We start from the raw sequence: 87456 nt of genomic DNA on the forward strand, positions 1-87456 counted from the left end.
AAGCGGACAATCTGTGGCCTGATTAGACTAACAGCATACCGGTCATAAACAGGCCATTGGTGATCAGTGCACAACGCACCATGGTTCCCATCATGGGACGCAGGGCGTTGGCATTGGTGGCTTGGTAAACGTCACGCCCATGGCGCACCAGTAAGGGCACACTGGCAAGGAACAACCAACCCAACCAGGCTTGCAAGGTGAGGGCGGCAAATAAGGAATAACACGCAACCGCCCCGGCCAGTAAAATCACATGATACTGACGTCCGCGCTCCGGGCCTAAACGCACCACTAAGGTATGCTTACCACACGCGCGATCGTTATCAATATCTCGTAAATTATTGATATTGAGTACGCCGACCGCTAATAAGCCACACGCCGTCGCGGGTAAAATGACCAAGGAATCAATGTGGCCGACCTGCAAATAATAAGTGCCTGCTACCCCGAGCCAACCAAAGAAGATCAGCACCGACACATCTCCTAAACCGCGATAGCCATACGGCTTGTTGCCCACGGTGTAGGTAATGGCCGCGACAATCGCCATCACACCGAGCAGCAAGAAACTAATAATGTCAGTCGGCTGTTGGCAGGCAATCGCAATCAGTGACCCACCACTGAGTAGGGTTAAACCAATATTAAGCATGAGCGCACGGCGCATGGTGGTCAGGCTGACGTGGCCGGATTGGATCGCGCGCATGGGACCGATACGCGTCGCGTTATCCGTGCCTTTTATCGCATCACCATAGTCGTTCGCGAGGTTAGACAGGATCTGCAGCAATAGGGCAGTGACTAGCGCCATCAAGCTGATTGACCATGACAGGCTCCCTTGCGAGGCAGCGACCGCACTGCCGGACAAAATCGAGGTAACGGCCAGCGGTAGCGTTTTAGGTCGCGCCGCATCCAGCCATATCGCGAGAGTAGAAGGCCGCATAGCGATCCTCAAGACGAAAAAACGATGTCACCATTATTGCGCAAGCCAGGGGAGGAGTAACCCATTGTCGGCTGAAATCCGACTTGCTGTTGCGCTAGCTCAAATTTTGATGCAAAAAAGGGCAGCGTTTGCTACCCCAGTATTGCGGTCTCGAGCTCGTTTAGAGGATGAAGCGACTCAAGTCTTCGTCATCAACCAGCTCTTCGAGGTGGCGGCGGACATAATCTGCATCAACGGTGACACTTTGACCGGCGCGTTCGCTGGCGTCGTATGAGACCTCTTCCATCAAGCGTTCCATCAAGGTATGCAGGCGACGGGCGCCGATGTTTTCGGTTTTCTCGTTCACCCGCCACGCGGCAGAGGCCAGCTCATCAATACCACTTTCCTCAAACGCCAGATCAATCTCTTCGGTTTTTAGCAGTGCGGTATATTGCTGAGTGAGCGACGCATTTGGCTCGGTGAGGATCCGCTTAAAGTCATCGGTGGATAGCGCTTCAAGCTCAACACGGATGGGCAAGCGCCCTTGCAGTTCCGGGATCAGATCAGACGGACGTGATACTTGGAAAGCGCCTGAGGCGATAAACAGAATATGATCGGTTTTGATCATACCGTGTTTGGTGGACACTGTGCTGCCTTCGACCAATGGCAAGAGATCGCGTTGCACCCCTTCGCGAGACACCTCGCCACCACTGGTGTTGCCTGACTTACAGATCTTATCGATTTCATCCACGAACACGATGCCGTTGTTCTCCACCATGTGGATGGCTTGCTCTTTAATTTCTTCTTGGTTAACCAGCTTGGCGGCTTCTTCCTCGGTCAGCGCTTTCATGGCGTCTTTGATTTTCATCTTACGCTTTTTGGTGCTGTTGCCACCGAGGTTTTGGAACATGCTTTGAAGCTGGTTGGTCATCTCTTCCATGCCTGGCGGCGACATGATTTCCACCCCCATTTGTGGGGCGGCGACATCGACTTCCACTTCTTTATCATCAAGCTGGCCTTCGCGTAATTTTTTACGGAAGCTTTGCCGTGTTGAAGACTCCTCTTGGCTGGCCTCATTTTGGCCCCATGCGTCGCGTGCTGGTGGCAGCAAGATATCGAGGATACGATCTTCAGCTTGTTCTTCAGCGCGGAATTTTACCTTTTCCATCGCTTGCTGCTGGGTCATATTCATCGCCACATCCGCCAGATCGCGAATAATGGTTTCCACCTCTTTCCCGACATAACCCACTTCGGTGAACTTGGTAGCTTCCACCTTGATAAAAGGCGCGTTGGCAAGGCGTGCCAACCGGCGAGCGATCTCCGTTTTACCCACACCGGTTGGACCAATCATCAAGATGTTTTTCGGGGTGACTTCCGCACGCAGCTCTTCGGCAAGCTGCATTCGGCGCCAGCGGTTTCGCAGTGCGATCGCCACCGCACGTTTGGCATTGTCTTGGCCGATAATGTGACGGTCAAGCTCATGCACGATTTCGCGTGGAGTCATTTCAGACATCACTAATCCTGTTTCTTACTCTCGAGTTCTTCAACGGTGTGCTGCTGGTTAGTAAACACACATATATCACCGGCGATGGTTAGCGCTTTCTCTGCGATCTCGCGGGCATCTAACGCCGTGTTTTCAAGCATAGCAACGGCGGCGGCTTGGGCATAGTTGCCGCCAGAGCCAATGGCGATCAAGTCGCGCTCTGGTTCAACCACATCGCCGTTACCGGTAATGATCAATGAGGCGGTTTCATCGGCGACCGCCAGTAGGGCCTCTAATCGACGTAGCGCGCGATCAGTACGCCATTCTTTAGCCAGTTCAACGGCCGCTTTGGTTAGGTGCCCTTGGTATAATTCAAGCTTGCGCTCGAAGCGCTCAAATAAGGTGAAGGCATCAGCAGTGCCGCCAGCAAATCCGGCGAGAACTTGGCCGTTATACAAACGACGGACTTTTCGGGCATTGCCTTTCATCACGGTATTGCCGAGTGACACTTGGCCATCGCCAGCAATAACCACTTTACCTTCGCGACGAACGGAAACGATTGTAGTCACGGGAACCTCTTTCTTTGTGTCTGGTACACCAGGTGGGTGATTAATGTAAGAGGTTGGGCTTTGCCGCTCACTTTTCAAGGGGAGAAGGAAGGATTTCAATCAAGGCTGGGCAAGGAATAGACTTGGCCCAGCCGATAAAACGCGGCGCTGTTATTCCCAGTACCAAATAGCACAAGGCTCAACTCCAGCGCGGCGGAGCATATTACGGTCACGCTCTGCTTGACGCTTGCGTGGGTAAGGACCCAATACCACCCGGTACCAGGTGCCTTTTTCTCCTTGGCTTATCTTGATTTGGCTTTCTAGCCCTTGAAAAGCGATGATCGCTTTACGTTCATTTGCCTGCTCTTGACTGCGGTACGCACCGCATTGCATCAGGTAAGGACGCGTGGATTGCGGCAATGCTTTGGCCTTCACTTCCACCTCTTTACTCTCCAGCTCTTCGATGTAACTCCATTTTTCTTCAGGCTTTTTAGGCAGATGTGCCTTTTTGCTCTGCGTGGAAGGCTGAGGCTGTGCGTCTGTTGCCGGTTTAGGCGCGGGCGCGTCGGTATTACTTAATAGGTACAGGCCATAACCAAACGCGCCAACCAAGCAGACGGCAAGCAACGCCCATTTTAATGGGAAACGAGCACGCGCTTTGGGTGGTTGGCGGCGGGTATTTTTTTTACGTGGTGCTTTACCACGTTTTACGTAGTCACGAGTTGCCACAGCAAATATTCAATTTCAAAAAGCCAGTAAAGCGCTCATGTTACTGGCTTCGACTCGTGCTGACCAGTCTTACTACCGAGACGGTGGGGCAACGCTCTCACGGATCACTAACTTGGCATCTAAAAGTCGTGATCCTGCATTCACTTCACGCCCTTGCAAGGTGTTGAGCAGCATTAACATCGCCTGACGACCAATGTCGTAGCGAGGTTGGGAGACAGTGGTCAGGGGAGGATCGCAATATTCGGCGAATTGGATGTCATCAAACCCTACAATCGAAATATCTTGCGGCACGCGCATGCCTAGGCGCTTTGCTTGTTGCATGGCACCGACGGCCATCACATCACAATGACAGAATACCGCGGTGGGAGGCTCAGGGAGGGACAATAGATTGGTCATTGCCCGTGCCCCAGAGGCAAAACTGAAATCTCCCACCACGCTGTAGGCTGGGTTGACTGTAATCCCCGCGCGCTGCAGGGCCTGCTGATAACCTTGTGAGCGGAATTGCGTCAGTGCGGTTTCCGGCACCCCAGTAATATTGGCAATACGGGTGTGGCCGACTTGGGTGAGGTAATTGACCGCCTCAAAAGCGGCAGTCAGGTTGTCGATATGCACCGTCGGCAATTCAAGATCCGGGGCATACTCACACGCCATCACAAGCGGAGGGAGATTTTTCTGCTCGGGCTTACTGACATCAAAGGGAACATCGGAGCCCAGTAGGAGCATGCCATCTGCCTGTTTGGTAAAAACCAAGTTGACGAATGAGTTTTCGCGGTGGTGTTGTTGGGCACTATCTCCGAGCAAAACCAGGTAACCGTGCTCCATCGCCGCTTCTTCGATCCCGCGGATGATCTCACTAAAGTAAGGATCGCAGATGTCTGGGACAATCGCGACGATGGTTTTGGACTCGTTGCGGCGTAGGTTACGCGCAAGTGAGTTAGGGGAATAGCCAGCTTCCACGACCGCTTGCTCAACCTTTTTACGGGTTGTGGCCGAGACCTTCTCAGGGTTCATCAGCGCGCGAGAGACGGTTGCTGTGGATACACCGGCAATGTGGGCAACGTCCTTCATTGTCGCCATAATGACAGTCCTCTTGTTATCTGTATTGTGAGATCAGACAGTTATTAGCTCGTCTGACCTGTTCTCTTAGCCAATTGCGGCCTTATTCTACCTAGCCTTGTCCGATTTAAACACGGACAAGCTAACACTTATTGCAATGAAAGTGTGATTGCTGTCGCTTTACTGCAAGGGAATGTTAAGAAAGGTCTTGCGGCTCGACATCTAATGACCACCTCACTTTACGCGACAGAGGGAGCTGTTGGATGGCCGGGAGCGCCACTTGGAGCCATTGCTGCATGATTTTTCGGCTGGGCGCTTGAATGAGGAGTTGCCACCGATAGCGACCCGCGCGTTTCGCCATGGCGGCGGGCATAGGCCCCATAATATGGCATTCATCCTGTTGAATCGGTGAGGTAACCAGCGTTTGACGCACCTGTTGTAAAAACTGCTGGACACTGTTTTCTTCATGCCCGTCGGCGCGAAAGAGACTAAGAAACGTGTAAGGCGGCAGCCACGCCTGACGCCGTTCATTTAACGCAGATTCGGCAAAGGCTTGATAACCTTTATGCACTAAAGATTGGATCAGGGTGTGCTCCGGATGGTGGGTTTGTAATAACACGGTACCCGGCTTACTGGCGCGGCCCGCTCGCCCGGCGACTTGTACCATCAATTGGGCCAAACGCTCAGGGGCACGAAAGTCATTACTGAATAGTGCCCCGTCCACATCGACTAAGGCGACCAGGGTGACGTTAGGAAAGTGATGGCCTTTGGCGAGCATTTGTGTGCCCAATAGAATTTGATACTCACCCTTTTCAATGTCGGCCAAGTAACCTTCAAGGCTCCCTTTTCGCCGGGTATTATCGCGATCAATGCGAACGGTATTGTATTCGGGAAACAACTCACCAAGCTGGGATTCGAGTTGCTCGGTACCGACACCGACACTAATAAGCTGGGTAGAACCACAGTCGCCACATTGGGGAGGCACACGTTTTTGGTGGCCACAGTGATGACAACGCAACTCTTGGTGTTGTTGATGAAGGGTATAGTAGGCATCACAGCGTTGGCAGTTCGCTAGCCAGCCGCATTCGTGACACATCATCGCGGGCGCATAACCGCGGCGATTTAAAAACAGCATCACCTGGTTACCTTGTTGCAGGTGCTGACGCATTTCAGCAATCAGCGGCGCCGACAAGCCAGCTTCGAGGTGATGGCCTTTGATATCGAGTATCCCTTGCCGGGCGGTGACCGCGTTACCAGGACGTTGCGTGAGCTTAAGGTACTGGTATTTGCCGGTTTTTGCGTTGTGTAAGCTCTCCAGTGATGGCGTTGCCGAGCCCAAGATCACCGGCACTTGTTCTTCATGCCCCCGCATGACAGCCAGATCGCGGGCGTGATAGCGAAAGCTATCTTGCTGCTTATAGGAAGGGTCGTGCTCCTCATCGATAATGATGATGCCAAGCTTTGCCATGGGGGTAAAAAGCGCTGAGCGTGTGCCAATCACTATCGCGGCTTGATTCTCCCGTGCGGCCAGCCAGGCGTTGAGACGGTCGGTATCGCTGAGCCCTGAATGCATCACGGTCACAGGAACAGCAAAGCGGCGCTCAAAACGGCGAATGGTTTGTGGTGTCAGGCCAATTTCTGGCACCAAGATGAGCGCTTGCTGGCCACGTGCGAGCACCGGCTCAAGCACATTGAGATACACCTCGGTTTTGCCTGAGCCAGTGATCCCCTCTAATAGCGCGCAGGCAAAACCATCGCCAGCATTGAGGGTGGCAACCGCCATCGCTTGCTCGTGATTTAACGTCGGCTTTTCTTCGGTCACCGCAAAGTTTTTTACCCAAGCATTGGCCTGAGAAGGGGGTGAGTAGGGCGCGATCCAGCCTTTTTCTGCCACCGTTTTTAGCACCGGCGTGCCGATATCTTGTTCGATTAAGTCGGCTTGAGTGGCTGGGCCGTGCGTGAGAAGCTGCAACACTCGGGCTTGTTTGGGGGCGCGGCTCAGACCTGATAGAGGTTGGTTTTGTCCTGACTCGGTGATTTGCCACCATTTTTGTTGCTGCAATGTCGCAGGGCGTCCTTTACGCAGCGAGGTTGGCATCACCGCCCCCATCGCATCTCCTAGCGGATGATGGTAAAAACGGCTCGCCCATTGCAGGAGATTGTATACCGCGGGGGTCCAAACCGGCTGCGTGTCGAGTACGGTATCAATCGCTTTGAGTTGGCTGGCTTCCACACTGGCCGTTGGCGACAAGCCGGTAACGATGCCAACTTTATGCTGGCGTCCAAACGGCACCTTGACGCGCCCTCCGATGATCGGATGCTGATCGTCAGCAATACGGTAATCAAAGGTTTTCGGCAAAGGGACAGGCAAAGCCACCTGAGCAAACTGTTCCATCACAACATCTTATTGGCCAGAAGGAATGTCAGTGTAACGGTTAGCCACACGTTGGCAAAGCCTTGTTGCACCGTAAGAGACACGCGGATTGCACAAAAAAGTTGCGAAAAAGAGGGCGCTTGATTAGAATTGCGCGCCTTAGAAAATGTTTGTTAACGACGTGTGGTGCCCGGCTTAGGATCGGGAGAGCGACACGGCCTTTAAGATGAGGTTATCCCTATGAAAGCTGGTATCCATCCAGAGTACAAAGCCGTCACAGCAAAATGCTCTTGCGGTAACGAATTCGCGTTCAGCACAACCCTAGGCAAAGACATTTACCTAGACGTGTGTGACAAGTGCCACCCATTCTACACTGGTAAGCAGCGTATCCTTGATACCGGTGGCCGTGTTGACCGCTTTAAGAAGCGTTTCGGTGCCCTTAGCAGCAAAAAATAAGCCGCTATTGACCGAATACAGAGAAGGGACGCATCAGCGTCCCTTTTTTGATCGTATCGTCCCTGTCATCGGACAACAGGTCCGAGCATCATCGCGAATGCGCTGTTAGTACTGGTGGACGTTTGCTCCCTGCGTTACCATCTTTTTTATTATACAAACCTTCCCTGTGTGGTTTGTAGAGTGTCTGACTAATATCGGTGACGCTTCCCTGTCGATATTAGTTTCCCCTTCACGATAATAATTAGGAACACTAGATGTCGGACGATAAACGCCAGCAAGCGCTGGATTATCATGCATACCCTACTCCCGGAAAAATTTCTGTTGAATTGAGCAAACCTGCTGACTCGGCCGCGGATCTCGCGTTGGCGTATAGTCCTGGCGTTGCTGAGCCTGTGCGTGAGATAGCGCAAGATGCGGATGCGGTTTACCGCTATACGGGTAAAGGCAACATGGTGGCGGTGGTCTCAAACGGCACCGCGATTTTGGGGCTAGGAAATTTAGGCCCCATGGCTTCTAAGCCTGTTATGGAAGGTAAAGCTTTATTGTTCAAGCGTTTTGCTGGCTTGGACTCGATCGACATTGAAGTCAAACACCGTACTATCGATGAATTCGTGGATACCGTGGCGAACATCGCGGATACCTTTGGCGGTATCAATCTCGAAGATATCAAAGCCCCAGATTGTTTTGAGATTGAAAAACAATTAATTGCACGTTGCGAAGTGCCTGTATTTCATGATGATCAACACGGCACGGCCATCGTCACCGCTGCCGGCATGCTTAACGCGCTTGAGCTGCAAGGCAAAGATATCCGCGAGGCGACGGTGGTGTGCATGGGCGCAGGCGCAGCGGCTGTTGCCTGTATGGAGCTATTAATAAAATGTGGCGCTCAGCGGGAAAAAATCTATATGTTGGATCGTAAAGGCGTGATCCATACGCGTCGTGACGACATCAACAAATACAAGCAGCTGTTTGCCAATAACACGGATAAGCGTACCCTCGAAGATGTGATTGAGGGCGCGGATATGTTCGTTGGCGTCTCCGGTCCAGACTTGCTCTCACCCGACGCCTTGAAGCTGATGGCAGATAAACCCGTGGTATTTGCCTGCTCGAACCCAGATCCTGAAATCCATCCGGATGTGGCGCATCAAGTACGCGATGATCTGATCATGGGAACCGGGCGGTCGGATTACCCGAATCAGGTCAATAACGTGCTCTGCTTCCCGTTTATTTTCCGTGGCGCATTGGATGTACGTGCCAGTGAAATTAACGATGCGATGAAGTTGGCAGCGGTAGAAGCCATTCGCAGCCTAGCCAAAGAGCCTGTCCCACAAACGGTATTAGACGCCGCCGGTTTGTCTTCGCTAAGCTTTGGCCCTGATTACATTATTCCCAAGCCAATGGACGCGCGTTTATTACCTAAGGTCGCCCGCGCGGTAGCGCTGGCCGCCGTGGAAACCGGCGTGGCTCGTATCGAGATGCCAGAAAACTATATGCTCGACAAGGCGTAATGCTTGAGCGTTAGGAAAAGCGCGGTGGAATAGAGCCTGAGAAGGCTGTACTGAGCACCTATCAATACAGAAAACCCGCCAATCGGCGGGTTTTTTTAGTATTCGCTATCGTCGAACTCGATACCAAGTTCTTCCATGATCCGACGTGCTTCAGCGGGAATGCTGTCGGGTTTATCCTTACGGATATCGTCATCGGTTGGTAGTGGTTGGCCGGTGTAGGCATGAAGAAATGCCTCACACAACAACTCACTGTTGGTCGCATGACGTAGGTTTTGCACCTGACGACGAGTACGCTCGTCGGTAAGAATTTTTAGTACTTTTAATGGGATAGAGACGGTGATCTTCTTTACCTGCTCTTTCTTTTTACCATGTTCGGCATACGGATTAATGTAGTCGCCGTTCCACTGCGCCATGTCTCACCTATCTTGATTATGGAATACCCAGAATGATGCTGCGGAGATTTTAGCTATATTAACCGCCACATGCAAAGGAGTATAGACGTCTAGAAGTGTTGACGTCCCAAAAAGCGCAGGGTAAGGTGGCAGTATGAAACCTGGATCACGCCCACCATGCGCAAACCAGACTAGCAAGGATAGATCATGACTGAGAAAAAAACCGACACTATCGCCGTTCGGACCGGGATTGGGACTGACACCCAGCACCATGCGGTGGTGCCTCCCCTGTACTTATCGACCAATTACCGTTTTCCGGCACTGGGTGATGTGCCTACTTACGACTACGCGCGAGGCGGCAACCCAACGCGTGCGCAGCTCGAACAAGCGCTGACTGACTTAGAAGGGGGCGCAGGTGCGGTGGTGACCAACTGCGGGATGTCGGCGATAAACTTGGTGCTATCTCTGTTGGAGGCTGGCGAGCATATTGTCGCCCCACATGATTGTTATGGCGGCACCTATCGCTTGCTCGAATCGCGTGCCAAACAAGGGATCTGGCAGGTAAGTTTTGTCGATCAATCGGACCATGATGCGTTGGACCAGGCATTGGCTAAACAGCCCAAGCTCGTGCTGGTGGAAACCCCATCCAATCCACTCTTACGCGTGGTCGATATCGCAGAAATATGCCAAAAAGCCCATCAAGTGGGGGCTTGGGTGGTGGTCGACAACACGTTTTTATCGCCAGCTTTGCAAACGCCTTTTGCGCTGGGCGCGGATATGGTGGTGCATTCGACCACCAAATTTATTAATGGCCATTCTGATATTGTCGGTGGCGCGGTGATCGCCGCGACCAGTGAACTTGCCGAGACATTGGCTTGGTGGGGAAATTGCTTAGGGGCGACGGGCAATGCATTTGACAGTTATATGACACTGCGAGGGTTGCGCACATTGGGTGCACGCGTTAAACAACACCAACACAACACTGAAGTGGTACTTAGCTACCTGCAAACGGTGTCGGCAGTGCGGAAAATCTACTACCCCGGGTTGGCCTCTCACCCTGGCCACCAAATTGCTGCGCGCCAGCAAGCGGGGTTTGGTAGCATGCTGAGCTTAGAATTGGATACAGACCAAGCCGGTGTGGCGCGATTTATTGATGGCCTCACGTTATTTGCCCTCGCCGAGTCTCTCGGGGGGGTAGAAAGCTTAGTGACGCACCCTGGTTCGATGACACACAGAGCCATGAGTGACGCCGCGCAAGCGGAGGCGGGCATCGCACCGACCTTGTTGCGTTTTTCCATTGGATTAGAAGATGCGCAAGATTTGGTTGCCGATTTGGCGAACGCCTTTGCCCGTTTAGAGGGTGGCACCCCATAGAGGCTGCGCTTCAGTGCGCGCCCCTTTACCGAGATCGATAGACATTAAGAGAGACCTTGCCATGCATGCGCAACCGACGGAAACGTCCCCCGAGTCACCACGCCAATTGCACAAGTTTGGTGGCAGTAGCCTTGCGAGCCCTGATTGCTATCGTCGCGTGGTCGATGTATTGACCGCGCATGCGAGCCAGCAAGACTTAATCGTGGTGTCCGCGGCAGGAAAAACCACTAACCAGCTGATCATGTGGTTAGCACAGTTAGACAAGGATGGGCGAGTGGCGCATGAGACCTTGCAAGCGGTGCGCGCCTTTCAGCAAGACTTGATTGAGAACTTGATTGATGGTGAACCCAAGCAGCAGCTGGTGGATGCACTTTACGCCGATATCGCCACCATCGCTTCGCTGGGCGATAACGGCCTGAGTGAAAGTGACAAAGCGTATGTACAAGGTTTTGGTGAGGTATGGTCGGCGCGTCTATTGGCTCAACTACTCACTCAGCATCAGCGCGCAGCGGTGATGTTAGATTCACGCCAGTGTTTGCGCGCCGAGCGTGCCGCTCAGCCAGAAGTGGATCGCGGTGCGTCTTGGCCTTTGCTGCAAAATCAGCTTTCGCAACACAGCCACACTCATGTGGTGATCACCGGCTTTATGGCGCAAAACCAAGCGGGAGAAACCGTGCTGCTTGGTCGCAATGGTTCTGATTATTCGGCCACTGTGCTGGGTGCGTTGGCCGGAGTGAGCCGTGTGACCATTTGGAGTGATGTTGCCGGGGTGTATAGCGCGGATCCACGTCATGTTGATAATGCGTGTTTGTTGCCTTTAATCCGTCTTGATGAGGCGGGTGAGCTGGCGCGTCTTGCCGCCCCCGTGCTGCATAGCCGAACCTTACAGCCGGTGGCGCAAAGTGCCACCGACCTGACTTTACGTTGTACGCATGCGCCGGATAGTGGCTCAACACGCATTGAGCGTGTATTAGCGACCGGGCGTGGCGCCAAGATCATTACGGCGTTGGATGATGTGAGTTTGCTGCAATTCGATGTGGCCCGAGGCCAGGATTTTCAGGCGATAAAGCAAGAGCTCAGCCGGATTTTGTCACAGCTAAAAGTACAGCCATTAGCAACCGATTACCAAGATGATCAATATCGAATTTTGTTGGCATTTACTACGGAAGTGGTTGCTCTGGTGATGGCGCAAATCCAAGACGCTGGCCTCTCCGCTGAGCTCAAACTACGTGAAGGCTTTACCATGGTAGCGGCCGTGGGGGCAGGCGTGGTGAACAACCCCGTTCATTGCCATGGCTTTTATCAACAACTCAAATCCCAACCGGTGGAGTTTATCAGTGAGTCAGCGTCTGGGCTCAGCATGGTTGCTATCCTTCGCCAAGTACACACTCAAGCCCTCGTCGCCAGCTTGCATGATGCCTTGTTTCAAGCTCAACGCCGTATCGGCTTGGTGTTGGTGGGGAAAGGCAATATTGGTACCCGCTGGCTAAGCCTCTTTGCCGAGCAAAAATCACACTTGGAAAAGCGTCATGGCAAGGAAGTGTCACTGATTTCAGTGGTGGACAGTCGCAACCAATGGCTTGATTTTGCCGGCATTGATGCCTCGCGGGTGTTGGATGGGTTTGATGAGCGTTGCGAGCCTTATTTTGATGATGAGTGGCTCACCCGTCTACTTAACCACCCGTATGATGATGTGATTGTGTTGGATGTCACCGCCAGTGCGTCATTGGCGTATTTATACCCGCGACTTGCCGAGCATGGCTTTCACTTAATCTCTGCCAACAAAGAGGCGGGCGCCGCACCCGCCGAGCAGTATCACGCGATTCAGCAGGCATTTAGCAAAACCGGCCGCCATTGGCTTTACAATGCGACCGTGGGAGCGGGGTTGCCGATTAACTACGCGGTACAAGATCTACGTGAAAGTGGTGACACGATTTTGGCGTTGTCTGGGATCTTTTCTGGAACCTTGTCGTGGCTGTTTTTGCAATTCAGTGGCGAGGTTCCCTTTAGTGTCCTGCTTGAGCAAGCTTGGCAGCAAGGCCTAACCGAGCCTGACCCGCGTGATGATCTCTCCGGTGCCGACGTGGTGCGTAAATTGGTGATTTTGGCACGCGAAGCGGGCATGGCGCTCGAGCCAGAGCAGGTTAAGGTTGAATCCTTAGTGCCTAAATCACTGGCTAATCTGTCTTTGGATGCGTTTCTTGACAATGCACACCAAATGGATGAACGGCTTCAGGAGCGATTAGACAAAGCGCATAAAAACCGGTCAGTGCTACGTTATGTCGCGCGCTTGGAGGTTAACGGCAACGCCCATGTGAGCCTAGAAACCCTACCCAGCGAGCACCCACTCGCTCACTTGTTGCCATGTGACAATGTGTTTGCGATTGAGAGCCAATGGTATCGCGAGAATCCCCTGGTGATTCGTGGACCAGGTGCGGGACGCGATGTCACAGCGGGCGCCATTCAATCCGATTTAAATCGCTTGATAAGTCGCCTTCACTAACCCACCTATGGATAACCGTGATCAAGCTGTCTGCGCGCTGCGTAGGCAGCTTTTTTGTATCGTTAGCCGCGTTGTCATGTGCGCATTGATAGCTGCTTAGTCTATCTTCATAACACCATGAGTTTTTTTCATGGCTTGTATCGTTGACATTTTAGCCGAATCGCGACAGTCTTTAGACATATGGACGTCTAAACGTATAAATCAAAGTAGAGCAGACACAGGCATACTGAACAGCGTCGTTCGGTGTCAGGGAGAGGATATGAGCTACACGCACGCAGGCCACATTGATGCACTCAATCAGAACATTGCTGACTTAGATGGCGATATTAATGTCTCATTTGAGTTTTTTCCTCCCAGCACCCCAAGTATGGAAGAAACCCTCTGGAACTCAGTACATCGCTTAAAAGCACTCAAACCTAAGTTTATGTCGGTGACCTATGGCGCCAACTCCGGGGAGCGTGATCGCACCCATGACATCGTGAAAAGCATTCATGACCAGACTGGTATCGCGGCGGCGCCCCATCTAACCTGCATTGATGCCACTGAAGATGAGCTCCGTCATATTGCCCGTGATTATTGGCAAAATGGCATCCGTGACATTGTGGCGTTGCGTGGCGACTTGCCATCGCCGGAGAAGAAGCCGGATATGTACGCGGTCGATTTAGTCCGTTTGCTCAAAGAAGAGCATGACTTTGATATCTCGGTTGCCGCTTACCCTGAGGTGCACCCAGAAGCGAAAAGCGCGCAGGCGGATTTAATTAACCTCAAGCGAAAAGTGGATGCCGGTGCTAGCCGGGCGATTACGCAGTTTTTCTTCGATGTCGAAAGTTATCTACGTTTTCGTGATCGCTGTGTTGCCGCCGGGATTGACGTGGAAATTGTCCCAGGGATTTTGCCCGTCTCTAACTTTAAGCAGGCGTCGCGCTTTGCCAAGATGACCAATGTGCGTGTGCCGCAGTGGATGCACAAACAGTATCAAGGGCTGGAGGATGATCCTGTCACGCGTCAGATGGTGGGCGCCTCTATTGCGCTTGATATGGTGCGAGTGCTAAGCCGTGAAGGCGTGAAAGATTTTCACTTTTATACCCTCAACCGTGCGGAATTGACGTATGCCCTGTGCCATACCTTAGGGGTTCGTCCGCTTGCGGTCACGCCTTAAAAAATACGCCCCAGTTATGTCGGGGCGTATTAGGTTGCGTGTTGTGTTTGTTGTAGTGATTAAGCACTGGCGGCGAGCATAGTGAGCTCGTCGCGCACTTCCTGCGCCCATGCCATCCATGCACGACGTTGATGGATGCTGCGTCGCAGTGCGAGGCGCATTAAACGTTGTTGTGACGTGAGCAGAGTGACTTGGCCATATTCACGCTGTTCCAGTAGCGTATAGTGATTAAGCAGCTGCTGAGACTCGGCAATCAAGTTATTCACATGATCCAGCATGGGAGCTGGGTCGAGTACATCACAACTGAGTAGTCTGGCGACATACTCGTCACGTGGTGGGGCTAACTTGGGTGTTTGAATAAACCACGCCTCAAGCATCTCAGTGCCGACAGGTGTGATGGCGTAGACCTTCCTATCGGGTTTACCGACTTGCGGCTCCAGGCGGTAGGTGACAGCACCTCGATCGGCGAGCTTATTGAGTTCACGATATACCTGTTGATGGCTGGCTTTCCACACATTGCTGATGGTGGTGGAAAACGCCTTGGTAATATCATAACCCGTGGCCTCGCAGTTGCTTAGCACTGTCAGTATTACATGGGGGAGTGACATCTCTTATATCCACAGTTTTGTTTGTACAACGATTGTTTCCTGGCAGCGGCTAGCCTTCTTTGGGCTATTTCACCGTCGCCAAGGCTTGTTCCAAGTCGGCAATGATGTCATCGATATGCTCAATGCCGACACAAAGACGGATCATCTCTGGCGTTACCCCGGCTTTGGCTTGCTCCTGGTCATTCAGTTGGCGGTGGGTCGTCGAGGCGGGGTGACAAGCCAGCGATTTAGCATCACCGATATTCACTAAACGTTTGAACAGATTAAGCGCATCATAAAATTTCACCCCTTCATCAAAGCCACCCTTTAAGCCGAATGACAGCAATGACGCGGGCAGCCCACCGCGTATCAGTGACTGGGCGCGGGTATAATGTGGGTGAGCGGACTGACCCGCATAGTTCACCCACGAGACGGCGGGGTGTTGGGCAAGGTAATCGGCCACGGCTTTGGCGTTTTCGCAGTGGCGCTCCATCCGCAGACTCAAGGTTTCTAAGCCTTGCATCAACATAAAAGCATTCATCGGCGAGAGGGCTGCGCCACTGTTACGCAGCGGTACCGTACGTGCGCGGGCAATAAACGCCGCAGGACCAAAGGTCTCACTGTAAACCACGCCATGATAGGCCGGTTCCGGTTGTGAGAATTGCGGGAAGCGGGCTTGATGGGCCACCCAGTCAAAGGTACCGCCATCGACAATCATGCCGCCAAGGGTGGTGCCATGGCCGCCAATGTATTTAGTCAGCGAGTGCACCACGATATCGGCGCCATGCTCAATGGGTTTACACAAAACGGGCGTAGCCACGGTATTGTCGACCACCAAAGGGACACCATGCGCGTGTGCGATTTTGGCAAAACCCGGTATATCCGCGATATTGCCAGCAGGGTTGCCAATCGACTCGCAATACACCGCTTTGGTGTTGTCATCGATCAGCGCCTCAATCGCACTGGCGTCGTCACTCGCGGCAAAACGCACCTCGATGCCTTGCTCGGGGAGCATGTGGGCAAACAAGGTATAGGTGCCACCATAAAGCTGTGGCGTGGCGACGATGTTGTCACCGGCCTTGGCAAGTGTTTGAATCGCATAGGTGATGGCGGCCGCACCGGCACTGACGCAAAGCCCTGCGATCCCCCCCTCTAATGCCGCCACCCGTTGTTCCAACACGTCGTTGGTCGGGTTCATGATCCGTGAGTAGATATTGCCTGGCACATCGAGGTTAAATAGATCAGCGCCGTGTTGGGCATTATCAAACTCGTAAGCGACGGTTTGATAGATAGGTGTCGCCACCGATTTGGTGGTGGGGTCGGTCTGGTAGCCGTGATGAATCGAGAGGGTTTCGTCTTTCATGGCAATTCCTTTGCGTTGTTGGGTCGCGTCAGTGCGACCTTCAATAGTAATAATATTATCAATGCAACAGCAAGCATTCGCTGACGCTTTAGCTAAAAAAAACGAGCAGCGGTTGCCGTGACACGACAAATCGATACGGAAACAAAAAAGCCGTACCCTGAGGTACGGCTTGGTGCTCGGTGATTTAACCGGTATTACGTAGGCCGGCGGCAATCCCCGCGATGGAAATCATCAAGGCATCGTCGAGTGATTGGTCCGGATCCTCTTGCTGACGCGTGCGGTATAACAGTTCGGCTTGCAGCATGTTGAGCGGCTCGACATAAATATTACGTAAGCGAATCGCTTCAGCCCCCCACGGATTTTGCTCCATCAGGTTATCGCTGTTTTCCACCGCCAGCACCACCTGAATATCTTGGCGTAATTGCTCACGCAAGGATTCACCTAGCGGCCAGAGGCTTTCATCGACCAAGCGCTGATCATAGTACTTGGCAATGTCTAGGTTGGTTTTGGTAAACACCATTTCCAGCATCCCGAGGCGGGTGGAGAAAAACGGCCATTCGCGGCACATTTCTTCCAGCTGGGCTTTGTGGCCCTTTGCAATGGCGTGATCGATCGCTTGTCCAGCCCCCAGCCAAGCCGGTAGCAATAAACGGTTTTGACTCCAGGCGAAAATCCAAGGAATCGCGCGCAAGCTTTCCACACCGCCGTTGGGGTTGCGTTTAGAAGGGCGCGATCCCAGTGGTAGTTTGCCTAATTCAAGCTCAGGGGTGGTGGAGCGGAAGTAAGGGACAAACTGCTCATGCCCCCGCACTACATCACGGTAGGCTTGGCAGGAGATGTCACTCAAGGTGTCCATCAGCTGTCGCCATTCCTGCTTAGGCTCCGGCGGTGGCAGCAAGTTCGCTTCCAAAATCGCGCTGGTATACAGGTTTAAGCTGTTAACGGCGACACCAGGCAGCCCCAATTTAAAGCGGATCATCTCGCCTTGTTCGGTCACGCGTAGGCCACCTTTTAAGCTGCGAGGTGGCTGTGAGAGCAAGGCGGCGTGGGCAGGGGCACCGCCCCGACCAACCGTCCCGCCACGGCCATGGAAAAGGGTGAGATTAACCCCTTGTTCATCACACAAATTGACCAAGGCTTCCATGGCGCGATATTGCGCCCAACCCGCGGACATGACTCCAGCATCTTTGGCGGAGTCCGAGTAACCGATCATCACCATTTGAACGTTCTGGGTGAAGCCACGGTACCAATCAATGGCCAGCAGCTCACCAATCACTGCCTCGGCATTGTTCAGATCGTCCAGGGTTTCGAATAATGGACACACATCCATGCGGAATGGACAGCCGGCTTCTTTTAGCAATAAATGCACGGCCAGCACGTCGGAAGCGGTGCGAGCCATCGAAATGACATAGGCGCCCAAGGCTTCACGCGGCTGTTCGGCAATTACTCGACAGGTGTCGATCACTTCTTGTACCTCAGGCGAGGGTGACCAATCACGTGGCAACAACGGACGCTTAGACGCCAGCTCGCGAGTCAGGAAGGCTTGCTTGTCTTGCTCGCTCCATTGGGCGTAATCGCCCATCCCCAAATAACGGGTTACTTCTGAGAGCACATCGGCATGACGGGTACTTTCTTGGCGAATATCGAGTTTGATCAGGTGTACGCCAAAGCATTGCACGCAGCGAAGTAGGTCAAGCAACTTGCCGTCGGCAATAATGCCCATGCCACATTGATGGAGAGACTGGTAACACGCCAGTAATGGTTGCCACAATTGCTGGGTGTCGGTCAGGATCCCTTGTGAAGAGGCGCGTTCGCCTTTCAGTTTGGCATCCAAGTAGTTCAAGGTGTGAGTTAGCTGACTGCGCATGGTTTTGAGGATGGCGCGATACGGTTCGTGCGCCTCGCCGGCCATTTCACGCACTGTGTCATCACACTGTGTCATTGACAGTTCGCTGATCAAATCCTGCACATCGCGCAAGTACAAATCCGACGCTTTCCAGCGTGACAACAGCATCACTTCACGGGTAACCTCGCTGGTGACATAGGGGTTACCGTCACGGTCGCCGCCCATCCAAGAGGAAATTTGTACCGGTTTGGCATCAATGGGTAAGTTGATGTCGAGGTGGCTTTCAAGCTGCTGATCAAATTGGCGTAAAAACGCCGGTACTGCTTGCCACAATGAATTTTCAATTACCGCGAAGCCCCATTTGGCTTCATCAAGCGGGGTAGGGCGCTCTTGGCGGATCACATCGGTGTGCCATGCTTGTGCAATCAACTGCTCAAGACGTTTCTCAGTTTTGGCACGCTCTGCCGCCCCCAAATGTTCACTGAGCTCTAATTTCGATAAACATTTATTTATTTGCACCAAGTTATGAATGGTGGTGCGGCGTGCGATTTCGGTCGGGTGAGCGGTCAGGACTAACTCAATTTTTAAATCGGCGATCGCTTGTTGCGCGTCATTGGCATTTATTTCACCTTGGCTGACACGGCGGAGTAAATCGTCGATAGCGTCCGGGCTGCACTCCAACGCGTCGCATTGACGCGAGACGGTGTGATATTGCTCGGCGATATTAGTCAGATTCAAAAATTGGCTAAAGGCGCGGGCGACCGGAAGCAGTTGGTCAGCCGGCAAGTTTTGCAGCACGGTTTTCAGCTTAGCATGATCGTCCTGATTGCCAGCGGCAGCCGATTTTGAGAGCTGACGAATTTCCTCAACTTTTTCTAAGAGTGCTGGACCATGGGCATCTTGGATGGTGTTACCCAGCAGACGGCCAAGCATACTGACATTGCTTTTTAAGGCAGAGTACTTTTCGTTCATAGCGTATCCATTCTGTAACAAAGTTACATCCTACTGTGACTGTAAAGAACCAATCTAGCGAATATTGCGCGATCGGGTCAACTTAACCGCAAATTAGCGCGAAAACTGGCCAGCGGATTTGATGCTTATCATAGCACCACCCCAAAAGCTGAAAAAAAGTTTCAGCTTTTAGGTTTGCCAGCCCTCCGAGGGTTTCTCCGCGCCCGCTATATCGCGACTTTCTCGTGAATGGCGACAGGGCGATTTGCATGATTAGATAGAATTATTGCTCTAATATGAATGAATAGACATAAAAAGTGACTTTTTACGCTTTTAGTGCTTGACGTCCAAACGGGAATACGATAAAAAATAACCATTCACTATTTATGAATAAAAATATTTTTGAGAGTTGACCCATGATGCCACTCGCCACCAAATACAACGCCCTTTCTGCTCGACGACGCTAGCCTGCCTTGCGTGGCTATTGGCTACGCCCTCGATACTATGCTGCCCCGCAGCACACCGTAAACACCCATAAAGAGAGACACCCATGACACTTAACACCATTATTGTCGGTGCCAGTGGCTACACAGGAGCCGAGCTTGTCGCCCTTGTCCATCGCCATCCGCAATTGCACTTGGCCGGTTTATATGTCTCGGCAGGCAGTGAAGACGCTAATCGTCCTGTGAGCGCGTTGCACGGCCAATTGCGTGGTGTAGTGGATATGCCACTGATGCCTTTGACCTCGCCACAGGATGTGGCCAAGCAAGCCGATGTGGTGTTTTTAGCCACTGCGCATGCGGTTAGTCATGAATTAGCGCCGATTTTTCTGGCTCAAGGTTGCGTGGTGTTTGATTTGTCGGGGGCGTATCGGGTCAATCAAGCGGATTTTTATCCTACCAATTACGGCTTTTCGCACCAGTCACCGGCATGGCTGGCTCAAGCCGTGTATGGCTTGGCGGAGTGGCAACAGGAAGCATTATCTGCAGCGCAGCTGGTAGCCGTGCCGGGATGTTATCCCACCGCCAGTCAATTAGCGCTCAAACCTTTGCTGGATGCAGACTTGTTGGATAAACAAATGTGGCCGGTGATCAATGCCACCAGTGGCGTAACGGGCGCGGGGCGCAAAGCGAGCCTGACCAATAGTTTTTGTGAAGTGAGCCTGAATGCCTACGGGGTGTTTTCTCACCGTCATCAGCCAGAGATTGCCACACACCTAGATACGCCGGTGATTTTCACCCCGCATCTTGGCAGTTACAAACGCGGCATTCTTGCCACCATTACCGCCAAATTAGCGCCAGGTGCTAGTGAGGCCGAGGTGGGGCAGGTACTGAACCAGGCTTATCAGGATGCGCCGCTGGTACGGGTACTTCCTGCCGGTGAGGTGGCCAAGCTGCAAGCGGTGCAATATACCGGCTTTTGCGATATTGGCTATCAGGCCGCGCATGGGCATCTGATCCTTACCAGTGCGATCGATAACTTACTTAAAGGCGCGGCCAGTCAAGCCGTGCAGTGTTTAAACCTTAAGTTTGGCTTTGCCGAAACCACAGCGATTGTCTAGGAGAAACGGATGAAAACGCCATTAGTGATTAAATTAGGCGGCGCAGCACTGAGCTGCAGCGAGACCCTCGCCAAGGTTTTCGGCGCGATGAACACCTATCGCAGTGAGGCTGAGCGCCCGCTAGTGCTGGTGCACGGTGGCGGCTACTTGGTCGATGAACTGTTGAAAAAACTCGCCCTCACCAGTGTGAAAAAACAAGGCTTACGGGTCACGCCAGTCGACCAGATTGATTATGTCACCGGTGCCTTAGCCGGGACGGCGAATAAGCTGCTGTTAGCCGAAGCGCGTAAGGCGAAGATTAAAAGCTGTGGCTTGAGCTTGGCCGATGGTGGCTTGTGTCAGGTCAGCCAGCTGGACCCTGAACTGGGGGCTGTGGGGGAAGCCAGCGCCGGAGATCCTAGCCTGCTGCAGGCGGTATTGGCCGCGGATTGTGTCCCCATTATTAGCTCGATTGGCATCAGTGAACAAGGTGAGTTGATGAACGTCAATGCCGACCAAGCGGCGGTGGCGGTGGCAACCACTCTTGGCGCGGAGCTGGTGTTGCTGTCGGATGTCAGCGGCGTGTTAGACGGCAAAGGGCACTTGCTGCCTTGCCTTACCGAGTTAGATGCGCAGCACTTAATGGAAAAAGGGGTGATCACCGATGGCATGGTGGTCAAGGTCAACGCGGCGTTTGCCGCCGCCCGCGAATTGGGTAAACCGGTGGAGATTGCCACCTGGCGTTACCCAGAAAAACTCACGCAATTATTCGATGGCCAGCAAATCGGCACTCGGTTTAGCGCCAGTTAATTAGACGTATAACGACGCGACGACACCGTCGATTTAGGATTTAAGGAGAGCAAGATGAGCAAGGTAAATAAAGTTGTACTGGCCTATTCGGGTGGATTGGATACTTCGGCCATCATTCCATGGCTAAAAGAAAATTATGACTGTGAGGTGGTGGCCTTTGTCGCTGACGTGGGTCAAGGCGAACAAGAGCTCGAAGGCATTGAGCAAAAAGCGCTCGCCTCGGGGGCATCACAGTGTTTTATCGCCGATCTGAAACACGAAATGGTGGCGGATTATATTTACCCCAGCCTGAAAACCGGGGCGGTGTATGAGGGCAAATACCTTCTAGGCACCTCGATGGCACGTCCTATCATTGCCAAAGCGCAGGTCGAATGTGCCCTTGAGGTCGGGGCGGATGCACTTTGCCACGGCTGTACCGGCAAGGGGAACGATCAAGTCCGTTTTGAGAGCACCTTCTCCGCGTTGGCGCCGCAACTGAAAGTGATTGCGCCGTGGCGGGAGTGGGATCTTACCAGTCGTGAAGCCTTGCTCGATTACTTGGCCGCCCGTGACATTCCTTGTACGGCGAGCCTTGAGAAAATTTATTCACGTGATGCCAATGCTTGGCACGTTTCGACCGAAGGTGGTGTCCTGGAAGATACTTGGACCGCGGCCAATCAAGATTGCTGGGTATGGACAGTGGCACCGGAAGAGGCGCCCAATACGCCCGAGTTTGTCACCTTGGGAGTACAAAGCGGGGAAGTGGTCTCGGTCGATGGTGAGTCCATGTCGCCTTATGACGTGCTGACGCTGCTGAACGACAAAGGCGCCCAACATGGCGTGGGACGGATTGATATTGTTGAGAACCGTTTGGTGGGGATGAAATCCCGCGGCTGCTATGAAACCCCGGGTGGCACCATCATCATGGAAGCGCTGCGTGGCGTTGAACAACTGGTGCTGGATAAAGAGAGTTATCAGTTCCGTGAGGAGCTCGGTTTAAAAGCGTCTCACCTGATTTATGATGGTCGTTGGTTTACGCCGCTTTGCCAGTCGATTGTTGCCGCGGCTAATTCCCTTGCCGCACCGGTAACGGGCGAGGTGGTGATCAAACTCTATAAAGGGCAAGCGACTGTGGTACAAAAACGCTCGACCAACAGCCTGTACTCGGAAGACTTTGCCACCTTTGGTGATGATGATGTCTACGATCACAGCCATGCCGAAGGCTTTATCCGTTTGTATTCGCTGTCGAGCCGGATTCGGACGCTGAACAAACAAAAACAATCCTAATTAAAAAAGCATCGTGAGCAGTAAGGAGAGACAGCATGGCATTATGGGGCGGACGCTTTAGTCAGGCAGCAGACAAACGGTTTCAAGCGTTTAATGATTCACTGCGCTTTGACTATCGCTTAGCAGAGCAAGACATTGTGGGCTCCATTGCTTGGTCCAAAGCCTTGCGTTCGGTGGGCGTGCTGAGTGATGACGAGCAACAGCAATTGGAGCTCGCGCTCAATGAGCTCAAGCTGTCGGTGATGGAAAACCCGAAGCAAATCTTACGCTCAGAGGCCGAAGACATTCACAGCTGGGTCGAGCAGCAACTGATCGACAAAGTCGGGGATTTGGGCAAAAAGCTGCACACCGGGCGCTCGCGCAACGATCAGGTCGCTACGGATCTCAAGCTCTGGTGTCGCCAACAAGGCCAGCAAATCTTGCTGTCTCTCGACAAGCTTCAGCAGCAGCTGGTGGATGTGGCCAGCCAACACCATGATACCGTGTTGCCCGGCTACACCCACTTGCAGCGTGCGCAGCCAGTGACCTTTGCCCATTGGTGTTTGGCCTATCTGGAGATGTTTGAGCGCGACACCACCCGCTTACAAGATGCGCTTAATCGTCTTGATACCTGTCCGTTAGGATCTGGGGCGCTGGCAGGCACGGCGTATCCGATTGATCGCGATGCCTTGGCACAACAACTGGGCTTTGAACGGGCCACCCGTAACAGCCTTGACTCAGTCTCGGATCGAGATCATGTGATGGAAATGCTGTCTGCGGCGTCGATATCAATGCTGCATTTATCACGGATGGCCGAAGATATGATCTTCTATAACTCGGGCGAATCCGGGTTTATCGAGCTGGCCGATACGGTGACATCAGGCTCATCGTTGATGCCACAAAAGAAAAACCCTGATGCGTTAGAGCTTATCCGCGGCAAAACCGGCCGTGTCTATGGCACCTTGTCGGCGATGATGATGACGGTGAAAGCCTTGCCACTGGCCTATAACAAGGATATGCAAGAAGACAAGGAAGGGCTCTTCGATGCCATGGACACTTGGCATGATTGCTTGGATATGGCCGCCTTGTGTTTTGAAGGTATCACCATTCACAACGACAAAACCTTGCAGGCGGCGCAGCAAGGTCATGCCAACGCCACCGAGCTCGCGGATTATTTGGTGAGCAAAGGGATCCCGTTCCGTGAAGCGCACCACATAGTGGGCGTGGCGGTGGTGTCTGCCATTGAGCAAGGTTGTGGACTGGAAGATTTACCGCTTGCCACCTTGCAGCAATTCTCACCGGTGATTGAAGACGATGTGTATGCCATGCTCACGATCGAATCTTGCTTGGCCCAACGTCGGGCGCTGGGTGGGGTAGCGCCTGAACAGGTCAGCTTTGCCATTCAAGAGGCGCAAAAGCGTTTAGATAAGCGCTTTACCCCCAAAGTCACGGTGCGCTCGGCAAGGCTCACCGACCTCGATACCATCGAAGGCATGGTGGTGTATTGGGCGAAATTGGGGGAGAACTTACCTCGTGATCGCCATGAATTGGTGCGTAATATCGGCCTATTTGCAGTATCCGAGCACCAAGGGGATCTCACCGGCTGCGGCTCGCTCTATATTTACGACTCAGGGCTGGCAGAAATTCGCTCCTTAGGGGTTGAAGCAGGCTGGCAGCGCCAAGGTCACGGTACGGCGCTGATGATGCACTTGATTAAAAAAGCCAAGCAAATGGCGATTGAGCAAGTCTTTGTCCTCACCCGGGTGCCCGAGTTTTTCACTCAATTGGGTTTTACCCCGGTGTCGAAATCGCAACTGCCTGAGAAAGTGATGAAAGATTGTGAAATCTGTCCGCGCTTCCACGCCTGTGACGAAGTGGCACTGACCTATAACATTGCCGGGCCAGCCACGATCTCGACCTTCTCTACGCTGGAGTAGGGTGACATCGTCTATTGCCTGACGATATCAGCGTCGTCGTTATCCCTTCTTAAGGCTGCGTGCTGACTAAGTCGCAGCTTTTTTTGTGTCCTCGTCATAAAAAATTCATCAAAATTAGCTGCTTACAAATTGTTACATTGTACGGTTTGTCACAGAAGCGTCACGCGCAATGACCATCATGCCCGCGTTTTCTCGTTAATAATGGAGATTTTGTGGTGAAGACAATCCTTACGGCCGCGGTGGCCTCAGCCTTATTAGCGGCAACTGCACACGCGGCAGTGCCTCAGCAAAACGATGTCTGGTATCAAGACGCGCAAGCGGCATTGGCGGCCGCTAAAGCTAACCCACCTATCACGGGCAAAGCCAAAAATGTGATCCTCTTTGTCGGCGACGGCATGAGCGTGGGGACAATCACCGCGGCGCGGATTTATCAGGGGCAGCAGCAAGGACAAACCGGTGAGGAAAACCGCCTTGGCATGGAAAGCCTGCCGCATGTTGCGCTAGCCAAAACCTATAACACTGACATGCAAACCCCTGACTCTGCCGGCACCGCGACGGCGATGGTCACTGGGGTGAAAACCAAAGCCGGGATCATCAGTGTTGACGATAACGTTCAGCGTGGTTTTTGCAGCACCGCCAAAGGTAACGAAGCGAAAACCTTATTTGAAATGGCGGGCGAGAAGGGCAAAGCATTAGGGTTAATCTCAACCGCCCGTTTAACCCACGCCACCCCGGCCACTACCTACGCGCACAGTGCGGATCGCAATTGGGAGAACGATAGCAAGTTACCCAACATTGCCAAAAACCAAGGCTGTACCGATATCGCCAGCCAATTTGTCGACTTTGATGCTGGGGAGGGTTTTCAGGTGGCGTTCGGCGGTGGACGGCGTGAATTTATTCCTGCCGATAGCGTCGATCCTGAGGGCAAAAAGGGCAAGCGTAAAGATGGACGCAACCTGATTGAGGCATGGCAAACCCGTCACCCTGATGGTCAATACATTTTCGATAAATCCGGTTTTGATTCCATCGATCCGGCGACCACATCACGCGTGTTTGGTTTGTTTGAAAGTAGCCACATGAAATATGAAGCGGATCGCCGTGAAAGCCAAGATGAGCCGTCATTGGCGGAAATGACCAGCAAGGCGATTGATATGCTCAGCCGCAACCAGGACGGCTATGTGATGATGGTGGAAGCCGGACGTATCGACCATGCTCACCATGCGGGTAACGCTGCGCGAGCGTTAGAAGATACGCTGGCTTACGACGATGCCATCAAAGTGGCCTTAGAGAAAACCAACTCAGAAGACACCCTGATTATTGTCACCGCCGATCATGCCCACACCATGGTGATGAACGGTTATGCGGAGCGGGGCAATCCTATTCTCGGCTTGTCACGTCAAAAAGGGCGCTTGAATCAGGATGATTTTGGTAAAACCTATACCACGATTACTTATGGCAACGGCCCGGGTGCGGTGAAAGGTGAGCGTGAAAACTTGCAAGAAGGGCAGGTGCGTAAGCTGGATTACAAACAGCAATCCTTGATTAAGCTCGGTTCGGAAACCCACTCCGGTGAAGATGTGGCCATCATGGCGCGTGGTCCAATGGCGTGGTTGTTCCAAGGGGCCGTGGAGCAAAACTACATTTTCCACGTGATTAACGAAGCCACGGATCTGGCTGATTAATCGTCTGGTGTGTCTGATGACCCGCGCTCCGGCGCGGGTTTTTTATTGCGCCGAAACGGATAAATCACCACATGCAGGGTGAGTAGCACACTGGCACTGCCGGCGGCGAATAACAATGCAATTGACTCCACTTGCCGTGGCGTGTCGGCATAGCCCCACCACCAGAGTGGCCAAAGTAGCGCGCACATGGCGGCCAGTTGTTTCATACAACGGGTACAGCGTCCCAGTTTTTGTTGCCAAATCGCGGACTGACAGTATTTGCAAGCCATGCGGTGTCTCTTGGTCGGTAATGGCGATAGCTTATTGTGGCGCAGTGGGCCGCCGGATACAAAAAAGCCCTCCAACGAGGAGGGCAAAAGGTAAGCAAGTGCTTGGGGAAGCAACAGGCAGCGCCTGTAAAGCGCCGAGTGTCGGCGAAAAGGGCAGTGGATTAGCAGCCTGGGCCGCAGTCCATGCAGTGTTTGATCATTTCAGGACCGAGTTTGAGCTTGGCATTCACATCCCGCAATGCGGTACGTACCCCCTCCTCAATCACTGGGTGATAGAAGGGCATATCTAGCATTTGCGAAATGGTCATTTGGTTTTGATGTGCCCATGCCAACAAGTGGGCCAAGTGTTCGGCGTTCGGTCCTATCATTTCGGCGCCAAGGAAACGGCCTGTGCCTTGTTCGGCATAAACGTGTAACAAGCCTTTGTTACGCAGCATTACTCGTGAGCGGCCTTGGTTTTCAAACGACACCACGCCGGTTTCGAAGCAGCCACAGGGGCCGAGACGGTCGGTAATCGCTTTGTAGCTTTCGCCCACCATTGCGATTTGTGGGTCGGAGAAAACTGCAGAGAGCTTGCTACGGCGCAATCCGGCACGGATATCTTTGCCGCGTCCGGCGTTGTCACCGGCGATACGCGCTTGGTCAGCCGCTTCGTGCAGCAACGGAATTTGGTTACTGGCGTCACCGGCAATAAAAATGTGTGGTGCCGTGGTTTGCAGGGTGTAACTATCGGCAACTGGCACGCCGCGGGCATCCACTTTGATGCTGGTCGCATCGAGGTTTAGCTTGTCGACATTGGGGCGACGACCGGTGGCGGCAACTACATAGTCGACCCAGCGCAGTTGGCTTTCGCCCTCTTTATCACGATAACGGATTTGTACCTTATCGCCTTCACGCACCATCTCTTCCACCTTGGCATCGGCGTCGAGATAAAACTCCTCGCTAAAGGTTTTATCCGCATATGCCATGATCTCTGGGTCGGTCAGCGGGCCCACTTGGCCGCCGACGCCAAACATGGTCATCTCGACCCCGAGGCGATGCAGCGCTTGTCCGAGCTCTAGGCCAATTACACCCGGGCCAAATACCGCAACTGAGTCAGGTAGATCGTCCCATTCAAAAATATCATCATTGACCACTAAACGATCGCCAAGGTGATCCCAAGCAGACGGCCAGCTTGGGCGCGAACCTGTCGCGATCACGATGCGATCAGCATGGATGGTGGTGTGATCGTCGACCATTAAGGTGTGATCATCCACAAAACGCGCATAGCCGTCGATTTTGTCTTGAGCGGGAATGTCATCGACACTTTCCAGTACAAAGCCGACAAAACGGTCACGCTCGCGTTTCACCCGATCCATCACCTCACGGCCATTAATTTCCGTGGTGCCGCCGGGGTACACACCGAAGCCGGGCGCTTTGTCGATATGATGCGCCGCTTCAGCCGCCGCAATTAACAGTTTGGAAGGCATGCAGCCAACTCGCGCACACGTGGTGCCATAGGGACCGCCTTCAATCATCACCACGTTATCCGTATGTGCTTTGGCTGCGCGATAAGCACCGAGTCCGGCAGTTCCGCCACCAATCACAGCCACATCAACCGTTAATGTTTTCATTGCTTTCTCCTGGGAAAATAACGGGCGGCGAAGAGGCCGCCCAAACAGCGGATTACTGATTTAGATAGGTGTCGAGCTCTTCACTGCCACCGATATGACGGCCACCGATAAATACTTGTGGCACGGTGGCGCGACCGCTCACCGCACGCAAAGAAACCGTGGTGGCGTCTTTACCGAGGATGATTTCTTCAAACTGAAGGCCTTCATCGATCAGGGCTTGTTTGGCCTTGGCACAGAATGGGCAGCCTGGCTTACTAAACACGGTGATCGAGTCTTGCAGTTTGTGCTCAGGGGCGATGTAGCCCAGCATGGTGTCGGCATCAGAGACCTTGAACGGGTCGCCTGGTTCGTTGGGTTCGATAAACATTTTCTCGACCACGCCGTTTTTCACCAGCATGCTGTAGCGCCATGAGCGTTTGCCAAAGCCAAGATCGTTTTTGTCGACCAGCATCCCCATGCCATCAGTGAACTCACCGTTGCCGTCAGGCAGGACATGAATGTTGTCAGCGTCTTGGTCGGCTTTCCATGCATTCATCACAAAGGTATCGTTGACGGATACACAGACAATGTCATCGACGCCGTACTGTTGGAACACCGGATACAGCTCGTTATAGCGTGGCAGGTGCGAGGATGAACAGGTTGGGGTAAATGCACCTGGCAAGCTGAATACAATCACGGTTTTGTTGGCAAAAATGTCATCGGTCGTGACGTCTTTCCATTGATCGCCTTCGCGAGTACGGAAAGTAACTTGTGGTACTGGCTGACCTTCTTTTGTTGCTGTCATGGTGATGTCCTTTTTATTCAAGTATTGATTCAAGTGAATGGGCGAGTGCTTCGCCGCGTTTTGATGGGATCAGTATTACCGATTGCAATTGATAGCTCTAATCGCTTAATGCTATGGTTTTGATAGTTATCCTCTATAGAAGAGACAAAGATGAACATTCGTGACTTGGAGTACTTGGTCGCCTTGGCCGAACATCGACATTTTCGTAAAGCGGCCGAAGCCTGCTTTGTTAGCCAGCCGACCTTAAGCGGGCAAATTCGCAAGTTGGAAGATGAGCTGGGTGTGAGTTTGTTAGAGCGAACCAGCCGTCGTGTGTTGTTCACCGATGCCGGTATGAGGTTAGTACAACAGGCACGTAACGTCTTGCGGGAAGTCACAATTTTGACCGAATTGGCCAGTGAGCAAGGGGAAAGTATGACCGGCCCTTTGCATATCGGTCTGATCCCTACGGTCGGGCCTTACCTGCTGCCTAAAATTATCCCGCTACTGCGTGATCGTTTCCCTGAGCTGGAGCTGTTTATTCACGAAGGACAGACGCAGCAGTTAGTGCAGCAACTGGAAGAGGGCAAACTCGATTGCATCATTTTGGCCTCTGTAGAAGAAACCCAGCATTTAAAAGAGCTCCCACTTTACAGTGAGCCGATGTTGCTCGCGGTCAATGAAAAGCATCGCCTCGCCGATTGTGCCGAGGTGGCGTTAGATGTATTGCAAGGCGAAACCTTGTTAATGCTCGGCGATGGCCATTGCTTACGTGACCAAGCGATGGGTTTTTGCTTTAAAGTGGGCGCGCGCGAAGATCAGCGCTTTCGTGCCACTAGCTTAGAGACCTTGCGCAACATGGTTGCGGCGGGGAGTGGGATCACCTTGTTGCCTCAATTGTCCGTGCCTGCTGATAAGCGAGATGGTGTGGTGTATATTCCGACGACCTCGCCGACGCCGTCGCGACAAATCACCCTCGACTACCGTCCTGGCTCGCCATTACGTGGCCGTTATGAGCAGTTGGCTGACGCCATCCATGAACAAATGACGGCCGTGATGAATGATCGAACTCGTCACTAGAGCGGCGCGTGACGCGTAGATAAAAAGACGCCCGCATCGTGAATGCGGGCGTCTTGATTTTATGCGGCTATTGACGATGTAACAGAGTTAAAACAGCGACTCTGTGCCTGACTCATAAATGTTGCCATCTGATTGCGATGACACATACTCGGTTGGCTCGGTGCCTTTTATAAAGTACTCGAACATCGATGTATGATCGGTTTTTCTGGTTAACAGCCCTGTTTCGCGGTCAATGCGCACTTTGACGATCCCCGGTGGCACGGTTTTATTCTGCTCAGGTACGTCCGCGAGTGCATGCTGCATAAAATCAATCCATGCTGGCTCCGCCGTTTTGGCCCCCGACTCCGCGCCGCGGATAGGCTGACGCTCGTCGCCTAAGTTTGCATTACGGGTCGTGCGACCCAGTTTACGGGAGTGATCATCAAAGCCCACCCACACAGTGGTCACAATCCCTGGGCCATAGCCGGTGTACCAGGTATCTTTGGAGTCATTGGTGGTCCCCGTTTTTCCGCCGATATCGCGTCGCTTGAGCGCTTGTGCGCGCCAGCCCGTGCCATTCCAGCCTGTCCCGTAGCGCCAATCACCGCCACCCCAGATGTTGCTTTGCATCATTTCACGTACCAAAAATGCATTTTGCTCATCAATGACTTGTTTAGCATGACGCTGTGTGGTGGTGTCGTCGTTCTCTAGCAAATTCTGCTCATTAAACGGATCGGCCTGTTCTGCTTTTTGTTCGCAGTTATCACAAATGATGGGTGGATTGGCGCGATATATTTCCTCGCCAAAGGGGGTTTCGACCCGATCAATGATAAAGGGCTCCATAAAATAGCCACCATTGGCAAACACGCTAAAGCCCTGTGCCATTTCAACCGGCGTCAAGCTTCCCGCACCAAGCGCAATGGCTTCTGCACGCGGTAAATCATCTCGTTTAAAGCCAAAGCGGGTGAGGTAATCGAGAGCGTCATCCAATCCCACCCGACGCAGGACACGTACGGCCATGACGTTTTTCGACTGTGCCAGACCAAGTCTCGCCCGCAGTGGCCCTTCATAACGTGGTGGCGAGTTTTTCGGCCGCCATGCCACGCCTTGACTGCGATCCCAGCGATTAATGGGGGCGTCGTTAATCAGGGTGGCGAGTGTCATGCCCTCATTCACTGCCGCGGAATAAATAAACGGCTTGATGCTCGAGCCCACCTGACGTACTGACTGTGTGGCACGGTTAAATTTGCTATGGACAAAATTAAATCCGCCCACCAGTGCTTTGATTGCTCCGGTTGAGGGGGACATGGAAACCAGTGCGGTATTGGTCGTCGGGACTTGGGCTAAATGCCAGCTGTTATCCACTTGGCGAATAAACACTTGTTGGCCACTGGCAAGGAATTCATCAGCGCGTTGAGGGGCCGGACCTTGACGGCTATCGGTGATATAAGGGCGCGCCCAGTCAAGTCCCTCCCAAGGCAGTTCGATTTCACGGCCATTGGGTCCGACAACCTGCGCCGATTTAGCTTGGACATCAATCACGACGGCGGGCTCTAGCGGGCCGTAGCTGGGTTGCTTGGCCAAGTGATCAACGATGCGCTGGTGTTGCCAACGTTGGCTAGGGGCTTGCCATAGCGTGGCAACTGGCCCACGGAACCCATGGCGACGGTCGTAGGCGAGAACGTTTTCTACTGCCGCCTCATTTGCGGCGCGTTGCATATCGGCATCGACGCTGGTGAAAATACGCACCCCCGAGGTATAAGCGTCTTCGCCAAACTGCTCAACGGCCCATGCGCGTGCCATTTCTGCTACATAGGGTGCGGACAGTTCAATTTCAGCCCCATGATAGCGGGCTACGATCGGCTCGTTCTTCGCTTGTTGGTACTCGGCGTTGGAAATATATCCCTCTTTAAGCATGCGCCCCAGCACCACATTCCGGCGATCGGTGGCGCGCGACAGCGAATACAAAGGGTTCATGGTGGAGGGCGCTTTGGGTAATCCGACAATCACCGCCATCTCACTCAAGGTCAGTTGATCGAGGGTTTTGCCAAAGTACACCTGGGCAGCAGCGCCAACCCCGTAAGCACGATAGCCTAAGAATACTTTGTTGAAATAGAGTTCAAGGATCTCTTCTTTGTTCAACAGCTGTTCGATATGCACGGCGATAAAAATTTCTTTTATCTTGCGCATAATGCGTTTTTCGTTAGAGAGGAAGAAGTTCCTTGCCAGCTGCTGCGTGATAGTACTGGCCCCTTGCTTGGCCGTACCTGACATCGCCACCACCACCGCGGCGCGGACAATGCCGATAGGGTCAATCCCTGGGTGTTGGTAAAAGCGACTGTCTTCTGTGGCAATCAATGCATCAATCATAGGCTGAGGGATGTCCTCGAGCATGACTGGGATGCGACGCTTTTCACCGAACTGGGAGATCAACTCACCATCGGCGCTATAGACCTGCATCGGAGTCTGCAGTTCGACACTTTTTAGTGTCGCTACATCGGGGAGGTCAGGTTTTACATACAGGTAAAACCCAAAGATTGTAGTGACTCCAAGCACTGTGCAAACCAGTGCAAAGATAAGCAAACGCTTTATGAACTTCACCTGAGATTTCCCGTTCTGTTGCCGTTGAGCCGTTCAATAATCATACGTGAGTAGTATAAAGGCACCAGCATTAAAAATAACCCGTGATGAGGCCAGTTTTGTAAATACTGACTTCACGCTGACGTTGGGAGCCTAACACGAAATGATGCGAAGTTCGGCAGTTTTAGGTATCGATATCGGCCGAGATATCATTCACGCCATTGTGGTTCGTGCACATCGACAAGGTATTCAGGTGGCAGGCCATCATCGGGTACCGTATCGCGCGACTGACGATCTCTGTGTCCCGCTTACCGAGATAAAAAAACGATTACTCGCGTGTTTACCTTGGTATCAGCGTCTACACATCTCTGTGGTGGTGGGGGTCGATGAAGAGGCTGTGATCACCAAGCAAATGACGGCGCCACTGATTGACGACGAGATTGAGCAAGAAGCTTTGATCGGCCAAAAGCTGAGTGCCGCCCTCAATATGGACATGGATACATTATATTACGACTTTGCGGTTATGAGCGGCGTGACTGTTCAGCCGGGACAAGTCTGTTATCAAGTGGTGGCATGCCGGCGTCATGCGCTCACTCCGGCCCTAGACGCGCTCAAGCGGGTCGGGTTATCGCCTACGGTGGCAGACATCAACAGCCAAGCGTTAGTCGGCGTTTATCAAGCACTCCGCCCTGTTGCGCAGGCAAACCACTGGCCATTGTGGCTGCACTATCACAGCGGCTTGCTGACTGCGATTCGTCTTTATCCTGATGGGCAAGTTTATCAGCATCGCTGCCGTTTGGGGGAGGGAGAGCGCTATGAACACCGCGAGTCAGCGGCCAACGCCTTGGTGCAGCAGCACTTTGATCAGGCTTGTCATCGAGCGCGTGAGCATAATCGACTCTTGCCCCTGAGCACGGTTTGGATTAGCGGCGCTTGGCCGGCCACGCTAGCGTCTGAGCACCTTACCATCATGCGATTCAATCCAGTGGCGATGTTGGATCAAACGGCGCCGAACATCAGCGATGATGCGTCTATTGCCTTGGGGTTAGCGCTGCGGGGAGAATATTCATGCGTATAAATCTACTCCCTTGGCGAGAAAAAGCGCGCCGCGCGCAGCGTCAAACGTTTATGGTCCATAGTGGTTTGGTACTGCTGGGTGTGGTGTTAATGGTCAGTGCCGTGAACGCGGTCCAGCAGCACTGGCTGACTGAGCAGCAGGCACGTAATCAACGCTTAACCGCAGGGGTGAACGATTTTCGTGCCACCTTACAAGCTTTTAAGCGCGAAGATAAAAAGCGTGCCGCGCTGCAATCGCGCTTACAACTGGTCAACGCGTTACAGCAACAGCGCAACAATGTCACTGCATTGCTGAATTTCATTCCAACCGTGATGCCTGAAGGGGCGTATTTGAGTCGTTTGGCGCAGCAGAAGGGGCGTGTCACGGTCGAAGGCTGGGTCACATCCAATGCGGAGATGGCAAGTCTATTGGCAGCGTTAGAGCAAAGTGCGTTAGCCACCGACGTTGATATTGACACTGTGATCACCGAATCAGGATCGCAACGCGCCAACAAACGCTTCACGTTAAGCTTCCGCTTGACCGACTACGTCACACCGCAACTCCCTAAGCCCAAAGGCGTGCAGTCATGATTAGCGCCTTTGCATGGGATTGGCAAAAACTCCCCAGTGCGCCACTCGCCACCCGCGCCATTGTTTGGGCGGTGGGCGCGATCGCGCTATCGATGCTCGCAGCTTTGCTGATTTTGCAGCCCAACCAAGAGGCGCTGGAGGCAGCGACTCAGCGCGAAGCACAACTTAAAGCCGAGTATCGGTTGTTGGCCAATCGCGTCGCCGCTCTGCCCGATGTGGAGGCACAAATGCGCGCGTTAAATCAGCAATATGCCACCTTGATTGCCCAACTGCCGGAAGAAGAAGAGCTTTCGGGATTACTCGCCGGGGTTAATGAAGTTGGGATCCGTCATCAGTTAGGTTTCAACACACTGAAGTGGCAGCCAAGAAAGCATGGTAGTTGGCTCGATGCGATCCCGATGACGGTTGTCTTGACCGGGGATTATGCCTCTATTGGTGCATTTAGCGCGGATATTGCCGCCATGACTCGCTTGGTGTCGCTGCAAGATTTTGTCTTAACCCGTACTGAGGACGATGACATTCATGCGCCCCTGCAGCTGTCGGTGTCGGCGACCACATATCGCTATACCGGTGAAGGTATTGCCACTGATAAGGAGTTCGTACAGTGAAGCGTCTTTTGGTGTTGTTATTTGGGTTGAGCTTGGTGGGCTGTGATAGATACCACAGTGATATCGAACAGTTTATGCAACAAACTCAAGCCAGTGCGCAAGTCAATGCGACCCGCATCCCCCCTTCGCCGAATTACCAATCGATAGCCTTTGTCACCGATCAGCGGGATCCCTTTGTGCTACCCGCAATCAATGTTGGTGGACAGGCTTCAACGGGCGACTGTTGGCAGCCCAATTTACAACGGCCTTTAGAGCCGCTTGAGCAATTTCCACTGGCAAGCCTTGCCATGAAAGGCAGCTTAACCAAAGGCGCACAGCAACAAGCCTTAATTGCCCGTCCTGATGGCACCATCACTCAAGTCAGTGAAGGTGCGCATTTAGGCGAAAACCGTGGCCGTGTAGTGGCCGTGAATGCAAATCAGATCGCGATTGAAGAAGCCCTGCCGGATGGGTTGGGGTGTTGGCAGCTTCGCACTGTCACCTTGTCGATGGAAGCAACTTTGCCGTAGTTAGGATACCAATATGATAATACGCCCTTACCTTTCCCGCACGTTTACGCCAAGCGTTCGCTCAGTCTGGCTCATACTACTGACACTGATACTAAGCGTTGGCTCGGCGCAGGTTGCCGCAAAGAGTACGCTGACCGATATCGCGGTGAAGCGCCTCGACAATGGTGATGCTAGCGTCTCGCTGACGTTTTCTGACGCCGCGGTAGCGGCTGACTTTCGCCAACCGACGCCTCAGCAAGTCACGTTACGCCTACCGAACGTGCAGCTTAAACCGGCACTGCTGGCGGTCCTCGATACTCGCCGTCGTCAGACGCCCGTGACTGAGATTGAAACCTTTCAGGCACCTGAGCGTGCCCGCATCGTACTGCGTGCTGAGCAGGCTGTGGATTTTGATTATCAGCAGCAAGGAAAAGTATTGACCATCCGCGTGTCTGCGGCTAGAAAAGCGCCTTCCGCGACCGTCTTAGCGCAAAAAGGGGCGGCGATCTCGATTAACTTTCAAGACATTCCCGTCCGTACCGTGCTGCAACTGATTGCCGAGCAGAATGATTTTAACCTGGTGACCTCGGACTCGGTGCAAGGCAATATCACCATGCGCATTGATGGTGTGCCTTGGCAAGATGTATTGGATGTGATTTTGCGCGTAAAGGGGCTGGATAAACGCCAACGGGGGCAAGTGATGCTCGTTGCCCCTCGCCGAGAGCTCATGGCACAAGAAAAGCAAGCGCTCGAAATGCGTCAGCAAGCGGACGCCTTACTGCCACTGAGCTCAGAAGTGCTCACGGTGAACTATGCCAAAGCGAGCGATATCGCCGCACTGATTAAAGGACAAGGCGAAGGGGTCAGTTTACTGTCGCCCAGAGGGGCGGTATCGCTTGATGAGCGAACCAATGCGTTGATCATTAAAGATAATCAAAAGAATCTAGCCCGCATTCGCACCTTGGTTCGTCACTTGGATGTGCCCGTTAAGCAAGTCGAAATTGAGGCACGTATTGTGACGGTCGAGCAAGGTTCAGTGGACGAATTAGGCGTGCGTTGGGGGCTGTTGAATCGAAATGGCTCAACCACGGTTGGCCCGTCTGTGGAAGGTAACTTGATGTGGGATAGCAATGTCACCGGGCAAGGACCTGAAAGTTTAAACGATGCGGCGACAGACGGCGCAAATATTGGCGACTTCCTCAGCGTGAACCTGGCCGCTGCTAACCCCTCGGCCTCAAGCATGGCCTTGCAAGTGGCGAAGCTTGGCAATGATCTTCTGCTCGACTTGGAGCTGTCTGCGCTTGAAAGCGAAAGGAAAGCAGAAGTGGTATCGAGCCCCCGACTTATCACCACCAATAAAAAAGCGGCCTATATTGAACAAGGGACTGAGCTACCTTACCTTGAGGCGTCTTCAAGTGGTGCGGTGGCGGTGTCTTTTAAAAAAGCAGTGCTGAGTTTATCGGTGACCCCACAAATCACGCCCAACAATACGCTGGTTTTGGATTTAAAATTAACCCAAGACATGCCCGAAAAAGCCGTGGTGGCCGGGAAAGGCGAAGCGATGTCGATCAGTACCAAGCGCATTAATACCCAAGTGCTGGCGGAAAATGGTGAAACCGTGGTCTTAGGGGGGATCTTTCAGCAAACCATGATCAATAAAGAGACCCAAGTGCCGCTGCTGGGGGATATTCCCTTGGTTGGCAACCTGTTCAAGCACCAATTAAAAGACCATGCAAAACGCGAACTTCTGATCTTTGTGACCCCTAAAATCGTCACAGACTAGGTTAGGTGTTGCCAAAGGGGTCACTGTCCTGAGATAATTTTTAATCTGATCACGAAATATCTGTGAGGAATTGGCGCCTCGGGCTTTTTTCATTAAGCCTGCGGGCGGTGTTGTCTTATTTAACCGCGCGTAAAATTGCTTAAAATGGCTGAAAAACGAAACATCTTTTTGGTAGGCCCTATGGGGGCTGGTAAAAGCACAATTGGTCGTCATCTCGCTCAGCAACTTCATATGGAATTCTATGATTCTGATTCAGTGATTGAAGATCGTACTGGAGCAGACATTGCATGGGTATTTGACGTTGAGGGTGAAGAAGGTTTCCGTAAACGCGAAGAAAACGTGATAAACGACCTCACTGAAGAGCAAGGTATCGTTCTCGCGACTGGCGGTGGCTCGATCATGAGCAAAGAAAGCCGCAACCGTCTCTCTGCTCGTGGTGTTGTGGTGTATTTAGAAACCACCATCGAGAAGCAGCTGGCACGCACCCAACGCGATAAGAAACGACCATTATTACAAACTGACCAACCACGTGAAGTGCTTGAGTCGTTAGCGGAAGAGCGTAATCCTCTTTATCAAGAAATTGCTGATTATGTTGTACGTACTGACGATCAAAGTGCCAAAGTGGTGGCCAATCAAATCATGGCTCTGTTAGAGCAGCAATAACCAAACACAGGACCCGACCATGGAACGGATAGACGTTAACCTAGGGGCACGTAGCTACCCTATCTCGATCGGTGAAGGGCTGTTAGCTGATGCTAGCCTATTTGGGAGCGTCCATTCGCGTCGGGTTGCTGTCATCAGCAACGAGACAGTGATGCCGTTATACGGCGACGCACTGGTCTCAACCTTAAAACAGGCAGGCGCGGCGGATGTCGCTCGCTTGAGCCTACCCGATGGTGAGGCTTACAAGTCTTTAGAGATATTTAACACCATTAACACCTTCCTATTAGAAAACAATTACAACCGTGATGTGGTACTTGTTGCACTGGGCGGCGGCGTGATTGGTGACATCGTTGGCTTTGCCAGCGCCTGTTATCAGCGCGGGGTAGACTTTATCCAAGTGCCCACCACATTACTGGCGCAGGTGGACTCGTCGGTTGGTGGCAAAACCGCCATTAATCATCCACTGGGTAAAAACATGATTGGGGCTTTCTATCAGCCTCAAGCGGTCGTGATTGATACGCAGGTGCTTAGCTCTTTACCGCGTCGTGAATTTGCCGCGGGCATGGCCGAAGTGATTAAGTATGGCATTATTGCCGACGCGCCTTTCTTTGATTGGCTCGATAGCGAAATGGCTGCACTGACAGCGCTCTCGCCGGATGCGCTACGTTATGCGATTCGCCGCTGTTGCCAGATAAAAGCCGATGTGGTCGCACAAGATGAAACCGAGGCGGGTGTCCGTGCACTCTTAAACTTGGGTCATACGTTTGGCCATGCCATTGAGGCAGAAATGGGATACGGCAACTGGCTGCACGGTGAAGCGGTCTCAGCAGGGACGGTGTTGGCGGCTAAAACGGCACAGCAACACGGTCTGATTGAGCCAAAAACTGTGTCACGCATCACTGCCTTGCTGGAAAGTGCTGATCTTCCCATACAGGCACCCAGTGAGATGAACTACGATGCTTTTATTAAGCACATGATGCGTGATAAAAAAGTGCTTTCAGGACAGTTGCGCCTGGTTTTGCCGACAGCGATAGGCCAGGCTCAAGTGGTTGCAGATGTGCCCCATCAGTGTATTGCTGATGTGATTGATGCCGGTTAACCATTGAATGCATGACAGACACTTTTGATACCTTAACCTTGGATCTGGAAAGCCAAACCCAGCTCCTTTCTCGACTGCAATTTATTACCCGCTTTAGTGCCAACTTGATCCAAGTGACTGGGCCTGAGGGGGCGGGTAAAACCTGGCTCAGTGAGCGCTATATGGAGCAGTGGGCAGATGCCCATGTTCATGCATTATTGGCGTGCCACACCGCTCAGAGCGATGCACAGCGCCGCGCTATCTTGCTGCGGCAAATTGTTAAAGATGGGGTGTTTAACGAAGCCGACCCGCTCATTGATAGTCTCACCATGATGCTCGATGGTGGTGGGTGTGATGCCTTATTGGTGATTGATGATGCGCATCGTTTGACCCCCGGCTTGTTGTCAGAGTTGTGGGCCTTGGTACAGCACGCCCAGCACCAAGCCAATTGGCGTATCAACGTGGTGCTTTTCTCGCTACCTGGAAAGTTGAACAAGTGGCTAGGCCAGGTGTCTTACGGGCACGAGCAAAAACCCCTGGAGCTCGAAATCTCTCCCCTCAACGAGGGAGAAGCTGAGATGTTTATTGATGTGCTGGCGGTCACCCAGCGCATCGGTGGCGAGAAAAAGAAACAGTGGTTAGCCAAACTTGCCAATCAAACCGTTTACCCCGGCACCATTATGGGAAAGGACAATCAGGAGACAGGCGCTGTGAGTAAAGATAAGAAAAAGCCCGCTAAAAACAACAAACCCTTCTTAATGCTGCTCCTTGCGGTGGTATTGATGATCGTCGGCGCGGGGGTGATTTGGTGGGTATTTCCAAGCCAGCAAGGTGACGCTGCGTCAGAAGCGGTGCTTCCTGAAGGGCTCAAGAATTTAGATGATTTGCTCAGTGAACAAGAGGAGCAAGCGATCACTGATCCGCAAACCGCGACCCAAACAGGCACACAACCTAGTGCGTCTAACGCGGATGCGGGGAGCGAGACGATGACGTCGCCATCAGCCGATAATGGTGCGGTAACGGAAGATCAGGCGACCCTACCAGACGATATTAATGGTGAAGGGCTGACTGTTGGGCGCAGTGATGAAGGGCAGCGTGTTGTGGTGCCCGATGATGTGGTCGATGCGATTATTGACGAACAAGATGCTGGAGGAGACGGCACTGACGCCGTTGATGAGCCATTAGCCAGCGAAATCAGTGAGGCGGTGCCTGCGCCTGCGGCACCACAAACCGCTGCGGATGACGTCGCGAATGCGGGTCAAACAACCGATGAGGGCGCAACGGCATCGGCTACAAATGCCGATTCAGGCAATCGCAGCCAAGACACTCTTAGCCAAAATGAGAGTGGGCTAAATGGGTTGCCTTTAGCGCCACAAGCTTTGCTCAATATCCCTGCCCAGCGTTATGCCCTGCAATTGGCCGCCCTGCAATCTCGGCAAGATGCGGTTGCCTTGATTGAGGATTATCAATTGGCTGATCGCGTGCAGGTGTACCAAACGCAGCGCAATAATGCGACTTGGTATATGGTGCTATTGGGTGACTATGCCAGTGTGACTGAGGCTCGTCGTGCTGAACTAAACTTGGCGGATAATGTCCGTTCACTGCAGCCTTTTGTGAAATCATTCAGTCAGATCCATCGCGAAATTAACCGAGCAAATGGCCAGTAAAATCCGCTGATTGATGAAGCAAAATAGGGTACAATCCGCCCCTTTTCAGACCGCAGAGATAGACTAGGGGCAATGAGAAAGCATCGCGCGTTTCTAAAGTGGGCGGGAGGTAAGTACTCACTGGTCGATGACATTCGTCGTCATCTTCCTGAGGGGAACACGCTGATAGAGCCCTTTGTTGGCGCCGGATCGGTGTTTCTCAATACCGATTATGACCACTATATCTTGGCGGACATCAATCCCGATCTGATCAACTTATACAACATTATCAAGCAAACCCCGATGCGGTTTGTGGCTGATGCGCGCGCGTTTTTTTGCCAAGAGTACAACCAAAAAGAGCGTTATTTGGATGTGCGTCGTGAGTTTAATCTCACCACGGATCCCTACTTACGCTCGTTGTTTTTCCTCTATATGAATCGTCACGGCTTCAATGGCTTGTGTCGTTACAATAAAAAGGGTGGCTTTAATGTGCCCTTTGGCTCCTACAAAAAACCTTACTTTCCGGAAAAAGAGCTCGCGGTTTTTGCCGAAAAAGCGCAACGGGCAGAGTTTGTTTGTGAAGGGTATGCGGAAAGCTTTGCCCGCGCCAAGTTAGGCGACGTGATTTACTGTGATCCGCCCTATGCGCCGCTTACCGCCACGGCGAACTTTACCACCTATGCTACCAATGGCTTTACGCTGGACGATCAAGCCTTACTGGCCGAACACGCTGAACAGGCCTCTGTCAGCCAAGGGATCCCGGTTCTTATCTCCAACCATGATACGCCTTACACGCGTCGGCTATACCGTGGCGCGTCGTTTAACGTGGTGAAAGTCAAGCGTACCATTAGCCGTAATGGACAAGGCCGGAATAAAGTGGACGAGCTACTGGCACTGTTCGACCCGCCATCGCCTACTCTGTGATGCTTCTCATCCGTCTTGGGCCATTAGGTCAACACACTGACTAACGCCAGCAAGGCAGCGACAAAGATCCCAATCATCACCACACCGGTGATGATATACGCCGCCGGCGAATCATGGCCAAAATCTCGTTCGCGATTTTGTTGCGATTGGACGCCAAACAATGCAGCGATGACGCTCTTCATAACGTCAGTGAGTCTAGGTTTGCTGTCCATGATGCCTCCTTTTTTGGCGCCTCTGTTTACTCTAGTCAAGCCACGATAACTTGTCAGTGTTAGCGAGGAGAAAACCGTGAACGGGTAAGACTTCGTGGCCAAAATCGGGTAGAATTGCGGCAACTTTTTGGTAACTGAGGCGACCGTGCTATGAAGGATTTTTTGATCGCGCCATCGATTTTATCTGCTGATTTTGCGCGACTGGGTGAAGAAGTGGACAAGGTGCTCGCCGCGGGGGCGGACGTGGTCCATTTTGATGTGATGGATAATCATTATGTCCCCAATCTCACCTTTGGTGCCCCGGTTTGTCAGGCGTTACGTGACTATGGCATTACCGCCCCCATTGATGTCCACTTGATGGTTAAACCCGTCGACAGGATTATTCCTGATTTTGCCAAAGCGGGCGCCAGCATGGTCACCTTTCATGCAGAAGCCAGTGAGCACATTGATCGTACCTTGCAGTTGATTAAAGAGCATGACATGCAAGCGGGCTTAGTCTTTAACCCGGGCACGCCGTTGCATTATCTCGATTACGTGATGGATAAGCTGGATATGATCTTGCTGATGTCGGTCAACCCAGGCTTTGGGGGGCAGTCGTTCATTCCCACCACGCTTGATAAACTCCGAGCCGTTCGACAGCGTATTGATGCCAGCGGTCGAGACATCCGTCTCGAAATCGATGGTGGCGTAAAAGCGAACAACATTGCTGAGGTTGCTGAGGCAGGCGCAGATATGTTTGTGGCGGGCTCCGCCATTTTTGGTCAGCCAGATTACAAGGCCGCCATTGATGAAATGCGTGCCGAACTGGCAAAAGTAGAAAGGTAGTTGAAGTAGTATGAGCCTGCGTTATATTGCATTTGATTTAGACGGCACCTTAGTCGATAGCGTGCCAGATTTGACCCAAGCGCTGCAGATGATGTTAGCCGATTTGGACAGACCCACAGTGAGCGTTGCGGAGGTCACCGGCTGGATTGGTAATGGTGCCGATATCATGATTCGTCGTGCATTATCGCGTGCGCATAATCACGATCCCGATTTAGACCCAGCCTTGGTGGCGCAAGCCAGAGAGCGCTTCAATTTCCATTATGAAAACAATGGGCATGAAAAGACGGTGCTGTACCCTGGGGTGAAAGACACCTTGAATCACTTACACCAGCAAGGCTATCAACTGGGGGTTGTCACCAATAAGCCCTACGCCTTTGTGCCGGCCATTTTAGCTGATTTAGGCCTGGCCGAATTATTTATCGATGTGATCGGTGGCGATAGTTTGTCGACCAGCAAGCCCGATCCTGAAGGCCTACACCTGCTGCGCGACAAGCACGGATTAACCAATGCCCAGATGTTGATGGTCGGTGATTCAAAAAATGATATTTTGGCGGCCCAGAATGCCGGATTCGCCTCCGTCGGCCTGACCTATGGCTACAACTATGGTGAGCCCATCAGTGATAGCCGACCTACCTATATCTTGGACAACTTTAGTGAGTTAGTTTCTGTGGTTGCCAACCACCCCGTATAACGCGTTTAATAAGTCAATAAGACCGCCCCCACGGGCAATATGTAAAGGAATCAAATCATCATGAGTCAACCTTCAAAACCCATTGTATTGAGTGGTGTGCAACCCTCTGGCGAGCTGAGTATTGGTAACTATCTGGGCGCGTTGCGTCAGTGGGAACAGATGCAAGATGATTATGACTGCCAATATTGCGTGGTGGATTTACATGCGATCACCGTCCACCAGGATGCTGACGCGTTACGCGAAGCCACGCTTGATGCCTTAGCGCTTTGCTTGGCGGTGGGGGTGAGCCCAGAAAAAAGTAACCTGTTTGTGCAGTCACACGTGCCTGAACACGCGCAACTGAGTTGGGTACTTAACTGTTACACCCAAATGGGTGAGTTAAACCGGATGACCCAGTTCAAAGACAAGTCGCAGCGTCATGCTGAGAACATTAATGCGGGGCTGTTTGGCTATCCGGTGTTAATGGCAGCAGATATCTTGTTGTATCAAACTAACCAGGTGCCCGTTGGTCATGACCAAAAGCAACACCTGGAGTTGGCGCGTGATGTGGCGACCCGCTTTAACAACCGTTATGGCGATGTATTTGTGCTCCCAGAGCCCTACACGCCTGATGTCAATGCGCGGGTCATGAGCCTACAAGATCCGACCAAAAAAATGTCTAAATCGGACGATAATCGCAACAATGTGATTGGTTTGCTGGAAGACCCTAAAGTGATCGCGAAAAAGATTAAACGTGCGGTGACTGACTCCGAAGAGCCACCACGGGTGCGTTTCGATATTGCGCAAAAGCCAGGGGTGTCTAATCTGCTTGGATTATTGTCGGGCGCCACGGGTGAGTCGATTGACGCGCTCGAGCAAGCCTACGAGGGCAAAATGTACGGGCATTTGAAAAAGGATACCGCAGACGCGGTGGTCGCTATGCTTGAGCCGTTGCAAGCGCGTTATCACGAGTACCGTGCCGATCGCGCATTGCTTGATAGTGTGATGCAAAAAGGGGCAGCCCATGCTTCGGTGCGCGCGCAAGAGACATTGCGCAAAGTCTATGACGCAGTGGGCTTTGTACCATCCCGTCGTCGTCTCATGGAACAAAATATATAATTAGTCGATAATTTTTGTGAGCACGTGAATTTAATAGTACAAAAAAGCAGCGGGTGAAAGCTCGCTGCTTTTTTTTAACATAACTGAACCAGCTTCTCACTTCTAATTACTTCATCAATAATCGCTGATTCCGGTGCGATTCATATCACGTCATATCCTGTACCTATCATGAATAATACACTCGATTTTCGAGTAAACACTCAATTACGTGAAGGAACAGGTATGAAAAAGCCAATGATGTGGTCACCGCTTGCGCTGGTAATGGCGGGGATTGCACTGCCCGCGGCGGCAAAAGCGCCACTTACCGAGAGCTACCAATGTGGGGTGACCACCCCGACCCCCATTTATGCCATTCAAGGCGACGGGGCGCGGAGCCCGCTTGTCCCGGATGGTAAATATAGCTCAGACAAAACTTATGCCGTGCAAGGGGTGGTGACGGCGGTCACTCAGGGATTGTATAAAGGGGTCTGGATTCAAGATCCGCAAGGTGATGGCAACCCTGTCACGTCTGACGGGTTGTTTGTCTATTTGCGTGACGCGCAACGCTTAGCGTTGGCGCCCGGCGATACCCTTTGTGCCAGCGGTAAAATTAAAGAGTACTACGGGCATACCCAGCTAGGCGTCACGGATGGACAGGTGGCAAAAGGGCCTTACCAAGGTGATGTGCTACCCACTGCCATCCGTGTGAGGGCAGAAGAAACCCTTGATCAGGCACTGGAGCGCTATGAAGGCATGAAGGTGACCATGGACGCTGACAGTGAATTAGTGATCACCCGTAACTTTGGTTTTGACTACGATGCGTTCCGTAACAACATGGTGTTATCGCATCAGGCACCTTTGTATAAACCGACACAATTGTATCCAGCATTAACACCAGGCGCTGCGGCGTTGGCAGAGAAAAATGCCCAAAACCAGCTTTATATTGAAACCGACCAGAAAGCGAAAGATGGCGAGATCCCGTACTTCCCTGGCCTCGATGCTGAGCAAGGCTATTTGCGGATTGGCGATCGCATCGAACGGTTGAGTGGTGTGCTGGGCTATAGCTACAGCCAGTATCGTCTGGTGGCGACTAACACGATCACCGCTGGGGATATTGTGCATCGCAATGACCGTCAACCGGCGCCTAAGACGGTACCAGGCACAGATATTAAGGTCGCGAGCTTTAATGTGCTTAACTACTTTACTAGCGCCAGTGCGGTCGGTGGCCCACTCAATGTGACCTGTGAAGATCAAGCCGACGCGGATGCGAGCCGTGGCTGTAACCGTGGCGCAAAAACCGCGGCTGAGTTTGAACTGCAACGCTCGAAAATCGTTAACGCATTGACGGCAATGGATGCTGATATCGTTGGGTTGATGGAGATTGAGAACAACGGCTTTGCAGCGGGTAGTGCCATTGATGATCTGGTGACTCAACTCAACGCCCAGTTTGCTGACCCCCGTGATCACTACCAATTTGTTGAACCGAGTGAGGCGGAGAAAAATCAAGGCGCTTACTTTGGCTCTGATGCCATCATGGTAGGCATGATTTATCGTCCTGCGACAGTGGCATTAGCAGGCAATGCCCAGGCTATCCCAATGCCCGAGCAGCATATCAGTGGCGAAAGCCCAGACGGAGAAACCAAGGCACTTGACAAATACCAGCGTGATAGCTTGATCCAACGCTTTATGATTAATGATCAGCCTCTTAGTGTGGTGGTGAATCACTTCAAATCAAAAGGCTCGGGCTGTTATGAAGATTGGGTTGCCGGCGAGTTTGATAGTGAAACGGCTGATCTGCAGGGCCGTTGTAATGAGTTCCGTGTCTCTGCGGCGGTGGCATTACGTGACCGATTAAACACCGTAGAGGGTGATGTCCTGATCTTAGGTGACTTGAATGCGTACGCGCAAGAAGATCCTGTTCGTGTGCTGACGGACTATCAGCGTCGCGAGGGTCAGCGCGATATTCTTACCGCTGCGGGCACGGAAATTCGTGGTGTGCCTATGCATGCGACCGGCCAACCCGTGGAAGAAGGATTGGGGTATACCAATTTGGCCACCGACTGGTTAGGGGACAAAGCCTATTCGTATTCGTTCTCTGGAGAGCTGGGTGCGTTAGATCATGCTTTGGCCAATGCCAGCTTGGCAAGCAAAGTGGTTGGCGTAGAAGAGTGGCACATTAACTCGGTAGAAAGCACGCTGTTTGAATATAGCCGCCAGTATACGGGTGATTTGGTGAAATCGGACAATGCGTTCTCATCCTCCGATCACGATCCTGTCTTGATCTCGCTTGACTACCCAGAGCCTGTGGTGCCTGTTTCTGTGACCGTGAACAATCGCAGCATTTTACCGATTGTGCCGCTGCTTAACGGACAGAAAAGCCCGGCTCATGCGTGGATGAAATGGCGCGCGACGCGCACGTTCAACCAAGCCAGCCCTTTGGTGCAATCCTTGGCGTTAAGCGCAGATGATCGTATTACGGTTGCGGTGAAAGCCTTGGGGTTGTTCCCTGTATACTGTGGCAGTGCCCCCGCTGATACACCGATGGCAGTGACATACACTGGCTTTCGCTGTCAGTTAAATCGTTAACCAATAAGCGTCGTCCCTAACTCACGCTAGGATGACGCCCTATAAGCACTGTGTTAGCATCATGCCGGTTTTCAATCGCATGGCCGCGCACAGTGCTTCTTATCATCGATAACTACGACTCGTTTACCTACAACCTGTATCAATACTTTTGTGAATTGGGCGCGTCTGTTTGCGTCAAACGCAATGATGCGATTAGCTTGGCGGAGATAGAGGCGATGGCACCCACGCATATCGTGGTTTCGCCAGGCCCGTGTACCCCAGATGAGGCTGGGATCTCGCTGGCGGTGATTGAGCACTTTGCGGGAAAGCTCCCCTTGTTAGGTGTCTGTCTGGGCTACCAAGCCCTAGCGCAAGTATTTGGTGCTAAGGTGATACGCGCGAAGGCAGTGATGCATGGTAAAACCTCGCCCGTTGATCACGAAGGACAAGGTGTCTTTGCGCATTTGCCAAGCCCGCTTACCGTCACGCGATATCACTCCTTAGTGGTGGATCCACACAGCTTACCTGCTTGTTTGATGGTAACAGCGACCACCACGGAGGCGGATGGACGTGAGATCATCATGGGGTTAAAACACCGAGAGCTCGCGGTGGAAGGGGTCCAATTTCATCCAGAAAGCATCCTCACCCAAGAGGGACATGCGTTACTGGCCAACTTTCTCCAGCAATAAAGCCGACAGAATAAAGGCGCGACAGTTTTAAGCGCCATTACCTCGGGGCATCCCAGTCGCGCCCGCTATTACACACTCTTGCACAAAATGGCGATCTTTATCACTAATTTTACATTTCGCGATTTTTGACTGCCTTATCAATGGCTGCAACCTTATGCAACCTGGGTGTTGTCTCCCTTCAGTCTTGCCTATTTGGCATCATAGCCTTGCTCGCTCTGCGCTTCTCTCTGCTCACAGTTTATGCATAACTATCTCTGTAAACTGCATGAGATCGGTTACCCTGCTGAAAACAAAACATAATCTGCTATTGCCGCGGTTAAAATAATGTAAATACTATGCGTCATAGATAAAACACAGAAGGATTGAGTGATGACAATGGAGCACAAAGTAGAACGTAAACTCTTCGATGAAGTCATGGTGCCATGTTACAACCCAATGCCGATGATCCCAGATCATGGTAAAGGGTCGCGCATCTGGGATCAGGAAGGTCGAGAGTATATCGATTTTGCCGGTGGTATCGCGGTGAGCTGTTTAGGCCATTGTCATCCGGTAATGGTGGATGCACTGACCGAACAAGCACAGAAGCTGTGGCACCTGAGTAATGTGATGACCAATGCCCCTGCGTTGCGCCTTGCTAAACGCCTCACCGAGCTGTCTTTTGCCGACCGCGTGTTTTACGCGAACTCAGGCGCCGAGGCGAACGAAGCCGCACTGAAACTGGCGCGTCGCTGGGCAAAAGAAGAGCACGGCGAGCACAAAAGTGAAATCATCGCTTTCACCAAAGGTTTCCACGGTCGTACCTTCTTTACCGTCACGGTAGGGGGACAGCCCGCTTATTCCGATGGCTTTGGCCCCAAGCCTGGCGATGTGACCCACCTTCCCTACAACGACATCGCCGCATTGGCCGACCATATCTCCGATCGCACCTGTGCGGTGATGATGGAGCCATTGCAAGGTGAGGGCGGCATCGTGCCACCGGAGGCAGGCTTTTTGCAGGCCGTGCGCGAGCTGTGTGATAAGCACAATGCGTTGTTGATTTTCGACGAAGTCCAAACCGGCAATGGCCGTACTGGCACCTTCTATGCCTATCAAGAATCAGGGGTCGAGCCGGACATTCTGGCGACCGCTAAATCATTAGGTGGCGGGATCCCCATTGGTGCCATGCTTACCACCGAACGTCTCGCGGCGCATATGAAACCTGGCGTTCACGGCTCTACCTATGGCGGCAACCCACTGGCATGTGCCGTGGCAGAAGCGGTGGTCAATGAAGTGACCAAACCTGAAGTCTTAGACGGTGTGATTGAGCGAGAGCAATGGTTCCGTGACGGTTTAGAAGCGATTAACGATAAGTACGGTATCTTCAGTGAAGTCCGTGGCAAAGGCCTGCTACTCGGTGCGGCACTGAATCAAGACTGGGAAGGCCGTGCCCGCGATATTTTGGTTGCCGCGGGTGAAGAAGGCCTGTTGGTATTAGTCGCCGGCCCAAATGTGGTGCGTTTTACCCCCTCATTGGTGATTACCAAAGCTGATATTGAAGAAGGGATGGCACGTCTAGAGCGCGCGATTGCGAAGGTCGTTGCAGGATAAGCGACCTCATACACTCGGAGGGATTTGAGATGTTAGTTATTCGGCCTATCCGTGCATCAGATTTTGATGCACTGATGTTGTGTGCGGAAGCGTCCGGCCATGGGTTTACCTCGTTGCCGGTGGATGCCGATTTGCTACAAGGGCGAATTGATAATTCGCTAGAAAGTTTTGCCAAAAAGGTGACAGAGCCTGGCCCGGAAGGCTACTTGATGGTCGCTGAAGATGTAGAAACGGGTGAAATTGCTGGGACAACAGGCATCGAGGCCGCGATTGGCCTCGACAACCCATTTTACAGTTACCACCTGACGAAGGTGGTGCACTCGTCGCGCAAACTGAATGTGCATAACATCGTGGAAGTGCTGACGTTTGGCAACAACTACACCGGCACGACAGAGATCTGCACCTTGTTTATGCGCCCTGAGTTTCGTGGCGGCCTAAACGGCAAGCTCTTGTCCAAGTGTCGGTTTTTGATGTTGGCACAATTTCCAGAGCGTTTCGCAGACGTGGTCTTTGCTGAAATGCGTGGTGTGTCTGACGACGAGGGGAACTCGCCGTTTTGGCAATGGTTGAAGGATAACTTCTTTAACATTGACTTCACGTTGGCTGACTACCTCACCGGGATTGGGGCGAAAGGCTTCATTGCTGACCTGATGCCAAAATTGCCGATTTACGTGAGCCTGCTTAGTGAGGAGGCGCGAGCGGTGATCGGGCAAGTGCACCCAAATACCCGCCCAGCGTTGCGCTTGTTGGAAAAAGAAGGCTTTTCGTGCCGTGGTTATGTCGACATCTTTGATGCCGGCCCCACGGTGGAATGCTTACGTCACAATATCGAATCCGTGCGTCATTCTTTTAACGCCTCGGCAAGCGTAAGAGAGCACAGCAGCGCGCAGGACTATTTGATATCGAACACGGACTTTGCCGGTTTCCGCGCCACGGCGGCGAAAGCGGCGGTGGATCATGAAACCAATCAGGTGGTGATCAGCCCCGCGGTAGCAGACGCATTGAATGTAAAAGAAGGCGATCAGCTGCGTTTGATTGCCATGGAGGGATAAGATGACAAAGCAATCAGCAGGCCATCTGATTAACGGTGAATGGGTGAAAGGCGAGGGCGAGGTGATGACCTCGCAAAATCCCTTTGATAGTCAGTGTATTTGGCAAGGTGAAGAAGCGACGCGTCCCCAGGTTGAACAAGCGGTTAGCGCCGCACGTGAAGCCTTTCTTCGTTGGCGTAATACTGAATTTGCCGAGCGCCAAGCGCTGGTTGAGCGCTTTGCCGAGATAGTGAAAGCGAATACGGATGATTTAGCGCGCACCATTGCGGAAGAGACGGGCAAACCATTCTGGGAAACCAAAACCGAAGTCGGTGCCATGGTGGGAAAAGTGGCGATCTCATTACGCGCTTACCACGAGAGAACGGGCTCACGCGAGAAGGACGTCAATGGCACGCAAGCGGTGTTGCGCCACCGCCCGTTAGGTGTGATGGCGGTCTTTGGTCCCTACAACTTCCCGGGTCATCTGCCCAATGGTCACATTGTGCCTGCGCTTTTAGCCGGTAACAGTGTGGTATTCAAGCCGTCAGAGTTGACGCCGAAAGTGGCGGAGAAAACACTGGCGTATTGGCTAGAGGCGGGGCTGCCACATGGCCTTATCAATTTGGTGCAAGGTGGCCGTAATACCGGTGAGGCTCTAGCGCAAGCGCGCGGCATCGACGGACTGCTATTTACCGGTAGCGCCAATACTGGCCATATTCTCCACCGCCAGTTTGCCGGTCAGCCTGATAAGATGCTCGCACTTGAAATGGGGGGAAATAATCCCTTGGTGGTCAGTGATCAGTTTGGTGATTTAGAGGCCACCGTGTATACCATCATTCAGTCAGCGTATCTTAGCGCCGGTCAACGCTGTACCTGTGCGCGCCGCTTGCTGTTGCCTGAGGGGGAAGTGGGTGACAAGATCTTGACGCGCCTAGCTCAATGGACAAAAACCGTGCGTGTAGGCGGTCAGTTTGATGATCCGGCTCCGTTTATGGGCGCACAGATCTCAGTGGCGGCAGCGGAAGGCATCCTGGCGACACAACAAAAGCTTGTTGATCTGGGCGCGAAGCCAGTGATTGAGTGTGAACATCAGCATGATGCGGTGATCTCGCCAGGGATCTTGGATGTCAGTGGTATCCAAGACTTACCGGATGAAGAGTATTTTGGCCCGTTGTTGCAAGTGCAGCGTTACCAGGATATGGCCGATGCGGTCACCAAAGCCAATGACACCCGTTATGGATTGTCTGCCGGGCTTATCAGTGAAGACGATGGTGAATGGCAGTATTTCCTTGACCATATTCGTGCAGGGATTGTTAACCGCAACCGTCAATTGACCGGAGCCAGTGGCGATGCGCCATTTGGTGGGCCAGGTGCTTCGGGGAACTTACGCCCTAGCGCGTATTACGCGGCAGATTATTGTGCTTATCCCATGGCATCCATGGAGGGCGAGCAGGTGATGCTTCCCGAGACGTTCGCCCCCGGTATACCGACTCAACAGGACTAAGGAGAGCAACATGGACAGTGGCCAAGCGTTATTCGACAAACTGTGGCAGGACTACATCAACCGCCTATGCCCTTCGGCACATAAGGTGCATGCCTTATTAGAGGAAGGGCAACCTTTGATCAATGATCATATTGCCTTACGGACATTTGGTTTGCCTAAGGTTGGGCTAAAGGTACTCGCGCGTCCATTTCTCGCCTTGGGGTATCAGCAAAAAGGTGACTATACCTTTGAAGCGAAAAAGCTCAATGCCTGCCATTTTGAGCACCCCGATCCCTTGATGCCGAAAGTCTTTATCAGTGAATTGATGGTCGAGCAATGCTCGCCCGCGCTTCAGGCGATTGTTGAGAAGCTGGTGGCACAAGTTGATGCGTCGTCACTTACAGGCAGCGATTTTCTCCATCAGGGCCGCCTATGGGATATTGATTGGGCAACCTATCAAACGCTTGCCGAAGAGAGTGAATATGCGTCTTGGGTGGCGGCACACGGTTATGGTGCGAACCATTTTACCGTGAGTGTGAATCAGCTGAATGCGCATGATGATTGCCTCTCGGTGAACAACCGATTGCGCGATAATGGCTTTGCGATTAACGAGTCAGGCGGGGAAGTCAAAGGGGATGCATCTGTGTATCTGGAGCAATCCTCCACCATGGCTGACCGCGTGCCCGTTACTTTCTCCGATTGCACGCAAACCATCCCGGGTGGCTTTTACGAGTTTGCCAAGCGTTATGTCCTGCCCAATGGTGAACTTTACCAAGGTTTTGTGGCTGCTTCGGCAGACAAAATCTTTGAAAGCACCCACTAGTTATTCGTTCTTGAACGAATATGGGGCGACGCCCTATGAAAAGGGAGTGTGTGATACGCTCCCTTTTTTATCGTCTATTGGGTCTCGATGTCGAGCCAAAACGTGTCTGGAATCGCTTGTGTTTCGTTGCTTAAATGCGGGTTGTCGACTCGGATGACAGTACGCTCACCAATGTTCGCCTTTTCAAAGGTTTCCTTAACTAAAGGCGCATTATTGAAAAACTCGATGAATGACCCATCTTGGTATGCCGTTTCAAAGGCGCTATTCAACATCTCGGCGACGTCAGCATGTTGCGGAGACACAAACAGGAACATTGGGAAGCGATAGATCAGCATCAGGTGTGGGTCAACTAACAGATTACCGTATTGCGGCCGCTCGGCTAATTCACTAAAAGGCTCAATCAAGGCACGAGGGAAGAGATCGGCCCGGCCCGTATCAACCACTTTGAAAATGTTTTCAAAGCTCGATATTTCACGTACGCGAAATCCCGCTGAGTTAAGCACCTTGACGTCGGCCCAACCTTGTCCCTGAATCATAGTCAGAGACTGCAAGTCACTCGCGCTACTTATCTGAGCAAGTTGGGGCTCGGTGGCTTGATTGGTAATAAACAGGCGATGGCCGAGTAAGCCACGAAACACGGGATAGCGAACGGGGATCAATTCAGCTTCCAGTGTACGGTCGGCACCAAGCCAGTCGACGGTGAGCTTGCCTTGCTTGAGCATTTCCACCTTACGAGATTGAGAGCCAATTTGGCCGTCAAAGGCTTGTAAGGTAACAGATTCTCCCGACTTTTCGGCAAGAAACTCGATGAGCTCAATGGCATAGAGATCAAGGGCCGAGCCGGCGCGTGGCTCGGGGTGGACAATCGTCGTATTGGACGCAGCATGGACTGAAAACACAGAGAGCGCGAAGGCGGTGAGGGTAACCATGAGTTTTTTCATAAACGACACCTTGTTAATTTTATGTTAACTATGTCGTTTTGAGTGTAGAAGCAATCCGCGTGCTTGCCAGATAATGGAGATAAAAAAACCGACGCCAGGGCGTCGGTTGGTGATACAGAGAGCGGCGCGATTAGCGTGTGCCGTATACCACGATGGTTTTACCGTGTGCGGAAATGAGGTTTTGCTCTTCAAGCATTTTAAGGATACGTCCCACTGTTTCGCGTGAGCAGCCAACGATTTGGCCAATTTCCTGACGGGTGATCTTAATCTGCATACCATCAGGATGCGTCATGGCATCAGGCTGCTTCGCCAAGTTCAACAGGGTTTGCGCAATGCGCCCTGTGACGTCCAGGAAGGCAAGATCCCCCACCTTTTGGCTCGTTACCTGCAAGCGGCGCGCCATTTGTGAGGACAAGCGCATCAAGATATCAGGATTCACTTGGATAAGCTGGCGGAACTTTTTGAATGAAATTTCTGCCACTTCACACGGTGATTTGGCGCGTACCCAAGCAGTGCGCTCTTGGTCTTCTTCGAAAAGCCCGAGCTCACCGATGAAGTCACCTTGGTTAAGGTAAGACAGGATCATTTCCTTGCCTTCTTCATCTTTGATCAGTACGGCCACAGACCCTTTCACGATGTAATACAAGGTCTCCGCCTTTTCACCAGCATGGATAAGCGTGCTTTTCGACGGATACTTATGAATATGACAATGTGAAAGGAACCACTCGAGTGTAGGGTCTGTTTGAGGTTTTCCTGGAACCATATAACTTATTTCCTCTGCATGTGTTGCCCGGCAACAACGTCCTATCTTTGTCTGAGGGGTAACCCATCAGATCATTGCACAGAATACGAAGTCTGAACGCGGGCTACAAGCTCACTGTATGTTAACAAGAGTGTATCTTTTTTTGTTGGTGATTTCTTGATTTTGATCTAGGCCAACCGCCTAAAAAACTGGCAAAAACGTGGCTAAGATCACGGCTTGAGAAGTAATACATCATGAATGCGCTACGCCTCAGCCAATCTTGCCTTTTTCTATCAATTGCTGGATCAATGGACGGATGATCAATTCCATTGCAAAGCCCATTTTTCCTCCCGGCACCACTAAGGTGTTATGGCGCGACATAAACGACCCGGTGATCATTTGCAACAGATAAGGGAAGTCGACGTTTTTCATGCCACGAAAGCGGATCACCACAAAGCTTTCATCCAAAGACGGAATCCCTTTGGCATTTAATGGGTTTGAGGTATCTACCGTGGGAACGCGCTGAAAGTTGATATGGGTGCGAGAAAACTGCGGGGTGATATAGTGCAGGTAATCATCCATTGAGCGCACAATCGAGTCGGTCACCGCTTCACGAGAATGGCCTCTATCGCGCGTATCACGGACAAATTTTTGAATCCACTCTAAGTTGACGATGGGGACCATACCAATCAAGAGATCGACGTGCTGCGCAACGTTGACGTCACCGTCGACCACGCCGCCGTGCAACCCTTCGTAAAACAATACATTGGTATTGTCGGCCAAGTCTTGCCATGGCGTGAAGGTACCAGGCATTTGGTTATAGGGCACCGCTTCATCAAAGGTATGTAAGTAGCGGCGGTACTTCCCGGTGCCTTGGTCACCATATTCACGAAAAAACTGTTCCAGCCGAGGGAAGTCGTTGGCGGTGGGGCCAAAATAGCTGATATGTTTACCTTGCTCACGCGCTTTACGGATCTCGACGTCCATTTCGGGACGGGTAAAGCGATGAAAACTGTCCCCTTCTAGCCAGGCCGCTTTGATGTTCATCATTTGGAACATCTTTCGGAAGGCTTCCGAGGTGGTGGTGGTGCCAGCCCCTGACGAGCCGGTGACCGCAATAATTGGATGTTTAGCCGACATGACGCGCCCTGTCATTCAGTCTGAATTTGTATCGCGATACGGCGAGTACTGCGATGCTAGGATCCGAGTGCTGCTTTACGACGAATATCCACTGTCTCGTGCAACTCAGAATACACAATCACGGCTTCTCCGGATTGCAGTTGTTGGCGAACGTCCTCCACTTTTTGTGCAAAGCTGACTTCTTGCTCACCATAATCGGTTCCTTCCCGTAACACAAAATGCTCAATTAAACCTGTGAGTGTCTCGTCGGGAATCGATTGCCATGGAACCATCATACTACATCACCTTTTATCGATCTCAGGATGGCATGCTAGGGTGCCTGATGTGAATGTTGTGAATTGGCTCGCATTTTACCCGATCATTCCGCGTAATGCAGTGGTTCTCTACGCTTTCTTGATCGTGCGCGTGTCACTCACACGATCCGAATGAGGTGATTGTACGGGTAGATAAGTGGCAAGCCAGTGGGGGACGGCGTGCTCAAGCCAAAACTGTGGCTGTCGCCAACTACCGGCGACAAAGCCAACATGGCCGCCATGCTCAGTGAGTTGGTAATCAATGTTTGCGGGTAACGGGGACGTAGGGATCACCGCGTCGGTCATAAAAGGGTCGTCTTTGGCATGAATAATCGCCAGTGGGGCCTTGATGGTGTCGAGCACCGATAAACCACTGCAGGCGCGATAATAGTGGTGGGCATCGTCAAAGCCATGAAGCGGAGCGGTGACGGTTTGGTCGAACTCGAACAGGGTGTTTATCGCCGGGCGCTCCCCCGCGTGCCATCGGCCTACTTGCTGATGCCGTGTGAGCTTTTCCGCTAGGGTTTGTCGCATCGAGCGCAATAAATAGGCTTGATAAACACGGGAAAAGCCTTGCTGGATACGCATCGAGCACGCGGCAAGATCAAGTGGCGGCGACACGGCGCAGCCACAGGTCACGATGGGATCATCGTGATAGTCGGCCAGGTAACGCACCAGCATGTTTCCCCCCAAAGAGACCCCGACTGCGCCAATTTGACTCTCTGGATAGGTTTGACGCAAATGGGTGAAGAAGGCACGCGCGTCCTGGGTTTCTCCCGAGTGATAGGTTCGCGCGGCACGATTGAGGCGGCCACTGCAGCTGCGAAAGTGCATCACCACGCCGCACCAACCTTGGCGTTGGAAGGCCGCGAGCAAGCCGTTGGCATACGGGCTGTCAAAACTGCCTGCTAAGCCATGGAATAAAACAACAATCGGTTGTCCAGGTTGCGGCTGATGCGTCCACGCCAGATCAACAAAATCGCCATCGGGCAGGTCAAATTGCTGCCAGCGAGGGGTGAAAAGCGGGGCACGACGCAGAAAGCGAGGCAACAAGGTTTGCAGGTGCGCATTCCGCGCGCTGGGAATGGGTTTAAACGGTGTCATCATGGTTGCTTCCCTGTTCCTCGGCGGGTGTCACCTTCAGTGATGTGTATAGGTTGCGTGCTGATGGTGACAACTGACGGCAATAGTAGGCGAGAGGAGAGGCGGTGTCCGTGAGCCAGGTTTGACGATTCAGGGCATCGACTAAATCTTGCTGTTGGAATTTTTCTAAGCTGAGCTCGAAGTTAAGCATTTTTTTATATTGCCCACTCCCGACACGCGGCTTGATGTCACGCCGTAAATGACGGTAAGCAATCAGTAAGTGCTCAGAGCGGCTCAATGCGTGCTTCAGTTGTGTGAGGCTCTCGGGCGCAAGACCATAGCCGTGCTGTTCAATCCAGGCGAGTAATAAGGCAAGGTTGACGTTGCCTTGATGCTCGTCTTGGAGCCTGAGGCAAGCTTGCTTCACCTCTGGCTTGCCATAATGATGTAAACAAAACTGCCATAGGTCGGCGGGGTTCGCCATCCCAGGGGTTAGTTTTGATTGAATGTCGCCTCCAGGGCTTCCAGCTCTTCTTGTCGCTCCATCCATTCTTGTTCCACCTCTTCGAGCGTCGATTTGGCATCCGCTTGACGTTGCAATTGCGCCGTGAGTTGCGCCTTATTATCAGTGTGATAAATGTCAGGGTCCGCCAACTGATTTTCTGCGTCAGTGATAATGGCAGAGAGTTGCTCTATCTGTGTGTCGAGATTGTCAATTTTTTTCCGCAAAGGCGCGGTTTGCTTGCGTAACTCGGCATCGCGGCGTTTTTGCGCTTTGCGATCCATCTGTGTTTGTTGCGGCGCTGTTTTCTCCGCGGCCGCTTGTTTTTTGGTCTCGGCGCGATCGGCGCGCTGTTGATCGGTCAGCCAGCGATGATAATCGTTCAAGTCTCCATCAAAGGGTAGCACTGCGCCATTGTCGACCAAGTACAAATCATCGGTGGTGGCGCGCAGCAAAAAGCGATCGTGACTGACAATCACCATCGCGCCCTCGTAGGACTGTAAAGCAAGTGTCAGCGCTTGGCGCATATCCAAGTCCAGATGGTTGGTTGGCTCATCAAGTAACAATAAGTTCGGCTTTTGCCAGACCAGTAAGGCGAGCACAAGGCGGGCTTTTTCTCCGCCAGAGAAGGGGCCAATAGGCTCGAGCGCCTTGTCGCCTTGAAAGCCAAACCGGCCGAGAAAATCACGCAAGGTTTGCTCAGCGGTGGTGGGAGCCAACCGGTTTAAGTGCTGAAGTGGTGTATCGTCGATGCGTAACGTATCGAGTTGGTGTTGGGCAAAATAGCCAATTTTCACCCCTTGTGAATAGGTTAATTCGCCCGCCATGGCGGGTAAGCTGCCCGCGAGGAGTTTAATCAGGGTCGACTTACCCGCACCATTGCGCCCCAGTAAGCCAATGCGCGCCCCCGGCACCAGGTTAAGGCGAATGTTTTCAATAATGGGCGTCTTATCATAACCGGCCGCCACCTTGTCCATCATTAAAATGGGAGTGGGTAAGGCATCCGGTGTGAAGAAGGTAAAACTAAACGGATTATCGTATTGCGCGGGCAATACTTTCTCCATGCGCTCGAGCGCTTTAATCCGGCTTTGCGCTTGGCGGGCTTTGGTCGCTTTGTAGCGAAAGCGGTCAATGTACGATTGCATGTGGGCAATTTGCTTTTGTTGCTTTTCGTACTGCGCCTGTTGTTGGGCCAATTTTTGCGCGCGCATCTGCTCAAAGTCAGAATAATTACCGGTGTATTCATTAAGTTGTTGATGCTCAATATGAATAATCCGGTTGACGACAGGATCCAAAAAGTCCCGGTCGTGGGAGATCAACACCAAGGTGCCTGGGTATTGTTGTAACCATTTTTCCAGCCACATCACCGCATCGAGATCCAAGTGGTTGGTCGGCTCATCCAGCAACAATAGATCAGAGCGGCATAATAGCGCTTGTGCTAAGTTCAGTCGCATTCGCCAGCCCCCTGAGAATTGGGTGAGCGACCAGTGGACTTGGGGTTGGCTAAAGCCCAAACCATCAAGCAGACTCGCGGCGCGAGCTTCAATGGTGTAGCCACCAATGGCATCCAATTTGTCGTGTAACATCGCCACCGCGTTACCATCATCACGGGCTTCGGCGTCGCGTAGGGCTTGTTGGAGCTCGCGGTATTCGCTGTCGCCATCAATGACATATTCAAGGGCGCTTTTATCAAGTGCGGGGGTCTCTTGCGCTACCCAAGCCACTTGCCATTGGCTTGGGTAATCACAACGGCCGGCATCCAGGGATAATTGGTGGCGGAGCAAGGCAAACAGGCTAGATTTGCCACAGCCATTTTTGCCCACCAAGCCGACTTTATCGCCTGGTGAGATAGTGGCTGAAGTGTGGTCAAGCAGGGGCTTACCACCACGAAGCAGTTGAATGTCGGAGAAGCGAATCATGATTACTCAGTCTGTCTCGGGTTGATGGATGCGCATTGTTGCGCGGTCGTTATACCAGCTTGATACAGGGATTGCCAAATTCTACCGTGTCATCCTACTGGTCAGACACAGACGGGGCATATTTGTGTGTTAAAGTTAAAAACACGGAATAAATGAACAGATTGCGTTCTGACCATAATCATAAGACAAGGAAGCCTATGCCCCGAGATAAGGCTGAAAGCCCCTCTCTTCCCAAGGTACTGGTGATTTTTGCTCACCCCGACCCCGATGAATCTGTTGCTAATCGTCGTTTAATTGAGGCCATTACTCCGCTGGCCCATGTCACCGTGCACGATATTTACGCTGCATACCCTGATTTTGTGGTGGACGTCCATCATGAGCGCGCGTTGGTCACTGACGCCGATGTATTAGTCTTTCAGCATCCACTGCAAATGTATTCCTGTCCGGCGCTGTTAAAAGAGTGGATAGATGTGGTGCTAGGGAAAGGGTTTGCACATGGTCAAGGTGGGGATGCGTTGGCAGGTAAAACCTGTCGCTTTGTAGTGACCACCGGGGGGGCGGCCGAAGCGTTTAGCCAACAAGGTTACAATAAATATTCGATGGCCGAGCTCTTGCAACCCTTTGAATTGACCGCCTCATTATGTCGGATGTATTGGATCCCACCGTTGGTCTTGCACTGGGCGCGTCGCGTTGGCGATGCCGATCGCGAGGCGTTTGCCGAGATTTATGCCGATTGGCTCGCCGATCCGCTGGTGCAACAAGGAGGAGAGGATGGATAACAACCTCTTATCGGTGGCTTTTGTCTTTTTATTGGCGGCGGTGATTGCGGTTCCGTTGGCGCAGCGCTTGGGCATGGGCTCTGTCCTTGGCTATTTGCTGGCAGGCATAGTGATCGGGCCCTGGGGGCTGGGCCTAGTCCGTGATGTGGATGCGATTCTCCATTTTGCGGAGTTCGGCGTGGTGCTGCTGCTTTTCCTGATTGGCTTGGAGTTGAACCCGAAAAAGTTGCTCCAGATGCGACGGCCGATTATCGGACTTGGGGGCAGTCAGGTCGTGGTCACAGCGTTGTTTATCGGTGTGATTTGCGCATTGGTAGGCTTGACACTCTCGCAAGCGTTGGTGATTGGGGTCGGCTTGGCGCTTTCTTCAACCGCGATTGCGATGAAGATTATTGAAGATCAACGCCTGATGCGCAGCGAAACCGGGCAAGCGGGGTTTGCGGTCTTACTCTTCCAAGACATTGCGGTGATCCCGATGCTCGCGATGATCCCTGCGCTTGCCGGTGGCAGCGCTGGCAGTTGGCTCGACGTATTATGGATGTTTGTTGGCATCGGTATCTTGCTGGTGGGCGGTCATTTCTTGCTGCGCCCACTGTTTCGTCTAGTGGCTATGAGCGGTGTTACCGAGCTATTTACAGTGACCTCGTTGGCCTTGGTGATAGGGATTGCCCTCGCCATGCAAGCGTTAGGGTTATCAATGGCGCTAGGTGCTTTTCTTGCTGGGGTACTGCTGGCTGAAAGTGAATACCGGCATGAATTAGAAACCGCGATTGAGCCTTTTAAAGGTTTGTTGCTCGGGCTGTTCTTTATTGCGGTGGGAATGACCGTTGACCTTGGTTTATTGCTCGACTATCCACTGGCCATTCTGGGAGCGGTTGCGGCGTTAATTTTGGTGAAGACCTTGCTGCTTTATGGCTTAGCGCGTGCCTTCGGGGTCGTACCGAAAGCGCGTAGTCAAATGGCGGTATTACTCAGCCAAGGGGGAGAATTTGCGTTTGTCATTTTCAATGCGGCGCGTAACCAGGGTTTGCTTGACCAAGAGTTAAACGCGTTTTTGTTGGTGGTGGTCAGCTTGTCGATGATGACCACGCCTTTAATGCTGACGCTTCAACAACGCTGGTTTGCCCGCACGTTCAACGAGCCAGAGGACGCGCCACCCCAAGGACAGTTTGAGCAAGCTGATGCGCGCGTGATCATTGCCGGTTTTGGTCGCTTTGGTCAGGTGGTGGGCCGGTTGATGTTCGCCAATAAAATTGGGGTGACCATATTAGAACGTGATCCGACGCAAATTAAGCTGCTACGTCGCTTTGGCTATGAAGTGTATTATGGCGATGCAACTCAGCTCGATTTATTACGGGCGGCAGGGGCGCATACCGCTGAAGCGATTGTGATTTGTACTGATTCGCCTGATGAGGTGATGGAAATTGTTGATCTTTGTGCGCGCCATTTCCCTAACCTTAAAGTAATGGCGCGGGCAAGGAGCCGTGTAGAGGCTTATCAATTGATGGCGCAGGGCGTGGATCAATTCTCGCGTGAAACCTTTTTGGGGGCGCTTGAGCTCGGGAGACAGACGCTAGAGTCACTGGGTATGCATCCGTACAAAGCCAAGCGAGCCGAAATTCTATTTCGTAAGTTGGATATGCGGGTATTGCAAGACTTGTTACCCCAACACAGTGAAGATTTAGCGACGGCCTCTCGGGTGAAAGAAGCGCGCAAAGAGTTAGAAGAAATTTTTGACCGAGAAATGCGCGGTGATAGTGAGCGGCACCAAAGTTGGAACCGAGATGAGTAAGGTGTTGAAGTGAAAAAACGTTTCATTGCTGGGGCTGCTTGCCCAGCGTGCCAACAGCTCGATACGTTACGAGTGTGGCGCGAAAATAATATTGACAAAGTAGAATGTGTCAGCTGCGATTATCATGATAGTCGGTTGCCTGATTCGGCACAACAGTCACACTCTGGTGCCGAGTCAGCAGAGAATGTCATTGGGATCTTTAAACCGGAGTAGGGGATCCGTTATCATCGGCAGTCCATTTACCTTCCGGTCTCGGAGCGAGCATGAAAATTGCAAAAGATGTGGTAGTCAGCCTGGCTTACCAAGTAAAAAATGAAGATGGTGCACTTGTTGACGAATCAACAGCACAAGAGCCTCTCCAATACCTGCACGGTCATCGTAACCTGATTGTAGGTCTTGAGAACGCGCTGGAAGGCCGCGAAAAAGGTGAGAGCTTTGACGTGACTGTAGGCCCAGACGAAGCTTATGGTGACTACCAAGAAGCCATGGTACAACGCGTACCTGCTAACGTATTCCAAGGCGTAGACCAAGTAGAAGTGGGCATGCGCTTTATGGCAGAAACGGACCAAGGCCAAATCCCAGTTGAAGTGACTGAAGTTGATGGTGAAGAAGTGGTGGTTGACGCTAACCACATGCTAGCCGGTCAAACCCTGTCTTTCTCTGTGGAAGTGGTTGACGTTCGCGAAGCGACAGAAGAGGAAGTGTCTCACGGTCATATTCACCAAGACGGTGAAAGCTGTGGTCACGACCACTAAGACGGTATCCGTCTGTGGTGAATGAAAGGCGCCGAATGGCGCCTTTTTCGTATCAGTAGTGTGGTGGCGGGGTTTCTTCTGCTTGGCTGGCAATGTTTTCCGGCTCTATGTTTTTTAACTTACTGACTAAGTATTGAATTTGCACTGTCATACGCTCAATATCCCCCTGCTGCTGGGTTAACGCGCTGTTGAGCTGCTCGATGGTGTCTTCTTGAAAAGCGACCTTATATTCCAGGTCGTCGATTTGCTGCTGTAACTTATCAATCTCGCTCATACTGCTCTCTCGCTATTGCGCGTCGGTTAACCAAGCTTGGGCGATACCGGCGGATGTCCCGGAAATCACTCGCCCGGTGGGGTCGATAGCCACATCATACACGACTGCGCTCGGCGGGCGAGTGTCTGGTTGTGCCAAGGCTTGCCAGCGGCCGATGTTTTCACCGCTTTGTACGTCCCATAACTCGACCCGCTGTGAAGGCGTGCCCGTCGCCAACTGACGGCCATCATCGGAAAAACGGGCACTGGCGTAAATGGCTTGGCGAGCGAAAATATCTAACTCACTCACCTTCTCGCCACTGGGTAAGGCCCAAATCACGGCGCGGTTGCCGCCATCAGAGACGAACGCGTATTGCCCGTCACGATGCAGGGCCACTTGCTTAACCCGTTGATCATAGGCGAAGTCGTTGATAATTTGTCCCGACTCGGTATCCCAAAAGTAGGCATGATGGTCATTACCGCCTGACAGGACGTAAGCACCATTGGGGGAAATCGCGACCGCATTGACTTTATCGCGATGCGCGAGGAACTCTAGGCGCCTCCCCGTGCCTAAGTCGATGAATAATGCTTTGCCGTTAGACATGGCAAGCACCAGCTTTTCACCATTGTTGCTGATCGCAGCATCGCGAATGATGCCGTCAGAAATGGACCAAAGTCCCTGAGACTGGCTCCAAGCCAGGTCCCAAACGGCAAAGTTTTGTGCCGTTGCGGTGATAGCGTAGCGTTTATTATCGGAAATATGGCTGACCACGACGGGGTTCGCATTGGGGTCTTGCGGCCCCAGCTCCGCCAACTGCTGATTGGTGACAAGGTCCCACAGCACAATATCGGTCTCGTCCGAGGCGAGTAGGGCAAACCGCCCGTCTCGACTCAGGCTAAAGCTGGTGGCGCCCTCAGGGTGGATTGACCAGCGCTGGGCTTCTTTGCCAGACTGCCAACAGCCGAACAGGGTGCTTAAAACAATAAAAATGCCAACAATGTGGCGGATTTTGGGCATCATACTTGAGTTCCAGTGTGTGCAGCCATATAACCACGAGTATATGGATAGAAACAGGCTTTCGCATGGTTGATGCGTCAGTAAATACAATACGAGGATTAATCCTTACCATCAACGGAGTACCCAATGAAATCAGTAATGAAGATGTCGCTACTCGCGGCAACCGTTGCCTTTGCCGTCGGCTGTCAGCAAGAAGACGCAAAAGTAGAGCAAACGAACCAAGCGGCTGAAAAAGCCGAAGCAGCGTTTGCGAACGAAGACGACAAAGCAGCCTACGCGATTGGCGCTTCTTTGGCACAATACCTCAACGCCAATTTGGAGCAGCAGGCCGAGATTGGTCTCGAGCTGGATAAAGAGGTGGTATTGCAAGGGGTGCAAGACGTCTTTCAAGGTGAGTCAAAGTTAACTGATGAGCAAGCACAAGCGGCACTGCAATCGCTTGATCAGCGAGTGACCAAGCTTGCGCAGCAACAAGCGAAAGAAAAGGCAGAAGCCGCCATCGCTGACGGTGAAAAATACCGCACTGAGTTCGCACAGAAAGAAGGCGTAAAGGAAACTGACTCTGGGCTGTTGTACAAAGTCGATAGCATGGGTGATGGCGAGAAGCCATCAGCTGAAGACACCGTCGTGGTGCATTATAAAGGTACTCTGACTGACGGTACGCAATTTGATAGCTCGTACGAGCGTGGTGAACCTGCGACGTTCCCGCTTAATCGTGTGATCCCAGGTTGGACTGAAGGGGTGCAGCTGATGCCTGTAGGATCTAAGTTCACCTTTGTTGTGCCGCCAGAGTTGGCTTATGGCGACCAAGACACCGCATCGATCCCGGCTAACTCAACCTTAGTGTTTGATGTTGAATTACTTGAAATTAAAGACGATAGCAACAAAGAAGCGGCCAGCGAAGGCTAAATCACCCCGTCTTGCCGTATAGCATTCGCCCCGGCCTAGCCGGGGCTTTTTACATTTTTCGGCGTGAATTCTGTTAAACTGAGCGCAGAACAAAAAAGAGACATGGTCGAATAAGGATAGGCGTACGTGGTACCGACAGAGGGTTTTGGCGCGAACATTATGACGGAAAGTGAGCTCATTGAGCCCAATCCACTCAACCAACAAGACAGCATTATATTGCAGTCATATTCGGCTGTGGTTGATGGGCTAGCAGCCTTGATTGGTGAGCACTGTGAAATCGTGCTGCATGCATTAGATGATTTAAATAAGTCTGCAATAAAAATTGCCAATGGCGAGAACACCGGGCGTCAGGTAGGCTCGCCCATCACTGATTTAGCGTTGCGTATGCTACGTGATATCGAAGGGTCCGAGCGCAACTTTTCTCGCGCTTACTTTACGCGTGCGAAAAGTGGCACCTTGATGAAATCAATCACGGTGGCCATTCGCAATGGAGACAATCGCATCATTGGGCTGTTATGTATCAATATCAATTTAGATGCCCCTTTTTCTCAGGTACTGCAAGCCTTCATCCCCGACGACCAAGCTAAACAAGCGGCCTCATCGGTTAACTTTGCCAGTGATGTTGACGAGCTGGTGGATCAAACGGTCGAGCGTACCGTTGAAGAAGTGAACGCCGATAAAAGCGTGTCTAACAATACCAAAAACCGCCAGATAGTGATGGCGCTCTATGATAAAGGCATTTTTGATATCAAGGATGCCATTAATCGGGTCGCGGCTCGGCTGAATATCTCTAAACATACGGTGTACCTTTACGTCAGACAACGTAAAACCGAAGAGGCTGAGTCATGAGTTTGCAGTATGTGTTAGTGGTGACTGAGCCGGCTTATGGGTCACAGATGGCACGTACCGCGTATCAGTTTGCCTGTGCGGCGATTGAAGCAGGACATCAGGTCAGTAAGGTGTTCTTTTATCAAGACGGCGTGTTAAACGGCATGGCGACCACGGTGCCTGCCAACGATGAGTTTGATATGGTGACAGCATGGCAAACCCTCGCGCGAGATCATCAGGTGCAACTGGAAACGTGCGTGGCGGCGGCGCTGCGCCGTGGTGTGATCAGTGATCAGGAAGCGACACAACATGAGTTAGCGCAAAGCACCTTGGCCGCGGGGTTTTCACAAGCGGGGCTCGGAGCGCTAGCGGAAGCTTTATTGACCGCAGACCGCGTGATGCAGTTTTAAGGGGGATGTGATGCAAATAGGGTTTGTTTTTTCCTCGGCGCCTCACGGTCGCGCGAGTGGTCGAGAAGGGCTTGATGCGCTGCTTGCCGCGTCCGCCTTTTGTGACAACCTTGCGGTGTTTTTTATCGGCGACGGTGTCTTTCAATTACTTGAAGGGCAAAAGCCGAGCCACATTTTGAGCCGCGACTATATTGCCAGTTTTAAAATGCTCCCTTTGTGTGATGTCGAAGCGATTTATGTCTGTCAGGCCTCGTTGACCGCACGAGGACTTGAGCAAGCCTCGACTGTGCTGCCAACTCAAGCGTTATCCGTCGAGCAAATCAAAACGCAGCTGTCAGGCTGCGATCGCATTTTACATTTTTAAGGAGAAGGCCGTGCTGCACCTGGTCAAACACTCACCATACAGCCGTCAAGCCTTGGCACAGTGCTTAGACTACGCGCCGTCAAACAGTGCGATTGTCTTGATCAGTGATGCCGTCGTCGCCGGGATGGCGGAGAGCGAGTGGGCAACCCGATTGTTTACCGGGACTCATGCTGTTTATTTGCTCAAAGATGATGTGGACGCACGAGGGCTAGGCGATACATTACACCCTCGTGCTGAGCTGATTGATATGCATCAATTGGTCGATTTGAGTGCTGAACATGTCACGCAAATGACATGGTAATCGGCTAGTCTTTGTCGCGTGTGAAAATCCCCCGCGTGCTGTTCGAAAAACAAACAATGCAAAGATCTCTGTATAAATCTTGACACCCCATACCCCGACGCCTAAAATTTCGCGTCCCTGTTGTATTGGGGCTAGATTTTTCACACTTATACGTTAAGTAATATCAGGAGCTATTTAATGGCAACTATTAACCAGCTGGTCCGCAAGCCACGCTTGAAGCAAGTTGCGAAAAGCAACGTGCCTGCGTTGGAAGCGTGTCCACAAAAACGTGGTGTATGTACTCGTGTTTACACCACTACTCCAAAGAAACCAAACTCTGCACTGCGTAAAGTATGCCGTGTACGTTTGACCAATGGCTTTGAAGTCACCTCTTACATTGGTGGTGAAGGCCATAACCTGCAAGAGCACAGTGTTGTGCTTATCCGCGGCGGTCGTGTTAAAGACTTGCCGGGTGTGCGTTACCACACTGTTCGTGGCGCACTAGACTGTGCAGGCGTTAACGGCCGTAAACAAGGTCGTTCTAAGTACGGTGTGAAGCGTCCTAAGTCTTAATGGATTCCGTTAAGTAAGGCCAAACACTCAAACAATTGAATTTTGAAAAAACTGAAAAGTTTTGGATAAAACCTGAAGAAGACAACGGAGATAATCCATGCCACGTCGTCGCGTAATTGGTCAGCGTAAAATTCTTCCAGATCCTAAGTTCGGATCAGAATTGCTGGCAAAATTTGTAAACATCCTGATGGTTGACGGTAAGAAGTCAACCGCTGAAAAAATCGTTTATGGTGCACTAGACATCATGGCTGAGCGTTCTGGTAAAGAGCACTTGGCTGTATTCGAACAAGCTCTTGAAAACGTACGCCCAGCGGTCGAGGTTAAATCTCGCCGTGTAGGTGGTTCAACTTACCAAGTGCCAGTAGAAGTACGCCCTGTACGTCGTAACGCACTGGCTATGCGTTGGTTGGTTGAAGCCGCTCGTAAGCGTGGTGAAAAATCTATGGCTCAGCGCCTAGCAAGCGAGATGCTAGACGCGTCAGAAAACAAAGGTACTGCTGTTAAGAAACGTGAAGACGTTCACCGTATGGCAGACGCGAACAAAGCGTTCGCACATTACCGCTGGTAATGCCTTCATGGCGTGTCCCATTCGGGGCACGCCAAACCCATTTTCTAAGGTTAACCTTAGCAAGAGGATACTATTGTGGCTCGTAAAACCCCTATCGAGCGCTACCGTAACATCGGTATTTGTGCTCACGTAGACGCCGGTAAAACCACGACTACCGAGCGGATCCTGTTCTACACAGGTCTGTCACACAAAATCGGTGAGGTACACGACGGCGCCGCTACCATGGACTGGATGTCGCAAGAGCAGGAGCGTGGTATCACCATCACCTCAGCCGCGACCACGACTTTCTGGGCCGGTTCTGATCAGCAGTTCAAACAACACCGCGTAAACATCATCGACACCCCTGGACACGTTGACTTCACTATCGAAGTTGAGCGTTCTTTGCGTGTGCTTGATGGTGCGGTAGTTGTATTCTGTGGTTCATCAGGTGTTGAGCCTCAGTCTGAGACCGTATGGCGTCAGGCTGACAAATACGAAGTACCGCGTATGGTATTCGTGAACAAGATGGACCGTGCGGGTGCCGATTACCTGCGCGTGGTTGATCAAATCAAAAACCGTCTTGGCGCACATCCTGTGCCAATTCACTTGAACATTGGTGCAGAAGACCAGTTCAAGGGCGTCATTGACCTGATCAAAATGAAAGCGATCAACTGGAACGAAGAAGACATGGGTATGACTTATACCTATGAAGAAATTCCAGACGATCTGAAAGAGCAAGCAGAAGAATGGCACAACTACCTGGTTGAGTCTGCTGCGGAAGCCTCTGAAGAGCTGATGGACAAGTACCTTGAAGAAGGTGAGTTGTCTGAAGAAGAAATCAAGACAGCGCTGCGTCAGCGTACGCTTGACAACGAAATCGTACTGGCAACCTGTGGTTCTGCGTTTAAGAACAAAGGCGTTCAGGCAGTACTGGATGCGGTTATCGAATACTTGCCTTCACCGATTGACGTTAAGTCAATCAAAGGTGAAGACGAAGACGGTAACCCAATCGAGCGTCATGCAGACGATAAAGAACCGTTTGCATCACTGGCATTTAAGATTGCAACCGACCCATTCGTGGGCACGTTGACCTTTATGCGTGTTTACTCAGGCGTGGTTAACTCTGGCGACACTGTCTATAACTCAGTGAAGCAAAAGCGTGAGCGTTTGGGCCGTATCGTACAGATGCACTCGAACAAGCGTGAAGAGATCAAAGAAATCCGTGCCGGTGACATCGCTGCTGCGGTTGGTCTGAAAGACGTGACCACGGGTGACACCCTATGTGCAATGGATTCAAAAGTAATCCTAGAGCGCATGGAATTCCCAGATCCAGTTATCCAAATCGCGGTTGAGCCTAAGTCTAAAGCTGACCAAGAGAAAATGGGTATCGCGCTAGGTAAACTGGCGGCAGAAGATCCATCTTTCCGTGTTGAGTCTGACGAAGAGTCTGGCCAGACCCTGATTTCTGGTATGGGTGAGCTTCACCTAGACATCATCGTTGACCGTATGCGTCGCGAATTTAACGTTGAGTGTAACGTTGGTAAGCCTCAGGTCGCTTATCGCGAAACCATCCGTGGTAGCACCAAAGTTGAAGGTAAGTTCGTTAAGCAGTCTGGTGGTCGTGGTCAGTACGGTCACGTATGGCTGAAAATCGAACCATCAGAGCCAAACGAAGGTTTTGTCTTCGTTGACGAAATCGTTGGTGGTGTGGTTCCACGTGAATACATCAGCTCTGTTGCTAAAGGTATCGAAGAGCAGATGGCTAACGGTGTACTCGCTGGCTATCCGGTACTTGACGTTAAGGCAACCTTGTTCGATGGTTCTTACCACGATGTTGACTCTAACGAAATGGCGTTTAAGATCGCCGCATCAATGGCATTCAAGAAAGGTGCTCACGACGCGCAACCTGTTATGCTTGAGCCAATGATGAAGGTTGAAGTAACCACGCCAGAAGAGTGGATGGGTGACGTTGTTGGTGACTTGAACCGTCGTCGTGGCCTGATCGGTGGTATGGACGAAGGCCCAGCGGGTCTGAAGATCGTACGTGCCCAGGTTCCACTGTCTGAAATGTTCGGTTACGCTACTGACCTACGTAGTGCAACACAAGGCCGTGCATCTTACTCGATGGAGTTCAGCGAGTACGGTGAAGTGCCTAAGAACATCGCTGACGCCCTGATCGCAGAGCGTAGCTAATTATTTTGGTCCAGATGCCGACATCATGGTCGGCATCAAACACTGACTTCTGAGTTACTAGGCCAAGCCCGTTAACTCACAACTAGGAAGGAAGACGATCGTGTCTAAAGAAAAATTTGAACGTACGAAAACGCACGTTAACGTTGGTACTATCGGCCACGTTGACCATGGTAAAACTACGCTGACCGCAGCTATCTGTACGGTACTTGCAAAAGTACACGGCGGTGCTGCTCGTGACTTCGCGTCAATCGATAACGCACCAGAAGAGCGTGATCGTGGTATCACCATCGCAACGTCTCACGTTGAGTACGATACGCCAAACCGTCACTACGCACACGTTGACTGCCCAGGACACGCTGACTATGTGAAAAACATGATCACCGGTGCTGCGCAAATGGACGGTGGTATCCTGGTTGTTGCTGCAACTGATGGCCCAATGCCACAGACGCGTGAGCACATCCTACTAGGCCGTCAGGTTGGTATTCCAAACATCATCGTGTTCATGAACAAATGTGACATGGTTGATGACGAAGAGCTGCTTGAGCTGGTTGAAATGGAAGTACGTGAGCTACTTTCAGAGTACGACTTCCCAGGTGACGACTGCCCAGTAATCCAAGGTTCAGCGCTAGGTGCCCTGAACGGTGAAGAGCAGTGGGAGCAGAAGATCGTTGAGCTATCTGAAGCGCTGGATTCTTACATCCCAGAGCCAGAGCGTGCGATCGACAAGCCGTTCATCCTGCCAATCGAAGACGTATTCTCAATCCAAGGCCGTGGTACTGTAGTCACTGGTCGTGTTGAGCAAGGCATCATCACTGTGGGTGACGACGTTGAAATCGTGGGCATGAAAGACACCGCGAAGACCACGTGTACTGGTGTTGAGATGTTCCGTAAGCTTCTAGACGAAGGCCGTGCGGGTGAGAACGTTGGTGTTCTTCTGCGTGGTACTAAGCGTGACGAAGTAGAGCGTGGTCAAGTACTGGCGAAGCCTGGTTCAATCACTCCGCACACCAAATTCGAGTCAGAAGTATACGTACTGGGCAAAGACGAAGGTGGCCGTCATACGCCGTTCTTCAAAGGCTATCGTCCACAGTTCTACTTCCGTACAACTGACGTAACCGGTACTATCGAGCTGCCAGAAGGCGTTGAGATGGTAATGCCTGGTGACAACATCAAGATGGTTGTTGAGCTGATCGCACCTATCGCGATGGACGAAGGTCTACGCTTCGCTATCCGTGAAGGTGGCCGTACTGTAGGCGCGGGTGTTGTTGCTAACATCATCGCTTAATTTGATAGACATCTTGTCTTATCAATCAAAGGGAGCGCATTTGCGCTCCCTTTTTGTTTGCGCTTTCTTTCGCGACAACTTGATATAAATGAGTTAGTCATCAATAACCAAGCGTTATATAAAAAACCTTTACCTTGAAAGCAATGCGAACTATTCTCGTTATAGTTAATGTTTTGAGATGACAGAGATGTTAGTTTGTATTTGCCACAGCGTGTCGGATAAGACCATTAAGCATTGGGTGCGTCAGCAAGGCGTCACCAGTATCCGTGAGTTACGCCAGCTGACCCCTCTGGGTTCGCAATGTGGTAAATGTGTCCGTCAAGCCAAAGAGGTAATATATGACGAGAGCCAACTGATCACGCTACAAAAAGCGAGTTAACCTGCAGTCAATATTTGACAGCCTCCTTATGGGTTCTACATTTGTTAAGTAGAACCCATAAGGAGGCTTTTGCCATGAAAGGCGATCCAAAATCGATAGCGTTTCTCAACACGGTACTCGGCAATGAACTGATTGCGATTAATCAGTACTTTTTGCATGCGCGCATGCTTAAAGACTGGGGCTTAAAAGTCATCGCGGACAAAGAATATGAAGAGTCCATTGATGAGATGAAACATGCGGACAAGCTCATTGAGCGTATCTTGTTTTTAGAAGGGACGCCCAATTTGCAAGATTTAGGCAAGTTACGCATTGGTGAAGATACACAAGAAATTTTCGAGTGTGATTTGGCGCTAGAGATGCAAGCGCACGAAGACTTGAAAGAAGCGATTGCTTACACCGAAAGCATCCGCGATTTCGTGTCGCGCGATCTGTTCCAGTATATCCTCGATGATGAAGAAGAGCATATTGATTGGCTCGAAACCCAGTTGGGTCTGATTGATAAAGTGGGTATCGCCAACTACAACCAAGCACAGATAATCGAAGACGCCAGCGATAAAGCTTAAGACGGCGCTCAACGTCTCGAGGTAGATGAACGCACCCAGTTGGGTGCGTTTTTGTTTGGGCTTATTTTTTAACCAAGGCTTGCAAAGCTATCGCGCATCGGTATAATGCCCGGCACTGCTTAAGTCATTGCGACTTCCGACGCAGTTGTGAACCAATGAGCATCGAGGAATGGAACAGTAAACTGTTCGTTTAATGTATACTCCGCTTATGTTCGCAGTCATAGAATAATGGCTGACAATGTGCCTAATTTTGGCACTACGGTTTCACATAAATTAATCGGCATTCCCTCGTCTTAATGAGGTAGAATGGCGATATTGTTTGTGTAAATATTTTAGAATTTGGAGCTCTGTCTCATGCAGAACCAACGTATCCGTATCCGCCTTAAGGCGTTCGATCATCGTTTGATCGATCAGTCTACCGCGGAAATCGTTGAAACCGCTAAGCGCACTGGCGCACAGGTTAAGGGACCAATCCCTCTACCTACTCGTAAAGAGCGCTTCACCGTTCTTATTTCTCCGCACGTAAACAAAGACGCACGTGACCAGTACGAAATTCGTACTCACAAACGTCTGATCGACATCGTTGAGCCAACAGATAAAACTGTTGACGCTCTGATGCGTCTTGACCTTGCTGCGGGCGTTGATGTTCAAATCAGCCTGGGTTAAGGGGGAGTAGATAATGATTGGTCTAGTCGGTCGTAAAGTCGGTATGACTCGTATCTTCAACGAAGATGGCGTTTCTATCCCGGTAACCGTAGTTGAAGTTGAAGCTAACCGTGTTGCGCAGGTGCGTAAGCCTGACGTTGACGGTTATGCCGCAATTCAAATCACTACAGGCGAGAAGAAAGCAAGCCGTGTTAACAAGGCACAAGCTGGTCACTTTGCGAAAGCAGGTGTTGAAGCAGGCCGCGGTTTGTGGGAATTCCGTCTGGAAAATGGTGAAGAGTTCGAAGTTGGCGCTGAGCTAAACGTCGATCTTTTCTCTGAAATCAAAAAAGTAGACGTTACTGGCACGTCAAAAGGTAAGGGCTTCCAAGGCGGCGTTAAGCGTTGGAACTTCCGTACTCAAGACATGAGCCACGGTAACTCTTTGTCTCACCGTGCACCTGGTTCTATCGGACAATGTCAGAGCCCAGGTCGCGTATTCAAAGGCAAAAAAATGGCAGGTCACATGGGTGCTGAGCGTGTAACGACTCAAAACCTAGAGATCGTACGTGTTGACGCTGAGCGCAATCTGCTCCTTATTAAAGGTGCAGTCCCAGGTGCGACAGGTGGCAACGTGATCGTTAAACCAGCCGTTAAAGCGTAACGTCGAGGAGATAGTAATGGAATTGGTAGTCAAAGGCGCCGACGCGCTAACTGTTTCCGAAACTACCTTCGGGCGTGAATTCAACGAGTCCCTGGTTCACCAGGTAGTCGTTGCATACGCAGCTGGTGCCCGTCAAGGTACTCGCGCTCAGAAAACTCGTTCAGACGTGTCTGGTGGCGGTGCTAAGCCATGGCGTCAGAAGGGTACTGGTCGCGCCCGTGCAGGTACAATCCGCAGCCCAATCTGGCGCAGCGGTGGTGTCACTTTCGCAGCACGTCCTCAGGACCACGCTCAGAAAGTAAACAAAAAGATGTACCGTGGTGCTCTTAAGAGCATCCTGTCAGAGCTGGTTCGTCAAGAGCGTTTGATCGTTGTTGATAACTTCTCTGTTGAAGCACCAAAAACTAAAGAGCTTGTCGCTAAGCTGAAAGAGCTTGAGCTGAACGATGCTCTGATCGTCACTGCCGAAGTTGATGAGAACCTGTTCCTTGCGGCACGTAACCTTTATAAGGTTGACGTACGCGATACAGATACCATCGACCCAGTTAGCTTGATCGCTTTCGACAAAGTCGTGATGACTGCTGATGCAGTTAAACAAGTTGAGGAGATGCTGGCATGATCACTGAAGAGCGTATCCTAAAAGTTCTGCGTGCTCCGCACATCTCTGAAAAAGCGACGATGGCCGCTGAAAACAACAACACCGTTGTATTCAAAGTCGCCAAAGAAGCAACTAAAAAAGAGATCAAAGCGGCAGTTGAAAAACTGTTCGAAGTTGAAGTGAAGTCTGTTCGTACTCTTCTTGTGAAGGGTAAGACCAAACGTCAAGGTATGCGTGAAGGCCGTCGTAGCGACTGGAAAAAAGCGTATGTTGCCTTGAAAGAAGGTCAGGACATCGACTTCGTTGGCGGCGCTGAGTAAGACGGAGGAGTAAAAGCAAATGGCTATTATCAAATGTAAGCCGACTTCACCGGGTCGTCGTCACCTTGTTAAAGTGGTTAACCATGATCTGTACAAAGGTAAACCATATGCACCACTGCTAGAGAAAAACTCTAAGTCTGGTGGTCGCAATAACAACGGTCGAATCACAGTGCGTCACATCGGTGGTGGTCACAAGCATCATTACCGTGTAATTGACTTCAAACGTACTAAAGACGGTATCCCAGCGAAAGTTGAGCGTCTCGAGTACGATCCGAACCGTAGTGCAAACATCGCGCTTGTACTGTATACGGACGGTGAACGTCGTTACATCATCGCACCAAAAGGCCTAAAAGCCGGTGATCAGATCCAATCTGGTGCAGATTCAGCTATCAAGGTAGGTAACACCCTGCCAATGCGTAACATCCCAGTGGGTTCTACTATCCACAATATCGAGCTTAAGCCTGGTAAAGGTGGTCAGTTAGCTCGTTCTGCGGGTGCATATGCGCAAATCGTAGCTCGTGACGGCGCGTACGTCACACTCCGCCTGCGCAGCGGTGAAATGCGTAAGGTTCTTGCTGAAGGTCGTGCGACTCTTGGTGAAGTGGGTAACTCTGAGCACATGCTACGCGAACTGGGTAAAGCCGGTGCCGCGCGCTGGAAAGGCGCACGTCCAAGCGTACGTGGTGTTGCAATGAACCCGATTGACCACCCACACGGTGGTGGTGAAGGCCGTACCTCAGGTGGTCGTCATCCAGTATCACCTTGGGGTATGCCAACTAAAGGCTTCAAGACCCGTAAGAACAAACGTACCGACAAGTACATCGTACGTCGTCGTAACAAGTAATTATTATCAGAGGATAAGCCATGCCACGTTCTCTCAAGAAAGGTCCTTTTATTGACCTGCACTTGCTGAAGAAGGTAGAGAAAGCGGTGGAAAGCGGTGACAAGAAGCCTTTAAAGACTTGGTCCCGTCGTTCAATGATCATCCCACAGATGATCGGATTGACCATCGCTGTCCATAATGGTCGTCAGCACGTACCCGTTTTCGTTTCTGAAGAAATGATCGGTCACAAGCTGGGCGAGTTTGCACCAACACGTACTTATCGCGGCCATGCTGCTGATAAGAAAGCTAAGAAGCGTTAAGGGGTAAGAAATGGAAGCTATTGCTAAACATCGCTTTGCTCGTATCTCGCCTCAAAAAGCACGTTTGGTTGCGGATCAAGTGCGCGGTAAAGACGTAGCACAAGCACTGGAACTACTGACTTTCAGCAACAAAAAAGCTGCTGACCTGGTTAAGAAAGTGTTGGAATCTGCTATTGCAAACGCCGAGCATAACGAAGGTGCGGATATCGACGATCTAAGCGTCGCCAAAGTCTTCGTTGATGAAGGCCCAATCATGAAGCGTATTATGCCTCGTGCAAAAGGCCGTGCCGATCGCATCTTGAAGCGTTCTAGCCACATCACTGTTGTTGTAGCAGACCGCTAAGAGACGAGGAGATAAAGCAATGGGTCAAAAAGTACATCCTAATGGTATTCGTCTTGGCATTGTTAAGCCTTGGAATTCCACTTGGTTTGCTAATAACCAAGATTTCGCTGACAACCTAGACGGCGACTTTAAGGTACGTCAGTTCTTGAACAATGAACTGAAAAAAGCGTCAGTCTCTCGCATCGTTATCGAGCGTCCTGCTAAGAGTGTTCGTGTGACTATTCACACTGCACGTCCTGGTGTGGTTATCGGTAAGAAAGGTGAAGATGTTGAGAAGCTGCGCGCTCACGTTGCAAAACTAGCCGGTGTACCAGCGCAAATCAACATCGCTGAAGTACGTAAGCCTGAGCTAGATGCGCAACTTGTTGGCGACAGCATCGCATCACAGCTAGAGCGCCGTGTTATGTTCCGTCGTGCGATGAAGCGCGCGGTACAAAACGCTATGCGCCTAGGTGCCAAAGGTATCAAAGTAGAAGTAAGCGGCCGTCTTGGCGGCGCTGAAATCGCTCGTACCGAGTGGTACCGTGAAGGCCGTGTGCCACTGCACACCCTTCGTGCTGACATTGATTACGCAACTTCTTCTGCTCACACCCAGTACGGTGTAATCGGCATTAAAACCTGGATCTTCAAAGGTGAGATCCTAGGTGGAATGGCTGAAGTTGAGCAAAAGGCTGACAAGCCGAAGAAGCAGCGTAAAGGCCGTAAGTAAGGAGTCTATCGATGCTTCAACCAAAACGTACTAAGTTCCGCAAGACTTTTAAAGGTCGTAACCGCGGTCTGGCGCACGGTACTGACGTAAGCTTCGGTACCTATGGCCTGAAAGCTGTTGGTCGCGGTCGTATCACTGCGCGTCAAATTGAGGCGGCTCGTCGTGCGATGACTCGTCACATTAAACGTCAAGGCCAAATCTGGATTCGTGTCTTCCCTGACAAACCAATTACTGGTAAGCCGTTGGAAGTTCGTATGGGTAAGGGTAAAGGTTCAGTAGATTACTGGGTTGCCCAAATCCAACCAGGCAAGGTCCTGTACGAAATGGATGGTGTTCCTGAATCACTGGCTCGCGAAGCGTTTGAATTAGCTTCACGTAAGCTACCGATCAAAACCACTTTCGTAACTAAGGCGGTGATGTGATGAAAGCACAAGAACTACGTGAAAAGACTGCTGAGCAGCTGAACGAAGAGCTAATGGGTCTGCTACGTGAGCAGTTTAATCTGCGCATGCAAGCGGCTACTGGCCAACTTCAGCAAACTCACACTCTTAAAGCTGTTCGTCGCGATATCGCACGTGTAAAAACCGTACTGACTGAGAAGGCTAACGCATAATGAGCGAGAACATCCGCACTCAGCAAGGTCGCGTTATCAGCGACAAAGGCGATAAAACTATCGTCGTTGCTATCGAGCGTTTTGTGAAACACCCAATCTACGGTAAGTACATCAAGCGCACGAGTAAGCTACATGTACACGATGAATCAAACCAGTGTAACCAAGGTGACACTGTCGAGGTTCGTGAGTGTCGTCCAATCTCTAAGCAAAAGTCTTGGACATTGGTTCGCGTTGTTGAAAAATCACGCATCTAAGCGATTTTTCATACAATAATAAGTCAAACGGCTCTCATTTGGGGGGCCGTTTATTTTTTATCTACCCATCTGGTCAAAATAGTGTTATTATTCGCCGCCCTTGTAAAAAGGCAGCCCGACCCGAGATGGGTCTAGATGTAATAACAGCGGAGCACTAACAATGATCCAAATGCAAAGTATGCTGGACGCAGCCGACAACTCCGGCGCTCGCAGTGTAATGTGTATTAAGGTTCTGGGTGGCTCTCACCGTCGTTACGCCCACGTTGGCGACATCATCAAAGTTACCGTTAAGGATTCAATCCCACGCGGTAAAGTGAAAAAAGGTGATGTGCTTAAGGCGGTGGTAGTTCGCACCCGTAAAGGCGTACGTCGTCCAGACGGCTCTGTCATTCGCTTCGACCGCAATGCTTGCGTGTTGTTGAACAACACTAACGAGCAACTAGTCGGCACACGTATCTTTGGCCCTGTGACACGCGAACTTCGTACTGAGAAGTTCATGAAAATTGTGTCTCTGGCGCCTGAAGTTCTGTAAGGAGCGATCTCATGGCAGCTAAAATCCGTCGTAACGACGAAGTTATCGTTCTTGCCGGTAAAGACAAAGGCAAGAAAGGTAAAGTATCTAAGGTTCTACCGACCGGTAAAGTTATCGTTGAAGGTATTAACCTCGTGAAGAAACACCAGAAGCCGGTTCCGGCTCTGGGCACTCAAGGTGGCATCGTTGAACAAGAAGCCGCTATTGACGTTTCAAACGTGGCTATCTTTAACGCAGCGGCTGGTAAAGGTGACCGTGTAGGCTTCCGATTTGAAGACGGCAAAAAAGTGCGTTTCTTCAAGTCGAATGGCGAAACTATTAAGTAATTCTGGAGTAGTACAATGGCGAAACTGCATGATTACTACAAAGAGACAGTTGTAGCTGAGCTATCTAAGCAATTTGGTTACAAAAGCATCATGCAAGTCCCAGGGATCGAAAAGATCACCCTAAACATGGGTGTGGGCGAAGCTCTGAACGACAAAAAACTGCTTGAAAACGCAGCTGCTGATATGACCGCAATTTCGGGTCAAAAGCCGCTGATCACTAAAGCACGTAAATCAGTCGCAGGCTTCAAGATCCGTGAGGGCTACCCAATTGGTTGTAAAGTAACCCTACGTGGCGAGCGTATGTGGGACTTCTTTGAGCGTTTGATCGCTATCGCAGTTCCTCGTATCCGTGACTTCCGTGGTCTGAACCCGAAAGCGTTCGACGGTCGCGGTAACTACAGCATGGGCGTTCGCGAGCAAATCATCTTCCCTGAGATTGACTACGACAAAGTCGATCGTATCCGTGGTCTTGATATTACTATCACTACCACCGCAGGTACAGATGAGGAAGGTCGAGCTCTGCTGGCTGCCTTTAACTTCCCATTCCGTAAGTAAGGTGAAGGGTTACTGTTATGGCTAAAAAATCGATGAAAGCACGTGACGTAAAACGTGCGAAGCTCGCAGCCCGTTATGCTGAAAAGCGTGACAACCTGCGTGCGACCATTAAGAATGTCAACACGTCAGACGAAGAGCGTTGGGACGCAGTCCTGAAGCTTCAGTCACTACCGCGTGATTCTGCGAAGTCTCGTCAGCGTAACCGCTGTAACCAGACTGGTCGTCCACATGGCTACCTACGCAAATTCGGCCTAAGCCGAATCAAGGTTCGTGAAGCTTGCATGAAAGGCGAGATTCCGGGTCTGCGTAAGGCAAGCTGGTAATTGAATCACGGGAGTAAAGACTTATGAGCATGCAAGATCCGATCTCGGATATGCTGACCCGCCTACGCAACGGTCAGGCAGCAAAGAAAGTTGCTGTTAAAATGCCTTCGTCAAAGCTAAAAGTGGCAATTGCTGAGCTACTAAAAGCAGAAGGTTACGTGGCTGACGTCGCAGTAAATAGCGACGCGAAGCCTGAACTGGAAGTGACGTTGAAATACTTCGAATCTAAACCAGTTATCGAGCAAATCCAACGTGTTAGCCGTCCAGGCCTGCGCATCTACAAAAAGAAAGATGAGTTGCCTTCAGTGATGGGTGGCCTTGGTATTGCTGTTGTATCAACTTCGAAAGGTTTGATGACCGATCGCGCAGCTCGCAAAGCGGGTCTGGGCGGTGAAATCATCTGCTACGTAGCTTAATAAGGAGTAGGAAATGTCTCGTGTTGCAAAAGCACCTGTCGTAGTTCCTGCCGGCGTAGAGGTGAAACTTAACGGTCAGGAAATCACTGTAAAAGGAAGCAAAGGCGAACTAAGCCGCACGCTTCACGATATGGTGGCAGTAAACCAAGAAGAGAACACCATTACCTTCGCACCAAGTGTGGAACACGCTAAAGCATGGGCTCATGCTGGTACCGCGCGTGCACTGGTCAACAGCATGGTTGTTGGTGTTACAGAAGGCTTTACCAAGAAACTGGTCCTGAAAGGTGTTGGTTACCGTGCAAACGTTGCAGGTAATAAACTTAACCTGACACTTGGTTTCTCTCACCCGGTTGAGCACGCTCTGCCAGAGGGTGTTAAGGCAGAATGTCCAAGCCAAACTGAAATTGTTATCAGCGGTGCTGATAAACAAGCAGTTGGCCAGGTGGCTGCCGATATCCGCGCATACCGCAAGCCAGAGCCTTACAAAGGCAAAGGCGTTCGTTACTCTGACGAAGCTGTGCGTACCAAAGAAGCTAAGAAGAAGTAAGGTAACACTATGGATAAGAAAGCATCTCGTATCCGTCGTGCGACCAAAGCACGACGCAAGATCGCGGAAATGGGTGCGACTCGCCTGGTGGTACACCGTACTCCACGTCATGTGTACGCACAGGTTATCGCTGGTAACGGCGCGGAAGTTATCGCCGCCGCTTCTACCGTAGAAAAAGCGATCCGTGGGCAAGTGAAGAGCACCGGTAACAAAGACGCCGCTGCAGCCGTGGGTAAGATCATTGCTGAGCGAGCGAAGGAAAAAGGCATCGAAGCCGTTGCTTTTGACCGTTCCGGTTTCCAATACCACGGCCGTGTGGCTGCACTGGCAGATGCTGCCCGTGAAGCTGGTCTGAAATTCTAAGGTAGGTGGAAGATGGCTAACGATAAACAACAAAGTGATTTGCATGAGAAGCTGATCGCTGTAAACCGTGTATCTAAAACGGTTAAAGGTGGTCGCATCTTTACCTTCACTGCCCTGACTGTGGTAGGTGATGGTAACGGTCGCGTAGGTTTCGGTTACGGTAAAGCCCGTGAAGTACCTGCTGCGATCCAAAAATCAATGGAAAAGGCGCGTCGTAACATGATTACTATCGCGCTGAAAGACGGTACTCTGCACCACGCTGTTAAAGGCCGCCACACTGGTTCAAAAGTGTACATGCAGCCAGCATCAGAAGGTACAGGTATCATCGCCGGTGGTGCGATGCGTGCCGTGCTTGAAGTAGCAGGCGTTCAAGACGTTCTGGCGAAAGCATACGGTTCGACCAACCCAATCAACATCGTTCGTGCAACGATTGATGGTCTGGGTGGTACGAAGTCTCCAGAGATGGTAGCTGCGAAACGTGGCATGCCTGTCAACGAAATTCTGGGGTAATACGACATGGCTAAGACAATTAAAGTAACTCAGACTCGTAGCGCTATCGGCCGCTTGCCGAAGCACAAAGCGACCCTGCGTGGCTTGGGCCTACGTCGCATCAACCACACTGTTGAACTTGAAGACACACCGTGCGTGCGCGGTATGATCAACAAAGTCAACTACATGGTTAAAGTGGAGGAGTAATCACATGCGTTTGAATACTCTATCTCCGGCTGCAGGCTCAAAGCCTTCTGCGAAGCGTGTAGGCCGTGGTATTGGTTCAGGCCTGGGTAAAACCGGTGGCCGTGGTCACAAAGGTCAGAAATCACGTTCAGGTGGTTCAGTACGCCCAGGTTTCGAAGGCGGTCAAATGCCTTTGAAACAGCGTCTGCCAAAATTCGGTTTTACTTCGCGTAAAGGCCTCACTTCTGCTGAAGTTCGTCTCGGCGAGCTGGCAAAAGTTGAAGGTGACGTGGTAAGCCTTGAAACACTGAAAGCAGCGAATGTTATCGCACAAGACACTCGTACGGCGAAAATCGTACTGTCTGGCGAAATCGCTCGCTCAGTGACCGTGAAAGGTGTTCGTGTCACTAAAGGCGCTAAAGCGGCAATCGAAGCTGCAGGCGGTAAAATCGAGGAATAATTTAGCTCGAGGACGAGGTACAGATGGCAAAACAACCAGGACAAAACTTCAGTAGTGCAAAAGGCGGAGTCGCGGAGCTAAAAAGCCGCCTACTTTTTGTAGCAATGGCATTATTGGTATTCCGTGCCGGCTCTTTTGTGCCAATTCCTGGTATTGACGCTGCTGTACTTGCCGATCTGTTCGAACAGCAACAAGGGACCATCATTGACTTGGTTAACATGTTCTCTGGTGGTGCCCTTGAGCGTGCTTCGATACTGGCACTGGGCATTATGCCGTATATTTCGGCGTCGATTATTGTTCAGTTATTGTCAGTGGTTCACCCCGCATTAGCGGAGTTGAAAAAAGAGGGCGAATCTGGCCGTCGTAAGATCAGTCAGTATACCCGCTACGGCACGCTGGTGTTGGCAACTTTCCAAGCAATTGGAATCGCGACTGGGTTACCGAGTATGATGCCAGGTCTGGTGATTAATCCAGGTCCTGCGTTTTACTTTACTGCGGTTGTCAGTTTGGTCACAGGTACCATGTTCTTAATGTGGTTAGGTGAGCAAATTACGGAACGTGGTATAGGTAACGGTATCTCGCTGATCATTTTCACCGGGATTGTCGCGGGTCTGCCACCCGCAATTGGACAGACAATAGAGCAAGCGCGTCAAGGCGACATGTCTCCGCTTCTCTTGCTAGGTATCGCAGTGATCGTATTGGCGGTCGTCTACTTTGTGGTCTTTATGGAACGTGGTCAACGTCGTATCGTCGTTAACTACGCCAAGCGGCAACAAGGTCGCCGTGTCTTTGCAGCGCAAAGCACGCACCTGCCACTTAAGATCAACATGGCAGGCGTTATTCCTGCGATTTTTGCATCAAGTATTATTTTGTTCCCTGGCACGCTTGCTAACTGGTTTGGTAAGGGTGATCAAACAAGCTGGCTAACCGATGTGTCATTGGCACTGAGTCCGGGGCAACCAGCGTACGTAATACTTTATGCGGCAGCGATTATCTTCTTCTGCTTTTTCTATACAGCGTTGGTGTTTAACCCGCGAGAAACAGCAGATAATTTGAAGAAGTCAGGAGCGTTCGTACCTGGTATTCGCCCGGGTGAGCAGACTGCTAAATACATTGATAAAGTAATGACACGGTTAACCCTCGCAGGTGCCATGTATATTACCTTTATCTGTCTGATCCCCGAGTTCATGATGATTGCGTGGGATGTCCACTTCTACTTTGGTGGTACATCACTACTCATCGTAGTAGTCGTAATCATGGACTTTATGGCTCAAGTTCAGACTCATTTGATGTCTCAACAATATGAGTCCGTGTTGAAAAAAGCCAACCTCAAAGGCTACGGCCGCTAATAGGTTGTCTATTTACGGAGTTTAGCAATGAAAGTTCGTGCTTCCGTTAAGAAAATCTGCCGTAACTGTAAAGTGATCAAGCGTAACGGTACCGTTCGTGTGATCTGCAGTGAGCCAAAGCACAAGCAGCGCCAAGGCTAATAGCAGAATATTTTTCTTGCAAAATGAGGTCAGGCTGGCTACATTAGCCAGCCCACCTTTTGTATGTGCAAAAGAAGTGGTTATGCCGCTGCGTATCCTCGACGGGCTCTGCAGCGGTTCTACTTGAAAAGTACTAGGAGTGAATAGTGGCCCGTATAGCAGGCATTAACATTCCTGATCAAAAGCATGCTGTTATCGCATTGACTGCGATTTACGGCGTCGGCAAAACCACCTCTCAAGCTATTTTAGCTGATGCAGGTATTGCTGAAAGCACTAAGATCAGTGAACTATCAGAAGAACAGATCGACCAATTGCGTGACGGTGTCGCTAAGTACACCGTAGAAGGCGATCTACGTCGTGAAATTTCCATGAACATCAAGCGTCTTATGGACCTTGGTTGTAACCGCGGTATTCGTCATCGTCGCAGCTTGCCACTACGTGGTCAGCGTACGAAGACCAATGCTCGTACCCGTAAGGGTCCGCGCAAGCCGATCAAGAAATAATCGGGGTAGATAAGTACTATGGCTAAACAAGCAACTCGTGCACGCAAACGCGTACGCAAGCAAGTCGCTGATGGCGTCGCGCACATTCATGCGTCTTTCAATAACACAATCGTGACGATTTCTGACCGTCAAGGCAACGCTCTGGCATGGGCGACCGCCGGTGGTTCAGGTTTCCGTGGCTCTCGTAAGTCAACTCCATACGCTGCGCAGGTTGCTGCAGAGCGTTGTGGTGAAATGGCAAAAGAGTACGGCCTGAAAAACCTCGAAGTGATGGTTAAAGGTCCAGGTCCAGGTCGCGAGTCTACTATTCGTGCCTTGAACGCAGCGGGCTTCCGCATCACTAACATTGTTGATGCGACGCCAATCCCGCATAACGGTTGTCGTCCACCTAAGAAACGCCGCGTTTAATACGCACTAGCGCTGTTTCTTAGAATATTGGAGAAAGATCATGGCAAGATATTTGGGTCCTAAGCTGAAGCTTAGCCGTCGCGAAGGCACTGACTTATTCCTTAAGTCAGGCGTACGCGCGATTGATACCAAGTGTAAAATCGATAACGTCCCAGGCGTTCACGGTCAGCGTCGCGGCCGTCTGTCTGACTATGGCGTTCAGCTTCGCGAGAAGCAAAAAGTACGTCGTATGTACGGCGTAATGGAAAAGCAGTTCCGTAACTACTACAAAGACGCTGCCCGCATCAAGGGTAATACAGGTGAGAACCTGCTTCAGCTTCTTGAAGGTCGCCTAGACAACGTAGTTTACCGCATGGGCTTTGGCGCAACTCGCGCTGAATCACGTCAGCTGGTAAGCCACAAAGCGATCCTAGTTAACGGCAAAGTAGTTAACGTACCTTCTTTCAAGGTTTCGGCAAACGACGTGATTAGCATTCGCGAGAAAGCTAAGAACCAGGCGCGTATCAAAGCAGCTCTAGAAGTTGCCGCTCAACGCGAACTGCCAACTTGGATCGAAGTAGACAGCAAGAAGATGGAAGGCACATTCAAGCGCCTACCAGAGCGTTCTGATTTGTCTGCTGACATCAACGAACACCTGATCGTCGAGCTTTACTCTAAGTAAAGCTGAACTAAAGAGAGGACATAATGCAGGGTTCTGTAACAGAATTTCTTAAGCCGCGTCTAGTTGATATTGAACAAGTTAGCTCGACGCACGCAAAAGTAACTCTTGAACCCCTAGAGCGTGGTTTTGGCCATACTCTGGGGAATGCGCTACGTCGTATCCTACTTTCATCTATGCCAGGCTGTGCGGTGACGGAAGTTGAAATTGACGGCGTATTGCACGAGTACAGCACCAAAGAAGGGGTTCAGGAAGATATCCTGGAAATCCTACTTAACCTTAAAGGCCTAGCCGTTAAGGTTGAGGGTAAAGATGAAGTTATCCTTACTCTGACCAAGTCTGGTGCAGGCCCTGTTGTTGCAGGCGACATCACCCATGATGGTGGTGTTGAGATTGCGAACCCAGAACACGTTATCTGCCACCTGACTGATGCAAGCGCTGAAATTAGCATGCGTATCAAGGTAGAACGTGGTCGTGGCTATGTACCAGCGTCTGCGCGTATCGATAGCGAAGACGACGAGCGTCCAATCGGTCGCCTACTTGTTGACGCAACGTTCAGCCCAGTAGATCGCATTGCTTACAAAGTGGAAGCAGCGCGTGTCGAACAGCGTACTGACCTCGACAAGCTGGTCATCGATATGGAAACTAACGGTACACTGGATCCTGAGGAAGCGATTCGCCGTGCGGCAACCATCCTAGCAGAACAGCTAGATGCGTTTGTTGACCTGCGCGATGTACGTGTCCCTGAGGAGAAAGAAGAGAAGCCAGAGTTCGATCCGATCCTACTGCGTCCTGTAGACGATCTTGAACTAACTGTTCGCTCTGCTAACTGTTTGAAAGCAGAAGCGATTCACTATATCGGTGATCTGGTACAGCGTACCGAGGTTGAGCTTCTGAAAACGCCAAACCTTGGTAAGAAGTCTTTGACTGAAATTAAAGACGTGCTGGCATCACGTGGTCTGTCTCTAGGTATGCGCCTAGAAAACTGGCCGCCAGCATCCATTGCTGAAGATTAATCAGAGACTGATTATTTAGTTAGAAGGATTAGGTCATGCGCCATCGTAAGAGTGGTCGTCAACTCAATCGCAACAGCAGCCATCGTAAAGCGATGTTCAGCAACATGGCTAGCTCGCTGGTAACTCACGAAGTTATCAAAACAACTTTGCCGAAGGCAAAAGAGCTGCGTCGCGTCATTGAACCGTTGATTACCTTAGCTAAAAACGACAGTGTTGCTAACCGTCGTGTAGCATTCGCTCGTACTCGTAACGACGAAGTCGTAGCGAAACTGTTTAATGAACTCGGCCCACGTTTTGCTTCACGTGCTGGCGGTTACACTCGCATTCTGAAATGCGGTGTTCGCTCTGGTGATAAAGCCCCAATGGCTTACATCGAGCTTGTTGATCGCCCAGAGCAAGACGCTGAGCAAGCTGCAGAATAAGTTTTATTACTTATAAGCAGCACCCAGAAAAGCCAGGCAACTCGCCTGGCTTTTTCTTTATCTAGCCTAGGTTTGTATAGAGCAAAATACCTGATAGGTTTTCGATGTTTGTCTCCTTTCATACAAGAGGTCGGGGTACAGAGAATAAAATTTGCATCATAAATGACAATTTTTAATGCTTAGGAAGCAAAACGAGGTTTAGTTGACCAAAAAAGGCGATATCGGACAAAAATAGACCGCTTAGTAAAAAACAAACAATTAATGATTGACGGATGTCACAAACGCTTTAGAATGCCGCCCTACTTAACGCAGATAGCGCGTTAGGGGAGTCAAAAAGAGGTTTTATTTCACCCGGCGGGTTGAAAATAAAAGATAAAATTTCTTCTTGACTTTAACGGCAAGGCGCGTAAGATACGCAGCCCTGACCAAGCGAAGCGCAGCTTCGCAATGTCAACGCTCTTTAACAATTTGACCTATGCAATCTGTGTGGGCACTCGTTGAGAATAGACAAAAAGATTTATTCGATGAACTGAGTGACCAAACGACAACTTTAATAGTTGTTCGGCACAGTCAATTCGTTTGTCTCGTAAGAGACGAACAAAACAGTATTTATCGAGCCGTTTGTCTTTCCTTTTAGGAAAGCAAACACCAAAACTTAAATTGAAGAGTTTGATCATGGCTCAGATTGAACGCTGGCGGCAGGCCTAACACATGCAAGTCGAGCGGAAACGGCAGTATTGAAGCTTCGGTGGATTTACTGGACGTCGAGCGGCGGACGGGTGAGTAACGGCTGGGAACCTGCCCTGGCGAGGGGGATAACCGTTGGAAACGACGGCTAATACCGCATAATGTCTACGGACCAAAGGTGGCCTCTACATGTAAGCTATCGCGTTGGGATGGGCCCAGTTAGGATTAGCTAGTTGGTAAGGTAATGGCTTACCAAGGCGACGATCCTTAGCTGGTTTGAGAGGATGATCAGCCACACTGGGACTGAGACACGGCCCAGACTCCTACGGGAGGCAGCAGTGGGGAATATTGCACAATGGGGGAGACCCTGATGCAGCCATGCCGCGTGTGTGAAGAAGGCCTTCGGGTTGTAAAGCACTTTCAGCAGTGAGGAAGGTGGTGTACTTAATAAGTGCATGACTTGACGTTAGCTGCAGAAGAAGCACCGGCTAACTCCGTGCCAGCAGCCGCGGTAATACGGAGGGTGCGAGCGTTAATCGGAATTACTGGGCGTAAAGCGCATGCAGGCGGTTTGTTAAGTCAGATGTGAAAGCCCGGGGCTCAACCTCGGAACCGCATTTGAAACTGGCAGGCTAGAGTCTTGTAGAGGGGGGTAGAATTTCAGGTGTAGCGGTGAAATGCGTAG

The 87456-nt window shown here is 51.5% G+C and carries 95 protein-coding genes, 1 rRNA gene and 1 pseudogene; 73 read left to right on the plus strand and 24 right to left on the minus strand.

Annotated elements, in window-relative coordinates:
• Positions 1 to 22: 22 nt before the first annotated feature.
• The 6 genes and pseudogenes from WN56_RS09295 to priA all read right to left on the minus strand — a co-directional run bounded on the left by WN56_RS09295 (position 23) and on the right by priA (position 7121).
• Positions 23 to 928, minus strand: a complete 906-nt coding sequence (locus WN56_RS09295; RefSeq protein ID WP_046074730.1) for a 1,4-dihydroxy-2-naphthoate polyprenyltransferase — start codon at positions 926 to 928, stop codon at positions 23 to 25.
• A 160-nt stretch (positions 929 to 1088) separates the two neighbouring features.
• Positions 1089 to 2420: an HslU--HslV peptidase ATPase subunit gene (gene hslU, locus WN56_RS09300; protein WP_046074731.1), complete on the minus strand. Its 1332-nt coding sequence runs from the start codon at positions 2418 to 2420 to the stop codon at positions 1089 to 1091.
• A gap of 2 nt (positions 2421 to 2422) precedes the next feature.
• Positions 2423 to 2959, minus strand: a complete 537-nt coding sequence (gene hslV, locus WN56_RS09305) for an ATP-dependent protease subunit HslV (RefSeq protein ID WP_046074732.1) — start codon at positions 2957 to 2959, stop codon at positions 2423 to 2425.
• A 150-nt stretch (positions 2960 to 3109) separates the two neighbouring features.
• Positions 3110 to 3667, minus strand: a complete 558-nt coding sequence (locus tag WN56_RS09310; RefSeq protein ID WP_046074733.1) for an SPOR domain-containing protein — start codon at positions 3665 to 3667, stop codon at positions 3110 to 3112.
• Between the two features lie 72 nt (positions 3668 to 3739).
• Positions 3740 to 4750: pseudogene (gene cytR, locus WN56_RS09315) on the minus strand (DNA-binding transcriptional regulator CytR); the annotation flags it as partial.
• 169 nt (positions 4751 to 4919) lie between these two features.
• A complete protein-coding gene (priA, locus tag WN56_RS09320; protein WP_046074735.1) occupies positions 4920 to 7121 on the minus strand; it encodes a primosomal protein N' in 2202 nt (733 codons plus the stop codon).
• 216 nt (positions 7122 to 7337) lie between these two features.
• On the opposite strand from priA, the gene rpmE reads away from it, so the two are divergent.
• Both rpmE and WN56_RS09330 read left to right on the plus strand, forming a co-directional pair.
• Entirely contained in the window at positions 7338 to 7553 is a 216-nt protein-coding gene (gene rpmE, locus WN56_RS09325; RefSeq protein ID WP_046074736.1) for a 50S ribosomal protein L31, read from the plus strand.
• Positions 7554 to 7807: 254 nt separating this feature from the next.
• Complete coding sequence (locus WN56_RS09330; protein ID WP_046074737.1) at positions 7808 to 9061, plus strand: malic enzyme-like NAD(P)-binding protein; 1254 nt, start codon at positions 7808 to 7810, stop codon at positions 9059 to 9061.
• A 95-nt stretch (positions 9062 to 9156) separates the two neighbouring features.
• On the opposite strand, the gene metJ is transcribed toward WN56_RS09330, so the two are convergent.
• On the minus strand, positions 9157 to 9474 hold the full coding sequence (gene metJ, locus WN56_RS09335) for a met regulon transcriptional regulator MetJ (RefSeq protein WP_046074738.1): 318 nt from the start codon (positions 9472 to 9474) through the stop codon (positions 9157 to 9159).
• Between the two features lie 186 nt (positions 9475 to 9660).
• On the opposite strand from metJ, the gene metB reads away from it, so the two are divergent.
• The 3 genes from metB to metF all read left to right on the plus strand — a co-directional run bounded on the left by metB (position 9661) and on the right by metF (position 14489).
• The gene (gene metB / locus WN56_RS09340) at positions 9661 to 10827 is read left to right on the plus strand and encodes a cystathionine gamma-synthase (protein ID WP_046074739.1); all 1167 of its coding nucleotides are present in this window, start codon (positions 9661 to 9663) and stop codon (positions 10825 to 10827) included.
• 61 nt (positions 10828 to 10888) lie between these two features.
• Complete coding sequence (locus WN56_RS09345) at positions 10889 to 13330, plus strand: bifunctional aspartate kinase/homoserine dehydrogenase II (protein WP_046074740.1); 2442 nt, start codon at positions 10889 to 10891, stop codon at positions 13328 to 13330.
• Between the two features lie 259 nt (positions 13331 to 13589).
• Positions 13590 to 14489: a methylenetetrahydrofolate reductase gene (metF, locus tag WN56_RS09350; RefSeq protein ID WP_046074741.1), complete on the plus strand. Its 900-nt coding sequence runs from the start codon at positions 13590 to 13592 to the stop codon at positions 14487 to 14489.
• A 59-nt stretch (positions 14490 to 14548) separates the two neighbouring features.
• Here metF and WN56_RS09355 read toward each other — a convergent pair whose 3' ends face one another.
• The 3 genes from WN56_RS09355 to ppc form a co-directional block, all read right to left on the minus strand.
• Complete coding sequence (locus tag WN56_RS09355; RefSeq protein ID WP_046074742.1) at positions 14549 to 15097, minus strand: PadR family transcriptional regulator; 549 nt, start codon at positions 15095 to 15097, stop codon at positions 14549 to 14551.
• 64 nt (positions 15098 to 15161) lie between these two features.
• Positions 15162 to 16439 (minus strand): O-acetylhomoserine aminocarboxypropyltransferase/cysteine synthase family protein, encoded by a 1278-nt coding sequence (locus tag WN56_RS09360; RefSeq protein WP_046074743.1) that lies wholly within the window; start codon positions 16437 to 16439, stop codon positions 15162 to 15164.
• A 184-nt stretch (positions 16440 to 16623) separates the two neighbouring features.
• On the minus strand, positions 16624 to 19257 hold the full coding sequence (gene ppc / locus WN56_RS09365) for a phosphoenolpyruvate carboxylase (protein WP_046074744.1): 2634 nt from the start codon (positions 19255 to 19257) through the stop codon (positions 16624 to 16626).
• A 529-nt stretch (positions 19258 to 19786) separates the two neighbouring features.
• Here ppc and argC point away from each other — a divergent pair.
• From argC to WN56_RS09390, 5 genes are all read left to right on the plus strand, one after another.
• Entirely contained in the window at positions 19787 to 20797 is a 1011-nt protein-coding gene (gene argC / locus WN56_RS09370) for an N-acetyl-gamma-glutamyl-phosphate reductase (RefSeq protein ID WP_046074745.1), read from the plus strand.
• A 9-nt stretch (positions 20798 to 20806) separates the two neighbouring features.
• The gene (gene argB, locus WN56_RS09375; RefSeq protein ID WP_046074746.1) at positions 20807 to 21586 is read left to right on the plus strand and encodes an acetylglutamate kinase; all 780 of its coding nucleotides are present in this window, start codon (positions 20807 to 20809) and stop codon (positions 21584 to 21586) included.
• A 54-nt stretch (positions 21587 to 21640) separates the two neighbouring features.
• Positions 21641 to 22852 carry an argininosuccinate synthase gene (locus WN56_RS09380; protein WP_046074747.1) on the plus strand — a complete coding sequence of 404 codons (1212 nt, stop codon included), beginning with the start codon at positions 21641 to 21643 and terminating at the stop codon, positions 22850 to 22852.
• A 35-nt stretch (positions 22853 to 22887) separates the two neighbouring features.
• Complete coding sequence (gene argH, locus WN56_RS09385) at positions 22888 to 24768, plus strand: argininosuccinate lyase (RefSeq protein ID WP_046074748.1); 1881 nt, start codon at positions 22888 to 22890, stop codon at positions 24766 to 24768.
• Between the two features lie 215 nt (positions 24769 to 24983).
• Positions 24984 to 26450: an alkaline phosphatase gene (locus WN56_RS09390; protein WP_108743417.1), complete on the plus strand. Its 1467-nt coding sequence runs from the start codon at positions 24984 to 24986 to the stop codon at positions 26448 to 26450.
• Here the strand turns inward: WN56_RS09390 and WN56_RS09395 are convergent.
• The 3 genes from WN56_RS09395 to WN56_RS09405 form a co-directional block, all read right to left on the minus strand.
• The gene (locus tag WN56_RS09395; protein ID WP_046074750.1) at positions 26447 to 26719 is read right to left on the minus strand and encodes a DUF3624 domain-containing protein; all 273 of its coding nucleotides are present in this window, start codon (positions 26717 to 26719) and stop codon (positions 26447 to 26449) included. The genes WN56_RS09390 and WN56_RS09395 overlap by 4 nt on opposite strands.
• 161 nt (positions 26720 to 26880) lie before the next feature.
• Complete coding sequence (locus tag WN56_RS09400) at positions 26881 to 28332, minus strand: dihydrolipoyl dehydrogenase (protein ID WP_046074751.1); 1452 nt, start codon at positions 28330 to 28332, stop codon at positions 26881 to 26883.
• 52 nt (positions 28333 to 28384) lie between these two features.
• Positions 28385 to 29116, minus strand: a complete 732-nt coding sequence (locus WN56_RS09405) for a glutathione peroxidase (protein ID WP_046074752.1) — start codon at positions 29114 to 29116, stop codon at positions 28385 to 28387.
• A 150-nt stretch (positions 29117 to 29266) separates the two neighbouring features.
• Here WN56_RS09405 and oxyR point away from each other — a divergent pair, with 150 nt between their 5' ends.
• Positions 29267 to 30175 carry a DNA-binding transcriptional regulator OxyR gene (oxyR, locus tag WN56_RS09410; protein ID WP_046074753.1) on the plus strand — a complete coding sequence of 303 codons (909 nt, stop codon included), beginning with the start codon at positions 29267 to 29269 and terminating at the stop codon, positions 30173 to 30175.
• 87 nt (positions 30176 to 30262) lie between these two features.
• Here oxyR and WN56_RS09415 read toward each other — a convergent pair whose 3' ends face one another.
• Positions 30263 to 32755: a penicillin-binding protein 1A gene (locus WN56_RS09415; protein ID WP_046074754.1), complete on the minus strand. Its 2493-nt coding sequence runs from the start codon at positions 32753 to 32755 to the stop codon at positions 30263 to 30265.
• A 142-nt stretch (positions 32756 to 32897) separates the two neighbouring features.
• Here WN56_RS09415 and pilM point away from each other — a divergent pair, with 142 nt between their 5' ends.
• The 9 genes from pilM to dam all read left to right on the plus strand — a co-directional run bounded on the left by pilM (position 32898) and on the right by dam (position 41571).
• The gene (pilM, locus tag WN56_RS09420) at positions 32898 to 33812 is read left to right on the plus strand and encodes a pilus assembly protein PilM (RefSeq protein ID WP_046074755.1); all 915 of its coding nucleotides are present in this window, start codon (positions 32898 to 32900) and stop codon (positions 33810 to 33812) included.
• Positions 33803 to 34381, plus strand: a complete 579-nt coding sequence (locus WN56_RS09425; protein WP_052708058.1) for a PilN domain-containing protein — start codon at positions 33803 to 33805, stop codon at positions 34379 to 34381. The genes pilM and WN56_RS09425 overlap by 10 nt, the downstream gene beginning before the upstream one ends.
• Positions 34378 to 34989, plus strand: coding sequence for a type 4a pilus biogenesis protein PilO (locus WN56_RS09430; protein WP_046074757.1), 612 nt, complete (start codon positions 34378 to 34380; stop codon positions 34987 to 34989). Before WN56_RS09425 ends, WN56_RS09430 begins: the two co-directional genes overlap by 4 nt.
• On the plus strand, positions 34986 to 35498 hold the full coding sequence (locus WN56_RS09435; protein ID WP_046074758.1) for a pilus assembly protein PilP: 513 nt from the start codon (positions 34986 to 34988) through the stop codon (positions 35496 to 35498). The genes WN56_RS09430 and WN56_RS09435 overlap by 4 nt, the downstream gene beginning before the upstream one ends.
• Before the next feature lie 13 nt (positions 35499 to 35511).
• Entirely contained in the window at positions 35512 to 37260 is a 1749-nt protein-coding gene (locus tag WN56_RS09440; RefSeq protein WP_046074759.1) for a type IV pilus secretin PilQ, read from the plus strand.
• Between the two features lie 144 nt (positions 37261 to 37404).
• A complete protein-coding gene (gene aroK, locus WN56_RS09445) occupies positions 37405 to 37923 on the plus strand; it encodes a shikimate kinase AroK (protein ID WP_025739049.1) in 519 nt (172 codons plus the stop codon).
• Between the two features lie 19 nt (positions 37924 to 37942).
• Complete coding sequence (gene aroB, locus WN56_RS09450) at positions 37943 to 39022, plus strand: 3-dehydroquinate synthase (RefSeq protein WP_046074760.1); 1080 nt, start codon at positions 37943 to 37945, stop codon at positions 39020 to 39022.
• 11 nt (positions 39023 to 39033) lie between these two features.
• Positions 39034 to 40668, plus strand: coding sequence for an AAA family ATPase (locus WN56_RS09455; protein ID WP_046074761.1), 1635 nt, complete (start codon positions 39034 to 39036; stop codon positions 40666 to 40668).
• Positions 40669 to 40740: 72 nt separating this feature from the next.
• The gene (gene dam / locus WN56_RS09460; RefSeq protein WP_046074762.1) at positions 40741 to 41571 is read left to right on the plus strand and encodes an adenine-specific DNA-methyltransferase; all 831 of its coding nucleotides are present in this window, start codon (positions 40741 to 40743) and stop codon (positions 41569 to 41571) included.
• A gap of 23 nt (positions 41572 to 41594) precedes the next feature.
• Here dam and WN56_RS09465 read toward each other — a convergent pair whose 3' ends face one another.
• Positions 41595 to 41783, minus strand: a complete 189-nt coding sequence (locus tag WN56_RS09465) for a DUF2970 domain-containing protein (protein ID WP_046074763.1) — start codon at positions 41781 to 41783, stop codon at positions 41595 to 41597.
• Between the two features lie 150 nt (positions 41784 to 41933).
• On the opposite strand from WN56_RS09465, the gene rpe reads away from it, so the two are divergent.
• From rpe to WN56_RS09510, 9 genes are all read left to right on the plus strand, one after another.
• A complete protein-coding gene (gene rpe / locus WN56_RS09470; RefSeq protein WP_046074764.1) occupies positions 41934 to 42608 on the plus strand; it encodes a ribulose-phosphate 3-epimerase in 675 nt (224 codons plus the stop codon).
• A gap of 10 nt (positions 42609 to 42618) precedes the next feature.
• Positions 42619 to 43299, plus strand: a complete 681-nt coding sequence (locus WN56_RS09475; protein ID WP_046074765.1) for a phosphoglycolate phosphatase — start codon at positions 42619 to 42621, stop codon at positions 43297 to 43299.
• A gap of 60 nt (positions 43300 to 43359) precedes the next feature.
• The gene (gene trpS, locus WN56_RS09480) at positions 43360 to 44397 is read left to right on the plus strand and encodes a tryptophan--tRNA ligase (RefSeq protein ID WP_046074766.1); all 1038 of its coding nucleotides are present in this window, start codon (positions 43360 to 43362) and stop codon (positions 44395 to 44397) included.
• 222 nt (positions 44398 to 44619) lie between these two features.
• A complete protein-coding gene (locus tag WN56_RS09485; RefSeq protein WP_046074767.1) occupies positions 44620 to 46962 on the plus strand; it encodes an ExeM/NucH family extracellular endonuclease in 2343 nt (780 codons plus the stop codon).
• A gap of 92 nt (positions 46963 to 47054) precedes the next feature.
• A complete protein-coding gene (locus WN56_RS09490; RefSeq protein WP_046074768.1) occupies positions 47055 to 47630 on the plus strand; it encodes an aminodeoxychorismate/anthranilate synthase component II in 576 nt (191 codons plus the stop codon).
• Positions 47631 to 47999: 369 nt separating this feature from the next.
• The gene (locus tag WN56_RS09495; RefSeq protein WP_046074769.1) at positions 48000 to 49217 is read left to right on the plus strand and encodes an aspartate aminotransferase family protein; all 1218 of its coding nucleotides are present in this window, start codon (positions 48000 to 48002) and stop codon (positions 49215 to 49217) included.
• A gap of 29 nt (positions 49218 to 49246) precedes the next feature.
• Positions 49247 to 50269, plus strand: a complete 1023-nt coding sequence (gene astA / locus WN56_RS09500) for an arginine N-succinyltransferase (RefSeq protein WP_046074770.1) — start codon at positions 49247 to 49249, stop codon at positions 50267 to 50269.
• A gap of 1 nt (position 50270) precedes the next feature.
• Positions 50271 to 51752, plus strand: a complete 1482-nt coding sequence (astD, locus tag WN56_RS09505) for a succinylglutamate-semialdehyde dehydrogenase (protein WP_046074771.1) — start codon at positions 50271 to 50273, stop codon at positions 51750 to 51752.
• 10 nt (positions 51753 to 51762) lie between these two features.
• A complete protein-coding gene (locus tag WN56_RS09510; protein WP_046074772.1) occupies positions 51763 to 52554 on the plus strand; it encodes a DUF1338 domain-containing protein in 792 nt (263 codons plus the stop codon).
• A gap of 74 nt (positions 52555 to 52628) precedes the next feature.
• Here WN56_RS09510 and WN56_RS09515 read toward each other — a convergent pair whose 3' ends face one another.
• From WN56_RS09515 to WN56_RS09545, 7 genes are all read right to left on the minus strand, one after another.
• Complete coding sequence (locus tag WN56_RS09515; protein ID WP_052708059.1) at positions 52629 to 53495, minus strand: hypothetical protein; 867 nt, start codon at positions 53493 to 53495, stop codon at positions 52629 to 52631.
• A gap of 130 nt (positions 53496 to 53625) precedes the next feature.
• A complete protein-coding gene (gene crp, locus WN56_RS09520) occupies positions 53626 to 54258 on the minus strand; it encodes a cAMP-activated global transcriptional regulator CRP (protein WP_002535199.1) in 633 nt (210 codons plus the stop codon).
• 249 nt (positions 54259 to 54507) lie between these two features.
• On the minus strand, positions 54508 to 55377 hold the full coding sequence (locus tag WN56_RS09525) for a phosphoribulokinase (protein ID WP_046074773.1): 870 nt from the start codon (positions 55375 to 55377) through the stop codon (positions 54508 to 54510).
• 56 nt (positions 55378 to 55433) lie between these two features.
• Positions 55434 to 55652 carry a YheU family protein gene (locus WN56_RS09530; protein ID WP_046074774.1) on the minus strand — a complete coding sequence of 73 codons (219 nt, stop codon included), beginning with the start codon at positions 55650 to 55652 and terminating at the stop codon, positions 55434 to 55436.
• A gap of 108 nt (positions 55653 to 55760) precedes the next feature.
• Positions 55761 to 56777 (minus strand): hydrolase, encoded by a 1017-nt coding sequence (locus tag WN56_RS09535; RefSeq protein WP_046074775.1) that lies wholly within the window; start codon positions 56775 to 56777, stop codon positions 55761 to 55763.
• Complete coding sequence (locus WN56_RS09540) at positions 56761 to 57303, minus strand: TIGR02444 family protein (RefSeq protein WP_077666447.1); 543 nt, start codon at positions 57301 to 57303, stop codon at positions 56761 to 56763. Before WN56_RS09540 ends, WN56_RS09535 begins: the two co-directional genes overlap by 17 nt.
• On the minus strand, positions 57246 to 59174 hold the full coding sequence (locus WN56_RS09545) for an ABC transporter ATP-binding protein (protein WP_046074777.1): 1929 nt from the start codon (positions 59172 to 59174) through the stop codon (positions 57246 to 57248). Before WN56_RS09545 ends, WN56_RS09540 begins: the two co-directional genes overlap by 58 nt.
• A 197-nt stretch (positions 59175 to 59371) precedes the next feature.
• On the opposite strand from WN56_RS09545, the gene kefG reads away from it, so the two are divergent.
• The 4 genes from kefG to slyD are packed head-to-tail and all read left to right on the plus strand — an operon-like array spanning position 59372 to position 62500.
• A complete protein-coding gene (gene kefG, locus WN56_RS09550) occupies positions 59372 to 59953 on the plus strand; it encodes a glutathione-regulated potassium-efflux system ancillary protein KefG (protein ID WP_046074778.1) in 582 nt (193 codons plus the stop codon).
• Entirely contained in the window at positions 59946 to 61745 is a 1800-nt protein-coding gene (gene kefB, locus WN56_RS09555) for a glutathione-regulated potassium-efflux system protein KefB (RefSeq protein WP_046074779.1), read from the plus strand. The genes kefG and kefB overlap by 8 nt, the downstream gene beginning before the upstream one ends.
• 9 nt (positions 61746 to 61754) lie before the next feature.
• Positions 61755 to 61958 carry a YheV family putative zinc ribbon protein gene (locus WN56_RS09560; protein WP_046074780.1) on the plus strand — a complete coding sequence of 68 codons (204 nt, stop codon included), beginning with the start codon at positions 61755 to 61757 and terminating at the stop codon, positions 61956 to 61958.
• A 50-nt stretch (positions 61959 to 62008) separates the two neighbouring features.
• On the plus strand, positions 62009 to 62500 hold the full coding sequence (gene slyD / locus WN56_RS09565) for a peptidylprolyl isomerase (RefSeq protein ID WP_046074781.1): 492 nt from the start codon (positions 62009 to 62011) through the stop codon (positions 62498 to 62500).
• 52 nt (positions 62501 to 62552) lie between these two features.
• On the opposite strand, the gene WN56_RS09570 is transcribed toward slyD, so the two are convergent.
• Both WN56_RS09570 and WN56_RS09575 read right to left on the minus strand, forming a co-directional pair.
• The gene (locus WN56_RS09570) at positions 62553 to 62774 is read right to left on the minus strand and encodes a SlyX family protein (RefSeq protein WP_046074782.1); all 222 of its coding nucleotides are present in this window, start codon (positions 62772 to 62774) and stop codon (positions 62553 to 62555) included.
• A gap of 12 nt (positions 62775 to 62786) precedes the next feature.
• Positions 62787 to 63770 carry a WD40 repeat domain-containing protein gene (locus WN56_RS09575; RefSeq protein ID WP_046074827.1) on the minus strand — a complete coding sequence of 328 codons (984 nt, stop codon included), beginning with the start codon at positions 63768 to 63770 and terminating at the stop codon, positions 62787 to 62789.
• A gap of 126 nt (positions 63771 to 63896) precedes the next feature.
• Here WN56_RS09575 and fkpA point away from each other — a divergent pair, with 126 nt between their 5' ends.
• The 40 genes from fkpA to WN56_RS09775 form a co-directional block, all read left to right on the plus strand.
• On the plus strand, positions 63897 to 64679 hold the full coding sequence (gene fkpA / locus WN56_RS09580; protein WP_046074783.1) for an FKBP-type peptidyl-prolyl cis-trans isomerase: 783 nt from the start codon (positions 63897 to 63899) through the stop codon (positions 64677 to 64679).
• A 159-nt stretch (positions 64680 to 64838) separates the two neighbouring features.
• On the plus strand, positions 64839 to 65528 hold the full coding sequence (locus tag WN56_RS09585; RefSeq protein WP_152795982.1) for a transcriptional regulator: 690 nt from the start codon (positions 64839 to 64841) through the stop codon (positions 65526 to 65528).
• Positions 65525 to 65917, plus strand: a complete 393-nt coding sequence (gene tusD, locus WN56_RS09590) for a sulfurtransferase complex subunit TusD (RefSeq protein ID WP_046074785.1) — start codon at positions 65525 to 65527, stop codon at positions 65915 to 65917. The genes WN56_RS09585 and tusD overlap by 4 nt, the downstream gene beginning before the upstream one ends.
• Before the next feature lie 7 nt (positions 65918 to 65924).
• The gene (gene tusC, locus WN56_RS09595) at positions 65925 to 66281 is read left to right on the plus strand and encodes a sulfurtransferase complex subunit TusC (RefSeq protein ID WP_046074786.1); all 357 of its coding nucleotides are present in this window, start codon (positions 65925 to 65927) and stop codon (positions 66279 to 66281) included.
• 10 nt (positions 66282 to 66291) lie between these two features.
• Entirely contained in the window at positions 66292 to 66582 is a 291-nt protein-coding gene (gene tusB, locus WN56_RS09600; RefSeq protein ID WP_046074787.1) for a sulfurtransferase complex subunit TusB, read from the plus strand.
• A 177-nt stretch (positions 66583 to 66759) separates the two neighbouring features.
• The gene (rpsL, locus tag WN56_RS09605) at positions 66760 to 67134 is read left to right on the plus strand and encodes a 30S ribosomal protein S12 (protein WP_025673238.1); all 375 of its coding nucleotides are present in this window, start codon (positions 66760 to 66762) and stop codon (positions 67132 to 67134) included.
• Positions 67135 to 67231: 97 nt separating this feature from the next.
• Positions 67232 to 67702, plus strand: coding sequence for a 30S ribosomal protein S7 (rpsG, locus tag WN56_RS09610; protein ID WP_025673237.1), 471 nt, complete (start codon positions 67232 to 67234; stop codon positions 67700 to 67702).
• A gap of 75 nt (positions 67703 to 67777) precedes the next feature.
• On the plus strand, positions 67778 to 69874 hold the full coding sequence (gene fusA / locus WN56_RS09615) for an elongation factor G (protein ID WP_046074788.1): 2097 nt from the start codon (positions 67778 to 67780) through the stop codon (positions 69872 to 69874).
• Between the two features lie 100 nt (positions 69875 to 69974).
• Entirely contained in the window at positions 69975 to 71159 is a 1185-nt protein-coding gene (gene tuf / locus WN56_RS09620; RefSeq protein WP_046074789.1) for an elongation factor Tu, read from the plus strand.
• A 187-nt stretch (positions 71160 to 71346) separates the two neighbouring features.
• Positions 71347 to 71538, plus strand: coding sequence for a bacterioferritin-associated ferredoxin (gene bfd / locus WN56_RS09625; protein WP_046074828.1), 192 nt, complete (start codon positions 71347 to 71349; stop codon positions 71536 to 71538).
• A gap of 74 nt (positions 71539 to 71612) precedes the next feature.
• Positions 71613 to 72101, plus strand: coding sequence for a bacterioferritin (gene bfr / locus WN56_RS09630; RefSeq protein ID WP_046074790.1), 489 nt, complete (start codon positions 71613 to 71615; stop codon positions 72099 to 72101).
• 354 nt (positions 72102 to 72455) lie between these two features.
• On the plus strand, positions 72456 to 72767 hold the full coding sequence (gene rpsJ / locus WN56_RS09635; RefSeq protein WP_002541412.1) for a 30S ribosomal protein S10: 312 nt from the start codon (positions 72456 to 72458) through the stop codon (positions 72765 to 72767).
• A 13-nt stretch (positions 72768 to 72780) separates the two neighbouring features.
• Positions 72781 to 73410, plus strand: a complete 630-nt coding sequence (gene rplC / locus WN56_RS09640) for a 50S ribosomal protein L3 (protein ID WP_046074791.1) — start codon at positions 72781 to 72783, stop codon at positions 73408 to 73410.
• 16 nt (positions 73411 to 73426) lie between these two features.
• Entirely contained in the window at positions 73427 to 74029 is a 603-nt protein-coding gene (rplD, locus tag WN56_RS09645) for a 50S ribosomal protein L4 (RefSeq protein WP_046074792.1), read from the plus strand.
• Positions 74026 to 74328, plus strand: coding sequence for a 50S ribosomal protein L23 (gene rplW / locus WN56_RS09650; protein WP_021024465.1), 303 nt, complete (start codon positions 74026 to 74028; stop codon positions 74326 to 74328). Before rplD ends, rplW begins: the two co-directional genes overlap by 4 nt.
• Positions 74329 to 74347: 19 nt before the next feature.
• Complete coding sequence (gene rplB, locus WN56_RS09655; RefSeq protein ID WP_046074793.1) at positions 74348 to 75172, plus strand: 50S ribosomal protein L2; 825 nt, start codon at positions 74348 to 74350, stop codon at positions 75170 to 75172.
• Between the two features lie 20 nt (positions 75173 to 75192).
• Complete coding sequence (gene rpsS / locus WN56_RS09660) at positions 75193 to 75471, plus strand: 30S ribosomal protein S19 (protein WP_021024467.1); 279 nt, start codon at positions 75193 to 75195, stop codon at positions 75469 to 75471.
• A 10-nt stretch (positions 75472 to 75481) separates the two neighbouring features.
• Entirely contained in the window at positions 75482 to 75814 is a 333-nt protein-coding gene (rplV, locus tag WN56_RS09665; protein WP_046074794.1) for a 50S ribosomal protein L22, read from the plus strand.
• A 19-nt stretch (positions 75815 to 75833) separates the two neighbouring features.
• Positions 75834 to 76523, plus strand: coding sequence for a 30S ribosomal protein S3 (gene rpsC, locus WN56_RS09670; protein WP_046074795.1), 690 nt, complete (start codon positions 75834 to 75836; stop codon positions 76521 to 76523).
• A gap of 11 nt (positions 76524 to 76534) precedes the next feature.
• The gene (gene rplP, locus WN56_RS09675) at positions 76535 to 76945 is read left to right on the plus strand and encodes a 50S ribosomal protein L16 (protein WP_021024470.1); all 411 of its coding nucleotides are present in this window, start codon (positions 76535 to 76537) and stop codon (positions 76943 to 76945) included.
• Positions 76945 to 77136: a 50S ribosomal protein L29 gene (rpmC, locus tag WN56_RS09680; protein ID WP_046074796.1), complete on the plus strand. Its 192-nt coding sequence runs from the start codon at positions 76945 to 76947 to the stop codon at positions 77134 to 77136. Before rplP ends, rpmC begins: the two co-directional genes overlap by 1 nt.
• Complete coding sequence (gene rpsQ, locus WN56_RS09685) at positions 77136 to 77390, plus strand: 30S ribosomal protein S17 (protein WP_046074797.1); 255 nt, start codon at positions 77136 to 77138, stop codon at positions 77388 to 77390. Before rpmC ends, rpsQ begins: the two co-directional genes overlap by 1 nt.
• Positions 77391 to 77550: 160 nt before the next feature.
• Positions 77551 to 77922 carry a 50S ribosomal protein L14 gene (rplN, locus tag WN56_RS09690; RefSeq protein ID WP_046074798.1) on the plus strand — a complete coding sequence of 124 codons (372 nt, stop codon included), beginning with the start codon at positions 77551 to 77553 and terminating at the stop codon, positions 77920 to 77922.
• A gap of 11 nt (positions 77923 to 77933) precedes the next feature.
• Positions 77934 to 78248 (plus strand): 50S ribosomal protein L24, encoded by a 315-nt coding sequence (rplX, locus tag WN56_RS09695; RefSeq protein ID WP_021024474.1) that lies wholly within the window; start codon positions 77934 to 77936, stop codon positions 78246 to 78248.
• Positions 78249 to 78263: 15 nt separating this feature from the next.
• The gene (gene rplE / locus WN56_RS09700) at positions 78264 to 78803 is read left to right on the plus strand and encodes a 50S ribosomal protein L5 (RefSeq protein WP_021024475.1); all 540 of its coding nucleotides are present in this window, start codon (positions 78264 to 78266) and stop codon (positions 78801 to 78803) included.
• 17 nt (positions 78804 to 78820) lie between these two features.
• Positions 78821 to 79126: a 30S ribosomal protein S14 gene (rpsN, locus tag WN56_RS09705; protein ID WP_046074799.1), complete on the plus strand. Its 306-nt coding sequence runs from the start codon at positions 78821 to 78823 to the stop codon at positions 79124 to 79126.
• A 23-nt stretch (positions 79127 to 79149) separates the two neighbouring features.
• Positions 79150 to 79542 (plus strand): 30S ribosomal protein S8, encoded by a 393-nt coding sequence (gene rpsH, locus WN56_RS09710; protein ID WP_046074800.1) that lies wholly within the window; start codon positions 79150 to 79152, stop codon positions 79540 to 79542.
• Positions 79543 to 79555: 13 nt separating this feature from the next.
• Positions 79556 to 80089, plus strand: a complete 534-nt coding sequence (gene rplF, locus WN56_RS09715) for a 50S ribosomal protein L6 (protein ID WP_046074801.1) — start codon at positions 79556 to 79558, stop codon at positions 80087 to 80089.
• A gap of 9 nt (positions 80090 to 80098) precedes the next feature.
• On the plus strand, positions 80099 to 80452 hold the full coding sequence (gene rplR / locus WN56_RS09720; RefSeq protein WP_046074802.1) for a 50S ribosomal protein L18: 354 nt from the start codon (positions 80099 to 80101) through the stop codon (positions 80450 to 80452).
• A 12-nt stretch (positions 80453 to 80464) separates the two neighbouring features.
• The gene (gene rpsE, locus WN56_RS09725) at positions 80465 to 80962 is read left to right on the plus strand and encodes a 30S ribosomal protein S5 (protein WP_046074803.1); all 498 of its coding nucleotides are present in this window, start codon (positions 80465 to 80467) and stop codon (positions 80960 to 80962) included.
• Between the two features lie 6 nt (positions 80963 to 80968).
• On the plus strand, positions 80969 to 81148 hold the full coding sequence (gene rpmD / locus WN56_RS09730; RefSeq protein WP_046074804.1) for a 50S ribosomal protein L30: 180 nt from the start codon (positions 80969 to 80971) through the stop codon (positions 81146 to 81148).
• 4 nt (positions 81149 to 81152) lie between these two features.
• A complete protein-coding gene (gene rplO, locus WN56_RS09735; RefSeq protein ID WP_046074805.1) occupies positions 81153 to 81587 on the plus strand; it encodes a 50S ribosomal protein L15 in 435 nt (144 codons plus the stop codon).
• Positions 81588 to 81610: 23 nt separating this feature from the next.
• Complete coding sequence (gene secY, locus WN56_RS09740) at positions 81611 to 82936, plus strand: preprotein translocase subunit SecY (RefSeq protein ID WP_046074806.1); 1326 nt, start codon at positions 81611 to 81613, stop codon at positions 82934 to 82936.
• Between the two features lie 27 nt (positions 82937 to 82963).
• Entirely contained in the window at positions 82964 to 83077 is a 114-nt protein-coding gene (rpmJ, locus tag WN56_RS09745; protein WP_021024484.1) for a 50S ribosomal protein L36, read from the plus strand.
• Positions 83078 to 83223: 146 nt separating this feature from the next.
• Complete coding sequence (rpsM, locus tag WN56_RS09750) at positions 83224 to 83580, plus strand: 30S ribosomal protein S13 (protein WP_046074807.1); 357 nt, start codon at positions 83224 to 83226, stop codon at positions 83578 to 83580.
• Positions 83581 to 83598: 18 nt separating this feature from the next.
• Positions 83599 to 83988, plus strand: a complete 390-nt coding sequence (rpsK, locus tag WN56_RS09755) for a 30S ribosomal protein S11 (RefSeq protein WP_021024486.1) — start codon at positions 83599 to 83601, stop codon at positions 83986 to 83988.
• A 40-nt stretch (positions 83989 to 84028) separates the two neighbouring features.
• Positions 84029 to 84649, plus strand: coding sequence for a 30S ribosomal protein S4 (gene rpsD / locus WN56_RS09760; protein ID WP_046074808.1), 621 nt, complete (start codon positions 84029 to 84031; stop codon positions 84647 to 84649).
• A gap of 23 nt (positions 84650 to 84672) precedes the next feature.
• Positions 84673 to 85662: a DNA-directed RNA polymerase subunit alpha gene (gene rpoA, locus WN56_RS09765; protein ID WP_046074809.1), complete on the plus strand. Its 990-nt coding sequence runs from the start codon at positions 84673 to 84675 to the stop codon at positions 85660 to 85662.
• A 35-nt stretch (positions 85663 to 85697) separates the two neighbouring features.
• Complete coding sequence (rplQ, locus tag WN56_RS09770) at positions 85698 to 86084, plus strand: 50S ribosomal protein L17 (protein ID WP_046074810.1); 387 nt, start codon at positions 85698 to 85700, stop codon at positions 86082 to 86084.
• 657 nt (positions 86085 to 86741) lie between these two features.
• Positions 86742 to 87456, plus strand: a 16S ribosomal RNA gene (locus WN56_RS09775); the annotation flags it as partial.

The sequence above is a fragment of the Salinivibrio sp. KP-1 genome, from assembly GCF_000968645.1.
GTDB classification, from domain to species: Bacteria; Pseudomonadota; Gammaproteobacteria; order Enterobacterales; family Vibrionaceae; genus Salinivibrio; species Salinivibrio siamensis.

Bases quoted from the DNA above. Each gene is read 5' to 3' on its own strand.
- WN56_RS09295 (WP_046074730.1), bottom strand. From the start codon at position 928: ATGCGGCCTTCTACTCTCGCGATATGGCTGGATGCGGCGCGACCTAAA.
- hslU (WP_046074731.1), bottom strand. From the start codon at position 2,420: ATGTCTGAAATGACTCCACGCGAAATCGTGCATGAGCTTGACCGTCAC.
- rpmE (WP_046074736.1), top strand. From the start codon at position 7,338: ATGAAAGCTGGTATCCATCCAGAGTACAAAGCCGTCACAGCAAAATGC.
- WN56_RS09330 (WP_046074737.1), top strand. From the start codon at position 7,808: ATGTCGGACGATAAACGCCAGCAAGCGCTGGATTATCATGCATACCCT.
- metJ (WP_046074738.1), bottom strand. From the start codon at position 9,474: ATGGCGCAGTGGAACGGCGACTACATTAATCCGTATGCCGAACATGGT.
- metB (WP_046074739.1), top strand. From the start codon at position 9,661: ATGACTGAGAAAAAAACCGACACTATCGCCGTTCGGACCGGGATTGGG.
- WN56_RS09345 (WP_046074740.1), top strand. From the start codon at position 10,889: ATGCATGCGCAACCGACGGAAACGTCCCCCGAGTCACCACGCCAATTG.
- metF (WP_046074741.1), top strand. From the start codon at position 13,590: ATGAGCTACACGCACGCAGGCCACATTGATGCACTCAATCAGAACATT.
- WN56_RS09355 (WP_046074742.1), bottom strand. From the start codon at position 15,097: ATGTCACTCCCCCATGTAATACTGACAGTGCTAAGCAACTGCGAGGCC.
- WN56_RS09360 (WP_046074743.1), bottom strand. From the start codon at position 16,439: ATGAAAGACGAAACCCTCTCGATTCATCACGGCTACCAGACCGACCCC.
- ppc (WP_046074744.1), bottom strand. From the start codon at position 19,257: ATGAACGAAAAGTACTCTGCCTTAAAAAGCAATGTCAGTATGCTTGGC.
- argC (WP_046074745.1), top strand. From the start codon at position 19,787: ATGACACTTAACACCATTATTGTCGGTGCCAGTGGCTACACAGGAGCC.
- argB (WP_046074746.1), top strand. From the start codon at position 20,807: ATGAAAACGCCATTAGTGATTAAATTAGGCGGCGCAGCACTGAGCTGC.
- WN56_RS09380 (WP_046074747.1), top strand. From the start codon at position 21,641: ATGAGCAAGGTAAATAAAGTTGTACTGGCCTATTCGGGTGGATTGGAT.
- argH (WP_046074748.1), top strand. From the start codon at position 22,888: ATGGCATTATGGGGCGGACGCTTTAGTCAGGCAGCAGACAAACGGTTT.
- WN56_RS09395 (WP_046074750.1), bottom strand. From the start codon at position 26,719: ATGGCTTGCAAATACTGTCAGTCCGCGATTTGGCAACAAAAACTGGGA.
- WN56_RS09400 (WP_046074751.1), bottom strand. From the start codon at position 28,332: ATGAAAACATTAACGGTTGATGTGGCTGTGATTGGTGGCGGAACTGCC.
- WN56_RS09405 (WP_046074752.1), bottom strand. From the start codon at position 29,116: ATGACAGCAACAAAAGAAGGTCAGCCAGTACCACAAGTTACTTTCCGT.
- oxyR (WP_046074753.1), top strand. From the start codon at position 29,267: ATGAACATTCGTGACTTGGAGTACTTGGTCGCCTTGGCCGAACATCGA.
- pilM (WP_046074755.1), top strand. From the start codon at position 32,898: ATGATGCGAAGTTCGGCAGTTTTAGGTATCGATATCGGCCGAGATATC.
- WN56_RS09425 (WP_052708058.1), top strand. From the start codon at position 33,803: ATGCGTATAAATCTACTCCCTTGGCGAGAAAAAGCGCGCCGCGCGCAG.
- WN56_RS09430 (WP_046074757.1), top strand. From the start codon at position 34,378: ATGATTAGCGCCTTTGCATGGGATTGGCAAAAACTCCCCAGTGCGCCA.
- WN56_RS09440 (WP_046074759.1), top strand. From the start codon at position 35,512: ATGATAATACGCCCTTACCTTTCCCGCACGTTTACGCCAAGCGTTCGC.
- aroK (WP_025739049.1), top strand. From the start codon at position 37,405: ATGGCTGAAAAACGAAACATCTTTTTGGTAGGCCCTATGGGGGCTGGT.
- aroB (WP_046074760.1), top strand. From the start codon at position 37,943: ATGGAACGGATAGACGTTAACCTAGGGGCACGTAGCTACCCTATCTCG.
- WN56_RS09455 (WP_046074761.1), top strand. From the start codon at position 39,034: ATGACAGACACTTTTGATACCTTAACCTTGGATCTGGAAAGCCAAACC.
- dam (WP_046074762.1), top strand. From the start codon at position 40,741: ATGAGAAAGCATCGCGCGTTTCTAAAGTGGGCGGGAGGTAAGTACTCA.
- WN56_RS09465 (WP_046074763.1), bottom strand. From the start codon at position 41,783: ATGGACAGCAAACCTAGACTCACTGACGTTATGAAGAGCGTCATCGCT.
- rpe (WP_046074764.1), top strand. From the start codon at position 41,934: ATGAAGGATTTTTTGATCGCGCCATCGATTTTATCTGCTGATTTTGCG.
- WN56_RS09475 (WP_046074765.1), top strand. From the start codon at position 42,619: ATGAGCCTGCGTTATATTGCATTTGATTTAGACGGCACCTTAGTCGAT.
- trpS (WP_046074766.1), top strand. From the start codon at position 43,360: ATGAGTCAACCTTCAAAACCCATTGTATTGAGTGGTGTGCAACCCTCT.
- WN56_RS09485 (WP_046074767.1), top strand. From the start codon at position 44,620: ATGAAAAAGCCAATGATGTGGTCACCGCTTGCGCTGGTAATGGCGGGG.
- WN56_RS09495 (WP_046074769.1), top strand. From the start codon at position 48,000: ATGACAATGGAGCACAAAGTAGAACGTAAACTCTTCGATGAAGTCATG.
- astA (WP_046074770.1), top strand. From the start codon at position 49,247: ATGTTAGTTATTCGGCCTATCCGTGCATCAGATTTTGATGCACTGATG.
- astD (WP_046074771.1), top strand. From the start codon at position 50,271: ATGACAAAGCAATCAGCAGGCCATCTGATTAACGGTGAATGGGTGAAA.
- WN56_RS09510 (WP_046074772.1), top strand. From the start codon at position 51,763: ATGGACAGTGGCCAAGCGTTATTCGACAAACTGTGGCAGGACTACATC.
- WN56_RS09515 (WP_052708059.1), bottom strand. From the start codon at position 53,495: ATGAAAAAACTCATGGTTACCCTCACCGCCTTCGCGCTCTCTGTGTTT.
- crp (WP_002535199.1), bottom strand. From the start codon at position 54,258: ATGGTTCCAGGAAAACCTCAAACAGACCCTACACTCGAGTGGTTCCTT.
- WN56_RS09525 (WP_046074773.1), bottom strand. From the start codon at position 55,377: ATGTCGGCTAAACATCCAATTATTGCGGTCACCGGCTCGTCAGGGGCT.
- WN56_RS09530 (WP_046074774.1), bottom strand. From the start codon at position 55,652: ATGATGGTTCCATGGCAATCGATTCCCGACGAGACACTCACAGGTTTA.
- WN56_RS09535 (WP_046074775.1), bottom strand. From the start codon at position 56,777: ATGATGACACCGTTTAAACCCATTCCCAGCGCGCGGAATGCGCACCTG.
- WN56_RS09540 (WP_077666447.1), bottom strand. From the start codon at position 57,303: ATGGATGGAGCGACAAGAAGAGCTGGAAGCCCTGGAGGCGACATTCAA.
- WN56_RS09545 (WP_046074777.1), bottom strand. From the start codon at position 59,174: ATGATTCGCTTCTCCGACATTCAACTGCTTCGTGGTGGTAAGCCCCTG.
- kefG (WP_046074778.1), top strand. From the start codon at position 59,372: ATGCCCCGAGATAAGGCTGAAAGCCCCTCTCTTCCCAAGGTACTGGTG.
- kefB (WP_046074779.1), top strand. From the start codon at position 59,946: ATGGATAACAACCTCTTATCGGTGGCTTTTGTCTTTTTATTGGCGGCG.
- slyD (WP_046074781.1), top strand. From the start codon at position 62,009: ATGAAAATTGCAAAAGATGTGGTAGTCAGCCTGGCTTACCAAGTAAAA.
- WN56_RS09570 (WP_046074782.1), bottom strand. From the start codon at position 62,774: ATGAGCGAGATTGATAAGTTACAGCAGCAAATCGACGACCTGGAATAT.
- WN56_RS09575 (WP_046074827.1), bottom strand. From the start codon at position 63,770: ATGCCCAAAATCCGCCACATTGTTGGCATTTTTATTGTTTTAAGCACC.
- fkpA (WP_046074783.1), top strand. From the start codon at position 63,897: ATGAAATCAGTAATGAAGATGTCGCTACTCGCGGCAACCGTTGCCTTT.
- WN56_RS09585 (WP_152795982.1), top strand. From the start codon at position 64,839: ATGACGGAAAGTGAGCTCATTGAGCCCAATCCACTCAACCAACAAGAC.
- tusD (WP_046074785.1), top strand. From the start codon at position 65,525: ATGAGTTTGCAGTATGTGTTAGTGGTGACTGAGCCGGCTTATGGGTCA.
- rpsL (WP_025673238.1), top strand. From the start codon at position 66,760: ATGGCAACTATTAACCAGCTGGTCCGCAAGCCACGCTTGAAGCAAGTT.
- rpsG (WP_025673237.1), top strand. From the start codon at position 67,232: ATGCCACGTCGTCGCGTAATTGGTCAGCGTAAAATTCTTCCAGATCCT.
- bfd (WP_046074828.1), top strand. From the start codon at position 71,347: ATGTTAGTTTGTATTTGCCACAGCGTGTCGGATAAGACCATTAAGCAT.
- bfr (WP_046074790.1), top strand. From the start codon at position 71,613: ATGAAAGGCGATCCAAAATCGATAGCGTTTCTCAACACGGTACTCGGC.
- rpsJ (WP_002541412.1), top strand. From the start codon at position 72,456: ATGCAGAACCAACGTATCCGTATCCGCCTTAAGGCGTTCGATCATCGT.
- rplC (WP_046074791.1), top strand. From the start codon at position 72,781: ATGATTGGTCTAGTCGGTCGTAAAGTCGGTATGACTCGTATCTTCAAC.
- rplD (WP_046074792.1), top strand. From the start codon at position 73,427: ATGGAATTGGTAGTCAAAGGCGCCGACGCGCTAACTGTTTCCGAAACT.
- rplW (WP_021024465.1), top strand. From the start codon at position 74,026: ATGATCACTGAAGAGCGTATCCTAAAAGTTCTGCGTGCTCCGCACATC.
- rplB (WP_046074793.1), top strand. From the start codon at position 74,348: ATGGCTATTATCAAATGTAAGCCGACTTCACCGGGTCGTCGTCACCTT.
- rpsS (WP_021024467.1), top strand. From the start codon at position 75,193: ATGCCACGTTCTCTCAAGAAAGGTCCTTTTATTGACCTGCACTTGCTG.
- rplV (WP_046074794.1), top strand. From the start codon at position 75,482: ATGGAAGCTATTGCTAAACATCGCTTTGCTCGTATCTCGCCTCAAAAA.
- rpsC (WP_046074795.1), top strand. From the start codon at position 75,834: ATGGGTCAAAAAGTACATCCTAATGGTATTCGTCTTGGCATTGTTAAG.
- rplP (WP_021024470.1), top strand. From the start codon at position 76,535: ATGCTTCAACCAAAACGTACTAAGTTCCGCAAGACTTTTAAAGGTCGT.
- rpmC (WP_046074796.1), top strand. From the start codon at position 76,945: ATGAAAGCACAAGAACTACGTGAAAAGACTGCTGAGCAGCTGAACGAA.
- rpsQ (WP_046074797.1), top strand. From the start codon at position 77,136: ATGAGCGAGAACATCCGCACTCAGCAAGGTCGCGTTATCAGCGACAAA.
- rplN (WP_046074798.1), top strand. From the start codon at position 77,551: ATGATCCAAATGCAAAGTATGCTGGACGCAGCCGACAACTCCGGCGCT.
- rplX (WP_021024474.1), top strand. From the start codon at position 77,934: ATGGCAGCTAAAATCCGTCGTAACGACGAAGTTATCGTTCTTGCCGGT.
- rplE (WP_021024475.1), top strand. From the start codon at position 78,264: ATGGCGAAACTGCATGATTACTACAAAGAGACAGTTGTAGCTGAGCTA.
- rpsN (WP_046074799.1), top strand. From the start codon at position 78,821: ATGGCTAAAAAATCGATGAAAGCACGTGACGTAAAACGTGCGAAGCTC.
- rpsH (WP_046074800.1), top strand. From the start codon at position 79,150: ATGAGCATGCAAGATCCGATCTCGGATATGCTGACCCGCCTACGCAAC.
- rplF (WP_046074801.1), top strand. From the start codon at position 79,556: ATGTCTCGTGTTGCAAAAGCACCTGTCGTAGTTCCTGCCGGCGTAGAG.
- rplR (WP_046074802.1), top strand. From the start codon at position 80,099: ATGGATAAGAAAGCATCTCGTATCCGTCGTGCGACCAAAGCACGACGC.
- rpsE (WP_046074803.1), top strand. From the start codon at position 80,465: ATGGCTAACGATAAACAACAAAGTGATTTGCATGAGAAGCTGATCGCT.
- rpmD (WP_046074804.1), top strand. From the start codon at position 80,969: ATGGCTAAGACAATTAAAGTAACTCAGACTCGTAGCGCTATCGGCCGC.
- rplO (WP_046074805.1), top strand. From the start codon at position 81,153: ATGCGTTTGAATACTCTATCTCCGGCTGCAGGCTCAAAGCCTTCTGCG.
- secY (WP_046074806.1), top strand. From the start codon at position 81,611: ATGGCAAAACAACCAGGACAAAACTTCAGTAGTGCAAAAGGCGGAGTC.
- rpmJ (WP_021024484.1), top strand. From the start codon at position 82,964: ATGAAAGTTCGTGCTTCCGTTAAGAAAATCTGCCGTAACTGTAAAGTG.
- rpsK (WP_021024486.1), top strand. From the start codon at position 83,599: ATGGCTAAACAAGCAACTCGTGCACGCAAACGCGTACGCAAGCAAGTC.
- rpsD (WP_046074808.1), top strand. From the start codon at position 84,029: ATGGCAAGATATTTGGGTCCTAAGCTGAAGCTTAGCCGTCGCGAAGGC.
- rpoA (WP_046074809.1), top strand. From the start codon at position 84,673: ATGCAGGGTTCTGTAACAGAATTTCTTAAGCCGCGTCTAGTTGATATT.
- rplQ (WP_046074810.1), top strand. From the start codon at position 85,698: ATGCGCCATCGTAAGAGTGGTCGTCAACTCAATCGCAACAGCAGCCAT.